The sequence below is a fragment of the Carboxylicivirga agarovorans genome (assembly GCF_050589845.1).
GTDB classification, from domain to species: Bacteria; Bacteroidota; Bacteroidia; order Bacteroidales; family Marinilabiliaceae; genus Carboxylicivirga; species Carboxylicivirga agarovorans.
In genome coordinates this window covers 1-115,343 of the sequence record NZ_JBNGPA010000005.1, presented here as the reverse complement: position 1 = coordinate 115,343, position 115,343 = coordinate 1, and the positions used below count along the sequence as shown (strand labels likewise).

The window sequence follows — 115,343 nt, the reverse complement described above, 5'->3', positions numbered from 1 at the left end:
TGTAGTATGTATAAGAGGTCAATATTACCTGCATATGGAAATCATACCGCTGGTTTTTGATGAATTTGAAAAAAACTATCACCTCATAAATGAATTTGATTACACGGTTGTGTTACCGGAGAAGAAGTCTGAAGGTTTTCTCAAAAACGCTGAAAATGTAAAAAGTAATTCCGTTTTAGGCAGTGGCAAATGGGTTAAAATAAGGATTAATGAATCAGGCGTTCATCGAATACCCTACTCGTTGTTAACATCGTGGGGTTTTTCTAAGCCCCAAAGTGTAAATGTATTCGGTAATGGGGGTAATTTGTTGCCTCGCCCCAATGCTGAACTTCGTCACGAAGACCTGGTTGAAAATTCAGTTATCCATGAGGGCGATGCCATCTACTTTTATGCTCAGGGACCTACCGCCTGGAATTATAACGTTCAAAGTGATATGTTTGAACATCAAAAGCATGATTATACTGATGTAGCATATTATTTTTTATCAGATAGTAATGGAGAAGGTAAGCGGGTGCAGGAGAGCGAATATGTGTCTGAAACATTTACCTATGAAACCAGTGAATTTGATAGTTATACTTTTCATGAATTTGATAATCAGAATTTGTTAAAGTCAGGCCTCGAATGGTACGGTTTAAGATTTGATCCGGGGCAAACGAGAAATTATTTATTTGAGTTTAATAACCGTGTACTAAATAAGGAAGTTAAGATTTATACTAACCTGATTGCGCGATCAGATGTTAATTCGAATTTCAGAACACATGTTGAGGAAAAGGAGGTTCAGGAAATAAAGATTCAGAAAATAGATTACTCCAATACGGTCGGGGCTTTTGCCAATGAAGGGAAGGCATGGTCTGTTTTTAATGCATCCAATAATGATGTTTCTGTTGACTTAACTTATGAATCAAGTTCGGGCGGAGCCACCGGCTGGCTCAATTTCTTATGTCTCAATGCAAAATGCCTTATTAATATAGATAAACAATTACAATTCAGAAATAGCGATGTAACAGGCGAGGGTAACTCAACACGATTCTATCTTGATGGTGTCAACTCTTCAACTCGACTTTGGGATATTACTGACCATACGTCGCCCCAAAATATCGTGATTGAAGATTATTCAGGTCAAAAAGGATTTACCTATAAGACCGATAACTTAAAGGAATTCATTGCCTTTGATCTAACCGCTGATATTCCCCAGCCGGAGTTTGAAGAGACATTGGCAAATCAGGATATTCGTGGAATTTCAGTTCCTGAAATGTTAATTATAGCTCACCCTTTGTTCGAAAGTGAAGCAAATCGTTTGGCTGAAATTCATAAAGAACACTCGGGCTTACACTGTGAAATTGTATTTCCTTATCAGATATATAATGAATTTTCTTCAGGTTCACCAGATATTACTGCTATAAGAGATTATGCCCGCTACCTGTATAAAAAAGATGCTAAATTTAAATGTCTTCTGTTGTTTGGTGATGGCTCATATGATAATCGGACTTATGATGATGATAACACCAATAAGATTTTAACCTATCAGTCATATAATTCCATTGATATCAAAAAGTGTTACGTTTCTGATGATTATTATGGCTTTTTAGACGATAATGAAGGTCAGAACATTCTGTTTGATAAACTGGATATCGGAATTGGCCGTTTCCCGGTTAACACCATTGATGAGGCAACGATTATGGTTGATAAGGTTGAGAAATACCTTAATGAAAGTTCTGCCGGAGCCTGGAAAACAGATATCACTTTTTTGGCTGATGATGGAGACAGTAATCTTCATATGAGGCAGGCTAATGACTTGTCAACCCAGGTTTATGGAGATTACCCGGCCTATAATCACAATAAAATTTTCTTTGATGCTTATCCTAAGGTTACCACTTCATCCGGAGACAGATATCCTGAAGTTAACGAAGCAATAAAGAAAACAATAAATGATGGCACATTACTTTTTAATTATACCGGTCATGGAAGTGAGCGACAGTTAGCTGATGAGAATGTATTGGACATAACAACTATAAAGAGTTTTACCAATATTGATAAACTTCCGGTATTTGTAACTGCAACATGCGAATTTAGCCGCTACGATGATTATCATGATATATCTGCCGGCGAGTGGGTGGTTTTATCTCCCCTTGGAGCAGGTGTTGCCTTATTTACTACGACACGTATTGCCTGGTCACATGAAAACTTTGTCATAAATAAGAGCTTCTATAAAAATATTTTCAGAGAAGATGAACAAGGAAATAAAGTGCGACTTGGTGAGGTTATTAAAAATACCAAGAATGATATAGGGGGCAGTGTCAATAAATTAAATTTCACGCTCTTGGGTGATCCGTCTTTGCAGCTTGCTTATCCGCAGGGAAATATACAAACCAAAAGTATTAATGGAGAAGAAGACCCTGCTGTCAGGACAGAAATGAAAGCGTTGACACTAGCTGAGGTAGAGGGTGAAATTAAAGATGCCGATGCTTCTGGTGCTGTCGTAACAATGCAGGTTTTTGATAAGCCAATAACGGTTAAAACCCTTGGTAATAAGGGGGCGGTGCCCTTTGAATACCAGGTGTATCAAAACAAGATTTACCAGGGACAGATGGAAATAGCAGGAAATCAATTTTTAGCTTCTTTCATCATTCCCAAAGATATACGTTATAATGTGGGACAAGGTCGCATAAGTTATTATGCTTATGGGGAAGATGGAGTAGAGTCTTTTGGAGCTGATAACTCGGTATTAATTGGAGGTGTTTCTGATAATCCGCCAGATGACACTCAGGGTCCCGATATCTCTATATGGTTGAATGATTCGTCATTTGAAAATGGAGATATTACAGGTTCACAGCCTATTTTATATGCAAAACTTTCAGATGAGAGTGGTATTAATACCAGCGGAGTTGGTATTGGACATGATATTACTTTAGTTGTTGATGGAAACCGAACACGACCTATTAATCTTAATGCATACTACACGTCAGATTTAAATAGCTATACAAGTGGTATGCTGAGTTATCAATTGCCGCAATTAACGGAAGGGAAACACGCTTTAGAGCTAAAAGTATGGGATAATCTGAACAATTCGTCGATGGCAGCATTAGATTTTGAAGTTCGCCAAAGTGGAGGCTTACAAATAAGTGAAGCTAAGGTCTATCCCAATCCGGTTGAAACTAATGAAGTAGTTAATATCTCGTTTAAACATGATGCACCTAATGCAGTGTTAGATGTTACGTATAGTATCTATAGTATGAATGGCAGATTAATTGAACAGCATGAAACAACTCAGGTTTCTATTGGTACTTCTATAGCCCCTGTTGAGTGGACTCCGTCATCATCTCTGCAACGTGGATTGTACGTTTTGCATTGTGAAATCAAAACTTCTGACAATCAAGTTGGGAAATTCTCGAAAAAAATACTGGTAGTTAAATAATAAAAAGTGATTTTTGCAGTTTTGTAAATACTCACCTTATCCAATGGACTAGTAATTTTTGAAGAGAGTAATACGTTATGAATCAAAATATGAAGCAAGTATTGAGTAAAGTAAGTCTTGTTATGGTGGCTTACTTGTTTAGTTTGAGCGCTTTGCAGGCACAGACAGATGGTAATAATGCCATAACAACTGCAGCACCATTCCTAAATATTAATCCGGATTCCAGGGCAGCCGGTATGGCAGATGCTGGTGTCGCCACAAGTCCCGATTTGAATTCGCAGTTTTTAAATCCGGCCAAGTACGCATTTATCGATGGCGATATGGGTGCTGCTATTTCGTTTACACCATGGTTACGTAAGTTGGTTGACGATATTAATATGTCCACTGCAACCTTTTATTATCGTTTAGATAAAATGCAGGTAATCAGTGCATCGATACGTTATTTTTCAATGGGTGAAATAACTTTTTCAAACGGTCCGGATGATCCTGGTTATCAAGGTAAACCAAATGAGTTTGCAATTGATGCCGCTTATTCGCGCGTATTATCAGATAAATTTTCAGGAGCTGTTGCATTTCGCTATATCCGTTCTGATCTAACCAACGGTTATTCAAATACAGGAGAAAGCTTGCAGGCCGGTGATGCTTTTGCAGCGGATATTGGTTTCTATTTCAGAGAACCAATGCGTGTAAATCGTAATGATGCTGAATTTACGGCAGGTATTAATATTTCTAATATCGGATCAAAAATAAGCTATGATGGTATTAATAAGGAATATTTACCAACTAACTTAAAGTTGGGAGTTGGTTATGCTATGGAGCTTGACAGATATAATAGCTTAGCTTTCGCATTCGATGTTAATAAGCTATTGGTGCCATCAAATCAGATTAAGCCGGAAGATGCCGGTGATGATTGGGTAGATCCTAACAATGATAAATCTGTTCCGGCTGCCATATTCGATTCTTTTAGTGATGCTCCGGGAGGATTTGAGCAGGAAATGCAAGAGATAAATTTCTCGATTGGTGCTGAATACTGGTATAATAAGCAATTTGCTATTCGTGCAGGATACTTTCATGAGCACGAAAATCAAGGAAACCGCAAATTTGCTTCTGCAGGTTTTGGTTTGAAGTTTAATATGTTCACATTGGATGCTTCTTATATTATTCCAATGGTGCAAAACAATCCCTTGGCCAATACCATGCGTTTTTCTCTGTCATTTGATTTGAGTGACTTTAAATAAGAACTTTATTCATTATATTTGAAAAGACCTTAAGGAAATTCCTTAAGGTCTTTTTTATTTACGCACTATGAAGATAAAAGTAGGATTTGGTTACGATGTCCACCAATTAGGTGAAGGTGAAGAATTGTGGATCGGAGGATTAAAAGTTGAACATACAAGAGGAAGTATTGGTCATTCAGATGGAGATGTGTTAATACACGCTATTTGCGATGCCCTCCTGGGGGCAGCTAATATGCGTGATATTGGCTTTCATTTTCCGGATACTGATCCGAATTTAAAAGGGGTTGACAGTAAGCTTTTATTGGATAAAACAATGCAGCTGATACGTCAGGAGGGATTTGAATTGGGGAATATTGACAGTACAGTAGCATTAGAACGTCCTAAGCTGAAGAGTTTAATCCCTGAAATGCAAGCAACATTAGCAAAGGTGATGAATGTGGATGTTGCAGATGTTGCTATAAAAGCCACTACAACTGAAAAACTTGGGTTTGTAGGTGAACAAAAAGGTATTGCAGCTTACGCTACTGTTTTAATTCATAAAGTATAGTAACTAATAACAGGCCTTCCATGAATAGCCCTTCGCTTAAATATTTTTCGCACGATAGATGTAATGTTTGTAAGGTTTTAAAACCAAAAGTGAAACAGTTATTGTCTGAGAAATTTCCCAAGATGACCTTTGACTATATAAACATAGAAGAGCAACCTTCTATTGCAGCACAGTACCAGGTTTTTACAGTTCCAACTTTGTTAGTGTATTTTGAAGGTAAGGAGTATTATCGCTTTACACGAAATGTTTCTTTGGGGCAGTTGACAGATGCTATTCAAAGACCTTATCAGCTCTTGTTCGAATAAGCATAGTTATGCCCTTGACTTTGATGCTAAAAGCCTTAATTTTAAGAGCCCTAAATTTATTATTTAATTGAAGACACATCTATTTCTAATATTGCTTATCGCAATTTCATTTTCTGCTATTGGACAGAATCGTCAAAAACTCAGGAAGGTTAAGTTCAAAGGAAATAGGGCTATTACTGATTCAAAACTTGAGGAAAGCCTTAGTCTAAAGGCAGTTACCCGAATAGGTGAGAAATTCTCCGATAAGGAGGCCGATCGTTTTACAATGCCTCTCTATGAAGATAATCTTGAGATAATTAGATATGTTTATGAGAAAGAAGGTTATTTAGATGTAGAGTTCAACGATCCGAAAATTAAAATTACCCGTAACAATAATGTGAAACTGACTTACAATATTGTCGAGGGTAAGCCAATCGTACTGAATAAAATTAGTTACACGATTGATTCGGTTAAATATGAAGAGTTTCTCACAAGAAAAATTCGTCGTAAAATTCGCTTGCAGTCCGAGTTAAAAGTGGGGCAACGCTTCAGGGATGAATGGTTTTATGCTGACCAATCTTTTATAAATGAGGAATATAATAACATGGGTTATGCGTACGCGAAAGTAAAGCATAAGCTAAAGGTTGACACATTAAAAAAAGAAGCTGAATTGAATTGGCTCATTGAAACCAATAAGCTTTGCTATTTCGGTCCCATTGTTATTGAAGGAAACGAACGGGTGCCGGAAAAAAAGGTTGTTCGCCAATTACGTTTTGAAACAGGCGATACCTGGTCAAAATATGATATTGATGAAAGTCAGAAGCAGATCTATAATCTCGGAATGTTCAGGGTTGCTTCCATAAAAACACTATTGAGTGAAGAAAAGCCAGATACTTTACCCACGTTAGTTGTTTTAAAAGAAGCTCCGCGATGGACATCGCGTTTTGGAGTAGGTTATGGACGTGAAGATGATTTCCGGGTGTTTGCAGATATTCAATATCTTGGATTTATTACAAGAACAGGACGAGTCAATTTATACGGAAAGCATTCGGGCCTTGAACCCTATAACTTTCAACTTAAGTTTACTCAACCGGCAGTAATTTTTCCTTTTAATTCAGCTTTGATCAATCCTTTTGTAATGCGGCAACATGAGCCTGCTTATAGTATTGATAGATATGGAGTTAATTTAACCTTTCTGCAACATTTCTCAGAACGCTTTAATACATCAGTTAATTTTTATCTTGAAGATGTGAACTCCGATTCAACGCTTGTAGGTGATGCTGCGGCATTGCTCGAGAATTCAGGATCAGATATGGACCACTACAGTAAATCCGGTGTGTCACTTGGTTTTGTTTTCTTTAACGGGGAGCCTCGTCTTGATCCGGTTACAGGTTATTCATTGGCAGTGAATGTTAAACGGAATGGTACTATGATCAATGAATCAATACCTTTTTACCGCAGTTTGATCGAGTATAAAAAGTACGTAGGTATAAAACCCGGTGTTACTATGGCATTGAAAGGAAAAGTTGGTGTGGCAACAATGATAAATAATGATGATCTGGTACCTATAGAAGAACGATTTTATGCAGGAGGTAGTTATTCGGTCAGAGGCTGGGGGCGTTCTCAATTAGGACCCAAAGATGATGAAGGGCAGCCTACAGGTGGTAATAGTTTACTTGAGGGGAGTATTGAAAACCGATACTTAATAGCGCCTAAGATCGTGTTTGCTGTTTTTTGTGATGTTGGTAATGTTTGGCAAGAATCATTTTATTATCGGTTTAATGATTTACATTATGCCGCTGGTATTAGTTTAAGGGTCAAAACACCAATTGGTCCTGTGGGTATTGATTTGGCAAGACCAATTTTTGACCATGAAAAAAGCTGGCAGTTACATTTTAATATAGGGAACCCTTTCTGATATGTTGAAGAAAATTGTAAAATATCTGATTCTTGCATTCAGTCTGATCATACTGATATTAATTGGGTTGCTCATCTATACGCAAACGGCGTCATTTAGGGAGTACCTTAGAGTAAAGGTACTTGAGATTGTTAATCCATATTTTAATGGAGAGTTGGCTATTGGCAAAATAGAAGGAAACCTGTATAATACCATTCACTTAACAGATGTTTCCTTAACAGAAGGAGACTCAACGGTTGCGAGTATTGACTCTTTATATGTGAGTTATCGATTGATCAACTTAAGGGCAAAACACATAGAATTTGACACGGTTTATATGCAATCTCTTCATTTTAATCTGTGGTATAAAGACAGTGCTACTATGCATTTGTTGTATGTTCTTGAAAGGTTGATCGAGAATAAGAATGATGAACCATCAGAATTTCCGCTTATCTTAGATTTTAAGAATATAGTATTGGAGAATGGGCATGGAAGTTATCAGCTCAAGTATGGCATGAATCCAATTGATATTGAAACGATAAAACTGAATGCAAGAGGTTATTTTAAAGACAAGCATGTCGAGGTTGCTTTAGGTTCATTGAATATTAAATCTGCTAACCCGGATTTTGAGGTAGAGCAGGCCAGGCTTAATTTTCTTAAAAAAGGAACATTATTAAAAGCTGACAGTATTTACCTTAAAACAAATAACTCACTTATTACTGGAGATGCCCACTATGTGTCAACTGGGGATTTTCAGATTGACTTAGAAGGCACTCCCCTGAATCAACGTGATGTTCAATTGGTTTTACCAACGGTTCCCTTGCGTTCGATCCCTGAGCTTAGCTTAAGTTTAAATTCGGAACAAGAAGAGTTGCATTGTGATCTGTTATTGTCAAAGGGAAAGGAAAGTGTAACATTGCAAGGTGTGTTTTATGATCTTCCGGACGCCATAAGGAATAAAAAACTCGTGTCAGAATACGATGTTGATGTGTCGTTTAATGAATTTGTGCCTGAAGATTGGTTTGATATGAATAAGACAGAGGCCTATCTGAATGGCTCAGTTGAAATAAAGGGTGAAAACGTATTTGACTATAAAAGTGATTTGAATTTACGGGGGCGGTTTAATAATTCCTCATACCAGAATACTGTTACTGACACATTATTTATTGATGCCTCGCAAATCAGTAATCATATTAAGGCTGATATGTTGGTGGTTTATAACGAAAGTCGAAGTGAAGGTCATGTGCAAATAGATGATTTATATAATAAACCGGAATATACTTTCAATTTTGAAACCCGTAACCTGGATGTAGAGGTGATTGAGCCAGTTATGGAGAATACTGTGGTCAATGGTCATATCATTATTTCAGGTACCCATATTATTTCTAATAAGCGGAATTTTACAACCCGGGCTCAGTTATATGATAGTAAGGTGTATGACATTGACGTTGATAGTCTTGTGTTGCATTCGGAGTTTAGTGGAGAGAGTATGTACTTTGACACATTGGCTGTAAAAATAAAGAGTAATGAGGTCGTCAGTTCAGGAGAAATACATTTTAGTTCGTTTGATTATAAAGCTCAGGCCATTGTAAAAAGCAGGAACCTGGATTTTCTTGAACAATTCAAATTACCTGACTTTTCGTTTGAAGTTGCAAATGCCAATGTTAATCTTGCCGGCAATAAAGATAGTATCGAATTTGGTGGAATACTGAATGTAACTGATTTTGGGTATGCAGAACTCATTAGCGACACAGTTATTGCACAATTAGATGGGCGATATTTTGCAGACTCAATAGTAGTTGGTGGTGTAATTAATGGGAATAACTTGCACGGTGATGTACAGATGCTTGATACATTTGATATTAGTTTTGATTATACTGATAAACACCTAAGGTCTGCTATTAGTCTGGGAAAAGACAGTTCTCTGAATGTGCTGATTGAATCACAATTGAGTTTGTTGGATACGATTGGTTTAACTCTTGTATCTACTGACATAAAAATACCAGGCTCTCATTTCTACCTGACAGATTCTATGCAAGACATAGGGTTTTACGATAAGTCGATTTTCATTGATGCATTAGAGATTAAAGACAGGGATAATGATCATTTCAGGCTCAAAGCTGATGGTGTCGTTAGCGCCAATAATGTTGAGAATTTTGAGTTGAATATTGATAGTCTGGACTTAAATATACTTAATTATTTCACTAATACACCCGATAGTATTGGCGGAAAAATAACTATGGCTTTGCAGCTTACCGGTGAACCTGAGTCTGTTATACTTCAGGGAAATTATTCGTTAAGAGATTTTTACTTCAGAGACTTTGTAACTCCTGCCCTCGAAGGACAGCTTGCATATTTAGCCGATACTTTTACTGTTGATACCTGGTCTCCAGAACTGGATAGTAGTATATATGCCAATTTTAAAGTGCCACTTAAACTGGAAATAGATACTTCCGGTTACGATATGCCTTTGCCCGAATCATTCTCGGCAGAGTTGGTGCTGGACTCTTTAGAACTTGTAACACCTGATATTTCAGAATATATCCATATAAATGCTGGATTGTTATTGGATGGAAGAGTGAAAGCTAAAGGTGAGTTTAATAAGCCGATGTTTTATGGGCAGATCAATATGAAAAACGGCTATTTAAATAATGATAAACAAGGAGTGTATTATAAAGATATTACCGGGCAATTTGTTTTTGATGAAAACAAAGTAGATATAGACACATTTTACGTTGGTTCGGATAAGGGACATTATGCCTCAAAAGGATATCTCTTATTAGATTCAACACTGGTTTCAGGAAAGGTAGTGGCCTCGGATATGGCCACGAATATTAAGAATTTTCACCTGGTTCAACATAAAAACTACGACGTCAATATTAGCGGAGATCCGTTTTACCGGACAGGAATTGAAGGGGCGCCTCGTTTTGGTGGTAAAGTAATAGTTAATCGGTCTTCATTTTACATTCCCGGACTTGTAGCTGATGATGATGCGAAAAGCAACACTGAAAATATGCCATTATTGGTTGAAGCATTACAGGAAAATGATTCAGTAGCCATCAAAACTGAAGAAGAGATTGAGTTGGTGCCTCCGTTTATTAAGCAATTGCGAGGACGGCTTAATATTGACATACCTCGAAGTACCTGGCTGAAGAGTAATGATATGAATATAGAAATAAGCGGAGATGTTGATGTTGTTAAAGAGGCTGATTATTTTGAGTTATTCGGAGATGTTGAGGTTGTGAGGGGACACTATATTCTTTATGGACGTAAGTTTAACGTGACTGAAGGAATTATTACATTCATGGGAGGAAAGACACAGGACCCACGATTGGAAATTAGGGCGGAATATGTGTTTAGGGGGAGTGATAAGGAAAAACATACACTCCAGCTGGCAATAACAGAGTATTTATCAGAGCCTGAAATCAACTTTACCCTTGATGATGTTGGTATTACACAGTCTGATGCCGTATCAATTATGGTTTTTGGTAAAACAATGGACGAATTAAGCTATGATGGACAGAATGGTATTATTGGGTCTGTCGGATCAAATATGCTGGCAAACGTGGTAACATCTTCTTTAAACTCTACCATTGGTCAACGTTTTAAATTGGATATGATTGAGGTTAACTCAACCGAAAATTGGCAAAGCGCTGCATTTGTGGTTGGAAAGTATATTACAAACGATTTATTTGTGATTTATCAACGGGGATTTGGAGAAACGGAGGATGATGAAATTACGCCGGAAATGGTTACTCTGGAGTATGAGTTAAATAAAGTTTTATTCTTTAGATTGCAGAGTGGTAGTTCCAAAACATCAGGATTTGATGTAATTTTGAAGTTCGAATCATCTAAATAGTAAGCTATGATGACTGTTAAGGAAATTAAAGTTGAGCATACAAATATATGTTGGCTTTTATCGGAAAAGAAGATTAAAGATAGCCTGGATAAAATTCAAAAATTGGTTAAAGAATCGCAAAATGGAGATTTGATCGATAGTCATTATAATATTGAATTTACCTATAAGAATATTCTGAAATACACGGTCGAGGGCATATCGGATCCTGAGCGTCAGAAAGTCTACAATCATTTATTACGCGATGTATACCACCTGGCAGATAAGGTGTGTGATTTATTGCTGAGCAAATATTCAGGAGATCAGATCTATGAAGAAAGAAAAAAACAGACAGAGCTTAATTTTCAGATTGCAATAGATGAAATAAACTCTATTTGGAGTGCTTTAGAATTGCAAAAGGTCGTAGATGGCAATGCTGAGAATAAACCGGAATTACAATTAGCAGTCGATAAGTTATTCAACCAGGTTTGGTCATATTCATCTATTGGGAGTGTCAATAAATCAGTGTTGAAAGATTTCTTTGAGAAAAGTACTCTTCCCTTACACTACAAAGCCATACTGGTTGGGGCGATAAACCTTTCTTTAATGCGCGATTTTTCTTCCGATTATATACATCTTCTAATAGAGCTTAGCACGCATCCAGAAGATGAATTAAGTGCCAGGGCTATAGTCGCTTTATTATTGGCTCTGAATAAATATGACGCGCGTTTACCATTATATCCAGAGTTGTACACCCAGTTATTTATGACAATTGAAGAGAGTGGTTTACAAACAATTATTCACAGTATCGCTATTCAATTGATCAGAACGAGGGAAACAGAACAAATTTCTAAAAAGTTGAACGATGAGATTTTACCTGAAGTAGTGAAAATGCACCCTAAGCTTAAGGATAAGCTCGATTTGGATAACCTGATCAGTGATAATCTTGCTGAGGGTAAAAATCCTGATTGGGAAGATATGTTTAAGGACTCGCCAAACCTGATGGATAAAATGGAAGAGTTGACGCAATGGCAAATGGAAGGTGCCGATGTGTTTTTATCAACGTTTAAACATTTAAAGCATTTTTCATTCTTCAATACGGTAAGTAATTGGTTAATGCCATTCTATCCTACACATCCTGATGTTCAGCAGTCATTATTTAATGAAGATGCCGTTTTTAGCAGTCGGTCATTGCTTGATGGTCTTGCTTCATCCCGCTTCTTATGTAATTCTGATAAATACTCGCTTATTCTGAGTATTCCACATATGCCTGGCATGCAAAAAGAAATGATGGGGCAAATGTTTTCAGCCGAGATAGAGCAGATGGTTGAAATGCAAAAGGATGAACAAATGCTGCAAGCCAATCAGAAAAAGCTGGTTGCCAGTAATCAGTTTATTCAGGATTTATATCGTCTGTTAAAAGTTCATCCTCAGAAACACCAGTTTGAAGATGTCTTTACCCAAAAAATGGACTTTTACAATCGATGGTTCTTCAATCAAATGCTTGATGATTCAGATGCTTTAAGGGATATAAGTGAGTATTATTTTAAGAAAAATTACTTTGAAGATGCCCTCGAGATCTATAGCAAGATTGCTGATAAGGAAAAGGGCAATACAGAGGTGCTTCAAAAAATGGCTTATTGCTATCAACAATCCGGAAATTACGAAAAAGCTTTATGTTATTATCAACAGGCCGAGTTACTGGGCTCACAAAGTGTGTGGAATAAGAAGAAGATTGCCTTGTGTTACCGACACTTAAATAAACCCGAAGATGCCTTAAATTATTATAAGGAGGCCGAAAAAATGGACTCTTCAAACCTTCATACACAAGTCTCAATAGGGCACTGTTTGTTAGAATTGGAAGACTTTTCAGAGGCTTTAAAGTATTATTTTAAAGTTGAGTACCTTGATCCCGGAAATAACAAAGCGGGACGGCCCATTGCATGGTGCTCTTTCGTTGAAGGTAAATTCGAACAGGCTGAAAAGTATTACCACAAATTAATTGTTTCAGAGAAAAACAAGCACGATTTAATAAATCTTGGGCACACACTATGGTGTCAGAAGAAACGAAAAGAAGCTTTGTCATTTTATCAGCAAAGCATACAGTTGCCTAACCATTCGTTTAATGAGTTTATTGATACTTTTAATTCAGATATACCTTACCTTAAAAAGCATGGTATAGATTCCGGAGATATTCCACTGATGTTGGATCAGGTGAGGTATTCTCTGGAGAGTTAATGAAACAATTTAATGGCAAAGAAGAAAATAAGCTGGGAATTATATAGCTACGGAGAATATAGCAGGTGGGAACGAACATCGAGAAAGCTGCCGAAGCTACTGAAAATAACTGACAGGATTCTGATTCAGCCGGATATTGAATTTGGATATGTTATAAAGATTAAAGGTGCCAAAGGCAAGCTTGTTGAGTTTAAAATTGATCACCCTCCGTTTAAAGATAAGCATGGCAAAGTGGAACCCGCATTTAAGGGACAATACTTTGTAAATTCGAATGACTACGAGTTTTTTCTTGGAGATACTGTCTGGGAACCCTATGATGATAAGGCAGGAGAGTGGGTTCTTACTACATGGTTGGATGGAAAAGTTTTAGCAGAAAAGACAATAACGCTTTACCTGTAAACCTAGCTCATTAAAACCATTATTAAGAACATGATAAAACCTAAAAGTGCAATTATTAGTGCAACTTCTATGATCGAATAGATCAGAATCTTCCGTTTAAGTTTTAATGTTATATCAGTTTCTTTCTTCATTTTCTTCTTATCCATTTGTTCGTGGTCTAACCTCAATATACAAACTTACAAGGCTAGATGAGAAATTCAAGAGGCTTTAACAGTAATTAACAAGGTGTTGACGTTTTTTAACCGTACCTGATAGAATAGTATCACTATATCACCTGTTTGTGATAGACTAATCTTATTCCATAAAATGAGACTGCGAATAGTAATTAAGGTTTGATAAATATCTTTTAAGATACAATTTATGTACATGATCCATTTTCATGCATACATCGGATAATATGCCATCTGGCAACTGATTAATAAAAAAACCTGAGCTCGTTACTTATGACGAACCCAGGTTAATAACTTATTTTCAAATATTGGGATGAACAAATAAAAATGAAAGTCTAAATCCTAACTTAGATGTTTTTTAATCTTCCTTATTAAGTCTTCAGGCTGGAATGGCTTACTAATATAATCATCCATACCGGTTGCCAGACATCGTTCTTTATCTTCAGGGAATGCATTGGCTGTAACTGCAATAATTGGCGTGTGTGTGCCAGTGCTTTTTTCAATCTGACGTATTTTTTCAGTTGCCTTAAAGCCATCCATGATCGGCATTTGTATATCCATAAGAATTAAGTCGTATTTGGCTTTGCCAAACTTATCAAGCGCCTCCTTGCCGTTGAAAGCAACTTCAATCTTCTTAACCTCATTTTTAATATATAAAATGATAATCTGCTGGTTGCTGAAGTTATCCTCAACTAGCAGGATGTTGGAGTCTGCTATGTCAACAACTGGCTTAAAGTAGTTCTCTGACTGCTTGGTTGGAGGTTTTATATTCTCAATTGACTGACTTTGGATGTTTTCTTTGAAAGTAGCAGTGAATTCAATAATGGTTTTAACCGAATCAGGGATAATGTCAATATGGTTACCATCCATTTCGATTATTTTCTGTGTAATACCTAAATCAAGCATGTTGATATATTTTGAGCGATTCAGGTGAATTACATCCGATGAGTGGATAGCATCCTCACCAAGTTTCGACTTAGGCATTGGAACTACTGTATTGCTTATGATTCTGAATTTTAAAACTATTTTATTAGGAAGAATCTCTTTACGTGAAACTTCAATTGTAATTGTTTTAAGCTCTGAATTATTATACTTCAGGAGACTGTTAAGAAGGTTAAGGAATATCTGTTTAATTTTAATGCTGTTGCCAATTAAGTTCGTTGGAATATCAGCTGAAAGTGAAAGGCTGAATTTCTTTTTCTCCTGATCATCCTGAAATAACTTGATAGTGTTATTAATAGTTGAATAGAGGTTAAAGCTAACTTCTTCAGCCGGTATTTGGCTAAAATTAGTTTTGGATGCTGCCACCATGTTATTAACAACATTTACCAGGTTATTTGAAGAGGCATGTATTGTATTGATATAATCACGCTGATCATCACTTAAATTCGTTTTTTCAAGAATATCAATAATACCAGTAATGTTACTTAAGGGAGTTCTGATTTGGTGTGAAAGTTTTGATATTAATTCTTCCTGCGTTTTATTGAAATTCTGTGAATCTAAAACGCGCCTTTCTTTTCTTAAAATAATCTCGGTATAGGTAAAGTGAATGGCATAAGTAGTTATGAAAAAGAAGGCATAGAAAGCGAGAAAAACAATTTTTTCTGTCTGTGTATATTCTTTGGCCTGCTCAATCCATCCATAATTGTTAATCACCAATACAATAACTGCGATTAACAGAAAGAATATGATTGAGAAAATGGACCCTCTGCGCATTCCCATAAGTGAGATGATAAATGGAGGGAAAAGTGCTGACCAGATAATATTGATTCCCGTGCTGCTTCCAAAAACAACAAAATATAAAAAAGTGACACTAGAGAAGAAGAAAAGTGAATTTTGCATGCCTTTAGCCATTGAGTTTCGGCTTAGGTACACAAAGTGAAATGCAAACGTCAGGCTTAATGTCAGAAGGGGAATTGCAAAAATTGTATTCTCATTTCTCAGACTGATAATACCTTCAATAAACACAATGCAGAATAAGAAGAAATTAATGAGGTTGTTTATGAGCATTGGAGTTTGCTCTTCTTCATCAACTTTTTCCTTGCTTTCCGTTTTAAATAGTGAAAGAAATTTATTTAGTAATTTCATCTGTTTGTTGTTTAGATTATCCTTCTTTGGGGCTTGCATGTTGGTAATTTTTAAACCAAATGCGATAGCTGCCAATGTTATCGTGAAATAACTAACCCCAAATAGCCTAGTTTCCTTAAACAAAAATAAACTAATAAGTGGCTCTTTATAATAAATAAGCAGCATTTTTTAACCAATTGCAAAATAAATTGAATTTGATGTAACCGTTTGGTTAACTATTCCCGTATTAAGCAAATACTGATTTAATAATAAATTTAGAATTATCCTTATAAATTTGGACGAGCCTTTTAAGGAAGGTGTTAAAAATTAATGTATAAAGAAATTTGTGTGAATATGAAGAGAATACTAACAATTGCCTGTTGTTTAATTGCTGTTAGTGGTGTGTTTGCAAAAGAACATTTGCCAACAAAAGAAGAATATAAAGCTTTTTTAAATACAAAAACGCTTGTTGTTATGGATGCGAATCCAATGAGTGACTTTAATTTTAAGATCAAAGAGGTGATGGAAACCGTATGGACCTTAACCGATTATGAATTTATCTCCAATGATGAATTTGAAGATAAGCGTAATGATCCTGCCTACTCTTTTTTGATTTCAACAGTTGCCACTTTTGATGCAGATAAAACAAAAGCCCGTTATAATTTTTTAAGCCTTCTACTTGGCGAAACAGATACAGAAGTAAGGGATTTGCCTGATTTATGTTCGTTACCATTATCATACCTTCGTGTTGAGGATGTAAGTTATGCATACAAGCTTGAAGCGTTTGTACGTTTTATTCAGGATCATGTCAATCTTATGAATGAACAGCCTCAGTTGATTAAACCTAATGCTTTCAAGTACTACAACGATAATGTCAAAAGTTTGTCAGGAAAGACATTGTATCTCACAAAGGAGGATTTAGCTCCGGAGGTCAATACCTTGTCAAAGATAAAGAGCATTTACCCTTACAATGTTAAAATTGTAACCCGCTCAGAGGTTGAGGATGCTATAGAAAGAAGGGATGATTCGGTTGTTTTTATGCACAAAGTAGGTCCGGAAGGCACGAAATATAAAGCTCGATGCTATAAAATATTGATCGGCGCTGATAGTTCAACATTCTACTATTTCGATTACCATATGGTGAATAAGAAAAATCGTGATGGATTATTGGAAAAGGATTTGAAAAAAATGGCTTCTTAAGTTATATGCCTCATAAAGCTTTAAATTAAAAGGCGATTAGTAATAAATTGGTGATATAAATCTTGTCAATTTTAATTAGTGAATAGAGTTATCATTCAAAAACTTAATTAATTTTGTAAGTTTGTTAAACAGACGAAAAGAGCAATAGAAATTCACACCTTATCTTTTATTCATTGGTCATTGGTTTTTATTTCTTAGAGTCTTGTTGAACAAAAAAGGAATGTATAAACATATGAATTAATCACTATGTCGCTAACTAATCGAAAGAAAAATAACCTGGTGCCGGAGCCAGCGCTTCGACGTATGCCTTGTTATTTAGCTTATTTGAAGCTAGCCCAAAAGGAGGGGCTTCAACATATATCTTCAACATTAATTGCCCGTGATATGGGGGTTGACCCAACTCAGGTAACAAAAGACTTGTCATATACCAGTATTGTTGGCAAAACAAGGGTTGGATATGAAGTTGAACCTCTAATTGATGTATTAGAAGATTTTCTGGGTTTTACAGTAGTTGATGAAGCTTATTTATTTGGGGTTGGAAGTTTAGGTAAAGCATTATTGCACGATCATGGATTAAAACAATTTGGTTTAAAGGTTGTGGCTGCATTTGATGTTGACCCTGAAGTTGTTGGTAAAACAATTGAAGGGGTGCCAATTTATCATTTTGAGGAACTGGCCAACATGCACGAGGAAACAGCAAAGATTGGTATTCTGACTGTTCCTGTAGATAAAGCTCAAGAGGTGGCAAATAAGCTTGTTGAAGTAGGTATTAAAGCCCTCTGGAACTTTACGCCTGTTCGTATTAAAGTAGAGGAGGATATTGTTGTTCAGAATACATCATTGTATGCGCATCTGGCCGTAATGTTTAATCGCATGAAGGCAGAATAAGAACACATAAAAGAAGATATAAAAAGGTGCAAATCATTCAGATTTGCACCTTTTCTTTTAGTTAGAAAGTCAGGGTAAATTTAGTTGCTTTTTCTGGTTCAGAATAGGCAGAAATCGTTCCCCCATGAAGACGGAGTATTTGTTTTGAAAGGCTAAGACCAATTCCAGAGCCTTGTGGTTTTGTTGTAAAGAATGGAATAAAGATTTTATCCAGAACATTTGGTAGAATACCTTGTCCGTTATCTATTACCTGAATTGTTATGCGACCTCGTTTGTTAAGAAAAGCATTGAGCTGGATTTCCGGATTTTCTCTCGAGTCGAGAGCCTGAATAGCATTTTTAACCAGGTTAATGATTACCTGCTCAATTAATTTTTCATCTGCGGATAACTCAAGTGAGTTTGGTTCGATGTTTATACTGCACTTGATGCTTTTAGCTTTAAGCTCTTCTGTAAGCAATCCTTTGATGTTAAGTAGCAACTTACTAACAGGGAAGATTGTAAACGTAGGCGTCGGAATTCTTGTCAGATCTCTGTACGTATTAACAAAATGCAATAGTCCATCCGTTCTTTTGTGTATTGTTTCTAAAGCCCCTTCAACTTCTTTTATTGTTTCAAGATCGTCGCTGTCAATATTTTTCTCCTGAAGACTACTTGACAGTTCCTTCAAAATCATAGTGATAGTTGAAGAAAGTGATGAGATTGGTGTAATGGAATTCATAATTTCGTGAGTTAATACACGAATTAGTTTTTGCCACGATTCCATCTCCTTCTCTTCCAGCTCATCCTGAATGTTTTTAATCGATGTTAACAAGATAGTTCTGTTATGTATCTTAAACTCAGTAGCGTAAATGGCCAGTTGAAGTAACTCATCTTTTTCCTGAACTCTTATTAATGAATTTTCTCCATGTCTAATGCTTAATAGCTTCTGAACTAATTCAGGGCTAAATTCATTTAATGCCTGAATGTTATTTAGTGCTCTAACCTGAAATAGTTTTTTGGTAGCATTGTTAATAAGTTCTACTTTTCCATCTTTCGAATAAGCAATTAATGATATCCCAATATGCTGAATTACTGTTTGCAGGTAATAGTAGTTTTCTTCCTTTTCTGCTCTTACTTCCTGGAAATCTTTAATTACCTCATTGAATGATTTTTTGAGTTTGTCAAATGAGGAATCAAGACTTTCAACCTGAAACGTTCTTGTAAAATCAGAATAGCGTATGGATTCCAGAAAGTTGTTTAGGACACGATTGGTTCTGTCAACATAATGGATCATTGCAAATATCTGAAAAGCAATTAACAGACCTACCAGTACAAGTGTCATGGTTAGCTCTGTGTTAAAAAACAGATAGAAGAACGCAAAAATAGACCCTGCCAGTAGCAAGGTCCGTACAATAAAGTTTATTCTGAAGTTATTATAGACCATGCTTTTCAAGTCTTCTGTACAATGATGTTCTAGTTAAGCCCAGATCTGCAGCAGCTTTTGAAACATTCCCGCGGTTCATGCGAAGCACTTTCTCAATAATCTGCTTTTCAATATCCTCAAGGTTGTATGTGTCAAATTCAAAACCTTCTGATGAGGTTGGTAATGAGGAGAGTTGAAAGTCAGCCTCTTCCAGGTTAGGCGATTCACTCATGATTACCGTGCGCTCAAGTATGTGTTGAAACTCTCTTACGTTACCAGGCCATGGGTAGTTGGTCAGTTTCTTAATAACCTTTGCAGAGAGCTTATTGATTTTCTTCTTATATTTTTTTGAGAAAATATTTAAGAAATGTTCAGATAAAACCGGAATGTCCTCTGGACGTTCTCGTAAGGGAGGAAGTTCAATTTCAACAGTGTTGATACGATAAATTAAATCTTGACGATAACTGTCCTCTAGTGCCATCTGCTTCAAATTCATATTGGTGGCACAAATTAACCTGATATCAATAGGTTTTGACTTGTTGGCACCGACTCGCGTGACTTCTCTTCTTTCAAGTACTGTCAATAGTTTGGCTTGTAGTGGTAAAGACAAGTTGCCGATTTCATCCAGAAATATAGTTCCGTTTGAAGCCAGTTCAAAGCGTCCCGGACGATCGGCTTTCGCGTCGGTAAAAGCCCCTTTAACATGACCAAATAATTCACTTTCAAATAATGTTTCACTCAAGGCTCCAAGGTCAACGCTGATAAAACTTTCGTTATTTCTCAAAGAATGGCGATGTAAGGCCCGAGCAACAAGCTCTTTACCAGTTCCGTTTTCTCCAAGAATCAGGACATTGGCATCAGTGGCAGCAACTTTTTTAATAGTGTTAAAAACATTTTGCATGCCAGGTGAAACGCCAATGAAATCAGCAAAAGGCTGATCTAATATGGTATTTATTTCCTTTTGCTTACTCTTTAAATCCTTAACCTCATTACGTGATTGGCGAAGTTGAATCGCAGAATTAACAGTTGCCAGTAATTTTTCATTTTGCCAGGGCTTTAAAATAAAGTCTGTGGCTCCGGCACGCATCGCTTTAACTGATTTCTCAACATCACCATATGCTGTAATGAAAAGCACAACTGCCTGCGGGTCGATTTCTAAAATTTTTTCAAGCCAATGAAACCCTTCCTGACCACTAATTGCGTCCTTTGTGAAGTTCATATCCAAAAGGACAACGTCAAAAGAGTTCTCTGCCATTAATGCAGGAATTTTATTTGGATCAGTTGAGGTGCTGATATGCTCAACATGAGGTTTTAATAATAGTTTTAGCGCAAACAAGATGTCTGCATTGTCATCTATTGCAAGAATTCGTCCTGATTTCTTTGTCATTGTTTTGAGTTTTTCGCTACTAAATATACCATATTTAAGTTACAACTACAGTATGAATTGTTCGAAAGCGTACGGTTGATTTTGATTGTGATGCAACCAAAAAAAGTGCCGTTTTTGTAATTGCCTTGATTATAAGGCCTTAAGCCTTGTGGCATAGAAAGTGATGTTTGATTTAGCAAGATTTACATTAGTTTTGCAATGGAATCTTGAAGAGATTTGAGTGTAAGGTCCAGTTATTAAGATGATTATGTGGTGTTGGATTTGTGGGGATTTAAAACTGTGGCCTGTTGAACGGGGATATTTTAGTATATAATATATAAAAATAGATGTTCGGATTCGTACAGTGATGTTACGAAACCGTACATAATTTGATACAATATGATTCATGCCAGAAACTTAACAAAGGTACTTAGAAATGGAGCTATTGAGACTACCGTTTTGCAAAATGTTAATATTGACATTGAGCAAGGGGAGTATGTGGTTATTCTTGGACCATCAGGTAGTGGTAAAACTTCATTGATTAATACCATTGGTTTGATTGATAAGCCTACCTCCGGCGAGTTATTTTTCATGGGGCATGAAGTAAGTCGACTAAAAGAGAGACAAAGAAGTAACCTGAGACGCGGAGGCATTGGTTTTGTATTTCAAAACTTCGGCCTGATAGATGAACTTAATGTATATGAAAATATAGAGTTACCACTTCAGTATCTGAAGTATTCGAAGAAAGCCAGGCAAGTTAAAGTCAATGAAATCTTATCAAAGTTTCAGATTTCACACCTTAGGCAGTATTATCCCAGGCAATTGGCGTCATTACAAAAGCAATTGGTTGCCATTGGGCGAGCCATAATTACAAATCCAAATCTTATTATCGCTGATGAACCTACAGGGAACTTGTCTTCTGCCTGCGGAAACAAAGTGATGGATACACTTTCTTCTCTAAATGAAGAAGGTTATACCATTGTAATGGCAACACACTCGGCAACGGAAGCAGAGCGTGGTCAAAGAGTAGTGCAATTGTTTGATGGTCATGTTGTAACTGAAAATATAAAAAGTCGTTTGTAATGATGTTAAACCACCATATCAAGGTAGCGATACGTGGTATCCGAAGACAGGGAGCTTATGCTTTGCTGAATATCTTAGGATTGTCTGTTGGTTTGGTGTTGGGACTGTTTGTAATATTGTTGGTTAGGCACGAAATTAGTTATGATACATCTTTTACAGATAGTCAACGCATTTATCGTTTGGCTACAGAGGGCGTATTAGGAAATAACATAATTAAAACTGCAACTTCGCCTTTGCCACTGGGCGCCGTTGTTGAAAAAATAGATGAAGTTGAGCAAGTAGTTCGCTTTATCCCTGGCGCTATTAATGTAGTTCAGTACAATGATAAACGCTTCAATGAAGATGGTTTTATGTTCGCCGATCCGGACTTTTTTAAACTATTTGATGTTGAAATTCTAAGCGGTAATGCAGATACTGCACTTAAATTACCGCGGCATGTTGTAATCACAAAATCAATTGCGCGTAAGTATTTCCAGAATGAAAATCCGATTGGGCAATTTGTCGAACGTGAAGCAATTAGATATGAAATTGTCGGTGTGTGTGATGATTTGCCTGCTGCATCACATTTTTCATTTGGGTTTATCGCTTCCATTAGCACGATTGATGAGATCCTGTTAAAAAAAGGTGATTCCACCTACGTTAAGAATTGGAAAGAAGATTGGTTATATCTCAATTGTTATACTTATTTGAAGTTACAAAAAGGAGCCGAAACTGATGTGTTTATCAAGGAGGTGAATCAGGAAAAAGATAAGCTTCTTGTTCCTCAGGTTGAAAAGATCATGCAATCTGAACAATCAAGTGATAGCTTTGAGCTTGCTTTTTTTCCACAAAACATTCGGGACATACATTTTGAATCACATTTAGACAGTGAGTTAAGTAGTAACTCAAAGCCTATTTATATACAGCTGTTTATTTTTGTTGCCATTTTTGTGTTGTTAACAACCTGTATTAATTTCATGAATTTGACAACTGCTAAGTTGAAAATGAAGTACAGGGAGGTAGGCTACCGACAGTTGGTAGGAGCATCACGGGGGCAGCTAATAATGCAATTTTTAGTTGAGGCATTGATCTATGGGCTTGGCGCTACCTTTATCAGTATGGTGCTTTTAGAGATACTATTGCCATTCCTGAATGGATTTTTCGATCTAAACCTGAAGTTCAATTTCTTCAGAGGATGGGTCGATTTCTTTGGTATTCTGCTTGTTTTGTTGTTTGTTGGTCTACTTGCGGGTAGTTTTCCTGCGTTTTTCTTTTCAGGGCGAAAGCCTGAAAAACTAATATCCGGTGAGTATAATATAAGTAAGTCCGGATTTTTTGTCAGAGGCTTGTTGGTTACAAGTCAGTTTGCTGTTGCTATGTTTTTGGTTGTAGTTGCCAGTGCGATGTGGTGGCAGATAAATTTTATCAGGCAAAACGACCCTGGTTTTGATTCGGATAATATCATTGTTATTGAACGTGGACATGCTGTACGTAACGATATAAACGCATTTAAAACCGATGTTCTAAATGTTGAGGGTGTTCGGTATGTGGGTGCTAGTAGAAGTCTTCCGGGAGATGATTACTTCCCGGGAACGTTTAAACTTAGCAACGGAGGAGAAGATCATGTTTTAATGTTGTCTGTTAACTATGTCGATGACGATTATTTTAATGTGATGGGTATTCGTTTAAAAGCCGGGCGTTTTTTGAATAGTGAATTAGGCGATAGCTTGGGGGTTAATCTCAATGTTGCAGCTGTTAAAGAACTGAAGATGACTAAGCCCCTTGATGAAAAAATAGAAATATTTGGTAATGACGAGTGGGCTTTAAGTACTGTTGGGGTGGTGCAGGATTATAATTATGAGTCCTATTTTACACCTGTAAAGCCGCTGGCCTTGATTTTACTGCCGGAAAAAAAAGGCTTTGATTATGTTTTAATTAAGTATGAAGAAGGTGACAGGGTAGATATCCAGGCTATCAATGATATTTGGAATCAGTATTCAGAAGGGGCACCCTTTGTTTATTCCACATTAAACGAAAGAATTGACAAGTTATATGAGGAAGATGAGCGTATAGCTAAGATTATGTCTGTTTTTGCAATACTCTCTTTGTTCATTGCCATTCTTGGGGTTATTGCTCTTGTTGCTTTTATTATAGAATACAAATCAAATTCAATCGCGGTCAAAAATGTGATGGGAGCATCTCGACAATCTATCATGGGACAGGTATTTTCTATGTTCGGAGTGTATGTGATTGTTGGTGTGTTAGTTGCTTCTCTACCTGCCTACTGGGCCATTCAGGCATGGGGGCAGAGTTATGCATATTTTGATTTTGTAGGTGTGAGTACTTTTGTGTTATGGGCATTAACACTTATTGGGTTATCCTTTGTAGCTACATTTGTACAAACCTTTAGGGGAGCTTCTATACGACCTGTCAGTTAATGTTTCTTTCTGCCTGCTTCAATTCGTAATCATTTGCTAATAGATTATTAAAAGAATCTTTACGATTATCAATTTAACACTTCTTTTTACGTTCTGTATATGAAAAATTTCGATATATTTGCGCGACTATGACGTGAAGTTTGTCAAAACGAATAATAAAAATTATTAACAAATGCAGAACAAAGGAGCTATAAGACTTTTTGCCATTCTATTGGTATTAGTCAGCTTATATCAATTGATGTTTACATTCCAGACTCGTAGAGTGGAAAATGTGGCGAAAGAGATAGCAGGTGGCGACCCGGACAAAGAATTTGCCTACCTGGATTCGATTAAAAACGAGACGGTTTATAACTTTTTATGGGTAGCCCGTAAGTATACTTACCAAGAGTGTAAGGAACGCGAAATAAATTTCGGTCTTGACTTAAAAGGTGGAATGAACCTTATACTAGAAGTTAAGGTAGCAGACATCGTTAGAGCTCTTTCAAATTATAATACTGATGAAACATTTACTAAAGCTTTGAAAGCAGCTGAAGTAGCAGAGAAAAGTTCATCAAAGGATTTTATTACTTTATTTGGAGAAGCCTTTGCAGAGATCGATCCCAATGCTCAGTTAGCCACTATCTTTAATACTGTTGAACTAAAGGAACGGGTAAGTTATAATTCAACTAACGAGGAAGTTCTAAAGGTGATTCGTGAAGAGTCAACCAGTGCAATTGATAATGCATTTAATATTCTTCGCTCTCGTATTGATAGATTTGGTGTTACACAACCAAATATTCAGCGCCTTGAAAAAGCCGGTCGTGTATTGGTTGAATTGCCAGGTGTAACCGATCCGCAGCGTGTTCGAAAGTTATTGCAGGGAACAGCTAGCTTAGAATTCTGGGAAACTTATGAAAACTCTGAGTTATTTGAATATCTGGTACAGGCTGACACTAAAGTTCGTGAAATGGAAGCTGCAAAAGCTCCCGTTGAAGAAATAGCAACTGAAGAGGCTGTAGAAGAAACAACTGAAGAGTCAACGCTTGTTGATCAGCTGGCAGCTGATGCTGCAACTACTGATTCTTTAGAAGACGTAGGTGCAAAATCATTGTTTTCTTATTTGCAGCCAAATCACCCACAACAGCGTGGTCCTGTTGTAGGAATTGCTTTATCGCGCGATACGGCAGAAGTAAACTCATACTTGCAGAATCCATCAGTAAAGAGTCTCTTCCCAAAAGATGCTCGTTTCTTCTGGACTGTTAAGCCTATCGAAAAAGATTATTTAGTAAGCCGTTTCGGTGCTGACATCAACGAAAAAGAAACTGCCTTCCAATTGGTAGCTATTAAAGTGAGTACGCACGACGGTCGTCCTCCACTTGAAGGTGATGTTATTACTTCTGCACGAAGTCAAACTAACCAGCGTGGTCAATTTGAAGTAAGCATGAGCATGAATGCTGAAGGTGCTAAAACATGGTCACGATTAACAGGAGCAAATGTTGATCGTAGTATCGCTGTTGTTTTGGATGGCTTCGTATATAGTTTCCCTACAGTAAATCAGAAAATTGACGGAGGTCAGAGTCAGATTACAGGTAACTTCACTCCTGAAGAATCACAGGATTTGGCTAACATTTTAAAGTCAGGTAAACTTCCGGCACCAGCACGTATTGTTGAGGATACGGTAGTAGGTCCTTCACTTGGTCAGGAAGCTGTTGACAGTGGTTTAACATCATTTATCTGGGCATTTATTGTAGTACTGATCTACATGTTATTATACTATGGTATTAGAGCAGGTTGGGTTGCCGATTTCGCTTTGGTTGCAAACATGTTCTTCATTATGGGTGTATTGGCATCTTTTGGAGCTGTGTTGACTTTACCTGGTATTGCCGGTATTGTTCTGACCATTGGTATGTCAGTGGATGCTAACGTACTGATTTATGAACGTATTAAAGAAGAGTTGCGTTCAGGTAAAGGAATTCAACTGGCGATTAAAGATGGTTATAGAAATGCTTTCTCAGCCATCATTGATGCCAATGTTACAACCTTCCTGACAGGTCTTATCCTTTTCTTATTTGGAACAGGTCCTATTAAAGGTTTCGCAACTACATTGATGATCGGTATTGCAACTTCATTCTTCTCAGCAATCTTCATTACACGTTTGATCTTCGAACAAATGTTAAGTAAAAACAAAACATTGGTGTTCGATACTAAAGTGACGCGTAACTTATATAAGAATTTGCATGTGAAATTCTTAGAGAAGAAGAATATGTTCTTCATTATCTCTGCCATTGCAATTCTAGCATCTGTTGTTTCTTTAAGTACACTTGGTCTCAAACAAGGAATTGACTTTACTGGTGGACGTACATTTGTTGTGCGTTTTGACGAGCAGGTTTCTTCTGTCGACGTTCAAAAGGCTTTAACTGATGTATTTGAAGGAGCTCACGTTGAAGCAAAACAATTCGGTAATGAGGGTAATCAGGTGCGTATTGCAACTAACTACATGATTGAAGAAAACTCTGAGCAGATCGACAATAATGTAGAGTCTAAATTATACGAAGGCTTGAAGTCATTCATTAAGGGTAATGTTAGTCAGGATGAATTCTTAGCTGATTACCGGATGAGCTCGCAGAAAGTGGGACCAACCATTGCCAGTGACATTAAGAAAAATGCAGGACTTGCAATTGGTTTCAGTTTGATCGTTATATTCTTATATATCTTGATCCGTTTCCGTAATAAAGAGTTTGGTTATGGTGCAATTGCCGCACTTGTGCATGATGTACTGATCGTATTGGGTGTGTTCTCTATCACTTATTCGTTCATGCCATTCTCGATGGAAATTGACCAGTCATTTATTGCAGCTATCCTAACTGTAATTGGATACTCAATTAACGATACGGTAGTTGTATTTGACCGCATCCGTGAGTACTTTAAACTATATCCAAAACGTGCAAAAGATGAAGTAGTTGATGCTGCACTTAATTCAACAGTAAGTCGTACGGTAAATACTTCATTAACAACATTTGTTGTACTATTGGTAATTTTCCTTTTCGGAGGTGAAGTAATCCGTGGATTTGTATTTGCCTTGATGATTGGTGTACTTGTAGGTACCTATTCATCATTATTCATTGCAACTCCGGTAGCATTTAACTTCTTAAATAAGAAGTCAAAGAAGAAATAAATTCTTTATCATATAATGAGAAGCCCTGTAGTTGTTCTACAGGGCTTTTCTTTTATAAAGATGATGCTATTTTATTATCTTTGAATCTGAAAATTTCGATTATGGGTACAATTCTTTTTATTTCCGGAGGAGAGGTCATTATTGTTGTCCTTGTAGTTTTATTACTATTTGGAGCTAAGAGTATTCCTGATGTGGCTAGAATGCTCGGAAAAGGTATGAATGAGTTTAGGAGAGCATCGGATGAAATAAAGCGTGAATTCCGTGAAAATACCAGTGATATAACTGATGTGGTTAAAGAAACCAGACAAGAACTCAATCAGGAAGTATCTGCGGTGAATAAGGCAATTGAGGAAGAAACTGCTGAAATGAACCCATCTAATGAAAATGCTAAAGAGGAAATGCCTAATAAGGATTCCCAAAAAGATAGTGATATACCTCCAACATCACCTGATGGACCGATTTCAAGAGAGGATTCTATAGATTCATAAATAAATTAATATGCCCCCAATTTTATTTTTATTAGCCGGATTTGTGCTGTTGTTTTTTAGTGGTGACTGGCTGGTAAAGTCAAGTGTGCAATTGGCGCGCCATTTTAAAGTCTCTACTTTAGTTATTGGTATAACAGTGGTGGCTTTTGGTACATCAGCGCCAGAGCTTTTAGTAAGTTTACGTGCTGTTTTTGATGGTGCAGCTGATATTTCTGTGGGTAATGTTGTAGGTTCAAACATTGCCAATATAGCCTTAGTCCTTGGACTGGTCTCTATTGTATATCCGGTCAAAGTGAAAAAGAAGGCAGTCTGGCTTGATTGGCTTGTCATGATGGTTGCTACTGTCGGGTTAATATGGGCAAGTGAGAACCTGATTCTTAGTACAGTCGAAGGAATTATATTTCTTGTTCTACTGGGTATCTACATTGTTTGGGCGGTTTATAGTAGTCGAAAACAAAGTAAAAACGAAGAAAAGATTGAAGCGCCATCTATGGCTCTGTGGAAGACATTGTTATTATTTTTACTTGCAGCCGCAGGCCTTTATTTTGGTGCTGACTGGCTCGTTATTGGAGCTAAAGATATCGCAATTAACCTGGGGGTTAGTGAACGTGTAATTGGAATTTCTGTTGTCGCATTGGGAACCAGTGTTCCCGAATTAGCTACATCATTAGTTGCAGCTATTAAAAAAGAATCTGATATATCTATCGGTAATATCATCGGATCAAATATTTTTAATATTTGGGCGGTCTTAGGCGTTACATCAGTAATTAAGCCTGTGAGTGTTAATGCTTCAATGGTCAATACAGATTACTGGTGGATGTTTGCAATTGCCATATTGCTCTTTTTAACAATACTACCTCTTTCAAAGGGTGTTGTAACGCGATGGAAAGGTGCTATTCTGCTGAGTGTTTATGTTTTATATATTTACCTGTTATTTGTTTAGCGTATGATTAAGTGCGAGCAAATCCGAAAAAGCTATGGCGACCTTGAGGTTCTGAAAGGTATTGATTTAAATATTAATGCCGGAGAAGTAGTATCAATTGTTGGAGCCAGTGGTGCTGGTAAAACAACCTTGCTGCAAATATTAGGTACATTAGATAAACCGTCGTCAGGAGAGGTATTTCTTGATGGGGTGAATTTAAGCACCTTGTCAGGGAAGCAGTTGTCAAGGTTTAGAAACACAAAAATTGGCTTTGTATTTCAATTTCATCAACTCTTGCCTGAATTCAACGCACTTGAAAATGCGATGTTGCCAGCACTAATTAACGGACAGTCCAAATCTAATGCCGAAGAGAGTGCCAGGGAATTGCTTTCTTTCTTAAGCCTTGACCATCGTTTAGATCACAAACCGGCAGAGTTAAGCGGCGGCGAAAAGCAGAGAGTTGCTGTAGCCAGAGCTTTAATAAATAAACCCGCTGTTGTTTTTGCCGACGAACCATCAGGTAATCTTGATTCACATAGCCAGGAAGAATTACAAAAGCTGTTTTTTGAATTGCGGGAAGCTTTTAATCAGACATTCGTAATTGTTACACATGACTATCATTTAGCTAAAATGTGCGACCGGATGATTGAAATAAAGGATGGATTGATTTTTAATTCATAAGGATGGATTTCAAAGAATTAAAGGCTTTTCTGGATGAAAAGGTTGACAAATATAACAGACCTGATTTCATTGACAATGACCCTGTTTCAATACCACACCTTTTTAGTCGGAAACAAGATATCGAGATCGCCGGATTTCTTTCAGCTACTATAGCCTGGGGCAGGCGAGACTTAATTATAAAAAGTGCGAAACAATTAATGAGTCTCCTGGAGCATGAACCATATGAGTTTCTGATAAATGCGGCTCAGTCCGATTGGAACCGCTTTGAGGCATTTTACTATCGTACGTTTTCATCTATTGATTGTTTGTACTTTCTGCGTGCATTAAAGAAAATATACACACAGTATGGAGGTCTGGAAGAGGTTTTTGCAAAGGGTTATAAGAATAACGATATTAAACCGGCATTAACTCACTTTCGGGATACTTTTCTCAGTTTTGACTCACCGCAAAGAACTCATAAACATGTTGCGAACATATTAAAAGGTGCATCGGCTAAACGAATAAACATGTATTTAAGATGGATGGTTCGTAAGGATGAAAAAGGTGTTGATTTTGGGCTGTGGAGTAACATTGCTCAATCTGATCTGCTACTTCCGTTAGATGTTCATACCGGCAATGTTTCAAGGCAGCTTGGCCTGTTGAAACGTAAGCAAAATGACATGAAGGCTGTCGATGAAGTGATGCAATCGTTAAGAATGTTTGATAAGCAAGATCCGGTTAAATATGATTTTGCCTTGTTTAGTCTAGGTGTCAATGAAAAGTTCTAACGATGGCAAACTCATATTTTAAATTCAAGCAATTTGTAGTTCACCAGGATAAAGCAGCTATGAAAGTTGGAACGGATGGCGTTTTATTAGGAGCCTGGGTCAACGTTGGTAATGCAGTTAATTTTCTCGATGTAGGAACAGGAACAGGCTTGATAGCTCTGATGTTGGCTCAGCGTAACTCCAATGCTTGTGTCACTGCAATTGATATAGATAAGGACGCGGTTAGCCAGGCATCCGATAATTTTGCTTTTTCTGACTGGACAGAACGACTAAAGATTGTGCACAATCCTCTTCAGGAGTTTGCTGAAAATAATATGGAGAAGTTTGATCATGTTGTTTGTAACCCTCCTTTTTTCAATAATGCTTATAAAAGTGTTAATCATTCCCGGAACTTGGCTCGTCACACAGAATCTTTATCATTCGAAGACCTGATTGCCAACGCCGGCCGGGTAAGCAATTCGCATGGCAAATTGTCGGTAGTCTTGCCTTTTGATGCAGAAAGAGTATTCATCGAAATCGCAGAAAAATACAGTTATACTCCGAGTCGCATTACGCGAGTCAGACCTACTCCTCATAAAGATTATGTTCGAACGCTTATCGAATTGTCGAAAGATGCAGCAGATGGTATTGTTACAAATGAAATTGTGATCGAAGACAAAGGACGGCATGGCTATTCCGACGATTACATTGCACTTACAAAAACATTTTATTTAAAAATGTGACGAAATAGTCCGAATATTTTGTAACATATTATTTAATTTCTAAGTAAAAAAATACGTATATTTTATCATTAAATCACCTGAACGGTGATCGTTGGGCTTGGCTTGGCTGCTTGTGGAAGAAATGATAATTAAATTAAAATCACTATTTTAGTGACGGAAAACGATGATGATGTCAAGAAGAAAGTACACCGATAAAGAATTGTTAGAAGCGGTCTATTCAAGGGATAGTAAGGTTATTAAATATATTATGCAACTTGTTTGGAGTCCGGTTCGATCAATTATTACCGATAATAGTGGAACCAACGAAGATGCTATGCAGATAATGCAGGATGCATTTGTTGCTATCTACTCGAAACAAGAAAAACCAATTCTTGTTGCTACATTCACTACTTATTTTATCTCGGTTTGTAAAAACCTTTGGTTATATGAGCTGAGAAAAAGGAAGGGAGCTCCTGTGTATCAGGTGCTGAATGATGAAATACCAGAATTGGAGAGTGAAGTTCATGAAAAAGAATTATTTGAGAAACGTCGTCAGTTGTATCTCAAGTATTATAACAAAATTCAGAAGGTTTGCCAGGATGTGTTGAGACTTGTAGCCATTGGTTTTACCAATGAGCATATAACTACAGAATTGGCGTTTAGCTCTGTGGCTTATACTAAAAACAGAAAGTCGATGTGCAACAAAAAGTTGATGGAGATGATTAAGGCAGACCCTGAATATAAAGATTTAAAGTATGGATTATAATAAGAAGATATTAGAGTTTTTTACCAATGAGTTATCTCCCGAAGAACGTCAGGAGGTGAAACTGGAAATGGCCAATAATCCGGATTTTAATGAGGATATGAAGCTACAACAAGAGATACTTTATACTGTAGCTAATCATAAGAATGAAGACCTCGAATTTAGGAAACAGCTGGAAGAGATAAGTGAGGAGTTTCTGGCGGAAGAAGAGAAACGAAATAATCCCTTCAAAATGAATTATTGGCTGGCTGCAGCTTCGGTTATTGTTGTAATAGGTCTTGGCAGCTATCTGGGCTTACTTAAAGATAACAGTTATACGGGTGCACAGGCTTTTGTAGAATATTATACCCCATATGGAGCTGATATGACGGTTCGTGGAGGTGAGCAGTCAACTCTTTTTGATGTGGCATTAAAACAATATCAGGCTGGTGATATGAATGCAGCTATTGGTTCTTTTAATGAGTTAGGCGAGGAAAATGAAGAACTGGCAGGCTTTTTTACAGCATTGTGTTACTTGGAAATGGGTGATATTGAAAAAGCTAAGCTGCAACTTCAGTCAACTCAGGAAATAGCTATATTTTACGAGGAACAGATAAAATGGTATATGGCACTGTGTCACCTTAAACTTGAAGAATTTGATAAGGCAGAATTGCTATTGACCCAATTACAAACAAGCGGCAATAAATATTCAACACAAGCTGAAGAAGTGCTTGATAAGATGGATTTTTAGGATCGACGCCTATCGTAAAAGAAAAATAATATAACCGATATAATGGCAAATGCTAAAAGGTAAACAAATAAACCTTTTGGCATTTGTTGTTTTAATGCGCTTGTGTTACCTGCCAGCACATAATTGGCCCAATAGTAAGGATGCGACTTAACACCATCGGCATTAGCCAGGTAGTTTAGCTTGCTGGCTTGCAATGCTTTGTTCTTATCCAGCCCAATCTCAAGGTTTCTATAAAATTCTTCAACGATATTTGCACCGCTTTTGTCATTAACAGGCCAAAGTGTCATCACCTGAGCGTCAACACCTGAGTAGGTAAAGGCACGCGCTATACTTAGCAGACCTTCGCCTTTTTGTTTATGGCCACGTCCTGTACTGCATGAACTGAGAACAGCTAATGGTGATTTAATGTTATAGTTGTAAATTTCACCCGCAGTAAAACTGCCCGGAACACTATCGGTAGAAGCGAAGACCAATTGGGAATTGAAAGGTTGTACTTCGTCGTTTAATGAGTGCATTGACAAGTGCAGAACATGATTATCCTGCATTGATGCAATAAAGTTATTTCTATTGGCTTCCTGGTTTGTAAAAGATTGAGTATTGTATAACTTCTCAATGGATGCGATTTCCTCCCGGGCGCCTTGTAATGGCATTAAGAGTGAATCAAGAAAAAGGCTTGTGCTTAAATGGATGGAATCACCGGATTTACTGCCGCTGTAGTCCGGTGCAAAAGCAAGGACTTTATTAAACGGAATTGGTTTGGAGCTGTAATTACTTAATAATGCTGTGTTGTATGAATAGCTGATTGTTTGTTTTTTTATTAGCCAGGGGTAATCACTAAACTTAGGTTTATCTGATGAAACATCTTCAGTTAAGAGCACTTCAAAAGGCAGATAGGACAGTTCACCATGGGGAACTATTATTAGTTCTTTATCAGTAACCATATGCTCTAAACCATTAAGGAGCTTTTTGTATAGTTCATAAGATGCTGCCGCAAATTGCTGGATATGTTCTTTAGATGATTGTCCGATAAATGGCGTTGATACTTCCTTTGTTACAAACGCAATACACTCTTTTAAGGTACGATCAGTTTTAATAACATCACATTGAATAGACGATGTGCTAATGGCAAAGCGGAATATCTCTGAATCGGTCTGATAATAATCTACGATTACCTGATCCTTGCCCAATCGTTCCTGTATTTGCTCAATGGATAAGAAAGGGGCACGGGCTTTTTCCTCACTATATTCAGGGTAGCTGTCTTTTATTAGTGCATTTATACTATCAATGCTTGCCATGCTTCTGGTCATATGGGAGCTTAAAGATGCTACCAGGCTACTATCAATGGTCGATGAAAAAAAGGTGTCGTTATAGCGCTTCTCGTAACGGTCGTATTGTTTTTTATAGGTATTTAATTCGTTTATCATCTCCAGTGGTACGCCGGAATTAAGTTTGTATTTCTTTTCATTGATGCCTTGCATTAAGGCATAAGCTTTTCCCTTTTGGATGTATTCAAAAGCCTTATGTAAATAGGCAGTATCTCCCGTAGCTTCAAACAGGTCCATTGTCACCTTAGCGCTCTGCTCAGTAAAGTTAAAATACCATTCTCCTGCAATTCTCCTGTCTCTGTCGTAGTTTTGCTTACCTCGTAATATCTCTATGCTTTTACCAGCTTCATCTATATAAAGCATAGCTTCTTCAAGATGTGCTACTTCTCCACTTTGGTGGTATTGACTGTTTAGGTTTTCTGCCAGGATAATATTAATCTTTCTATATAGTTCTCCTATTTTACTACTTTGAATGGAAGAGGATTTATCCTGGAGAGGTGGGTATTTGTTCAACATGGCGTTGTTGGCTTCATTAAGCAGTTTATAGGCTTTATGATAGTCCTTTAGTTTCTGGTAACAGAGTGCTTTCTCATACTTGTTGTCCCAAACTAGTATGGCAGTGTAGTTGCTATCAGAACGCATAATGTGACTCACATTCTCTAAATGGTAAAGACACTGGTTATATTGCTCTAATTCATAATATGCTAAGGCAATACGGTTCTCAAAAGAGTTATTATATGCAAGGTTGAATTGATTATAGATGCAGTTTTTTGCAGAATCAATATAGGCAAAGGCTGCTTCGTCTTCGTATATTTTTGCCAAATAATGCCCAGTGTATAAATATGCTTCAGTAAGTTGAACCCGTTTACGCTCTTTACAGTCTCTAATATCTTCTTTGAAATAATAAAGCATTTTGTCATACTGTTGAAGTTCGTAATAACAGCGGGCTAAATAATTGTATGCAGCATGACGATTATAATTTGAAGTATTATATTTATGTGACAAGGAGAGAACCTGAGTGGCATATAAAATTGAGTTTGTATAATTTTTCTGAAGGTAATAGTGATAGGCTAATGTGTTAAGCAAACTTGTATAATCTTTTAAATAATACTCATTTTTACCTTCATAAAACAATAATAATTCTTTGATGTATTTCCGTGTCTTTTCCTCCATACCCATCATAAACAAGAGGTCGATATAATTGTGGTATAAAGCATGATTATTTACATTTATGTTCTTGTTGAATGGTAGTGAAAGTGCTTCCTGAAAAACACGATAGGCTTTTTCGTATTGCTTATATTTATTAAATAGTGTGGCTGTGTATGTTTCCACTGAAAGATTATAATTCTCAAAATTAGAGTTGTTTAGTAAGGATTTCTTTTCTAACTCAAATGACTTTGTTAAATACTCCAGTCGTTTAATGTGTTTTCCTTCCGTTTGATAAAGTAGTGCGAGGTTATGGTAAATTTTTGCTTTGACGGAATCATTTAATAGTAAAGTGTTATTTTCCTGTAAAAGCGAATTTAATATTGTCTTCGCTTGTTTGTGCTTATCTACTGTAATTGAAAAAATACCTTTATATAAACGAACAAAATCATGGAATAAGGGAGTGCCTGATTGTTGTTCCAATTTAATGAGAAAGTTATAGGCTGCATTATAGCCACTTGAATAAATAATTGAACGAATCGTTTTATACAATAATCGATACTGTTCATCACATTCTGGTCTGATATTAGTATCTATTAAAATTCTTGCGCCAATTTCGGCTGCTTTTTCAAAGTTTTCATCCGAATAATACTTCGTAAATAATATTATGTTGCCATCTGTTTCGCTTGAATAACTTTTTTTCACATTGCATAATGTGCACAATAACAGTAGTATAAGTAGTTTTTTGCTCATTAATTCTAAAAAAAGTTCAAAAAAAGGTGTTACGCTTCCCGATTCCTGCAATTAACCTATAGAAACCATTAATACGATAGTAACATGAAGTCTTTAGTTAATACAAAAAAGCAGGCACAATTTAAAAAGTTTACGGCAAAAGACACATCTTTTTTAAAAAAGGTTGTTGGTGGAGATTCAAGTTCAAAAGTAGAAGAAGAGCCAGCTGATAATAAGATAAAGATTTAATTAAAGCATGTTCTATCATTAAAAGGCTTTGGGCGAGCTGATAAAATGAAAAGATTTTTAAAAATAAATAAGACTATCCCGATTAGTAGAAGTCTGAACGCAGACTGTTTGTAGGAACATAAGAAGGTGAGGCGGTTTCCCTTATAGATTCCCGATTCTCACATTATCTCACCTAGTACCCCTCACCTTCTTTATCCTCAGGTTAATCGTTGTAGTAGATAGGAGAGCACAATTTGCCACAGCACGAGGTACATAGAACAATTGCGCTGATCGACGAACAGATCAGGCGCAAAGAAACCGGTTCACCAATAGAGTTAGCCGGGTATCTGCGTATGTCCGTACGTATGTTATATTTTTATTTGGATATGATGAGCTCTTTAGGAGCAGTTATTCACTTCTCAAAAGAATTGAATAGTTTTCATTACAAAGACGATGGTTTCTTCAAAGATGGTATCCGCTGGATTGAATTGCAAAAAGTAGAAGTGTCCAAATAATACGTATATCATAGAGGCATAATAAAAAAAATGCTATTTTCGGGAAGTAGCTTTTTACAATTATGCCTGTTAACACACCCAAAACAAGTCAAAGTAAAAGCAAATATCACCATTATACCGCCATTAACTACCGCGGCTATGCTTTATATTGGGTAATTTTAATCACTGTTTTTGCCGGTTTTATAGCCTTACCTTTCATTCATGTTGATGTATCGGTACAGAGCAGAGGTACCATTACAACCCTTAATAAAATGGTGCAGCTAAACTCACCTGTTACAGCTAAAGTGACGGCTGTTAATATCTCAGAAAACAAAAATGTAAGGTGCGGAGATACATTAATTGTTTTGCAGCAAAGTGGATTTATTAATGAAATTGAGCTGGTTAATCAACAAATGGAACTGCAAACCAATTACATTGATGATATTTCAAGCCTGCTTGGGCATATTGAAAACGCCAATGTTAATACAACCTTGTACCAAAAAGAATATGAGGATTATACAACATCCATTAAAATGTTCAGGCGTAAAATAGACAAACTGGGGGTTGACTTTAAAAGAACAGCAGCATTATTCAAAGATGGAGTGGTTCCACTAACAACCTACCAGGAAGATTCCTTTAAGCTGGAAGAAGCCAGGGATGAATTGATGATGTATATTTCAGCTTCAAATGCTCGTTGGGAAACAGATCGACGAAATTACATTGTTTCCAATCAGGAATTAAAGAGTAAAGTTGAAAACCTGTGGCAGGAGCGAAGTCAATACCTGCTTACGGCACCATTTGATGGAAGTATCATTGATTTTAACGGGGTAGCTGTGGGTAATTTTTTAACAGAAAGCCAGTTAATTGCCTACTTGTCACCACAGCAAGAGTTAATTGCTGAATGTTATATATCGCCCTCAGATATTGGTTTTATCCATACCGATATGCCGGTGCGCTTACAAATCGACACTTATGATTATAACCAGTGGGGCATGTTGGATGCGGTAGTTTTTGAAGTAGCTGATGATGTAAGTTTGGTCGACGGGCAATACAAGTATTTGATCCGTTGTCATTTAAAGCAGGATAGCTTAAAGCTCAGTAATGGAGTGGTTGGCAATATGAAGAAGGGCATGAGTTTAACCGGACGTTTTATTGTCACACAACGTTCATTGTTTCACTTGCTGTTTGATACAGTGGATGATTGGCTAAATCCAAAAGTGTTGCCTAATGAACCATCTTAACACACTAAATGAATGAGATTATCAATTCAGCAATATGATTCAACCGACTGTGGAGCTGCATGCCTGGTATCAGTAGCCAGATACTATAAATTGCGACTTCCGCTGTGGACCGTCAGGCAAGAGGCTGGAACACACAAAGGAGGTACAAGTGCTTATGGTCTTATTAAAGCCGCCGAAACCCTTGGTTTTGATGCTAAAGGTGTTGAGATAGAAAAGGATGATTTATTTGAAATTCCCCTGCCGGCTGTTGCTCACCTTAAACTACCGGGTGGTACGCATCATTTTGTCGTAATTTATAAAGTAGGAAAGAAGTTTATAAAAGTAATGGATCCGGCATATGGTAAGATGCTGAAGATGACACATGATGAATTCCATAAAAAATGGACGGGTGTAGTTGTTTTACTTATTCCATCGGCAAATTTCTCAAAAGATGATAAAACGGTTTCTAACATCAAACGCTTCTGGAACCTGGTAAAACCACACAGGGCAGTTATGATGCAATCTGGTTTTGGGGCATTGGCGTTTTCTGTTTTAGGATTGTCCACTGCCTTTTACATTCAAAAGTTGACCGACTTTGTTTTGGTTGGGCACAATCATAATTTATTGAACCTTCTCGGGCTTATAATGCTCATTGTGTTTGTCGTACAGTTACTTATTGGAGTACTGCAATCATGGTTTGTACTTAGGGTCAGTCAAAATATTGATACAACATTAATATCCGGTTATTTCAGACACCTCATTAAACTGCCTCAAAAGTTTTATGATAGCATGCGCATTGGAGAGCTGATTTCAAGGGTTAATGATGCGGTTAAGATTCGCAATTTCATTAACCAGGTAGCCGTTGAGTCAATCGTAGATATCCTTGTCATTGTCATAGCATTCCTGGTTATGATGGTTTTTAGCTGGAAGCTCGCGTTACTTTCTTATTTGGTCATTCCGGTTTATCTCCTGTTAATGCTTATAACCAATTCCATTAACAAGAAACTTGAACGCGCTAAGATGGAAGAAACAGCGGAGCTGGAGATTCAGTTGGTAGAATCTTTAAGGGCTGTTAAGACGATCAAACAAATGGGAGCTGAACAGCACTTTGCTAATGGTGTTGATAACCGTTTGGTTAAAGTTCTTGAACAGGTATATCGGTCGGGCAAGCTCAACATCCTGTCAAATTCGGGTATACAGTTTATTAATCGCCTACTAACGCTTGCCGTGTTATGGGCCGGAGCTTTGTTTGTCATACAAACTGAGATGTCAGCAGGAGAGCTGATGTCATTTTTTGCCATCTCAGCTTATTTTACAGGACCAATTGCCCGATTGGCTGCTTTCAATAAAAGTATTCACGGGGCCTTGATCGCCATGGATCGCTTATTTGAACTTCTTGAATTGGAGCATGAACAGGAAGAGGGTAAGACCATTGCTTTTTCAAAGAGTGACACTGGTGATATTAATTTTTCAAAGGTCAATTTCTCCTATACACTGGAGCAGGATTTATTCATCGATTTCAATATGTCTGTCAAAGCTAATACGGTATCGGTTTTATTAGGTGATAGCGGTAGTGGAAAATCAACCATTGGTGCTTTGATACAGGGATTATATCCGATACAAAGTGGTGAGTTAACCATTGGAGGCATTGATATTAAACACATCAACCTGGTCGACCTGAGAAAGGTAGTTGGTATTGTACCACAGAATATTGAACTATTTGCAGGGAATGTGATAGAAAATATTGCATTAGGCGACCCTGTACCTGATATTAAAAACATTATTTCTATCATCAGGCAATTGAAGCTTGAAGAAACGGTTGAACAATTGCCGGAGGGCTTATACACATGGCTGGGCGAAAATGCAATTCAGTTGTCAGGCGGGCAGCGACAACGCCTGGCAATTGCCAGGGTGCTTTATCTTAATCCTCAGATCTATATTTTCGATGAAGCGACTTCATTTCTTGATGATCGCTCAGAAGCCGTTGTCAAAGATGTCATTCAGGAACTCAAAAAAGAAGGGAAAACCATCATAATGGTGGCTCATCGTATGAGTGTCATTGACATTGCCGATGAGGTTTTTGTATTTGAGAAGGGTAAACTGATCCAGTCTGGTGCCGTCAACCAGTTAAAAAAGCAAAAAGGAGGTCGCTTCTATGAAATGATCAGGCATCATTACCACTAATGATGAATTTAATGTAGTTATACATCCACATTCTTTAATTACTTTTGTCCTTCAATTTTAAGATTCTGAGGATGAATAATAAGTATGCTGTACATTATTGGCCCAATATAAAACTAGCAACTCCGGTTGTGCTGGCCATGGCAGGCCAAATGCTGGTTAATGTGGCAGATACAGTGATGGTCGGGCGGGTTGGCACTATTCCTTTGGCAGCAGCTTCTTTTGCCAACAGTATTTTTATCAATGTGCTTTACTTTGGTATTGGAATTTCGCTTGCTATTACACCACTCGTTGGTAAGGCCTATGGAGCCAAAGATAAGGAAACATGCGCCTATTGGTTTCATCAGGGCATATACAGCAATATTATCGTTGGTATTGGCTTAACACTGCTATCCTTATTAATCATCTTTGCAATGCCATTAATGGGGCAGGAAAGCGGTGTTGTTGAAGAAGCCATTCCTTATTATATTTTACTGGTGCTATCAATAGTACCTTTGCAATTATTTAATAGTTATAAGCAGTTTGCCGAAGGTTTGAGCAATACAAAAGTCGCCATGTACATTACTATAGGTGGTAATGTGCTCAATGTATTGCTCAATTACATGTTTATTTACGGACACTGGGGAGCACCTGAGTTGGGACTTGTCGGTGCCGGTATTGGAACGCTTGTTTCACGGGTAATTATGAGTCTTGCATTTTGGGTGGTGTCACGTCAACTCAGACTGTTTAACGATTACCGTGGAGACCATCTTGCCCCTTTCTCTAAAGCAGCATTTGTTCGTATCTGGCGTCTGGGTTTACCCATTGGCCTGCAAATGATTATTGAGGTATTTGCATTTAGTATAGGTAGCATCATGATGGGATGGATCAATGCTGTTAGCCTGGCTGCTCACCAGATCGTTCTGAGTATTGCCAGTCTGACCTATATGATGTCATCCGGATTGGGTTCAGCAACTACCGTTAAGGTTAGTATTTTCAGGGGTAAGAAAGATTACCTGTCAATGAAACACAGTGCGTTTGCATCGCTGCACATTGTTGTACTTTTTATGACTACAACAGGTATTTTGTTTTTGATGCTTCGCTACTTTTTACCGTCCTTATTTGTTGAAGACCTTGAGGTGATCAGTGTTGCTGCCGGATTGATGCTGGTTGCGGGACTGTTCCAGATTTTTGATGGAATACAGGTTATTGCACTGGGGATATTGCGGGGCCTTGAAGATGTGGTGATGCCCGTTGTGGGCGCCGGAATTGCTTATTTGTTAATATCAGTGCCCGTAGGCTATGTCAGTGCATTTGTTATTAATATGGGACCATCAGGAATATGGCTTGGCTACCTGACAGGTCTGGCGTCTGCTGGTACTTTCCTGTTAATAAGATTTAGAATTTTGTATAAAAAGCGTTATGGCCTTTAATTGATCCGAGAAGAATGAATGTAGAAGTAATAGCGACAGCTCAGCAGGTAACAGAAGCACAGGTTAAAGGAAAAACAGTTATTGTAATTGATGTGCTCCGGGCCACCTCTGTAATGGTGACTGCCCTGAATAATGGCGCTAAAGGTGTCGTGCCTGTGTTAGAGGCCAAAGAAGCGTTTATTGTAAAAGACAGCACGTCCGAAGCTGTTGTTTTGGGCGGAGAACGTCATGCTGAACCAATTGATGGCTTTGATCATGGCAATTCTCCTTTGGCATATTCAAAACAAGTTATTGAGGATAAATTATTGGTGATGACCACCACGAACGGAACCCTGGCTATTCATAATTCCTTATCGGCTTCTGAGCTGCTGATCGCCTCTTTCTTAAACGACAAAGCTGTGGTTGACAGAATTAAAGAAAGATCTGATCTTGTCCTGGTATGCTCAGGAAATAATGGTTTGTATACCCTTGAGGATGCCCTGTGTGCAGGGCGCATTATTTATTTGCTTCAAAAGTCGGTAAAGCTCCGGCTTAGCGATTTGGCCCTGTCCGTATATGCTCTTTATAAGGCTCACAAAGACAATATACCGGAAATAGCAGCTCAGGGCTACCACTATAAAGTATTGATGCAAAAAGGATATCAACATGATTTGACGCATTGCTTTAAGTCAGGCCTATACAGCAATGTTCCCATTTGGAACGGGCAATGCATCGTCAACCTCTGATTCAGTTACTGCCCTTTCCAAAGTATTGGAAAAGGCAGATTTGAATGTCGGTAATTACTTATGAACCTGACATCGACGTAAAATCTTTGTTTATAAGCGAAACATCAATCTTTTGTCATAAAAAACTAATCTACGGGGTTAAATTTTTCGAGCTAGCTCGCTAGCCCTGCAATATTCACCCTGTTTATCAATTCTTTATGACAATCTGAATTCTGAAATTCTCATCGATCTCAGGTTATTAATCAATAATGCGGTTTAAAATAACATGTACTGCTATACCACCAACCATTAATAAGGCTGCAATTGCCAGTGGTGTATTACTGGTAGGTGGATTCATTGCATAAAGACCTAAAACAACTACTCCAACCAGAATTAGAATAATACCGAAGTTTTTCAAAAATGTATTCATAGTGACGATTTTAAGGTGTCTTACAAGTTACAAATTATACCAATTGTAAGGTAATAAGCACATAGAAAATTTTGTAATTCTCACATGCCATATACTGAGTTCGGTCATTTTTTAATGAAAGTAATACTATTATAATTGCAACTGCAGCTATTAATTAGTGGTGCATAAAGTTTTTTAGCCATTCCAACCATCTTGTTCTTATTGTCGTCACATAGAAAGGAGAGATAGTAAAATGTATAAACACAGGCTAAATTTATTTGGTGCATTATTGGTTTTCATGTTGGCCATTTCTTGTCAAAAGAAGGAATTTACCGAACCGGTTCCCGTTCAACTTGAGGTCTTACTTGCAAACGGTGAATCTTCTTATTTAAGTTTCAGCGAGGGGTATATCTTGTTAAAACAGGTAATGTTTGACGGACAAAGGCAGCAAGGTGGTAATGTCCATTTTGCAACAGAACCGGGAAACGATATCGGGCCGCTCATGTTTAATAATAATTCCCCTGGTCAGATCAGGAAGTTTGATATTCCACAAGGTATATACACCAATATGCATTGGCGCTTTGCTATGGAGGAGATTGAAATGTGGACCGACAATGATGATGAGGATGATGAGCATGATGAAGATGATGGTGAGGAGGAGTTGGAGTATGATACTCCTGAAGATGGTGGACTCATCCTGACAGGATATTATAGAAACACCGATGGCATGAGTATTCCACTATACATTATTGTTGATGATGACGAGCAATTGATAGCAGGCAGCCAGATCAATGATAGTTATGGTGACATCACATTAACATCAGAAAATACCTATACAGCGCAATTACTAATTGATCCATATTACGCCTTGCAAACAATTTCTGTTACAAGTCTTGAAAGTGCTGAACTGAGTGAGGGTGAGGGAGGTGACTTCCTCGAGATTTCGGAAAATAGGAACGAGGCTTTATATGAAATAATAGCCTATAGGCTCGAAAGCTCATTAAAAGTGATTATCAATTAGGTCTTGACTGTAGCAATGGATATAAACGATAAGCAATTGGTGGATGGCTGCAGAAAACATGAGCGAAAATCGCAGGAGCAATTGTACCGCAAATATGCCGGCGAAATGCTCAGAATATGCCTGGCCTATGAACCTGACCGCGATGAGGCAAAAGATATTTTGCAGAATGCATTCTTAAAGGTATTTCGAAATATAGAAGCCTATTCGGGAGAAGGTGCTTTGAAAGCGTGGATTCGCCGCATTATTACCAACACGGCTATCGATGCCTTCAGGAAGAAGCAGAAAGAACATACTCTGCGTTTTGATGATGTTGGTGAGGTATTTGAACATCCCTGTGATGTCTCAGATCCTTTGGTTTGTCAGGATCTGCTTAAAGAAGTAGAAAAACTGCCTGATGGTGCCCGCATGGTATTTAACCTGTATGCCATTGAAGGTTATAACCATAAAGAGATAGCCGAACGACTTAATATAAGCGAGGGAACATCAAAATCACAACTGAGCAGGGCGCGTAAGTTGTTGAACGAACAATTAATGAGTGTCATATAAACAATGTCAGCAGATAATTTCCATAACAACTATCAAGCACTTTTTGAGCACATGCCTCATGAAGCACCCGATGATGTGTGGAAAGCTATTGAAGGGCATCTGGATAATGATGCTGTGCATGTAAGACTTGATAAAGATGAAGATGAGCTGGTAAATGAGGTTTGGCGTGAAATGGAGGACGAATTGGATATTGATGAGGTTTGGCATGTTATCTCACAAGAACTGGATGCCGGTCAAAAGAGATCAATTATTCCACGGTTTAAATATTGGTTGGCGGCAGCCGGTGTACTAATCCTTTTGGGCCTTACAAACCTTATGTATCATTTTTCGGAGCAGGCTACGCAACCATTAAACGGTAAGGCTCGTCTTGATTACAAAACTGATCTGTCAACAGATTCCAATCATGAAAACAGTAACATACTGATCAAACCAGGTATGGACAGTTCAGTAATGCAATTACAGCAGCCCAACGAGCTCAATGTACTTAAACAACACACGACTGAATTACTACGTAATGAACCTGATGCCATTGTCTGCACTCTGCGCTTCCCCAAAGAACAAAGCAGTGTTATTGCACATTCCCCAATGTTGGCATCAGGTTCTTTTTTAGATCCTCGCTCAAACAAATTACTGCAGAGCAAAACGACATCGGTAGAAATGAAGAAGCCTTTCGACATTAACATTCCCCTGGTGTTGCCCGCCCCTGACACAAAACCAATGCACTGGACTGATAACTTTTTGACCCAGCCTCCTGTCGATGACCGCCAAATAGTGAAATATGATCAAAAAGACAGCAGGTGGACGACAGGTGTTGTTACAGCCCTAAAAAACACCTACCTCCTAAATGCCGAAACATATGAAGGCTTTTCATCAACCGGTATGAATAATAGCAAAATGACTTTTCAGCCCGACTTTGGTCTTACTATTCAATATGCCATCAACACAAAGTTTATTTTTGAAACCAACCTGTTTGCTGCTTCATCCTTAAAGCAAGGCTATAAAACATACAGCTATGGCCAGTATGTCAATAAAGAAACCGAACTCAATTATTATGGTGCCGAACTGGCCATTAAACACAATGCCAGGTATAGCCTTGTGGGCGAGAGGCTGTTAAGACGAAATATTGGCGGGGTATATATCAATCATCTTCAATCGGCATCAGAGACCTTGTCTAATACATCCAGTGATGTTTCATCAAGATATGCTTCCGTCGATTATGGGCTGATAATCGGACAGGAGTTTGAAATACGTAGTAATGGTCCGGTAAAAGTAACAACCGGATTGGCAGTGAAGTATGGTTTGCCAAATGTGTATGTAGGGGATGACAAACATCCGGCAAAATTGAATAAGACACACAATGCCTCACTTGAATTTCGCATTGGTATAGCTTATCGCTGGAAGTCAAAAACAGGCATTGATCATTATCTCGGAATCATTAATAAATAAGTATTCTTAATCATATCTACAGAGCTGGCAGTAAAGTTGAGCTGTCAAGTGTCTGAAGATATGCCTCTATACAGGCCAGGGCAAAGTGAAGCTACGCCCTGGGATACCCTTCTCTCCTCCATGCACCGGCATCGTAAATGCCCCATCAAAAATAAAATCACATTCCGTTCCAACTGTTTTTTAAATCCTATCGTCATGATAGTATAGTTACGATAAAAGAAAGTAAAACTAATTATTAATGTTATGAAATTAATTAAAAACCTGATTGTATTAGCCTTAAGTATCGTTGTGTTTTCAGCTTGTAATAATGATGACAGTAGTATTGCCGAAACGAGCAAGGTTAAGGTAGCCATTAAAACGACCCCGGCATCATTGAAAAGCATGGAATCAACAACTGAACCCCTGCTGCTTGAAACGTTTAATATTTGCATTGGCGAAATTGAATTTGATATTAACGATGATATGGAAGATGTGTTACCGGAGGGCTCACCTACCTTTAGTGATGTTGAGCTGGAAGGACCGTTTTTAGTCGATCTGTTAGCGGCAAATGCTGAAACAGGAATTGACCTTGCGAGTGTACATGTGCCAAATGCTGTTTATGAAGAGATAGAGTTTGAATTTGAACCATATGATGAAAACGAACCGGCAGAAATGAGTGGAAATACGATTGTCGCGACTGGTACCAATAACGGCACGCCTTTTACCATTATCAGCCAGGAGGAACTGGAAGTAGAACTGGAATATGAAAATGGATATAAGCTCGATGGTGCTGACTCTCGTTTATTTATCGACCTGAATCTGGGACATCTGAAAACACTTGTTGCCGCTATTGACTTTACAACCGCCACCCTTGAAGAGGATGGAAGTATTTTGATTACAAAAGAGAAGAACGAACCTATTCTAAAGCAATTTGAAGAGGCCGTTGAAAATTCATTTGACCTTGAGGAAGATGATGATGACGCTAATCATGGTGACGACGATTAATCGACATAGTATCTGAATTAACCTTTACTTAGAAGGGAGGATGTCCAGAGTTGAACTTCAGCAAACAGGATGTCCTCCTTTTTTTTTATGCTTTCTTGATGAGCAGTAAAGGCGAAGCAACAGATGTATACCATTAAGCCATTGAATGACAGGGACTCAATGGATACTATTTATCCTTAATGCCCTTAAGTTATTGCTGATGACTAACGCTTATATGTGCGAGCCGGCCATCAGCACCAGCGGCATACGCTGCCCCTTGACCCGGAATGGCGCGCATGGTGTAGTAGCCATTATCACCACCCGGAAGCCAGTTTTGTCCCTTATCTGTTGAGTAATCAAAGCCCGTTTTACCCATGGCTATGGCAATGGATAGTGTATCGCTGCTCAGGTATTGTATGCACGAGCGAAAGCCGCGGGGCATGGTCTCACATAACTGCCAGCTTTGTCCACCGTTAAGGGTATAGGCAGCTATACTGTCATTGAGCTGGGGATGCTGGTAATTGCCACCTACTATGATGCCATTGTTCATATCACTAAAGGCGATGGAATAGATACCGTCAGCTGAGCTCTGCGCCTTTATGGGAGTATCACTAACTGTCCACGTGTTACCTGAGTCACGGCTTGAATACGCGCGCGCTCTAGCCCCGCCGCCAGCCATCCAGGCATAGCCTCCGGGCAACAGTTCAATGCAGCTGTTGGAGGCTGCAAAATTGCTTTCTCCGCTTAATGCAGGAGGCACTTTTGTGCTTTTTTGCCAGCTATGTCCACCATCGCTGCTGCGAATAATAAGAAAGTGCCCCTCAACAGGATCGGATACTGCCAGTCCGGTTGATGTTTCAATAAACTTTAGTGAGTTGAAAAATAATCCTTTACCAGACAGGGTATCCATGGCATCCCAGCTTGTTCCGCCATTTGAAGTTGAGTAAATAACGGCCGGATTATTAATGCCAACGACAACAGCCCGCAACGAATCAAAGGCATGAATACTTCGAAAGTCATTTTCCGACTCTGTGCTGATCGAACAATCTTTCCAGTTTTTCCCTGCATCAGTGCTTCGGAGGATGGTCCCCCCTGAACCCGATAACCACAAGCAGTTTTGGTCTACAACACTTAAGCCACGTATGGAGGCATCGACCGGAGTTTCAATTATAGTTAACTCAAACGAAAAGGAGGCTACCTCTTTACAGGATGAGAACAGGAATACGATAAATGTAATGAATAGTAAACGGTTCATATTACACGGATAGGGTTGATGACTCTATTTGTTGGGTAAAGGTGGTGAAAATTCTCTCATTTCAAAAAATAACGCTCATCATGTGTTTGGTTAAGTTAACATAAATCTATAAAATTTACTGCTTTACCTCTTCTTTCCCCCGAGGCCCCTTCTTCCGGCATTCCCCGGGCCTTCTTCGGGATCAACCTCGCTGCCAGCGAGGTTGATCCGAAGCGGTTCCGAAGAAATACCGAAGAAGGCCCGAAGAACACCAAAGGAATTACCGAAGAAACTTACCGGAATATAATCGTTAAAAACCTGATTTTTCTGTGCTCATTACTATATTAATGTTAAATAGAGGATTGTAGTGTTGAACTCTGATTTTTAAGTCGAAGGACAGAATACAATCTGGATTACCTTTTTAAGAGGAGCATATGTTTTTTAATGCCGGCCAGATTTTAATATCTTACCATCAAAGCAAATGCGATGATATTAAACCGTTTTTACCTCACACTGATAGTATGGCTGACAGCACTGCAACTGTTTGGCCAGTCATCTTTTCAACAACAGCTGGCCGATTCAGCCCTCTTGTTAACTCAGCAGGAGGTGATCTATGATCCATCCTATTATCGATTAGATTATCCTAACGGCGATGTACCTGCTAACCGGGGTGTTTGCACCGATGTGATCATTCGCGCCTATCGTAAGTTTGGTATTGACCTGCAGCAACTGGTGCATGAAGATATGCGTGACCATTTTTCTTTGTATCCCGACAACTGGGGGTTGACCCGACCTGATAAAAACATAGATCACCGGCGGGTACCTAACTTAATGGTTTTCTTCTCTCGCTTTGGGAATGTGCTACCCATCAGCTCTCAGGCAGGCAATTACCTGCCGGGGGATATTGTTTGCTGGGATCTGGGACACGGGCTTACACACATAGGCATTGTGGTCAGGCGAAAATCCCGCGATGGGCGGCGGCACCAAATTGTGCATAATATTGGTGCCGGTCAGGTGCTTGAAGATTGCTTATTCGATTATAAAATAATTGGGCATTATCGTTATGGGAAGAAATAAAGATGTAAGTACTTTTTCAGTATTAACATTCATCTAATATTCTATTTTCTCTTTTCATTCCAGTACTCAATGTATTTATCCATTGTTATGAAGCCAACCGGCCCCTGGTAAATACCTCCTGTTTGTGTGCGGTCCTGAACGCGCACTGCTATGGTAATGGTTTGAATGTTCTGATATAAGTGAGGTGGAATAGTATAGCCTCTTAATGCTCGCCATGCCTCGTGATATTCGAAAAAGAAATTGTCATTTATTTCACCGGTCTGACCTATCAGTTCTCCGTTGATATAGACTTCATCCACATCGTCAATTTTACCCAGTAATATTACCAGGCGCTCATTTTTTAAATCGGCCGGTAAGCTGACTGTTTTTCGATACCAGGCCATTCCGTCGTAGTTGTCGTAGCCTTGAGCTTCCCATGCTCCGGGAACCATTATCTTGTCCCAGTTGCTGTCATTATAGGCTACCGACTTATAATAGTTTTTATCACCTGTTTTGAATTTCCATCGGCCTTCAAGCGAAAAGTCAGGTCGCAGAGGATTGAGCTCGGCTCTCAACCGGATGTTGCCTGAGATAATGCCACCTTCGCCATACGCATCGTAAATGCGAACCGCCAGTACGTTTTGCTCTCCGTATTTTATATATTGAGATGGTAGCTTGTACAAACGTCGTCCGTTATAGGCTGTTTTAAAATGAGGAGGAAACTGACCCGATTGACCGATTAATTCGCCATTGAGATACACTTCATCGGCATCGTCAATATACCCAAGGTCGAGCCATAAACTCAGTTTCTCGGCGTCTTGTCCTATTTTCACTTCTTTGCGGTACCAGGCATAGCCATCGTATCCGTTAAAGCCCTGGTGTTCCCACATTGAAGGAACGCGTATTTGCTCCCAGTTAAAGTGATTGTAATGGTAGCGGGCCCAGTCTTCATCGTCGCCAATGGAGAAATACCACTGGCCGTTTAACGATTTGTAGTCGCGCAGGTTTTTATCATCTTGTCCATTTGCAGCAATACAAATGATTAGGAAGGCTATGGTGGTGATATGTAGGATAATTCTTTTCATAATTAGTTATTTAGCCATTCCCAAAATACATCCATATAATTAGGCTCCTTTTTAATCATTTTCCTGAAGCGCTCAAACTGATCTCTGGTCATTATTCCCACCGGTCCTTCGTAAATACCTCCGTCAATTCCGCTGTCAACAACACGTACGGCAATCGTATTTGTTCCCTTAGTCTTAATCAGCGATTGAGGTATTTTATATGCCCGAAGTGTTGTGTACGCCTGGTATGAGCCGTTTAATCCACGGGCCAGTGATGAACGTGTTGCGCCGGGCGATACGCCACCAATGCGTGTTCCATTCAACCAGGTTTTATCTTCATCATCTATTTTTCCAAGGAGTAGCACAAGTTCTTCATTCTTCAGCTTGTCTGGTAATGTAAAGCTCGTACGATACCATGCTACACCGTCGAAACCGGGCCAGCCTTCGTTTTCCCATAATGCCGGAACCTTAATATCACTCCAGTCAGAATCATCATAATCAGCTTGCTCGGCTCCCTTTTGGTTATGAACAGCGAATTTCCAGGTGCCCGAAAGATCCAGGGCCAGAAGCTTGCTGGTCAGGTTGGTGTTTAAGGATACGGGACCGTTTATGATACCTCCTTCGTTATAAAAATCATATACGCGTATGGCAATAGTATTTTCACCTTTCTTCCAGTAATCGTTAGGGATCGTGTAATAACGGGGTTTGCCATAAGCGGTTTGTGTATTGGGCGGCATGCCACCCGATTGGCCTGCCAGCTTACCATTGATAAACACTTCATCAGCATCGTCGATACTGCCTATTCGCAATATTAAATCATGGTCAGGTATGATATCCAAACGAATCGTTTTACGGTACCATGCAAAGCCATTATAATCATTATAACCTTGAGATTCCCAGCTGGCCGGTACGCGTATGTGTTGCCATTGGCTGTCATCAAAATCAGGGTTTTTCCATTCTTCGTTGTCGCCGATGTTAAACTTCCAGTGACCTTCAAGGAATTGTTCCTCCTGAAGTAGCTGGGAGTTAACTATGGCGCTGCCATTGAAGAGCAGGATGGTTAATAGGGCGACGTATTTTAGTGTTTTAGCTATCATAGTGTTTATCGACGATTAAAAGTAAGGATAATCAGTAATTTTCCAAAAATCGTATAAAAATCCAGGCGATTGGAGATATTAGTTTTCGACATGTTGGAAATTGATTGGGAAACGAACTGTTTTACCTTGTAGCGATGAGTTAACAGCATAAAAGTCCTTGTCCTTAAGTGTTGATACAACATAGTTCATTAATCTTTCGTCTTCACCGTTAATTTTATGGAAGATTAATTTGTTGTCTTTGTCAACACGAAACTTAACATATATCGTTTCCTTATTATCAGGTTTTAAATAGTCGAAGCTAGGTCCGCGTAATGACTTGCGAAGTTCTTTGTTCAATTGCTTGCAACATTTCTTCATTGCTACTTCTTCTGGCGTACGTGCCATAGTGGTGGTACTTAATCCGATTAAAATCACCAATACTGAAAATAAATTTCTTGCTTTCATAATTCAAGTTTTTAATGTGGTTTATAACTTATTTACAAAAGCAAATGTATAGGGCCAATAACACCACTTCGTCAAAAGGATGTCATCTGTTGTCATTAATTGTCATAAAAATGTCATCAGAATCGCCAATGTCATTATTTCAGGAAGAAGCAGGTGTACTAATGGTCAGCTAGTCAGTGGCATGGGGGTAATTGATGATTTCCTTAGCTATCGACTCAATAATCTAATGATTTAATAAGCTAACTACTTACCATCCGATATCCCATACCATGTACGGTAATAATTATTTGCGGATCATTGGGGTTGTCTTCAATCTTTTGGCGCAGCTTCAAAATGAAGTTATCAATGGTTCGTGCCGTTGGCTGAAAGTCATAGCCCCAAACATTATCAAGCAGGCTGTCGCGGCTTATGGTTGCGTTTTTATGCTTAAGGAAGTATTGCAGTATCTCAAATTCCTTGCTGGTCATTTTAACCACATCACCATCCACATGGGCCGTGAATGTTTCAAAGTCAACGCTTAGTCTGCCAATCTCTGTTTTTTGTGAGTTGGCCTGACCTGAACTTTTTTCTGTTCGTCGCATTACTGCCTTAACACGGGCCAGTAATTCGCGCAGGCTAAAGGGCTTTGTCAGGTAATCGTCACCACCCGATTCAAGACCTATCACCTTGTCTATTTCCTCACCCTTGGCAGTTAAAAAGATGATGGGCGTATCATTGTTTTCATGACGCACTTTTTTACATACGTCAAAGCCACTCATAAGCGGCAACATCACATCCAGCAATACCAGATCGTAGTTATTACTTAATATCTTAACCAAACCTTCTTTACCATCTGAAGCAGTATCTACCTCATAACCTTCAAATTCCAGATTGTCTTTTATGCCCGATTGCATATCGGGTTCGTCCTCAACTATTAATATCTGTTTCATCGTTTATTTACTTTGTTGGTTGGTAATAATATTCTAAAACTACTGCCGGAGCCTTCTGTGCTTTCTACTTCCATTTTACCATTGTGCGATTCAATGATATGGTTTACAATGCTTAAACCAAGTCCCGATCCTTTGGCATGATGAGCCAGTGCACCTTTGGTAACACGGTAAAACTTTTCAAATATGTGTTTTTGCTCTTTGACTGGAATGCCAATCCCCTTGTCGCTAACCTCTATAAACTGGTATATACCTTTGAGTCCGGTCGTTATTGTTATTTCCTTAATGTCGGCACTGTATTTAATGGCATTATCCACCAGGTTGATAAGGCTTTCTGTAATAGCCTGCCTGTCGCCTTCAATGGAAACCAGAGATTCGTCTGTTTCTATGGCTACATCAAAACCTTTTTTAGTAAAATGATACTCATAGTTGTTTACCACCTCGTTCACTACTTCATTGATCTCAAACTGGGCGAAATGTAGTTTCTGACGCCCGCTTTCAATGCGCGAAAAGTTAAGGATATTATTTACAATGCCCGAGAGACGCTGGGTTTCCTTATAGATAATGTCGTAGTATTTATGACGCTTACTTTCGTCTTTTAAGCGACCCAGCTGCAATGTTTCGGCATACATGCTTATGAGTGCAAGGGGCGTTCTTATCTCGTGCGAAACATTCGACACAAAATCTGACTTTACTTTAGCCAGGTGCAGTTCCCTCTTCACATTCCTGTAAAAAAGCCAGGCACCAACGATCAGCATAATATCGACTAAAATAAGCAGGCCAATGTTTTGAGTGGCTCTTTTATTAGCCAGTTCACTGATGCTTATGCCAACAGGTAATATTCCCAGCGAGTAGTCGGGTAAGAGCCATATAGCCTGTTCTTTTATCACTTCATCAGGTGCCTCGTTCAACAGGCTCGACGCGATCAGTTCATTGGTTTTAATATGCCTTACAACTATAACCAGGTCGTTACCGGCAGCCATTTGAATGCGTGGTGAAAGGGCATTACTGATAAAATACCGGGCGTCAAGCAGCAGTATGTTCAAATATGTACTTTGTTCGAGCTCAGTTATAAATACAAGCATTGACAAGTGTTTCTGATACTCAAGATCTATACCTATTACCTTGCGGTAGCCACTTTTTATGTATCGCTTGAGCTGATCTATTTCTTTCGTATGCGCCAGTAACTGTTCGGTTATTTCCTGTTTAAGCGTATCATTGGCAATGCTAAAGGCACCGAGATTCAGGGAAGCAGAATCAATGGGATGTACTATCAATGATTTAACATGCTTATTGTCTTTCAGCACTATTTCGCTGGTGCCGGTATAATCTTTAAGGTTGATGTCTTTGTAAAAGACATCGATCCAGTTATTGGTTATATCGTCGGTGTACTGGTTTATCGAGAATAAAACAGACTCCAGCTGCTTGGTGTAAATCGATTCAATGACCTCCTCCTGATCATTGAGTTTTAATAACTCAATGGCAGTGAATAACGATGTGGGAATAACAAGGAGTAATCCCACAATTAACCAGGGTTTTATGATAATGCGTTTGGCCATTTACCTTCTGTTACGTTTAGAGTCGTAATGTAATAAGTTGAATTGATTTATTTTTGTTCGCTGGTTATGCCTGGCTGATGAGCTGGCAATAACAGGTAAGGCAATAGTAGCGTAGGCTATAAAGCCATATTGAAAGAGAAAATAGCTTGCTGTTAAGGCCGGAAAGAAAGCAATCAAACCAGTAATCGCAACTGTTTTATCAGCAACGGCTTTCACGTCATCAACATGAATTTTAGTTATCTTATTGCATCTTTTGCAGGAAACATCAAACTCCTTGCCTTTAGCCTTGGCCAGATCGATTCGGTCTGCTATCCAGAAAGACGGAATTTTAATTTCTTCCTGACAATTGGGACATGTGCTTATTAACTTCATTTTAGTTGGCTTGATTGGCTGTTAAGTTTTGTCTTATTATCCTTAAGTTTAATAGTCTATCGACCTGGTGACCTATATACCTAATCCGGTATTTTAATGTGTTCCGGTTCTTCTTGCTGAAATTGTCTCATTTCGTCAATCACCAACTGCATGTCATCCAAAAAATCTTCGCTGCACCCTTTTTGCCGGGCTACTTCAAGATAAGCTTCCATGGCTTCGACAGCGCAAATATCGGTGCCAGCTATAACAAAAGCAGGCCAGTCATTCTTGAGGCATTTATGTAATATGGCTTTCTGATCCTTCATTTAAATGTTGTTTGACTTTAAAAGTACAAATAATATTCTGTTCGTCTTGGGCCGCATCATAGCTATGCAGATTACAATTCTAATCATGGGTACTATATTTCAGTTCCATTTTCAGATGCGGAATACCATCCTCAAGGTACTCGTCAGAGATTATATTATATCCCAGGCTTTGATAAAATGCTTTCAGGTATTTTTGGGCACTTATTTGAATAAGCTCCGATTTCCAGTTTTCAAATATCCATTGGGCGGCTTCTTCCATTAATTGCCTGGCCAGGCCTTTAAAGCGGTAATCTTTATGCACAACCAGGCGCCCTATTGATGTATGTTTAAATCGTGTCCCGCCGGGAAGCATACGCACATAACCAACCACATGGCCGTTATCTGTTGCCAAAAGATGATAAGCCAATTCATCATTTCCGTCTATATCGTTATAAACGCAATTTTGCTCCACTACAAATATCTCAGCCCTAAGTTGGAGAGCGTTATATAACTCTTTTAAATTTAATTCGTTAAATGGCTTTATTGTTAAATTCATTTCTTATATTCATATTAAAATTAGCATTGAATATAAAAATCTTTTAGCAGTAGACGCAACCATCCCCCCTAAAAATTAGTCTAGGGCTTGGGGAATTGTAAAACATCGCTGAAATGCCGGCTTAACCCTGCAATGGATATTTCAGCAAAATACATGTATATGGAAACACGATTACGTAAAGCTACTTATAGAATCCATTTTATAATTGTACTGCTTTTGGCAACAAGTATGCAAGGGCTGTTAGCACAAGAACAGTTTAAAGTTGATAGTCTGCTCGCTAAGTACAATACCAGTGAAAGTAATGCAGACCGGGTAGATTTACTTATAAAAGTATCCTTTGAATATGAGCATAGTGATATCAAAAAAAGTTTTGAGTATGCCAACAGAGCGTTGATTGAGTCGGAAGATGTTGAAAAGTATGAGATAAGGGCGAAAGCTTTAAATAACCTGGGTGTTGTTTTTCTAAGAACAGGTGCCTATGCCAAGGCCACCGAAATGTTTTTGCAATCAAAAGCACTCCTGGAAGATAACGAAGATTTTATGCGCCTGATCGGCGTAGAATTGAACCTTGGAGCGGTACGTTTTCATTTGGAAGATTATGATGGTGCCTTAAAGCATTTTAACGATGCACTGGAGTGGAATACTAAATTGCTCTCTGAAGGCAATGATATATACATGCGACAGATCCAGATATTCTACATAAATATTGGTAGTATATATATGGAACAAGATAAATATTCGGCTGCAATAGAATATTTTGAAAAAGCATTGGCTGAATCCATCAGGAATAATGACCTGGTGCAGCAGGGAATTGCCAATAATAACCTGGGTGATTTATACCTGCGTATTAATGAGCCATCAAAGGCATTGCCATATATCAATGAGGGACTAAGGGTAAGAAAAGAAGACAATAACCTGATGGGTATTGCCAGCTCCTATGACTTGCTGACTGATTATTTCCTTTCTGTTGATAACATTGATAGTGCTGAATATGCCAATAATCAGGCTGTTGAATTTGCTGAGAAAATTGAGTCATTGAACTTTATGGAAAAGGCCTACGGTCATAGGGCGGAGATTTATGAGTTAAAGGGAAATTATAAATTAGCTAATACAGCCCTGAAGAAGTTTCATGAGACAAAAAACAAAGCGGTCAACGAGTCAGTTGTTGAAAAAACAACACGACTGCAGCTTGAATATGAGTTTAATGCCATGCGCGAAGAGCGGGCTGAAAAGCACTTCAGACATATGGTAACGGTCTATGCTATTCTTGGTGTTGTTATCTTTCTGCTTGTAGTTTTTGTATTGTTATACAGCCTGTGGCGAAGCAGGGCCAAGCGGGTTCACACCGAGAAGGAAAGCCTTGAAAAAGATCTTGAATTAAAGAACAGGGAGTTGACAACCAACGTCATGTACCTGTTGAAGAAGCACGAATTGATTAATAACGTTTCGGGGCGTTTGTTACGGTTAAAAACCAAAATGAAACCTGAGAATAAAGAATCTGTACAACGTATTATTTTTGATTTACAGGGAGGTGCTGAACCAGAGGTATGGGAAGAGTTTGAATTGCGTTTCCAGAATGTACATACCGATTTTTACAGGAAACTGGAGAAGCTGGCGCCTGATCTGACTCCATCGGAACTGAAAGTTTGTGCTTTTCTTAAACTCAACATGAATTCCAAGGAAATTTCAGCATTGATACATCAAAGTACCAAAAGTGTTGAAGTGAAACGGTCGCGTATTCGTAAAAAGTTAGGTTTGACAAATACCGATATTAATCTTATTAAATTTCTTTCAGAGCTATAGAGTTAACCTTTTTTGAGTATAAAATACACCAAGGGCTTTTGCGTAACCGCAAGAGCCTTTTTTTTGTCTTCTGCCTGATCATATTTTGCTTCTTTTCCGAGGGGTGAAAATTCTGTATTTCATAAAAAACGATCAGGAATCACCTTGAATATCCACATGGGCTATTTTGATGACTGCGAAGTTAAACTGTTAGATAATGAGGTTCTTAGTGTTTGTTGTAGTGGTAAAAATACGGTTGGTTTTACCCCTGATAGTACTAATTCTATGGAGAACAGTTTCATAGGAGTAATAACACTGTGTGCTTAAAATTTCAGCTCCATTTATGTGCCTCTATATTGCAACTGAAACTGGTACAATCCAGAATTCTTAAGTAAAGAATCGCGTTCGTGATGGTTGGTTGATCAAAAGCGTTCGTAAAATTTTAAAATCAATAAAATGAAACGAAGACTACTAATGAAATTCAATCTGGTCGTTATAATCATGACCTTGATGGTAGCTGGACTTCATGCCCAGCAGTATGTTGACGGGAAATTAAAAGGAAAGATCAGGGTGAAGGTCCGGACCTCTTCATTAAAATCCATGTCAAGACTCAAATCTACAAGTAAGGGTGTTGAAACCGGTATAGTAGCATTTGATGCTGTTTCAAAGCAAATTGAAGCTACTTCAATCAGGCGGATCATTCCATATTCGCCTAAATTTGAAGATAAATACAGAAAGCATGGCTTAGATCAATGGTATGTTATTGAGTATGATACGGGTTTTGATCCACAGCAGGTGGTCAATGAGTATGCTAAGATTGATGAGGTAGCCTATGCTGAAGTTATCAGGGAAGTGTCAGCGGGCAATGCTGTACCTGCCAAAACCTATTCGTCCGCAGAAATCAATAATATGCCATTTGACGATCCAAGACTGGATAAACAATGGCATTACCATAATAACGGTACAGTGCGTGAAGGCGCCGTAGCGGGTGCTGATATCAACCTGTTTGAAGCCTGGAAGGTACAAACCGGTTCTTCAGAAGTGGTGGTGGCTATTATTGATGGAGGTATAGATATTCTGCATGAGGATTTAAAGGATGCTGTGTGGGTTAATGAGGCAGAGCTAAATGGAGAAAACGGCGTTGACGATGATGAGAATGGTTATATCGATGATATCTATGGTTACAACTTTGCCAGAGAAAGGGCTGAAATAGAAGCGCACTTTCATGGCACGCACGTTGCCGGTACAGTAGGTGCCATTAATAATAATGGTATTGGCGTAAGTGGTATTGCCGGTGGTGATGGTATCAATCCGGGTGTTAAATTAATGTCGTGCCAGATATTAGTTGATAACGGTTCTCCCGGTGGTATGGCTGAAGCATTGATTTATGCGGCTAATAACGGTGCTGTTATCGCCCAGAATTCATGGGGATGGCCATCACCTGACACCTATGAACAAATTGTGCTGGATGCCATTGATTATTTCATAGAAGAAGCAGGTGCTTATCAAGGCTCTCCTATGAAAGGTGGAGTGGCCATTTTTGCAGCCGGTAACGAAGGGGTTGATGCCAAATTTTATCCCGGAGCTTACGAACCAACAGTGGCGGTCGGGTCCATTGATTACACCAATAAAATGGCCTATTACTCATCTCATGGTGACTGGGTGGACGTGAGTGCCCCGGGTGGAAATATCAGTGAAGGTGAAAATGGTGGTGTACTGAGTACTTACCCTGATAATTCATATGGATTTACACAAGGTACATCTATGGCTTGTCCGCATGTTTCAGGTATTGCTGCATTGGTGGTATCAGAACATGGTGGAGCTGATTTTACAGCTGATAAACTGAAGCGCCATCTCATTACATCGGTTAATGACCTTGAACCATATTTAACAGCTTCACAGTCAGGTAAGCTGGGTTCTGGATTTATTGATGCGGCCAAAGCTTTAAAGTCAGGTTCGGTAAGTAATCCTCCTGCACAAGTAAGTGACCTGGTGGTGCAAACCTCTCAGGATGAAGCGAAGGTAGAGTGGAGTATTGTAGCTGATCCTGATGATGAGATAGGCAGTAGCTATACTTTATACTGGAGCAATAAAGCATTTGACGCAAGCAGCCTTGAAAGTGCAGCCTCAACAATTATCAACCGTTACTTTGATAAAGTAGGTGATAAAGTTGAATACACATTGGAAGACCTTGATCCTAAAACGGAGTATTATTTTGCTGTAAAAGCGTTTGACCGATGGGGTAACGCTTCTGAATTGTCAGATGTAACAGTAAAGGCAACCAACAACGGCCCTGCCATTGAGTTAGTGATCAATGAGCCAGAACTAACTATTGATGTGGCAGGTGCTTCACAAATTATTTCAAACATTCAGTTGAATAATAACGATGAAGGTTTGTTACAGTGGAGTTCATACATTGGATTGGCAGGAACCCAGCTGGATGATTACAGCCTGGGTATTCATCAGCCGGTGGAGGCTGACAGAAGCTTTAGTATAAATATTAAGGCGAGCGAGGTCAATAGTTATGAGACCATTGATGCCCCTGTCGCGTTATCAATCGATGATCGTTTGTCATATAACTCGCAAGCTTCATATGTATATATTGGAGAGGAGGATACCAGTCTGCCCAATTCTGCAGCGACACGATTCAATGTCCAAAGGAATTTTAATGTTACAAGTTTCTGGGTTGATCTGAATATTGATCCCGAATATGGTCCGGCCACTATTGAGTTTTATAAAGGGGCTCAGATACATGATGCACAATTAATAACTTCGCAGGAAATAGAACCGGTAGGCGCCTACCAAAGTGCATACTATGTAACTATGGATGAGCAGGTTTACCTGGAAGCTAACAACTATTACTGGGTGGTAGTGCACACGCCTGCGGGCAACCTGTTCCCACTGGGATTAACAAAAGAAAGTGAAACGTGGCAGTCGGAGAACTGTTTGTTTAGCAGCAATGGTGGACAGAGTTGGGAATTTGTGAATGATGTATATGGTGAAACAGATGACTGGATCTGGAAAATAACCCTTCGTAGCCTGAACGCTCACTTGGGTGATTACATCACTTTATCACCTTCAGCCGGTGAATTATCAGGTAACGGTAGTCAGGAACTACAATTGACAGTCAATGCAGAAACGCTGATTGACGGGACTTATACAGAACACCTGGTCTTTGCATCAAACGACCCTGTCAATAGGTTAATCAAAAAGAAAGTGACCATTGATGTTGATGGCCATGAACCTATACTGAAATCGCAATCTATCATCGATTATGGTAATGTGTTTATAGGTAAAAGCAAGACCTTAAATATACAGATTGCCAATGAAGGTTATACGGGTTATTACCTGCACGAATCACAAGTAATTTCCGATAATCCTGATTTTAAAATCGACCATGTAAGTTCTTCTTTCATTCCGGCAAGGGGTGAAGCTTCTGTTCAAATTTCTTATACACCATCAACAGCCGGAGCTCAGTATGCAGCCATTCAGATGAATAACGGGCAGTTCTCGCATTCATTTAAGTTGGCTGGTACTGCCGTTGAACCGGCTAAAATTCAGATATCACCGGCTACGGCATCAATCGGTACCGGCATGACAGTAGGTGATGCGGTTGCACCAGTTTCTTTCGATATTACCAATGCGGGTAACTATCCTTTGAGTTATGCCATACCGGCATTTGCTGAAGGGCAAAAAGTGGAAGGCTTAGAGCGTCCTGTCAATGACTTTGGTTATTCTTACTCATATGTCCTGGATCTTGGGCCTAGCTATCAGAATGTTATCGGTATTGAGCATGGATGGAAGGACATTACCAACGGAACCAGTATTCTGGATCAATTGAAGGGCATGGATTATGGCGTTGAGCTGGATCTTGGATTCTCGTTCCCGTTTTATGACCGCTTTTATGACAAGGTATGGGTGAATGAGCAAGGTGTGCTTGTGTTTGGAGACAATGGAAACCTGCGAATTAATACCAATACCAAAACCGATTTAAGCAGAATCCGCTCACTGGATATGATCTCTGCAGCCATGTTGGATGCTGACTTTGAAAGTAAGCAGGCCAATGTGTATTATGAAAGAGCCAATGGCGAATTCAGGGTTCACTACCAGTATGTTAAAATGGGCGGACGCACTGTTGACCTGCAAATGGTTTTATCGGCCAATGGTGACTTTGATATACTTTTCAGGCAGGTATCAAAAGACGGCGGTAAAAAACCAGATTACTTTGTTGGTATAACAGATAAGGAGAATGGCGGACATGCCTATGCTTCCAACAGTAATTACCCGCTATCCTTTGGTGTTGAAACAGATTATAACTCACACTTTCATTTCAAACATCCGGGTGAGAATATGGTAACAGCAGCCACCAATGCTTATGGTACGCTATTGCCAAACGAATCGGCCACGGTAACATTAAGTTTTGATACCCAATCGGCTTTGCAGGGTGATGTATTCCAGCGTATTCCGGTTGTCAGCAATGATGTAAGTGCGCCAATGTCTATTTTTGAAGTAACAGCCAACTTTATAGCTGGTGGAGCATCGGATGTTGGATTAGCAATTGATACCCTTGATTTTGGTAATGTGTTTAAAACGTCAGTACAGGAACTGACACTACAGATTATCAATAAGGGAACAGCCAGTGAAGATATAGTAAGTGTTGATTTCGATAATAGCGATTTTAGCAGCAGTGCTGAACTACCATATGCAGTAGGTCCGCGTCAATCGGTTTATCTGCCAATCGCTGTTAATACCTCAGTGGCTAAAGAAATAGCAGGTGTAGCAAGCCTGACACTTGAGAACGGAACTGTATTTAAGGTTGAATTGATGGCTAGTGTTAAGGAGAATCCGCTAATATCAGTCACACCTGTTGATGGATTTAACGAAACAGTGAATGCACGTTCTTTCAGGGATGTTAATGTAACAGTAAGTAATACCGGATTAGGGCAATTGGAAATGGGAGTTATTCCTAATGAATGGTTTTACCCGGTTAACAGTGAATCAAAAGTGGGTGCGATCGATGAATATGATTACACCTACTCAAAAGGTTCAGGTAATGGTTGGATCGATATCCTGGATGTAGCAAAAGAATCGAACCTGTTGGAAAACATGTGGTATGACGGCACTATGGATCCTTATATTGCCGTTCCTTTAAACAAGCCATTCTATTATTACGGTCAGGAATACAATACGGTTTATATCGGTGCCATGGGCTGGATCACCTTTGAGGAACCAACTGATCTTAATAATATATTCGGAATGCCTGTAGAGTTTCCGGCCTTTGATAAGTTTAAAGGTGTTTTAGCGCCTATGGTTGGGCCACACAATAATGCTTCCAGAACAAGCTACCCGGAAACAGGTATCTACCATCATTATACAGATAATAAGTTTGTGGTTACTTTCCACCAGTTTGTAGACTTAACAGGGGCAATGAGTAAGCCATACAGCTTCCAGGTGGTGTTGCATGATAATGGTCGAATTGACTTTAACTATAAGCACTTCGAACAAGTAAAGGTTTACGGTATCATTGGTATTGAAAATCCTGACGAAACAGAAGGCCTGATAATGCATCATGATTTGTTTAATGGTGCTTATGAGCCATTCTCTTATACCATTTTCCCGGTTAAAAAGCAGTTGATAGCGCCTCAGGGTGAAACTGTATTATCAATGCGTATTGATACAGAGAATCTTTATGACGGTACTTATAACTATGATCTGCCGATCATCAACAATTCTGTAGAAACACCGGAGTTAACTGTACCGGTTAATTTAACGGTTACCGGACAAGCTGATATTACGGTCGAGAACATCGATTCGGAAGTATGGTATGTGCAGGATTCGGTATATGTTCAGGGTTTTAAAATTAAGAATCAGGGAACAAAAGCCATTCACTTAGCATCTTCTGCAACAAATAAGGACAGTGACCTGAAAGTAGAATTTTACTATCCCGCAGCAGGTAATTCTGTTAGCGGATACCCGGAAGGTTATGTGGCAATAGATGATTTTATCGGAGATCAGATATATGCACAGCTATTCTTTGGTCAAATATTGGTGGAAGATGGTTCTGTATTAGAGCCTGGAGAGGAATGGCAGTGTTATGTAAGCTATTCTCCATCAGTGGTTGGTTCATCAACCGCATCATCAAGTATTTATGATGTTGACGGTAATGTGGCTGTTACATGGAATGCCACTTTAACTAGCTTACTTCCTCCGCTTGCTTCCATTGGTGATGATATCATTGTTATGGCAGATAATAATACACACCAGGAGGTTCGTCCATTGGCCATAGGTAATACAAGTGGTAACAGCGAACTTGAGTGGAGTGCTAAGCTTCGGTTTACCCGCGGACAGGAAGCTCCTGAAGATGCCTATGTTACAACAACATCAGCTGAAGCAGCTATGGCGCTTGAGGCAGCATCGGCAACAGATCTGAAAGTAGGTACTGGCTCTGGTCTGAAGGCCGATGTGGCTTATAACAGAACCCTGAAGCACACTGATGAAGAGGAAGTGGAAAACTGGCTTGGCTTTGGTTTTACCACAGCATTTGTATCAGGTACGCAGTTTACCGTGCCAAATGATGGCTTCTTGTTATCGCATGTGGAGACCTGGTTCCGTCATGAGAATCAGTCGTCAGGAACATTATATGTGGAGATCATGGCAGGAGGTACTTCCATTGAGCATGCCAGCATCATTGCTAAAGGGTCTTATCAATATGACGAAGAAGGTTATGGTGATGTTGGTAAATTCCATACCATTGAGTTGGATGAGCCTGTTTTCCTGTATCCCGGAGAAGATTTCTATGTGGTGATCAGGTATCCGCTGGGAGTTGGTAATCCTCAGGGTAAGGTTAACGATTATGCCAATGCGACAGCAGGTCGTTACTTCTTCCAATACGATGGCGAGTGGGCAGATATCTACGCGTCACAATTCTTCGACAATGCATTTTTGGTACGTGTACATGAGCTTGAATTTAAAGAAATGACCTGGCTTAAGCTGGCACAAACAACAGGAACCGTTGCTGCAGGTGAAAGCTTTGACCTGGGAATTACCTTTGATGCCGCTTATGCGCAAGAGTACATAAATGCGGCCGATATCACGATAACGACAAATGATCCGCTACATAAAGAGTTACATGCTGATTTATTCCTGTTAATGAATGAAGGACCTAAGTTCAAACATCTTGAAGGTCTTGATAAGATCGATGAGAACACAGTGTCAAGCCTGAAGTTCGCTGTCAAGGATATGGAGCAGGATAATTATACCGTGGAATTAGTGTCAGCCATGGATTGGGTAGAAATAACAAAGAATGAAGGTGGAGAAGTGGAGTTGACGCTGACGCCTGATTATTTCGCACAAGGTTTACATGATATTGAATTCCTTGGGAAAGATGAGCACAATGAAGAGACAAGCTACATTTTCCCCATTGAAGTGATCAACATCAATCGTGATCCATATTTTACCTATGAAGCGCTGAAAGATACCATCATGGTATTAGAGCATGGTGCTCATGAAATAGCCTTTGAGGAGCTAATAGCCGATAGGGATATGGATGAGATGAATTACAATGTGACATTGAGCAACAATGATGTTATCGATATGTATGTAGGCGACAATGGCATTGTATTAACACCAATTACAATCGGAAATGTTGATCTGTCTGTTTCAGGTACCGATGAATACGGAGCGAAGTTAATTGGCAGCTATACGATCACCGTGGTGAATCGCACGGGTATCAGCAGTATGGAAGAAGGAGGAGTGGAGATCTATCCTAATCCGGCCAGTGATTTTATCAAGGTACGCTGGAATAATCAGAACAGTGATGAGGTTCAGCTGCGATTGATTAATGCGGGTGGCTCTGTTGTTGATGAAGCATATGTAAGAGGCTCTCAACACACTTTCTCTGTAGGTCATCTGACTCCCGGAGTATATATGCTTGAGCTGGTTTCAGGAAGTGAAACAGTGATAAGCAAGCTTGTAAAACAATAAGATAAAACAGCCAGGTAAGACTGGATCTTGCCTGGCCTTAAAATTCATTAGATATGAAATATGTAACACGTTTTTTATCAATACTGTTGGCTGTTGTACTAATGTCATCTTGCGGCAGCGACGACGAATCAGTTGATCTGACGAAGCCAACGGCCGATATCCGTTTAACACGTGAAAGCGGGGCCTATAGTCCTGGTTCTTCTATTTTGATAGATGCTGACTTTGCTGATAATAAGGCGCTTAAGGAGTGTCAGGTGACCATTGCCAGCACCCGCTCACTAAAGGGATGGGATACCGATTGGGATGCAGAGATGGATAAGATCGTATTAAACGGGACAGATTTCAGCCTCAAGGGAACAAGGGTGCTGGAAGATATTCCTGTTGATATCTATTATGGCGAATACCGGTTGTCATTTAAGGTTTTGGACGAAGCCAATAACTATAGTATCTATTCAATAGATATTGTTATTGAATAACTGTTACCATAAACTAAGGAGAGAGGCCGGTTATGCACTATGCATAACCGGTTTTTTTTGATTTGTATGTTATCAGATAATGATCTCTTGGGTATATGTCTTTATGTCATTGGCTCCTGTTTTGTTGCTTTATGGCTTCTTTAAATCAGCATGCGAAAGAGGTAAAATCACGATTCTAAAGGGTTATTTTATACATGCTCCTCCGGCTTGAGCATGTATAGTTCCTGTTATTATACTTATAAAACGACTTTGTTTTATGCACTTAACGTTATGTAGACTTCCGGATAACAAGCGATGCTGAAATGCAGCATTAAATGTGTCTCAATTAAGTCCGTTTTCTTACACAAATACACTCCCGGGGATTTGGGAATGCCACTTTTTAAGGATTTTACAATGGAAGTTCCGGTGTTTTTTAAGTGTCAGTATGTCAGTTGGTAAGGTGTTGTTTGTAGTGCTCTTATTAGGTTTAAACAGAGTGTGTGAGCAGTAATTCTAAGGAGTTAATTAAATGTGCAGCATTATCACTGTGCTCCTAAATTTTATGGCCTGTTGCATTGCCATTACTTTGGCCGGTGCAAACTAAGACACCCCGATAATTAGACAGTTTTCGAATTAAAAATTTGTCCGATGACTAAGAAGAAAAAAGCAGAAGTAACAGATGAAGAGATCAAGCAACTCATTGAGCAAAATGAAGTGCAAAAAGAGGCGCTTAAAAAAATCTTAAAGGGTATGGTAAGAACAGAGAAGAGTAAAAACCAACATTTACTTAAATCAAAATAGTTATTCAAAATTCATAATATGAAAGGAAAATTACTACGTCATATTCTATGCTTGCTTTTTGGCCTGTTTATTTTGACAGGCGAGATGGCAGCGCAAGAATATGTTAATGGTCAGCGTCAAGGAGCCATTCGGGTTAAAATGAACGCGATGCTCCAGTCCAATTTAAAGAGTATTAAGAATACTAAAAAAGGTGTTGAAACGGGTATTGTTGCTTTTGATGCGGTATCTGAACAGGTGGCGGCGCACAATATGAAACGTGTGTTTCGTTACTCACCTAAGTTTGAAGAGAGGCATAAAGCTGCCGGCTTACACCTGTGGTATCAGCTTGAGTTTGATAATAAGCTTAACCCAGAAGAAGTAGCACGTCAATATGGACAACTGGCTGAAGTATCAGTGGCCTCTGTTATTCCTGAAGTTAAGCTGATAGGAGAAGAGGCCAGCCCTGAACCAATGGCTACCAATGCTACGGCTGCCTTTGATGATCCTTTTTTAGGTGACCAATGGCACTATGATAATGATGGTACGACAGCTGATTGGGCCGTTGAAGGAGCTGATATTAACCTGTCGAAAGCCTGGGAGATCGAAACCGGTTCGTCTGATGTGATTGTAGCTATTATTGATGGTGGGGTACAGTACGATCACCCTGACCTGGAAGCAGCCATGTGGACCAACGATGCCGAGCTAAATGGTATTGAAGGTATTGATGACGATGGTAATGGATTTGTAGATGATATTTACGGTTATAATTTTTGTCAGTCGAAAGGTGAGATTGTGACTCACTACCACGGTACACACGTGGCGGGAACAGTCGGAGCCATCAATAATAATGGAACGGGTGTAGCGGGTATTGCCGGTGGTAATGGAAGTACACCAGGTGTTAAGCTGATGAGCTGTCAGATATTCACCGAAGATGGTGCTGCCGGTGGTTATGCCGAGGCCATTGTTTATGCTGCTGATATGGGAGCTGTAATTGGGCAGAACTCATGGGGCTGGTCTGCCGATGGTTTATACGACCAGGCTGTACTGGATGCCTTGGATTATTTCCATGCCAATGCGGGGTCCTATGCCGGAAGTCCGATGAAAGGTGGTGTATCCATCGTTGCGGCCGGTAACCTTGGATATGAACTGGATATTTATCCTGCTGCCTATGAACCTTGTATTGCTGTAGCGTCTATAGGTCCTGACTTCAAGAGGGCATCATATTCAGTATATGGTGACTGGGTGGATATTTGCGCTCCCGGTGGAAATACCGGTTATGCTAAAGAAGCAGGTGTCATGAGTACATACCGTGATGGTGGTTATGCTTATTTGCAGGGAACATCCATGGCTTGTCCGCATGTTTCAGGTATTGCTGCTTTGGTGGTTTCCAAATTCAAAGGCCCTGATTTTACAGCCGACCAGTTAAAACAACACATACTGACCTCTGTTCATGATGTTGAACAGTATCAGACGGAAGACTATACAAAAGGTAAACTGGGAAATGGTTACATCGATGCCTGGATGGCCCTTCAATCGGGTGATCCTTCAGTTGTGCCGACCCGCGTTAATGACTTAACGGTTGAGACAGCCCAGGATTTCGCGTCTTTATTCTGGACAGTTGTGCCGGATGCAGACGATGAAAAGGCGGTTAGCTATAATGTTTACTGGAGCAAAGAGCCGTTTACAGAAGCTAATATCCAAACGGCCGGTTCTGCTGTTGTCAATCAGTTTTATGCCAATGTAGGTGATGAGGTAACGTATACCATCACAGGACTGGATGCACAAACTGATTATTACTTTGCCATTAAAGCCTTTGACCGCTGGGGCAATGGTTCTGAACTATCAGATATAATGCTGGCTAAGACCAATAATGGTCCTGAAGTAGTTATGGGCGATGCTTTGAGTTTTGACATAGATGTTAAGACCAATGCCAGTACCTCACAACTTTATTCATTCAGTAATGTTGGCGAAGGCGTACTAAACTGGAAAGCACGTATTGGTCTGGATAGTTTAAGTCTGGTTCCTTTTGCAAAAGAAAGTGTGACCTATCCCAACTTTCAATCCGCACCGGCTTTAACAGGAGTGGGATCGGAAGATCTATTGGTAGATGGCTTAATAGCTGCTCCTTTTTATAAAACGATCGATGATCGTATGCGCTATGTGGAGTTTGCTTCTCAGGCGACAAAAATAATTGGTGAGAATGATACGACTATTACCAACTCGGCCGCTACCTGGTACAAGGTAGATGATGAAAATGGCTTCAACCTCACACATATGTGGTTAAGCCTGAGAGTTGATCCTAAAAAAGGGCCGGTTGTAGTTGAAATATGGAAAGGTGGTGTATTGAGGGATGCAGAATTGATCTCGGCCCAGAACCATACACCTAAATCAGAAGTTTGGCACGCAACTTATGTGCAGTTGGAGGAACAAATTCACTTTGAACAAGGTGATGTGTATTGGGTGGTTGTGCATATTCCATCAGGAAATCTATATCCATTGGGTATCCAGGAAGAAAGCGAGGAGGAATATTCCGATCGTTGTTTCATGAGCTTTAATGGTGGAGCTACCTGGGAATCGCTTGCATCGGCCATCAACAAGGATGAGTATGTATGGTCGTGGGCCATGCGCAGCACCATGAACGATTTAGGCGATTATATTAGCCTGTCACCAGCCGAAGGTGTGCTAAAGAGTAATGAGAGCCAGGAAATAACGATCGATGTTGATGCGGCTAATCTGATTGATGGTTATTACGAAGAAAATGTAGTGGTGCTTTCTAACGATCCGAAAAACCGCATTGCCCGGGGAAAAGTACAGTTCAATGTAAGCGGTCACGAGCCAAAACTGAATTCAGTAAAAACAGTAGACTTTGGTAATGTCTTTGTGGGAGCAAGTCTTACCTATGATATTCAAATTGCCAATGAAGGTTTACGCGGATACCAGTTGTTGGCCGATGGTTATACTTCAAGCCTGCCAGATGTTTTTATTGCTGAAAAGGTAGTAAGTGGAGAAACCATTCCCGCATTGGAAGACGGTTGGGTGCGCGTTACTTTCGCCCCAAATGCAGAAGGTGTATTTAACGCCAGTATCAGCCTGAACAATGACCAGGGATATACCCATCAGTTTAGTGTACATGGTGTTGCTGTTATCCCTGCCAATATTGTGGTGGCAGATACTGAGCATGGAACGAATGAAATTACCATACCAGGTGATCTGACGGTGGGAGATGCCATTGCTAACAGAACGTTCACCATTTCCAATGATGGTAAATACCCATTGCACTATAAAGTACCGAAGTTTGCACCTGACTATGAAGTGGAAGGACTGGCAAAGCCGGTAAATAACTTTGGATACAGCTATGACTATGTGCTCACTGATCAGCATCCTGAGGGATCAACAACAGCTGATAAAACTGCTGCTCATAACTGGGAAGATATCAGTGCTGATGGTGTTCGCATTGATGAGGCCTTAAGGGGACCTGAATATGCTGTTGAAGCAGAAATTGGTTTCTCATTCCCGTTCCGCGATCGTTTCTACAATAAAGTATGGATCAACGAACAAGGGGCATTGGTATTTGGTGACGATGGTAATAATAACCTGGATTATGTGTCCGGTTCTACCATAAGTAACCCAAGTTGGTTGCGCGATTTCGATATGATCACGGCTACCATGATGAGCCCTGAGTATAGCGATAACTCACGTATCTTTTATCGTCAGGAAGAGGGAATGTTCCGTGCATTCTACAAGAACGTAAAGTATGCAGGAGCAGGAGTTGGTGTGGATATGCAGATCGTTTTACATGCCAGCGGAGATGTGGATATCCTGTTTTACAAGTCTATTTATTCTCCAGCATTCCTGATCGGTATTGTAGACAAGGAAAATGCTGATGTGGCCTTTATTCATAACAGCGATTACCCCGTGTTATTTTCAAAGGGTAGCAAATCCAATGCCTATCACGATTACTTCCATTTCTACCATCCCGGAGAGAATATAATGACTAATGTGACCAATCCGTCAGGTACAGTGCAACCGGGTGAATCAGTAGAGCTGGAAGTATCCTTTAAGACCGACGGCGTACTGCAGGATGCCATCTACGAACGATTGGCTGTTGTCAGCAATGATCCTGATATGCCGGTAACTAAATATACAGTCAATGCCAACTTCGTGGCTGGTGGACAAGCTGCTTTAGAGGCAGAAACAACAGAGATCAACTTTGGTGACGTATATAAAACCGATGTTGTTGAAATCACTACTTTGTTAACCAACTCAGGTACTGCCGATATTCAGGTGACTGACATTCAAATGTCTGGTGTTGATCAATTCAGCACGACTAAGATTGCAGATCTGCCTGTTGTGGTTAAAGCTCGTCAATCGGTTCGTATACCTGTTAAAATAAATACTGGTATTCAGGCTGATCCGGCTGCAGGCTTACTCGAAGATGTGATGACCGTTACCGATGAAACGGGTACTGCTTATGAAATTACACTCAAAGGTAATGTGGTGGAGAACCCGATTATACGTGTGACACCTGAAACGGGTATCAGTCATACGCTTAATTCAGGAGAAAGCTATGAAACACAGATCACTGTGTATAACGATGGCGATGGCGAGCTGGAGTATGCGGTTGTACCAACCAACTGGTATTACCTGAATAACCAGGCAGAAGGTACTTCAGACTTCAGAGAGTTTGATTATGTGCATGTTCAGGGCGATGGTGCCGGATGGACCGATATTACAGAAACGGCAGCTAATACCAACCTGGAATCAAAATTCCTTGACGATAACCTTGCTTATTTTACCTTGCCTTTGGACCAGAGTTACCCCTATTACGGTGCTCAATACGATACCTTGTATATAGGTTTAATGGGCTGGGCCTCTTTTATCAAGCCTGAGATTGAGAGTTGGCAACAACGTCCGTACATGATCCCGCTTGAAGATAATATACCTGGCGTCATAGCCCCAATGGCGGCTTTTCACCTGCCATACTATTACTCGCGTTCTCAAAAGCAAGGTGTTTATTATCAGGAAGAAGATGATCGAGTTATCGTTTCATGGGAAGATTTCTTCCCGGTAGCAGGTGGTCGTTTGGAATACAGCTTCCAGATGATCATCCATAACAACGGATCGATCGATTTCAACTACCGTAACCTGGACAACCCAAGCATTTTTGCTTTAGTTGGTGTTGAGAATCCTACACAGGAGGACGGCCTGTTGGTCTGGTTCGACTATATGCCGGGTAATACGAAACTGATGTCGTACACAGTATCTCCGGTAGAGAAGAAACGTTTGGCTCCAAAATCATCAGAAGTAGTTGATCTGCTAATGGACGCATCAAGCCTGTTTGATGGAGTCTATACCTCTGACCTGCATGTCCGTAATAACGCCGTTGGAAAGGCTGATGTTTTAATCCCAATGGAATTAACGGTTATTGGCGCGCCAGACGTTCAGGTAGAAGGTAATGATGCCGGTCAGGTATGGTATGTTGAGGGTGAAACATATGATAAAGAATTCACCATTAGGAATGCAGGAACCAAAACCGTTTATCTGCAGAGTGGAGCCTTATCATCTAACCCTGAGATAAGTGTCAGCTATAAACACCCTGAGGTATACAATCGCTTTGGATGGGTGGTGAAAGAAGCAGGACTGATTCCTTTGCAAAACTTTGTTGGTAAAGTAGTGACTTACAATGCCGGTCGTGAAATCATCGTACTTGGAGATGGTACTAAAATGGAACCGGGTGATGAGTGGACCATGGTCTTGCACTATACGCCTGCCTCACCAGCTCTTTCCAAGAGTACATTAACATTAACAGATACAGACCTGGCTAAACCTTTAAATTGCGAGTTAAGCATTGAAAGTAAACTGCCTCCGGCTATCACTCTTAGTGATGAGCTTATTACAGTCAGTGCTGATGTGGATAACTATACCACAACGCGCGATATCGTGATCGGTAATGTACTTGGTTCTGGTGATTTGGAGTGGGACATTGAAATGGTGTTTAACCGTGGTAAAGAAATAGATGTAGCCGCCGTTAACTCTACCCTGAAATCTGCAGCGATCGCACCTTTATCGCAAGGAAAAGCTGTTAGTGGCAATGATCATTTAAAGTCAGCTGTTGCCGATGAATATAATCGTACCATTAGCTATACAGATGCATCAGTCAAAAACAATAACATAGGATTTGGTGCCGGTCTGTCATTTATTTCAGGTACTAAATTTAAAGCGCCGGCCGATGGCTTCCTGCTTTCACATGTGGAGACATTCTACATACGTGAGTCGGTATTGAGTGGAGTTATCACTGTTGAGATCAAGGCAGGTGGTAATAATATTAATGACGCGATCACTGTGGGTAAAGGACAAATAAGCCTGGCCTTTGATAATGCCGATGCCGATGTGGGGGAAAGCGTTAGTATTGAGTTGGATGAGTCGGTGTTTATCTATCCGAATGAGAGCTTTTACGTAGTGCTTACCTATCCGCTTGGAGTAACTAAACCACAGGGAGTTGTTTATACCGATCAGGAAAATATTGTTGCCGATCGTTTCTTCTTCAATTACCAGGGCGATTGGTTTGATATGTACACACAGGGTGGCTTCCAGGATATGGTGTTTATGGTGCGTGCACATGAAATGAACTATGAGCAAAAAACATGGTTGAGCATTGACGCAGCCAATATGAGTGGAGTGACGACCGTTGGTAATTCTACTACCATTCCATTGAGTTTCTCTGCAGCCAATGCACAGGAGATCAGAAATAATGCTCAATTGATAATATTCAACAATGATCCGTTGAATGATACGATGATCGTGGATGTTAACCTGTTGATGAATGAAGCTCCGTTTGTTGAGTTGGTTGAAGGCAGTCAAAAGGTGGATGAAACACGCGCAACAACACTTACTTTCAGGCTGACAGATAACGAGGGTGATACTTTTACCAACGAAGTGATAACCGACCAGGACTGGATAAGTGTTGTTGATAACACCTCGGAAATAGTTCTTACTGCTACTCCGGGTTACGATGCCCAGGGAGTTCATGCATTCGATATTGTTTCAACCGACGAGCATGGTGTGCAACGCAGCACTTCGTTTGATATTCAGGTATTGAATGTGAACCGTGCTCCTGAATTCATGTATGAGTTGCGCGATACAATAGCCGTTATGGAACATGGTAATTTTGAGCTTGTATTTGCCGATGTGATCAACGATATCGACAATGATAAAATGTATTACTCTTATGAAGTAGCCAATAGTGATGTGCTTGAACTGATGTTAAGCGACAACAGGGCGGTTCTGAAACCACTCACAATAGGTTCGTCTGAAGTCAGCATTTCCGGTCGCGATGAATATGGTGCCGGTATTGAAGCAACATACAATATTACAGTGGTAAACCGCACAGGTGTCGATGATAAACAGCTGGCAGGTGTTGAGGTTTATCCTAATCCGGCAAGTGATTTCATTACTGTTACCTGGTTTGAAAATGCCAAAGATGCGGCCATTCGATTGATGAATGCAGCAGGTGAGGTGGTGATGCATGAGCAGGTTAATATTTGGTCGTCAGCAACCAGAGTAAATATAGCTCACCTAAGTAATGGTGTTTACATGCTTGAGCTAAGGGTTGATGATGAAGTATTTGTACAAAAAGTGGTTAAACAGTAATAGGTTAAAGGTTGGGATGGGAGCCCTGTCACGCGGGGCCCCATTCTTTTAACACAATTGCAAAAAGAAATTCAAAATGAAGCAATTACTAAAAAATACAGCAATCATCCTGGCTACAGTTCTTTTATTCAGTTCATGTGGTTCTGACAGTGAAGGTGTCGATTTGACAAAACCAACAGCTGATATATCCTTAACCCGTGATAGTGGTGTTTACACACCCGGCTCATCCATTCTGATAGATGCCACATTTATGGATGATACGGCATTGAAAGAATGCCAGGTGACTATTGCCAGCCTGCGCTCATTAAAAGGCTGGGATACCGATTGGGATGCTGAGATGCATAAAATCAGTCTGTCAGGCACTGAAATGAAGTTGTCAGGAACACGCATACTGGAAGATATTCCAACAGACATCTATTACGGCGACTACCAGTTGTCTTTTAAGGTATTGGATGAAGCCAATAACTATACAATCTATACAATTGATATAACAATTAACTAAAAGCATTTGAGAAGGTTGACATAATTAGTTTAGCCGGAACAACCAACTAGTCACTTTCTCAGGTTTGTAGCTACACTACAGATTACTGTATTACCGGCCACGCAACGGCGTGGTCTGTAATACCTATGTGCTTTAGCAAAAGAACATACACAGTCATATTGAATAATAAAACAAAATTTATGAAACGGATTTTACATACGTTATTGTTCTTGTTTATACTTGGTGTAGGGCTTGTAAGTGCCCAAACACAAACAGTTACAGGTACAATAACCGATGCTACTGATGGCACTGGGATACCCGGAGCCACCATTTTGGTTAAAGGAACAACCGTTGGTACCATTACCATGTTCGATGGTACATATGCGTTAGAAGTTCCTGCTGATGCTCAAACGCTGGTATATTCATTTGTGGGCATGACAACCCAGGAAGTGACCTACACCGGTCAGTCAGTTATTGATATTGTTTTGGAAACTGAATCAATAGGTGTTGAGGAAGTGGTGGTATCAGCCTATGGTACCAAAGGTAAGGTTGGTCTGAAAGGGGCTATCTCGGTTGTGGAAGCTAAAGACCTGGAGCAAATGCCGGTCGCTACCTTTGACCAGATGTTGCAAGGTAAAACCACTGGTTTGCACATTTCAACAGGATCAGGACAGCCTGGCTCAGGAAGTACTAAAGTGCGCATTCGTGGTTCGGGTTCCATTACCAGTGGAAACGAACCTTTATACGTGGTTGACGGTGTGCCCATTGAAAGCGGGGCCTTTGCTTCATTGAACGCCAACGACTTTGAAACAGTAAGTGTATTAAAAGATGCTTCATCAACAGCCATTTATGGTTCCCGTGCATCCAACGGTGTTATCTTGATCACGACCAAGCGCGGTAAAGAAGGTAAAACACAGGTGAATGTTCGTCATCAAACAGGATTCTCGGTGAAAACACAAGAGAAGTTTGACATGATGAATTCAAGCGAGAAGCTTTGGTTTGAAGAAATTGCCAGGAAAGGACCGGGATGGGAGCTAAGCCCTTTAAATCCCAATTATCAATTGATGTCGCCAGAAGCACGCAGTGCACAGGAAGAGGAGTTAGCACGCTTGAGAGCTGTTGAAACAAATTGGAACGATATTGTATTCCGCACTGGTAAAACAATAAGTAATGAAGTTAACTTCTCGGGTGGTAGTGAGAAAACACGTTTTTATGTGGCTTACCAGAACTATTACCAGGAAGGATTGTCTGACCGCTCAGATATGCAACGTCATGCAGGTCGCTTAAACCTGGACCACAATATATCAGATAAGGTGAAGTTTGGAATGACGACATCCATCGGTCAGTCAGAGATCAATCGCATCGAAAGTGAGGGCGGTATTGCATTAATGAACCCATTTGCGGCTGTTTACCTGGCTAACCCATGGGAAGAGCCTTATGACGCCAATGGTGATCCTGAACCGGGTTTTTATAATTACAAGAACCCGCACCTGTCTGATGAAGAAAACAGCAAGTTCTACAATCCGTATAGTAAAACAGGTGCCAATATGCTCGATCAGATGAGTAAATCGACCAACAAAGCTGAAGAAACCAAGTTTGTCGGAGCCTTTAACCTGACATGGGATATCATTGATGGTTTATCAGCTAAAACTCAATATGGTATTGACTATCGTAATACACTGGGTGAACGATGGATCAGTCCCGATGCCTGGACGTCACTGCAGTCGGGTGAGGGAGACCTGGGGCGCCAGGGGTCGATCACTGAGTCCTATAACCGCCGTGTGGAAAAGACATTTACCAATACGCTTGACTATAAAAAAGTAATAGCAGACAGGCATATTATTTCAGCGGTGATTGGTTCAGAATACATCAAGAACGATTACTTCAGCTTTGGTTTTACCGGGTACGGATTGGAAGAGAAACTACCGGAAACACCAGCTGCCATCACCCCTGGAACCGCAGAAAATAATTTTATCCCTACCGTCGGCGGGTCCAAATCAGAAAGAGCCCTGTTCTCTCTGTTTTCGATGCTTAACTATACTTTAAACGATAAGTATACCTTTAGTGGTAGTTTACGTCGCGATGGTTCATCGGCCTTTGGTGCCAACTACCAATACGCCATTCTTTACTCGGCAGGTTTAACATGGGACATCACGCGTGAAAACTTTATGTCGGACCTATCATGGGTCAACAACCTGAAGTTTCGTATCAGTTACGGTACAACAGGTAACCAGGGCGTAGGAAATTATGAATCGTATACCCTGTGGTCCAATAATTCATACGTTGGAGATCCGGCCTATATGCTGGCTCAAACAGGTGATCCTGATGTGAAGTGGGAGATCGGTCATAAGTTTAATACCGGGTTTGAGTATAACCTGTTTGCCAACCGTCTGAATGGTTCACTGGATGTGTATAACGACATTACTTCCGATCTGTTTATTGTACAGAAATTCTCAGCCTGGGATGGTGTTGTGGGTAATGCCAAACGCACCAATGCCGGTAAAGTTCGCAACCGTGGAATTGAATTTCTGATCAATTACGATGTTATCAGAAGCAGAAATTTAAGCTGGACCATTGGAACGAACCTGTCGTACAATGAAAATGAGATACTGGATCTGGGGCAGGTGACCGAGTTTGAACAGGGAACATCCATCGTGCGTGAAGGATTGCCACTGGGTTCTCATTATATGGTCGAATGGGCAGGAGTTAACCCTGCCAATGGTAATGCCCTGTATTATACCAAAGACGGCGAATTGACAGAGAAATACAGTGCCGATGATAATGTGGCTAAATTTGGGACTTCTAACCCGCCATTTACCGGTGGTATTAATACCTCATTAAGCTATAAAGGGATTGAGTTAAGCGCCCAATTTACCTTCGCCGATGGTTTCTCGCGTTTTAACAACCAGACCTTCTTCCAGGAGAACCCGAACTTTGCACAGTTTAATATGTCGACAGCCATGCTGGATGTATGGCAGCAGCCTGGTGATATCACCGAGATACAAGGGGTGCATTCACAGCGCGAATTCTCGTCGAAAGACATAGAGGATGCTTCTTACATGCGCTTCCGTAACCTGATGATCGCTTATAACCTGCCTGGTAAACTGTTACAGCGTAGTGGCTTTATCAGCAAGGTACGAGTATATGCTCAGGGCCAGAACCTGTTTACATGGACTAACTGGAGCGGTTTTGATCCTGAAGATAGCAATAACATTGCCAGCTATGAATATCCTACACCACGTGTTTTCTCTTTTGGTGTTGATGTATCATTCTAATAATTACGAAACAATGAAGATGATAAAAAGAAATATATTGGCAAGCCTGGCATTTATCGCCTTGTTGGGATCGGCTTGCTCATTGGATTTAGAACCAATTGATTCGATTGGTGACAGTGCCGCATTCCAAACCATCGAAGATCTGGAAAAAGGTATTACCGGTGTAATGGCTTCCATTGGCGGTCATGGCATAGTGGGGCAGAGCGACCGTGCCAGTGATGATTTGCGGTATTCATTATCTAACACCGGACAGGGTGTTCAGGTGCATAACTGGACCTATAACTCATCAACCAATGATCTGGCAGGTACCTGGAACGGGAATGCCGCCCTGGTGGATCGTGCCAACCGTATTATTGCCATTGCAGCGCAATTTGATCAGGAAGATGCGACAGTGAAACGTGTTATTGCCGAATGTGTGTTTTTAAGAGCTTATGCTCATTTTGAAATTGTACGTTTATACTGCCCTAATTATGCAGCTGATGCCATTGGTATTCCTTATAAATTTGAATCAGGTGTTACCAATCCTGCACGATTAACACAGGGTGAGGTGTATCAGTATGTATTGGCTGATATTGAGGCTGCCATCCCTGAATTGAACCAGTATGCCGATCGTAACTATTGGGTGACCAAGTCGGCCGCTTATGCTCTGAAAGCGCGCGTAGCACAGTATATGGGCGATTGGGATATGGCCATTAAAGCTGCCGATGAAGCACAGGGAATCGGAGGTTTCAGACTGGCTACTCCTGGTGAGTTCCAGGGTGTATGGGATGACAATGTTGCTGAAGATGTGGAGGTGATTTTCCGCGTTCGTCGTGAGAATGCCACTTTTGGTGATTATTATACGCGGGGCAGCAATGGTGATATATTCTTTCACCCGTCCTATGATCTGATGGATCAGTATACCAGCGATGATATTCGTTACCAGGTGTATTTTGGTCGTAACGACGATGGAAAAGACGTGGTTGCCAAGCACGATGGCAGACCCAATGATAAAACAAATGTTGTTGATCTGAAAGTATTCCGTTTGTCTGAATTGATGCTGATAAAAGCCGAGGCCTATGTGAATAAGGACATGTACACTGAAGCCGAGGCTGAATTAAACGCACTTCGTGAGCAGCGTATTGTTTCGCCTCAGCCACTGGACCTGTCGACTAAGAAATTTGCCTTACAAGCGGTGCAGGAAGAACGTCGGCGTGAGCTGGCTTACGAAGGACACCGCTTCTATGACTTACGTCGCTGGAACCTGGGCATCGAACGGAGTGCTGAAGATGCACCGGGTAACACCCAAACCACTTTGGAGGCAGGTGACTATCGTTTTGTATTCCCCATACCGCAGGAAGAGATTTTTGCCAATGAAAACATGGTGCAAAACGCAGGATATAGTAACTAAAGCTTGATTTGTATTAGTCGGTGGGCTCTGATTACATCTTTGACCTTTGTAATTAACCCATCGTTTAATCCGGATTATGTATTAGATTTTCTAATGCCTGTTGCGGATTTAAAAACACTTAAAGAATAACAAAAATGAAGAATATAATTAAGATAACAGCTGTATTCATTGCAGGATTGATTCTCCTTAGTTCCTGTGGTGAAACAGAGAAGGCGACATTTAAAGATTCAGATGCTTATTTTGCCTTTGAAACAGATAAGTCCTCAATGATCGAGAATGATATTCGCACATTGCGTATACCGGTTTCACTGGCTAAAAGTACCGGGGTTGGTGAACTAACCTTTGACATTGTAAGCGAAGGTTATGACAACCCAGCTGTTGAAGGGGAAGATTTTACCGTTAAAACATCCAACCGTACCGTCGCTTTTGAAGGTGATTTTGTCAAAAACATTGAGATCAAATTGATCGATAATTATGTACGCGACGGTGACAAGAAGTTTAAACTTGTATTGAAAGACAACACTATTGGTGCTACTATCGGAATGGCCAATAATGCAAAAACAGAGCACGAGATCACCATTAGTGATAACGAGCACCCATTGGCCGCTTTGATCGGTGTTGATTTTCAGGCTACCGAGCAATCCATTGCCGAGGATACAGAAGGTAACCAGATAGCTCCATATCTATTGCCAATTGAGATAAGAGGAGACACTGTTCCTGGCCGCGATGACCGTCTGTTAATCAAGGGACTTTTAGGTGTTAACCAGGAAGTACGTGTTGAGTTGAACATGGAAACGGGTGAGGTGATTATGGAAGATCAGAAATTCTATGATGTGATTGATCCCTACTTCGGCATACCCATTGAACTGACTTTCTTTGGCTGGGAATGGTATGTGAAAGAGGATGGAACAGATGGTATCAAGCGTTATGCCCAGGCCATTGGTACCTTTGATCTGGATGCCCAGGAAATAGTATTTGAAAGCGGTTATCTGACCCAGATCACAGGACCTGGCACACACCCTTACGTTGGTTTGGCATACCACATACTGATTGTGGAGCATTGCCGCATTGCCAAAAAGAATTAATGCTCATTTTGATTTCTTAATACTAATCAGGACCACTCTTCGGGGTGGGCCTTTTTTTCACTCAAGCGATGACTAAAATCATCGCTTGAGTTGTTTTGTGGATAATCTTCATATGACCGCCAATAAAGGGAAAATAACGATCGCATCTGATTTTAAAAGCATTGCCGCAGAAAGTGTTGAGTTTATCACTTTTTTTGACCTGAAGGGCTTTATATGCCATTATTTGGGGGAGCAGATTATAGATCAGTTTGATCAGGTCGTGAATGATATTCCTTTTGAATATGCCTTTGTTAATATGATCGGCAGAGACTTTATTATTGTCAGAGAAAAAGCAATGTGCCTGGCTGATAAACTTGGTCAGGATGTGTACAAGCAGGCTGTAACTGTCAGACTGGAAAATATTTGAAAAGCTATTCGCTGACATGCCTAACCTGAACCAGAGGCTGTCCAAATTTTAAGTTTCACGCAAAGGCCGCTAAGAATTACGCCAAGACAACAAAGTATATGAAGTTATTTTTCAACACCTTGCGTGCTTTTCGTTTTCTTCGTTTGCGTTCTTTTCGAGCAATATCCTACATTTTGGACATCCTCTTTTTTATTCACTCAAGCAATGCTTTAAAGTTATCTGATGAGTTGTTTTTGCGGAAGTGTATTCCGCTTCTCGACGGAGGTTTGATCCGCTACCCGGCGGAGATATGCTCCGCTTCCCTGCGTAGCTATGCTAGCACGGTAATGTAAGAGGTGCTACCACTATTGTCAATGTATAGTCCATAGCTGTTGAAATTTATTGAGTTCGGGAATCATTACCATGATATATAATTACTGACCAGTCTGCTTATAGCAGGTCTGGCTTAAAAAGCATAGTATTTATTTACTCATAAACCTTGCATTCCTAAAGCCTGAATACCATTCATTCGCTATATTCGTCCACATATTTTTAATTCGAGAAACAAAAAGGGCCACCCTACCGGGCAGCCCTCCATAATTAAACCAAACAACTAAATGTTATTTCACCATTATTTTAACAACCTTAGTATTTGAACCTTCTGTTATCTTTAATAAATAGACACCTGCCTGAACAGTATAGTCTATTTGTCCGTTGGCTACCATTCCGCTTTCCAACAGGCTACCTGCTACGCTGTAGATCTCGTATGTGGCTTTGCCTTCCAAGCTTGTTACGTATACAAAACCATAAGAAGGGTTTGGAGAGATAGCCACTGCATTAATAAAATTGTCATCAATAGCTGTTGCTGTATCCCACTTGGCATAAACAGTGATGTCACCTGTTGAACCTGTTGAAACTTCTGTAAGCTCAGTGCCATTTTGGAAGTCTGGCGTGGTATACCATCCACCAAAATTGTATCCTGTTTTAACAGGGGTATTAAATACCACTGGCGCATCATCTATATCATATGAAGTATCATACCATTTGCCATCTTTATCACCACCATTTAATTCATAAGTGATCGTATACGATACGGTCAGGTACCTGGCATAAAGTGTTAAATTGCCTGTTGTTCCCTTAGGAATGGAGCTTGTGTAATAATCGCCGCTGAAAGTACTTGGTGCTGTATATTCAGTATACCATCTGTAAACTTTGTAACCAAGCGGAGGTGTAGGATCAACTAATGCAACTTCATCAGCCACTGTATATTCACTTACAATATTATTATCTGTACCTTCAAGGGCATCGAAAGTAAGTGTATATGCAACTGCACCGGAAAATTTAGCATAGATGTTGATCGTCATTTGACCTGCATTATCCACAGGAACAATATCACCACTTGTAATTAAGGCCTCAATAGCAGCTGGATTGATTTCAGTTATTTCAGTTCCAGCCTGAAAGTCTTCAGTTGTGTACCAACCATCGAATGAAGAATAACCTTCTCTTGTAACATCATTAAGCGCAGTTGTTGCTGTTAAAGCGCTAAAGCGGTCAATGTTTGTATGGATACCACCTTCATCCATATAATTAAGGTAGTAAGTTACAGATGGTGTATAAGAGAATAACTCACTATGCGTTGTAGAGAATGTGCCATCACCATTATCAACACCTTCCTGGTCCTCAGCTGAAAAATATAATTTACCGTTGAATGCAACAGGATCACCTACGAAATCCAGATTACCGCTTACGTCATGCAGCTCTTGTCCATCATAACAGAAAAGACCTGTTTTACTGCCAATATAGGTTGTACCATCGGTATCGTATAATCGTTCATTGGCTGATAAATAGATCATTCCGTCGAGTACAGCAAATTGTCTTACATTACGCGTATCTCTCTCGCCAAGAATTGTGATAGCATCAGCACCTGTTTTAGCCGGATCATACAGCATTATTCGCCTGTGATCTGTTGCTGAGGCAGCAGGTTCTGCTACAAGAACCAGTTTACCTTCATATTCTCCTAAAAGCTGAAGATTAGTGTTTTGTTTAATGTTGTCATTAATATCGGTCACTGGCGCTGGTTCAGCTCCCTGCGTGCTCCATACAATATTGTTACGGTCATTGAAGTAAACCTTACTGTCTACAACGGTAAAACCCTCAAGGTAATCGTCAAAATCGGTTACCAAATCAAAGAATACAGCCGATGTAGTACCCCAGAAAGTACTTGTAATACAGCACTGGTAACCCAGGGCTGCGTTGTTTGGATCCTTGGCGTAAATGACATAGTAATCACGTGCACCGCCCAAGTGAGTTAATTTATTACCAATGTTCACATCGTATATTGGTGCCTGGCTGGTATGAACTAACTCCGGACTGGCAGTTACTCCATCCCATTTTAACAGGTACATATTATCATCAGTATCATCTGCAGGGTTCGTACCGGCAAATAGTATTTTGTCAGTGTCATAAGTAGATTTAGCCTTATCAACAACCGGAGCATTGCCCGTTAGCCATGTCGCAGCTGCTTCAAATGCCCCTGTCACGTCATTGATTTTGAAAAGCTTTTCGCCTTCTCCATCTGTTGCAGTACAATAGATCTCATCAGACAAAACGAAATAATAACCCGGAGATGAGGCGACTGTCGCGCCCGGATTAATATCCAGTGGTAAAAAGTTATTCGTCGTACCATCTGTTACAAAAGGTTCATATTGATAGGAGTAGGACCCCCAAAAGGATACCCACTGGGCGTTAACAGCACCTGAAAAGACAATCATTTCTGAATTTGAAATAAGATTATCAGGATTAACACCCCATTCATTATCTGTTGGATAATAATCTTTTACTATCTCAACTTGCGCAAAACTAACGCTAACGATCAAGCTTAATAATAATGCTAAGTAATTTTTCTTCATGATATTCTTTTTAGTTATGAATATTGAGCATGCCAGTACATGCAATTTTCCTTTCAAAACATGAGCTTTCTCATGGTTAAGCAATGATAAGTGTTGAGATTCCTTAACTAAAAGATGTTGACACAGCGTTATTGCTGTGATGTGGTTTACCTCCTTAGAATTACTGCATCAACACCTTAATGGAGGCATAATAAAACCACTCTAAGAATGTGTAAGTGTAAGAAAAGCAGGATGTAAAGATGAATAGGGCCTGGCGGGTCGTATTTGTTTGCACTAATTCAAAACAGGCCTTCAGACAATATTTCATCAACTGTTTTAAGCCATATATCTGCATAAGTTGACTAACACCATCAGTATATGAAGCAATGCTTTGTTAACTGTTATCAATATGAAAAAAACACAAACAGGTATTCATTCGCTCTTGACTATCCGCAGGTTTGAATTTATATTATTCCTTTTTTGAAATTTTATAAATCACTATTAATAAATCGCGTATGAAAAGAATACTACTTTTAGGACTACTGATCTTTAGTTTTAGCTGGATGAGTGTTAATGCTCAGTGGACTCAAATGACAAGCGAAGATCTGGAACTGCCTTTCGCAGAAGCGATCGTAAAGCATCAGAGCAGCTGGTATATCGGTACTGCGGGTGGCGTATTTAAAACAACCGACAACGGACTTAACTGGACTTTGGTTAACAACAACCTTAACAGTGTTTATAACCGTCTGCGCATTGAAGGAATGGTAAGTGTTGGCAGCACCCTGCTTGGGGCCAACCGCTGGGAAGGTATTGTTTTAACCACTGACGGGAGCTCATGGAGTTTGCCGACGAGTGGTTTACCCGCAAACTATTACATGACCGAATTATTAGCTGTTGTAGGTTCAAGGGTCATTGCTGTTATACAAGATTATACCACGGGCGACTTTTCCTTGTATTACTCAACCAATGAAGGTACTACCTGGGCAAAAGGTGCCGATTTAACAACGGCCAATACTGATGTATATATATTCAGCGCCAACTCGCAGGTTTATATTGTTCATGAGAATGTATCAGGAAATGATGAATTTCTTGGGGTTACCAGTGATGGCGTAACGGTTAGTGCAGCGCCTTTCACACCTGCCTACCCGGGTAATTCCATAGAGAATGTTGTTAAATCAGGTGATCATTTAGTTGTATATGGTGAAAGTAGCGTTTACCGTTATGATTTAATAAATGACGGCTGGACCAGCTTAAATTCTAAATGGCCGGGAGGTGTATTGTTTGCTGCAGGAGGTGGTAACAATGTTGATCAATTGTATGCCACGGTGCTTCAGTTTACAGGTGCATTTGGCGCACATACTTCCGCTGATAATGGCGATAGCTGGACTACCCTTTCTCCTCCGCTGACAATTGGCAAACCCTTTGCAATGGGGCTTTACGCGACAGGCAATGAGGTGATGACGACCTTTATAGATGATGGATTGCATTATTCATCTAATTCAGGCACAACAATAAGTCGCCGAAACAATGGCGCTCTGGCCAGCGATTTTGATAACATGTTTGTAAGTGGAGGTAATATCCTGACCTCCTTATTTGTTTCAGGTGTTTATGGCTCGTCTAACGATGGTTTGTCCTGGAGTAAATGGAATACCGGCTTACCAACGGCAACGCTGCAGAGTGTTAGGGACTATATGACGGATGGAACAGCTTTATATGCTAATTTCTATGAAGATCCTGATGAGGATCCTGCCCCGGACAGAGTGGTTAAATCGGTGAACAATGGCACCAGCTGGAGTACAGTGGCGGATCCAGGCGGGCAAAGCAACCTGGAACTGATCGGGGTAAATGGCAATGTGCTTTATGCCTATTCCACAACCGGAGGCGACAAATATTATACCTCAAGCAACGGAGGTACATCGTGGACTGAGATAAGCAGTAATATGCCGCTTAATTTTATGCCCTCAAAAGTAACAGGTGATGGAACCACCGCCTTCCTGGTTGGTTTTGAAACAACCTCGGGTAATAACAAGCTGCGTGTATACACATCAGCTGATAATGGTGCCAGTGCCTGGAGCATGCAAATGACAGGAATTACGCTGGCAAATCTTGATAATATGGATACCGATGATGATATTCATATTGTTACGCCTGCTCCGGGTGTGGCGTTTCTGCAGATTCGATATATCAACTGGGATAATAAACTGATGCGGTGGAACACCAATACATGGGAAGAAGCCACAGCTGCAGGTATGAATAACCTTGACCTGGAATCTTTGGCTTACAACAATGGTATTTTGTACGCTTCGGCATGGAGCAGCAGTGTTTATCACAGTACAGATGCCGGGGAGTCCTTTACTGAAATGGATGGCCTGCCTGAAGGTCTGAGTGCGGAAATTATCGCCTTTAAGGGTGATGAAGTTATTATATCGACACACAGAGGTATATGGACCTACACTGAGGATGCGACGGACATTGATTTTAACTCAGTAAGTAATCAGCTATTATTTCCCAATCCGGCTGAAAACATAGTAAATGTTGGTGTTGAAGCCACCATGGCAGAAATCTACTCGATTAATGGTCAATTATTGAAGTCGGTACAATTGACTAACCAACAGTTTGCAATTGACGACCTGAAGAGAGGAGTTTATTTAGTTGTTATAAAGACTGATTTTGATACTTACACTGTGAAATTGGTGAAGCACTAAGCTTATTGCGAAGCCCTATAAACCTGAGTTAGTCATAAAATTACGACCTCAGCTTATAAATGCCTGATGCATGTTTATGCGTCGGGCATTTATTTTTTTAAACGTGTAATGTTAAGCAGGTAAATGCCGCTGATAACAATTACGCCACCAATTATTTGCCATGTGCTCAATGCTTCATTGAGTATGAAAAAGGCGGCGATGGCTGTAATAACAGGTTGACCTAGCAAGGTTGGCGATACAGTGGTTGCCTTTAAATGACCCTGCGAGTAGTTGATGAGTGTCCAGCCACCAACATGAACACCTATACCATAAACCAACCAGATTAGCCAGGTGGTATCACTGTAACCGGTAAAGGAATAGGATGGACTCAAAAGAACGATTAAACCTACCGTTAAGGCAGCGGCAATGGAGCTGATGGATAAGTAAAGAAGCGTACTCATCATGGCACGACCCTGTTGTGTAAACAGGTGGTAAATGCCATAAAATATACCTGCCAGCAGGCTGACCATGATACCTGCAAATAGCCCGTCTGCCATCTTAAAACTGCGCCAGGCCATCAAAAAGGTTCCAATAATGGCTATGAACAGGCCTATCCAAAAACCTTTCTTCTGCCGTTCCTTAAAAATAAACAAGGCGCCGATACCTACCCATAGGGGCGCCATATTGGCCATTAATGTCGGTATGGTTGCATTGCTTAGTTCAATACCCCAGGACCAAAGACCAGTGTCAAGACCAAAGGCAATACCGCCTAGTAATGGCATTAACATTGCCTTGGCTGAGAGCTGAAAAACCGTTTTCCATTTACTGATAAGCGGAATGATAAGAACCAAGGAGGCAATACCAACCCGGTAGAAGGCCGTTACCATGCCGGGCGCATCGGCCGATTTTATCAGGATCGCCGAAAAACCAATGATAATCAGTCCGGAAAATAAAGCCAGGTAGGCTTTGATGGGTCCTTGATGCTTTGACATAGGGATGAAATTTGCACAAAGATAATGGACTATGGGCGCTAAGAATATGATATATGTGTTGTTTAACCAGCTCTTTATGAGGGCTGCTCAGCTTAACGTGATTCTTTCCGCTTTCTGTAGTCCCTCACAATGGAATAACTATACAGGGCCAGGGCCACCCAAATGGCCGAAAAGGCTATCTGTTTTTCCTGAGGAAATCCTTCGTGATACATGAAAATGCCTAAAAACAGCATGATGGTTGGACCTATGTATTGCATAAAACCAACCGATGTAAGTGAAATACGTTTAGCTCCAAGACCAAACCAGTACAATGGCATGGTGGTAACAACACCGGCCATGATAAGCAGAAAATCAATGGTTCTGCTTTCGGCAAACAAGGCTCCTGTTCCTTCGCTCATTTTAAAAATGATGTAGCTTAAGGCAAACGGAGCCAGTACAAGCGTTTCAATGGCTAATGATGGTAAAGCTTCTACACCGCTTAGCTTTTTGAGTAAACCATAAACGGCAAAGGTTGAAGCCAGCAATATGGATATCCATGGGAAACGACCAAAATCGATTGTCAGGTATAGGACGGCACCGGCGGCCAGTAACAGTGCCATGAACTGAATTTTATTCAGGCGCTCGTTCAAAAACAACATACCCAGCCCAACATTTAAAAGGGGAGTGATATAATAACCAAGGCTGGCTTCAATAATGTAGCCTGCATTAACGGCATAAATAAATATACCCCAGTTACTGCCAATTAATATGCCGGTTACAATCAGCGTTGAAAGCGCCTTCTTGTTTTTAAAAATATCACCTAAGTGCAATTTCTTTTTCCAGAATAAAAGCAGTATCACAAAAAGAAGTGACCAAAAGATACGGTGTGCCAATACCTCCAGTGCCGGAATATGGCTCAGCATTTTCCAGTAAATGGGGAATAAACCCCAGGTTAGGAAGGCTAAAAAAGTAAAAAAGTATCCGCTGGTTTGCTCCTGGTTTTGTTTCATGTGCTTCGAAATTTCGCAGGCAAAGATAGTATTTAGATACGAGAGTTCGTGCTTCCCGCTTCCAGCCAAGGCTTTCTGTACTAAGATCATCAAAGGACCAGTGTATACATTTATTAAGTTGCTCTTTCAGAGCGCATGTTTGAATTAATTACTTACCCGGCGGAGCACCGGGCTAACATAAGCTGCCGTTTCACGGCGCGGAATAATTAAATGAACGATCTGTTATAAACTACAGTGGTTTGCATTTAGAGACAAAAGATTAATAGCGTCATGTTTGCATGCTGCAAGCCCGGCTTATGTCAGCCTATGGCAGCGCCACAGGTATCTAAGCAAGATCGAAATATCGCTCTGAAAGAGCTGCTTAATACCTATTTATTCAAATTAAAACATTCTTAATATCATCAATTCCTGAAAGCCATAGCGTTCATTAATAAGCTCCAGGTCCAAAGCGTCATTTAACCAAACAAAAAATAGCGCCAAAAGGACAATTAAAATAATGAGAACAAGCATTTTCTTTATCAGCAACTGCCTGTTTTCTTTCACTAATCTGGTTCGTAAAGCCTGTAGTTGTTCAGCACTCATTTGCTGCTCTTGACTGGTATGATGACGGTACTTTTTTGCTACGCGCTTGTTAAGGCCATTAAAAAGTATATCCCTTTTTTTTAGCAAATTGCGGTTGTTACGCATCGACTGTATCATTGCCATTACATGGCCTGCTGATGACATATTCTGTTTTGTTAGAGGGTTGGTGAATAAGTTATGATGTTATTTAATCGCAAATAACCGGTAATTCCGGATGCCTGGCTAAGTGATACAATTCCTTTATCTGTGATTCCAGGATACGGTCTTCTGACAATGGAGGGAGCTTATCTAAAGCAAACCAGGCTGCCTCTTCAATATCAAAATTTCCTCTTAGCTCGCCGCCTGTTACTTTGCACAGAAACATGATTTTATAAACATACCATGGTTGCGGCGGATGTGGATGACACCGTTTGTCGTAAATAGCCAGTACCCGCTCAACCTCAGAGTGCAATCCTGTTTCTTCTTCAACTTCTTTAACAACCACTTCAGATGGGCTATGGCCAATATCTGCCCAGCCTCCGGGAATGGACCAGCGACCATCCATCATTTCTTTGGCTAAAAGAATTTCATCATCTTCGTTTAATATCAGTGCACGTACATCAACCTTAGGTGTGGGGTATTCTTTGGGTGGCAGGTAGTACTTGTCAAATGCTTCAACTGGTTGATCAGCTATGGCCGACATTAACTGTTGACTCAGATCAACCAATTCCTGGTTACGCTCTATTTCATACCCGTTTTGTGCATATACCAAACCGGTTTCGGCCAGTGCTTTTATCTTCTTGAAAGTATTTAAGTAGTCCATGTGTTGGCAATTAGTCTATTAAAAGTAGGTTTTTATTTCCAATTCAATGAATCAAACCGGCTATTTCGATTATTTCCACCCAGATCTTAACACACTTTATAATTTAAAGTGATTGTTCTGCAACTTATTTACCTACCTTTGTGCGATATTTTAAAAGACCGATTTTTGATAATTCGCTGGTTTTAGTAAATACTTCTATTCTTCAGAGGTCAACTACATTTCCCAATCTTCAATTCTCTTCTTTTTTAATAATGGTAATGGCATGCGCCAGGTGTGTCTGTGTTTAATTTTTTAATGTAATAGCATGAATATTTTTATTGCGGGGTTAACCGATAATGTGTGGGATGAAGATTTGGTTGAATTGTTTGAAGAGTATGGAGAGGTATCTTCAGCTAAAGTGATTAAAGATCGTGAGACAAAGAAGTCACGTGGATTTGGATTCGTAGAAATGCCGGATGATCAGGCTGCCCGAAAAGCAATTCATGAGTTAGACCGCGCTGAGTATGATGGTAAAATCATCAACATAAAAGAAGCCCGACCTAAAGAAGGTGGTCGCCAGGGTGGAGGTAACCGCGGAGGTAACCGTCGTCGTTAATTAAGATACTTATATCTTAAGTAACAAAGCCTGAGTTCAGTTGAGCTCAGGCTTTGTTGTTTTTATATCATCTCAACCGTATGATCATTTTTCATTTTTATGAAAGAAGCTGACAATCTGCTTTAAGTTTTCAGCTTGTGACGATAGCTGTTCCGAACTGGCAGCCAACTCTTCGCTCGAAGAGGCGTTTTGCTGCGTAATGGTACTCAGTTGCTGAATGGCTGAATTGACCTGTTCCGCACCCTTTAACTGTTCATTACTCGAGGAAGATATTTCTTCAACCAGCTCGGTTGTTTTTTGTACTTCAGGAGCAATATGGTTCATTTGATCGCCTACCTTCGTGCTCAGTTGAACACTGCTGGCGGCCAGCTCTATAATTTCCTTGGCGGATAACTTACTGTTTTCTGCCAGTTTTCTAACCTCGGTGGCAACAACAGCAAATCCTTTACCCTGCTCTCCCGCACGGGCTGCTTCCACTGCGGCATTCAGCGACAGAATATTGGTTTGTTGAGCAATTTCGTTAATAACATTGATCTTTTGCGCGATGGCATCACTGGCTTCCACCGATTCACTTGTTGACTGATTCATGTCTTTAATATTATTGAAAACCAGTAAGGATGCCTTCCGTGTGTTGTTGGCGTTCAGTGCGTTGTGCTCAATGTTACTCACCATCTCTTCCATGGTTGATGAAACCTCTTCAACAGATGCCGCCTGTTCGGTGGCCGATTTTGATAGGTGTGATGAGGTGTCGCTTACATGGTGACTGGCCCCCGCAATATCATCGGCGCCTTCAGTAATATCACTTACAACAGTATCCAGCTTTGCAATCATGTTTCGCAATGATCTGGCCAGCATACCCAACTCATCCTTTTGCTTAAACGATACGGTGGCTGATAAATCTCCGCCTGCCAACTGCTCGGCAAAAGCAACACATTCTGACAAAGGCTTTGTTATGGAGCGACTGACTATTTGTATGATTACAATAAGCAAGGTGATGGCTACAATAAAAATGAGACTCATGTACAGCACATTTTCAACAATTAAGTCACTTACTTCTGCTTTGTAATATGAAATAGCCACATAAGCATCAATCTTATCCACAAAGCGGTAATACAATAACTTATCTTCCCCTTCCCAAACATATTCAACTTTTCCACTTTCCTGCTCTTGGGATACCATTAGCCTGAAAAACTCTTCATCGGCCACATTGGCCCCTTCCTGTGTTGGGTGAATAAGGAAATCACCACTGCTGTTGACCAGAAACGGATAACCCGATTCCAGGTATTTTTTGCTATTAAAAACATCTTTAATACCTGCCATGTCCTTTTCTTTCACCCCAACATATAAAATGCCTTCTACCGAACCATCAATGATCAGAGGCTCATAGGCAGTCAGGTACCAGTCATCAACAACAAAGGCCCTGCCGAAAAAGCTTTCGCCTTTGAGTATTTTCTGAGATACAGGTGAGTCGGTGGATATAAAGGTATTAATGGCCCGTTCACCATTTTTCTTTCTCACATTGGTAGATATGCGCAGAAAACCCTGTGGTATTTTCTGAAAGACAGTAGCTGTTCCATTGATCAATTGCCCTACTTCATCTACCAGGTCATACTGATGAAATACACCTTGCTCACCATGCGTAAGAGCCGGTATGGAAAGAGGCACTTGTTCACCACTAATCTGGTTAATGGCAGTTACATTAATTGTCTTTTCAGCATCTATAACAAAATCATTAAGAGAAGCGACCTTGTTAATCACTCTTGCACCTGAGTTAACAAAGCCCTGACGGTCGGAAATCTGCACCTCAATCAAACGCTTCAGATCCTGCGTTTGCATGGTTGACATTGTTTCCATCTCTTTGGTTATCTGGCTGTATTGTTCCGATGACGAATAAAAGCCAACCATAACCATTACTGCTATCACAATTGTCCCCAATATGTAATTTAAACGAGGACCAATCCTGATGTCGTTCACAAATTTTAAACTGACCATAACACTATCCTAAAAGATGATTCACACACTCAACTATAACAGGATTGGCTAAAAGAAAAAATGGGTTATAGTGCTGATTTACGCTCTGGCTGTAGAATTGTTACGCATTTTGTTCTAAAGGAGAGTGTGTACAGGCAGTTTGATTGGTAAGCCCTTATAACAACAAAAGCCCGAAGCGCTGAGCTACGGGCTTTTAGGTATATTTAGTGCCTAAATTAAGCTTTTGATTTTAATATGAGTTTATCGTATAAAAATAATGCAACAACAGCACTGACAGCAATTCCTGCATATAGCATCCATATTTTTGATGGGTTATAGTTAACCCAGATAAAGTTGGTTAATTCCGAATTACTCATGCCCATTAACTCAGCCGCTTTATTCCAGTAATCGTTCTTCGTAAATGTTTCCGATACCTCAGGAATATCTAGTCCACGTTTGGCAACTTCCTGACTTAACAAATGCAGTTTACCGGCAGCTTTATCATATATATCACCAGAGACCACACCAGCCAGCTGGTGACCTACTGCAATTGGTAAAAAGGATGTTCCCATATATAGAGCCTTCTTATCTGCCGGGGCAATGCTGCCCACATACTCAGTAAATTTAGGGCTACTGGCCATCTCACCAATACTAAAAATTAGGACCCCAAGAATGATAAAGAAACTATTCTGGAAAGCAAACATCATTCCTACACCGATAGCTAAGACGAAAATACCACTCATCATAGCATTTAATGGTTTATAGCGCATTACTATTCCTGATATCCATATCTGGAAGATTATTATGAAAAAGGCATCAAAGCTACCAATAGTAACAGCCGTAATTGTTCCTTCTTTTGTGCCAATGCTTTCAGCTAACCAGGGCCATACAGCATGCAATGCATTATAAAGGTTTGAGGTATCTACCCAATCATCAACAAATACCGGGAATGCATAGTATAACTGATTAAATGCAGTCCAGAACGCTACCATTATTAACAGGAATAACACATATTTAAAGTTGCTTAATGTGATTCCAATATTTCTAAGGGCCTGAAGAAATACTTGTCCCAAAGGCTCTTTATCACCATTTTCTTCCCGGCCTGGTTCTTTAAAGAAAAAGAATACAAAGATATAGTTGATGGAGATGGTGATCATTGAAATATAAAATACCCAATCCCAGCTTTTCTGATAGATAGCACCTGCTATAAAAGGTCCGATAAAACCACCGATGTTAATCATCATATAGAAAATTCCAAAACCAATAGATGAGGTTTCAGAAGTTGTGGTTTTTGAGATCATAGCCGAAATAATTGGCTTAAACAAAGCTCCTGCAACAGCCAGATAAATATATGCTGCAAAAACCAGGGTGAAAGAGTTAAAGGTTGCAACCATCCAGTAGCCACTCACATACATGGCATATGAAAGAATCAATATTTTTTTGTAACCGACACGATCAGCGATAGCTCCTGTGAAAAGTGGCAGTAGATATAATAACATGGAGCCGGTACCCATTATAGCACCTTTTTCAGCAGAAGAAAATCCTAATGCTCCCGTATCTTTTGAACCTACTAGGTATAAAGCAAAGGCCATGTAAAATCCATACCACGCCCATCTCTCAAACAGCTCCATGGTGTTGGACACCCAAAACACCTTTGGAAAGCTTCTAATCGTCTTAAAAATTCCTGACATATCGTTTTTATTGGTTTATATTTTACTCAAGAAACGGCTAAAATACTTTCTTTAGTGTATAAACCAAATGCTATTCGTCAGTTTGTGAAGTGAATGCTGTCTTTTGGGCGGCTAAATAGGTAGTGGTAAAAATTAATTTAACACGCTGTTCCATCAACTGGTAATCGATTTTATCAGGTGTGTCGTTTGGCGTATGGTAATCTTTATGCAATCCGCTAAAGAAGCCCATAACAGGTATATTAATTCGATGAAAGGCATAATGATCGGATAAGCGCAGGAAATTACCAAAGCCTTGCGATTTATTATAGTCATACTGTATTTTCATCGGCTCAAGCATGTTGTTGGCAACATGAAGCAAAGAATCAAATTCAGGATAATGGTTATTACCAATTGTATAGATGTAATTGCTTTTATGGGTGGAGTCGATGCGGCCAATCATATCTATATTAACATTGGCTTTTATATCGAAACGATGCTCCTGTGGGTGGTCGGCAAAATAGAAAGCACCTAATAATCCTTTTTCTTCACCCGATGTGCATAAAAATATCAGATCCCGGTTAAGCTTTCCTTCTAATGGTGCGAATGCTTTGGCAAGTTCTATAACAGCAGCTGTACCACTGGCATTGTCATCGGCACCAACGCAGATACCATTGTGACGCTCTCCAATATGATCGTAATGCGCCGAAATAACAACAGCTTCATTGGTCTTACCTTTACCCGGAATGTAACCAACCACATTGTTGGCATCAGCTATTTCAACTTTTAGCTGGCAGGCAAGCGTTAATTTAGGTGCCGGCAGGCTTTTAATTTGCTCATAATTCAATTGTTTTAAGCTATCATAAGGAAGTTGAAACAACTCCTCGGTTATGTTTTGGTTGACAGCGAAAGCTTTGATCATGGATTCACTAAATACCGGCTCCCGCGTTCCGATGGAGAGCTGCTGGTGCAGTACTCTGTTTCGTTCAGAAGCTTTTAAAAATTCATCATTGTCACTTTGGTGAACCATAAAAATAGCTACTGCTCCTTCGCGTTTTGTTTTACTGGCAATGCGGTACCAACTTCTGAAGCTTTTTACACATACAAAGGCAATTTTTCCTTCCACATCAATGTGATTGAAGATGGAGTCAGAGCCATTTCCAATAAATACACATTCTGCTTTTATTTCGGGGGCAACAGGGGCTGTGCTCAGGTAAACAAAATCCTTATAGTTTTCAAAATCACGTTGCTTACTTTCCAGTTTAAATTCCTTCCATTGCCAGCTCCAAAGTCCGATGTTTTGTAGGAAAGTTGTATCGTTAAACGGCTTAAGACCATTCTGTTCAAAGTTCTCAACAATGTAACGGGCTGCTTTTCTTTCTCCTTCTGTACCTGTGTTACGTCCTTTCAGACTATCGGAAGCCAGAATGTAAACATGTTGTTGAAGACTGCTGTCTGAAATACTATTCAGGTATTTTGCTTTAAATCGTGGTGACTGGGCATTCGCAATACAAAAAGTAACCGACAGTAGTAGAAAAAGAGCTGTTCTCATAATGTAAGGTTTTCAGTGGTATCAAATGTATTGTTACAATATACTTATTTTTTTAGACGTCATAAACGAAAAAAGCCGGCATATTGCCGGCTTGTATTTTTTACAGAAGTGTTTTTTAGAAGCGTTTGCCAATGGTAATGCCAAAAGCATAAGCGCTATATTCTTCTTTAAAGTCATAGGTAAATACAGGAGTGAGCTCCCAGCCATTTTCAATGGCAACTTCGTATTCAACACCAGTTTTCAAGACGAAAAATGTTTCGGTGTCATGTTTTTTGATTTCCCACTCGACACCGGGGCCTGCGATTAATCCTATCCGGTGTGTTGGTTTATATTTGCCAACCGCCGATAAGACAACTACATTATTTCTTTCCAACTCATCGTGATTGTCGGTACGGATGTAATAACTGTCCAGTTCAACATCGGCTATTACACCCAGATCCCATTTACGATTTAATGAATAATAATAGTCTACACCAATTGTTGGTACCCATTTACCCGTGCTTTCCTCATGCGTTTCATGCTCATAAAAGGCCGATGGAATGTGAGTGAATCCTGAGTAGAAAGCAATTTTATGCTTCCCATGAGCTGTTTGGTGTTCTCCCTGTTGGTCGTGCTCATCATGATCGTGCTGAGCCATTGCGTGCATTGATAATGCAAGCATCGCTAAAATGAAAATTCGTTTCATCTTAATAATTGTTAGTTATGTATTAATAATGTAGGGAGGGAGCGGGGTAATTGTTTAATATTTGTTTCCTAATAATATGCCGTTTATAAAACCATTGACCAGGGCGCTGCCAATGTTTGCAGATCCATGAGGATTAAAACTGTCTCGTCGCCTGTCATTACCGGTGTAATAGAAGCCTCCACTTGGGAAGTATGGTCTGAATGGCTGTACCTGCTGACTAACATCAGCAGATAAAACATTGTATTGCTCATACATGCCAAACTGGTTAAATACAAATACCGGACGATTATCCTGGTGTATTTTACCCAAGTTTAAGTTTAGTTGAACCGGCTGGTATTTCAGCTTTAATTCCAGTGTTAGTTCAGTGGTTTTTTGTAAACTATCTGATACAAGCGAATATTGCGCGTTGCCAATGGTAAAGATAGAGCAAAGCACAACAGTTGTCATTACAAACTTTAGTTGTTCCATAGGTTGAAGGTTTTCTTTGGAACGACAAAGTTATGCATTATTTGTTAAATGCGGTATCCGCTTATCCTGAATTAAATGTTACACCTCAACTGATTATATTCTCTTTTTGATCAGAGAATTATAGTCGATGTAATACAGTACTTTAAAAGAAACGGTATTTATCTGCGGACTGTTTCTTATAATTTCCATATTATCATTGTAGTCCTTAACCATCTGGTCAGCCTGGGCAAAAACAGAATTCTTCCATCCTAAGGTCATCTCTGATCCCGGGGCAAATACCCAGCGCAATACCATGTCAACATTAAAAGAATTGAAGTTACGGTCATGGTTATCGTCATAATCAGGTTCTTCAATTAACGTTCCATCATCCTGTAGCAGATAAAAGGCTTTGTTTTCAGCTCCTGACCAGTAATGTCGGCCCCTTAAACGCAAACTCAGTTTATTATTAAATGTATAAGCCATTTCCAATACATTCTCTATGGTATTTAAGTCGCGTTGAGCAATATAAATTGAATCTTCGGCATCATTGCGGCTAACGTAGCCATAGTCATTGGTTTCCGGGTTGCAAGATAATTCATATTCCAATGCAAGTTTCTGTCCGATGTTCCAATCCAGTCCTACTCCCATCCAGTTACCAGATTGGTTACGGTCAGGTCGCTCAAAACCACCAAAATAGACATAAGCAGAGAACTTCTTGCTCCAGTCGGAATGGACAAACATATTGAAATTGTATCCCTGTGGTTTATACAGATAGCGTCCTTCAACACGGGTTTCATCATAGTTGTGTTCTTCACTCATCCATTCGCCCCGCACTTCAAAGCCATAGTTGTTCATAAAGCGCCATTCGGTATAAACCCCCAGCTCCTGGGCTCTCAAATCCCACGGTTCCATCACCATGTCATTTTTAAAGTAGGCCTGTGCCATTCCGCTCTGGAAAATACCAAATGGTTCTATCTGGTTAAACCGGATATACGTATCGGTGTCAAACAGATTGTTACGCCTTAAAAATCCCATGTCGTTGGGATTATAATCTTTGTGGTAGGCCTCCTGTGATATGCCAAATTGCCACTTACCACTGTTTTTGGCTAACTCTACCTCACCAAACCAGCCAGTTTCTTTATCTTCTGCTCCGCGGTGACTAACTCCTCCTTTTCCACTAATGGCATAGGTCAATGATTTATCTCTGATCTGAAATTCAGTGGCTGTTACGTTAGCACCAAAAGAATTGTCGTACATCGACATATTGGTGTTGATAAGGCTGACGTATGAATTGTTCTTTAACGATTTGTCAATGACCGACACATTGTAATTGGTAAACGGTTGAATCAATACTTCCCTTGAGGTATTATTCAAAGTGTCTTTTAATGTGGCATGTGAATTGAGCGACATGGCATTTAAGAAACCAATGGCAAAGCCGTTTTTATTACGCCCCGATATTTTTGTGGCATTGACCAATTGGGTTTCTGCCGGCCTGTCGCTTATCACTTCATTTTCCTCAAGCTCATCATTGGCATTGCCTGCAAACTTCGGTCGGCTACCTATCCGCCGGGAGTAAAATACATCAGCCCGGTCAAACAACTCCATACCTTCGGTAAAAAACTGCCGTCGTTCAGCATAATAGATCTCATAAGGTCCCAGGTTTAGCTGGCGGTCGTCTGACTGAATCTGCCCAAAATCGGGTATGAGCATCATATCCAGGGTATAACTTTCGTTGATACCGTATTTCATATCAAGTCCACCTTTATAGGTAAAATCGGTCTTGTCTATTTCCTCATTCTCCTCAACATAAAGAGCCAGGTAGGGTGTAAATGAAAGTCGGGTAGGAGGCTTTATATTTTCAATGCCAGATAATTCACCCTGCTGATGTATCCATCCTGAAATATTACGATCAATGAGGTTCCAGGTGTTATTCGAATTGTACCGGCGTATATTACGAAAGATGTTTACACCCCACAAATGAACAGGCTGATCAGGGAAGCGAAGGGCAGAATAAGGAATACGCATCTCAACGATCCATCCATCATCAGTGATTTGTGTATTGCTTTCCCATACCGCATCCCAGTTACCATCTTCCCGGTCGCGATCACTTTTAATGGCTTTCATATCCGACTGAACACCTGCCGGAGTAATATAAAAACCATAGGATAATTGCCCTTCGTTATACGGATCGATGTATACGCCAAAGTAATCAGAATTACCAATGTTATCTCTTTCTGTCAAATAGTTATTGATGCTGTCAGGTGCCGTATCGTAAAGCATGGCCCCAACATAAACAGCTGACTGGTCATAAAAGAACCATACCTCGGAGCGCTGCATTGCGGGGCGCCCGTTATAGGGCTGGAGTTGAACAAAGTCGGTAGCGGGCTCTCCCTGTTGATAGTATTCTTCATTTAATTGACCATCAATTTTTAACGGAGAGGTAATATAGGTAGCCTTCACATTTTTCTTTTGGGCATATAAAGTTGTTGACAGGCATACAATCAACAAAATGTGTAGAAATTTCATGTGATTTAGTTAGTGTGTTCTCAATCGGTAAAACTATTTAAAAATACAATTTTTACGGGTTAACGGCATGTTAAAATGCAGTATTAATTAGTTTACAGTTCTTTCCCCGGTGTTTTAGTATTTTTAGCCCTAAAAAGTGAGCATCCAAACCTTGGGTTTTTATTATCTTTGTCACTTCGAAAATAATTAATGTAAAATAGCGTCTTGCGAGACAATAAATAAACACAACCATGAATTTTGTTGAAGAACTAAGATGGCGTGGCATGATTCACGATGTAATGCCCGGAACAGAAGAGCAATTAGAAAAAGAACTGACGTCAGCTTATGTGGGTATTGATCCAACAGCAGATTCATTACACATTGGTCACCTGGTTGGTGTGATGATGTTAAAACATTTTCAGGCATGCGGACATAAGCCATTGGTTTTAGTTGGCGGTGCAACAGGTATGATTGGTGATCCATCAGGTAAGTCGCAGGAGCGTAACTTACTGGATGAAGAATCATTGCGTCATAACCAGGCTTGCCTGAAAAAGCAACTGGCTTTATTCCTTGATTTTGATTCATCTTTAGCCAATGGTGCCGAGTTAGTTAATAACTATGACTGGATGAAGGAGTTTACCTTCCTTGAGTTTATCCGTGATATTGGTAAGCACATCACTGTTAACTATATGATGGCTAAAGATTCAGTTAAGAAGCGTTTGGGTGAGGAGTCGCGCGTTGGTATGTCATTTACCGAGTTTACCTATCAGTTGGTGCAGGGATTTGACTTTTTACACTTATACCGCGAGAAGAATTGTAAGCTTCAAATGGGAGGTTCTGATCAGTGGGGTAATATTACAACAGGTACCGAACTAATACGCCGCAAAGAACGTGGTGAAGCTTTTGCCATGACCTGTCCTTTGATTACCAAAGCCGACGGAGGTAAGTTTGGAAAGACCGAAAGCGGTAATGTATGGCTGGATCCTGAGAAAACAAGTCCTTACCACTTCTATCAGTTTTGGATGAATACTTCTGATTCAGATGCTGAAAAGTATATTAAGATCTTTACAATGCTCACCAAAGAAGAAGTTGAATCATTGGCTAAAGAACAAGCTGAAGCGCCTCATTTGAGAGCCATGCAAAAGCGTTTGGCTGAAGAGGTAACGGTTATGGTTCATGGTCGAGAGGCATATGATTCAGCTGTTGAAGCATCGCAGATCTTATTTGGTAAAGCAACAACCGATGCTCTTCGTAAGATCGATGAGAAAACCCTATTAGCGGTATTCGAAGGTGTACCACAATTTACAGTTGACAAGGCTTTATTTTCAGAAGGAGTTAATGTCGTTGACCTGCTGGCAGAAAAGGCAACTGTATTTCCTTCAAAAGGAGAGCTGCGTCGTACAATTAAAGGCGGGGGTATGAGTATTAACAAAGAAAAGGTGGCAGATGCCGAAGCAACAGTTGATGCATCAGCCCTTTTAAATGATAAATACTTATTGGTTCAAAAAGGAAAGAAAAATTACTTTTTGGTAATTGCTCAATAAGAATTAAGTGATAGAATAAAGGAAAGCAGGCGGAAATGTCTGCTTTTTTTATTTGAATTCAAGCCCGATTAAGGAAATGTCATCAAAGGCGGCACCATCTTTTTCGATGCGGTCAATGATTTTACGAAGCCCTAAGAAGTTTTGTTCCAGGGGATGATTGTTGTTCATGATCGCTTCTACTTCTTCGGCACCCGATTCAACCTGGTTACCATCGTCCAGCTCAACCAAACCATCGGTGAAAGCCAATAGTTTTGATCCTTTGGGAATATGCACTTTTCCTACATCAATAGATGGGATAAAGTCGAGCATCCCAAGACCTATGCAACCGTGTTCCAAATGGCTAAGTTGCTTTTTGCGGGCATCAAATAAAAGGGGAGGCAAATGACCGGCATTCACATAACTCAAGCGGCGTGTAATAAGGTTATACCTGCCAATAAACAACGTGATGAACTTTTCGCTGTTTGCACTTTCGTTGACACGTGCATTCAACTGGTGGATCAGTTTTTTAAGGTTGCCACTATAGGTAAACAATGAGCGTATGACAGCCTGGAAATTAGACATTAACATGGCTGCGGAAATACCCTTACCCGATACATCGGCGATACAGAAACCAATGGTGTTGCGCGATAAACGAAAAACATCGTAATAATCACCACCAACACCCATATGAGGCTGGTAATAAGTATGAATATCAAGCTTTGAAGTCTTTGGAAGCTGATGCTCACTGGGAACCAGCTGGTTTTGAATACGTGATGCCAGCTCCATCTCCTTTTTTATCACCTCTTGCTCCAGAAGTTCCTGCTGCATGCGCTTGTTCTCAACAAACACAATGATCAGGTTGGAGATAATCTGAATTAATTTGAGGTGTTTGATCGTTGGACTGATGCCTTGCTGCTCTTCTTCAATATCACCTATCAATACATAGCCTATTGCATGATACCTGTGAAATAACGGGATAACAGCGTCAAAGCCTTTTAGATTTGGAGGATGTGATAATGTGATGCTTTCAATTGTTTCGTACTGTAACAAATCCTTCTCAACATCAATGGCGGCCGCCTCTTCCTCGGTTACTCCTGATATAAGAAGGTTTTTCCATACATCGTTAGAGAAAGTATAAACCAATACCTTACCAACTTCCAGTTCTTCCCGTAGTAGTATCTCAAATTCAGAAAGTAAGTCTTCAATGGTGTGATCTTCATTAATAGTCTGCGCAATATCAAGGATGATATTCAATCTATCCTTGTATAAACGAAGCCTTTTCTTTTTCAATTGGGTAACCATAGAAGCTAACTCTTTCCAACTAAGGTATTAAAAAAAACCTATAAAAGTCAGTATTTCTTATTATAGGGTTTAATATTAAATAAAAGACCCTGTTATAAGATGCTACTAACTATTTAGCAGTAAGTTTATAACAGGGTGGAGATCGTTTATGTAAAATTATTTTACACGCTCAACATATGAATTGTCTGAGGTGTTAATTTTAATTTTATCACCAGTGTTAATAAACAGAGGCACCATAATTTGAGCACCGGTAGTTACTGTTGCCGGTTTTAACGAGTTGGTAGATGATGTATCACCTCTAACACCAGGCTCAGTGTAAGTTACTTCGAATACAACGTTTGTTGGAAGGTTAACCATTAATGGTGTTTCTGTATCAGCGTGATAAACAACTTCAACTTCCATTCCTTCGTTTAACAATGAAGTATTGTCAATTAATCCTTCTTCGATAGGTACCTGCTCAAATGTCTCTGCATTCATAAAGTGATAACCCATATCATCTTTATAAAGGAATTGGTGCGGACGACGCTCTACACGTGCTTCGTTAACTTTTACACCTGCATTAAATGTATTTTCAATAACCTTACCGGTTGATACATTCTTAAGTTTTGTTCTTACAAACGCGGCTCCTTTTCCCGGCTTAACGTGCTGGAATTGTACAATGAAAAATAATTGTCCATTGTACTCAATGCACATGCCGTTTCTAAAATCAGCTGTAGTTGCCATACTATTGAAATTGTGATTATTATTATCTAAAAAACGCTGCAAAAATACACGAATTCACGTAAAAAACGAATTGTATGACTTAAAAGCTGTCCTTTTCAGTGAATTAGATACTAATGCTGTACACTACTGAATGGGTGTTTCAGACCTTTAAATTCATGCAGGTTACAGGTAAAAGACCCAACAGCCAGGTCAAAACGCACACGCATTGGAATGCGATTTTTGTCACGCGTAATCCATACATGCATATCATCTTCTGTTTTAAAGGCGCGACCTACTTCTGTAACAGGTGAGAATTTATAACACTCAATTTTACCAAAGTCGGTTTTAATAACCTCTGTCCCCCTGTAACGAATACGCAGCGGAAAGTTTTCATCTGAAAAATAGGTCATAAACTCAATCACTTCGCCCACCTCCAGATTATCATTGAACTTATGATTTCGGGCAAAATAAAATGCTGATAGAATATCTAATATACCTTCCTGAACATTGTGAACACCCGATTTTTTTGAAAGCACCTGTGATGAATCTCTGATATACTCCACCTCATTATAATAGCGGTAGCGACCTTCACGAATACTTCTGATTGCCTTTACCGGTTCATTGGTTTTAACATCGATAAAGCTCTCATAACGATCCCTGATTTTGTATAGCACATCAGCAATGCCTACTGTTACACCTCGACCTATTACATGGTGAACCCTGGTGTCATTGTAGATTGAGTCTACAACGGTAAGGGTTGCTTTTCCTCCCGTAACTATTCCATAGTTTAGCGTAAAAACGAGTTTTTCACCTCCCTGGTAGGCCTGATGATCAGTCAGGGGATAAGGAGGAATATAAACAGTGTCCTTCTTTTCTTCCTGAGAAGCAAGCATGCTGGCTGTCAGTAAAAAACTGATCAGTATAATAGTAAGCCTTTTCATAAGCCTTTCTTTTAGAGATTAAGATAAGATTACTTACTCTATATGACAAACAAATGCTTTGAAATACTTACTGGATTTTGCTACAGTACCTTTTTTTTAGGCGTTGTGGCAACAAAGTCCTTCAGGTAAAAAGGCTCAAAGTAAGCCACGTCTTCAAACTTTTCTTCAGCAAAGTGTTTTTCAGCCAGTGGAGAAAGGTTTTTAGCCAAAGGATGACAGTCATCTACAAATATGGCATTCTCATGTTTGATGACATCTTTGCATTTTTCCGCTCCGTTGCCAAAGAAAACAACCTTATTGGCTTCGAGCCACTTTGTAAATGTTTCTTCGTCAACAATCTTAGCTGATATATCTTCAAGTTTATTAAGCTCTTTATCAAATACAGCAGTATAAACTTCCATTCGACGCGCATCCATCAAAGGGCAAAAAACAATAGGCAAGGCTGAAGATTCCCAATCCTGATTAACTACAGCTTGTGTTAAAATTTGCATGGAGTCAATGGCTATCACCGGCTTATTTAAGGCATAGCATATTCCTTTGGCTGTTGAAACCCCGATGCGCAGGCCCGTGTAAGAACCAGGGCCGCTGCTTACGGCAACTGCATCAATATCCTTCAGTTCAGGCGTATTGTCTTGAGCAAACAATTCTTCAATTAAGATCGTCAGGTTCGATGCATGCGAATTAACCTGAAACAGTTCCTTAGATGCAACAACTTTACCATGTTCACTATATGCTACCGAACAAACGCCGGTAGACGTTTCAATACTCAATATTTTTGCCATATCCTTAAATTATTGCGCAAAAATAGTAAATAGTTTCGAAGATAGTAATGGTGAATATTGACATCAGATAACAGGCTCAGGTTCAAAGATACATGAGGTATCTAATAGGATCAGAACTGTTTATTATGAAACAAAAGACCATTCAGCCGAATAAACACAGAGCAGAATTTTCCAATTGTTTACTTCAAATTCATAAAGAATTAATGTGTTAATATTTAAAATCTTTCACCCTGTTTCTCTTGGTCTTTATTTGTCTTTCTCATCAAATAATTTCTCGACAACCTGAACGGCATTGCCATTTTTTAACTTGCGTGAGATGGCTGAATAGGGGCCACTGATCACTTCTTCATCCTCATCAAGACCCTCAAGTATTTCAATGTATTTTGTGTTTTGAATACCCGGAACAACCTTCTTCTGGACAGCTTTACCTTCTTCAACCACAAACACAACTTCTATGCGCTTGTCTTTGTCCACTTCCATCTTTATTGAATCACTCACAATGGAATCGGGACGTGTGGTAACCGATTGTATAGGTACGGTTAAGGTATTGTACCTTGTATTGGTTTGGATATCTACTGTCGCTGACATACCAGGGCGGAATGGATACATGTTGTTCGCATTCTCTTCAATTAAATGTTGGTACGATTCAGGGAGTATCAATACCCTCACTTCAAAATTGGTAATCTGGTCGGCGCTGGTTCCCTGGGTTTTAGCAGAGTTGGCAATTTGTGTTACCACCCCTTTGAATTCTTGCTTCAGATAGGCGTCTACCTCAATAATACACGTATCATTGTTGCTAACGCGGATGATGTCGTTCTCATTCACATCAACCAGTACCTCCATTTGATGCAGGTTGGCCAGGGTCATCATTTCAGTACCTTCAAACTGGGCTGTTCCTACAACACGCTCACCTTTTTCAACATTTAAACGTGAAATAGTACCCTCCATTGGAGCATAGATGGTTGTGCGATTCAAATTATCCTTGGCTTCTTTTAATGATGCGCGGGAATTGCGCAATGATGCTTCTGCCGAGGCCTTATTGGCAAGGGCTATTTCATATTCAGACTCTACCTGTTCAAAATCAGATTCTGAAATGGTTTTATCTTCCCACAGTTGTTTATTACGGTTGTAGTTTAATTTCTTTTGCTGAAGTTGCGCTTCTGCTTGTTGCAGGTTAGCTTCGGCCGACTTAACCGATGCCTCCATCTTTTCATAGTTACGCTCGTAGATATCGGGTTGAATACGGGCTAAAACCTGTCCACGCTTAACTTCCTGTCCTTCTTCCACCAATAGTTCCAGTATCTCACCGGACACATCGGAACTGATCTTGACTTCAACCAGTGGGTTTATCTTTCCATTGGCTGTAATGGCTTCTGTAATGGTACGCGGTTGTGCTTTTTCTGCCAGAACTTTTTCCTGGTATTCCTGTCCAATCCAGCCTTGTTTTTTACCAATAACAAGTACAATCATAATGACAGCGATAGCAACGATAGCAATAACAACAGGTTTCTTCATAGGTTCAGTAATTTATCATGGCTAATTTATAAATAACTTTGATATGACAGGAAGCCACAGACATAAGTTTTTATAATTATGAAAAAAAAATACCGGATATTGGTGAAACAATATCCGGTATATTAATAATAAGGGTATAAAAGGGTATTATGAAGCCTTAAAGTTCAATAGGAATGCCTTTGTAAAAGTCAAGAATCTTGGTTCTTAGAATATATTCGTACTTGGCCTGTAGCAAATCAGACTGAGCACGGGTATAGTCTGTTTTAGCCACGTTGTAATCAACAGAGTTAACCAATCCAACGTTAAACTTCTTCTCTGTATATCGGAATGATTCAGCGAATGAATTTACGGCTTCCTGACTCGATAAATATTTGTTGTAGGAAGCTACCGCATTACCGTATGCCTGCTGAATTTTTTTACGCAGGTTAAGCTTTTCCTGCTTTAACAGGTATTGTGCATCCATAACACCGAGTTTTGCATTGGCAACATTATTTCGTGCCTGCAGGCGGTTGAAAATAGGAATGCTTAAACGAGCACCAACATATGTGTTCCTGTTGGTTTTAAACTGTTCATCCAATGATCGGTTTGAGTCATAGGGGTCGTCTGCTAACCAGTTGGCATTGGTTGACATACCGGCTCCTACACCAAGTGTAGGGTAATAATTTCCTTTTGCGATTTTAAGATCGTATTCTGCACTCTCAGTATTGTAAGTAGCACTTTTAATCTCGGGCATTATTTCCAGTGCCATCGAGTAAATGTCTGCAGGCGGCTCTGGAGTAAAGGCGCTTAACTCAGGTAGTTCAGGGCTTAAAATGTCAAATTCAATAGGTCTTTCCAAATCCAGCAACTGTGCTAAATCCAATAATGATATTCCCAGCGCATTTTGTTGCTGAGTGACATTCAAGGCCTCTTTCGCAGCCTGAGATTTGATTTCAAGGTAGCTACCCATGGCCTGGCTTCCTGCATCAACCAGTTTCTTGGTGCGCTCAGCTTGTAACTTACTTGTTTCATATTGCTCTTCAGCCACGTTAAGCAGTTCCTTGTCAAAAAGGATTTGCAGATAATGACCGGTGATTTGCAATCCGATATCATTCTTGGTTTTTTCCATATCCTCTATGGCTGCAAGAAGATTAACTTTATTGCGTTTAATGGTATTAGAGGCGGTTAAGCCACTAAAAACATTAATGTTACTATTGGCACTGATTCCCAAAGATTGTATCGTCTGGTCAACATTCTGTGCCTCTTGCTGTACCCATGTATAACCAAAACTTAAAGAACCATCGGTGCTGGCGTTTAAATCAGGAAGACGATCAAGTTTACTTTGTTTCAGAAGGTTTTCCTGGTATTGGGTATTAACCGTCTGGCGTTGAATAGTAATGTTATTCGTATGCGCGTAGTTAATGCACTCTAGTAATGACCATTGTTTTTTCTGTCCCTGCCACTCGACTTTCAACGAGTCTTGCGCCTGGATATTGATTGCCAACAAACAAAAAGTGGCAATAGCAATTATTGATTTCATAGATAATTTTTTTGATAGGTGTGAGCCTAAGTTTTCTCTTCTGGTTAATTCACCCGGACGATGCCGGGTGTTGTAACTACTAAAATATTAATAATTACTGAAATTAGATTTTAGGAATCTTAATTTTATCTTCTTTCGAGATTCCATCTGTAATTTCAATTTTAATACCGTCAGATAATCCGGTAGTAATAAGTCGCTTTTCAAATAGTTGCTCACCAGTCTCTACCTCAACAAAAGCAGAGTCATTACTAAAAGTGATCAACTTTTCTTTGATGGCCAGTACACTATCGCGTCTGTCAAGAACAATATCAGCAGTGGCGCTGTATCCGGCTCTGATAAACTGATTTTCCTTCAGTTCAACTGCAGCCTTAATTTCAAACTGGATGGCACCATTTTCTTCAACACCTTTAGGGGCGATTGATTCAAGGGTTGCATCATATTGCTGGTCTTCAATAGCTCCAATAGATAGTAAAAGTGCCATTCCCTGCTTAATTTTACCAACTTCAGTTTCGTCAACTTTTCCTTCAAACACCATCTTGCCCATGTCAGCAACCACAGCAATCGTTGTTCCGTCGTTAAAAGTATTACTCTTAATTACCGAGTTACCTTCTTTAATTGGTACATCCAGAATCATCCCTGTAATGGTTGAGCGAATCAATGTGTTGGTCTGTCCCTTGGCATTGTTGGTAACACCCTCTTTGATCAGCTGCAGGTTGTTTTCAGCTGCTAACTTATCTGCTTCAGCCGTTTCATAGCGTAATTGTTCTTCCAGGAACTCTGATTCAGGAATAACACCGGTGTCGAATAATTCTTTCTTACGCTTATACTCAATTTTAGCATTTTTAAAACTGATTTCAGCTCTCTTTAACTGGGCTTCAGCGTTATTTACCTGGATCATCTCAGGGATGATCTGTACTTTGGCAATTAAGTCACCTTTTTGCACCTCGTCCCCGGCTTCCACATATATTTCTGTTATAATACCACTTTCCTGTGGTTTAATGTCTATTTCTTTACGAGGAACGACTGATCCGGTAGCCACTGTTTTCTTAATAATGTTGGTTACTTCTGCCAGTTCGGTTTCATAAACAACAGGGTCTTTCTTTGATTGATTGTATAAGTAAAATATAACCCAACCAACTAATGCGATAAATATTACACCACCTAATATTTTAAATACCTTCTTCATGAGTTTAGATTTTTTATAGTTTCTAGTATGTTCTTTTTTATTCGTGTCTAAGTGCTTCAATAGGTTTAATCCTAATGGCTTTGAGCGCAGGGATTAATCCTGCTATTAAGCCCACTAATATCAGCATTGCTAATGCGGCAATGGCCAGTGGTAAACCAATTTCCGGATTCAGGAAGAATGTTTCCTCCTCGCCATTTCCGGCAGCCCTTGATGCATCAACGGCCATATCAACAAGGTATAGTGCCACTGTTCCTATTGCCAGGCCTATAAACCCGGCTATTGTCGTAAGGAAAACAGATTCGGTAAGTAGCTGACTCACTATAATTGCGGGTTTGGCACCTATCGCACGCTGTATCCCAATTTCTTTGGTTCGCTCTTTTACAACAACCAACATGATGTTACTAATACCTACAGCTCCTGCTATAAGGGTACCAATACCAACAACCCATATCAGAATGTCAATTCCCAAAAAGATGAAGTTCATTGTTTTAATCTGGTTCTCAAGGTTGAATTTGCCAATGGCCTCATTATCTTCAGGCGATAACTTATGGTTCTTTTGAAGTATCGGGGTTATTTTATCGATAACATTTTCTACTTTATGACCCTTTTTAGCGACTAATCCAAAGTAATGAACCTGGTCACCGTAGTTATAGGTTTGTTGCATGGCTGTAAATGGCAGATATACGGTTTCTTTTTTATTACTCCCGATATTAATCTGGGGATTATTTGATTTAAAAACCCCAACTACCATAAAGTACACGCCGTTGACCCTGATGTATTGACCTACCGGATCTTCTCCTTCATCAAACATGACTTCATATACTTTCTCCCCAATGATACAGACCTTTCTTTTTAGTCTGATGTCTTCATCGTTGATATAACGCCCATATGGCATAGTACAAGGATCAATATCCCGGTAACTTGGATAATCACCCATCACATTGAATGCACCCGAACGTTTACCCCGAACAATATTTTCACCACTACGAAGGTTCCATCCGTTTAATCGTGGTGATATCACTTCTACTTCGGGTACCTGGTCTTTAATGGCTTGAATGTCATCGTTATTTATCTGCCAATTGCGTCCACGCTTAAAGCCTTCGTATGCAATAGTTGTGTTTTGCGCCCATACAAACCCGCTGTTGGTTGCAAAGTCTTTAACTCCTTCGTATACACCATTCTTAAGCCCGTTTCCGGCACCGGTCATTACAACCAGCATTAAAATGGCCCATAAAACACCAAAGGCGGTTAAAACACTTCGTAATTTATTTGTTTTAATGGCGTTGAATATTTCTTGCCATCTGTCTTTATCAAACATAGCTTTTGACTTTGGGTTAGATTTTATTCATCATGTAAAGCTTCAATAGGTCGTATAGCCGAGGCTTTTCTCGCAGGAATGTAACCCGCTATTAGTCCCGCTGTAACCAGAATCACCAGTGCGGAAACTGCTACGCCAAGGTCTGCCGATGGGTTAAAGAACGCTCTTTGCACGTCTTGATTTTCCACTGCTATTTGCTGCAATATGGCTGACACACCGGCCAGCAAGCCCATTCCGGCCACCAGTCCGAAGAATCCTGCCAGCGCTGTTATTAATACTGATTCAGATAAAACCAGGCGAATGATTGAGAACGGTGTAGCGCCGATTGCTTTTCGGATTCCAATTTCTTTAGTTCGCTCTTTTACCAGTATTATCATGATATTACTAACTCCAACAATTCCGGCAATAATTGTCATGATACCAATAACCCATACAAACATTCTGATACCCGCAAAAACACCCTGTGCCTGTTTAAAGCTTTCCAGTGTATTCCATATGCCAATTGCCTGCTTGTCTTCCGGAGCAACGCGATGGCGCTCAATCAGCATGTTTCGTACTTCCTCTTCTATGCGTTGGTTTTCGGCAACGGTTGTGGCATTGGTTGCAATGGCCATTTCAGTTAAGCGGTTATTGCCATTGAAAATACGTTGGGTGGTCGTTAATGGCATGTAACATTGCTTTCTGTCTTTGTCCTCAGGATCCTGGAAAATCCCAACAACCATAAAAGGTACCCCACTGATACGTATGTATTGTCCTATTGCTTCCTCATCTTTGAATAAGTGCTTTTTTACAGGCTCTGATATAATAACCGATTTTCTGTGTTTTTTTATGTCCAGGTCGTTTATGTATCGCCCCTGAACCATATCAACAAGTTGTATCTTCTTAAATTCAGGCATGATGCCTTCTATCCTAAAATCACCGTATTCATTTTTGTATGTAACCGGGAAATCTCCCCAAAGATGAAAGCGACCGGAAAAATTATCCATGTCATCTTCAAACTTGCGTTGTAACATCTCTCCATCAGCAACTGTAAAGTTGATGCGTCGACCTGCTTTTAAACCATCATGAGCAACTTGTGTACGCCTGCTCCATATCCAAAGAGCATTTTTAGAGGTGTTTTTGAAATTGAACTCCATTCCATTCTCCAGCCCTTTACCAGAACCCAATAGAATGATAAGCATAAAAATACCCCAAGCCACACTAAAGCCCGTCATAATCGCTCTCAGCCTATTTTGCTTGAGCGTAGATAATATCTCTTGAAAATAATCTATCATGACTAATCCGGATTATGAGTTAGCATAAATCGTTTGTCCGCTTGGGGCAATTATGGGATTGCTTTGGTTGTTCTCAATCAATCCATCTTTAAGTCGTATAACACGCTGGGTCATGTCGGCAATATCATTTTCGTGAGTCACGATAATGACTGTTATACCTGAATCATTAACCTCTTTAAGGATATCCATTACCTCATATGAGGTTTGCGTGTCCAATGCTCCGGTTGGTTCATCGGCAAGTATAACCTTAGGCTCAGAAATAAGAGAGCGCGCAATGGCTATACGCTGTTTTTGTCCACCTGACAATTCACTGGGGGTGTGGTTCCACCACTCTTTAAGCCCTAATCTGTCAAGGAGTTCCAGTGCCCTTGCATTGCGTTTTTTGCGACTGACGCCCTGGTAGTAAAGTGGTAAGGCGACATTTTCCATGGCATTTTTAAAAGAAATAAGATTAAATGACTGGAAAATGAAACCAATGTATTTGTTTCTGAATGCAGCTGCTTTTCGCTCACTCATTTTTTGAATAAGAATGTTATTCAAATAATATTCTCCTTCATCATAGTTATCAAGGATACCCAGGATATTTAAAAGCGTGGATTTACCGGAACCGGATGATCCCATAATGGAAACCATTTCTCCCTGCTTTATATCAATGTCCAGGCCTTTTAATACATGTAAGGAGTTACTTCCTGTTACATAGGATTTGTGAAGTTGATTCACACGAATAATGCTTTGGCTCATAATGTTTTCTTCTTAGATATATCGAATCTTATGGGTTAATATCACTGTATCAATACTCGTGCCGATGGAATTAAGGTGCAGAGGGACAGGGTGTTGTATCTTCTGTCTTTTGTTACTTCGGCTATTTATGACTAATTTATGCTGAAATAATGTTCACTTTCGAACACATGATTTTTGTCAGCCCCTGTAAACAGGACGATTGAGGGTAGTTGGATGTTACAGTGTTCGTAGTGTGCGTTTTCGAACAAGTGGGCCATAATGCGACTTTTTTGATATTTATTTTCGACCTGATCCTAACTTTACCGTATCAATTGTAAACGAACTAATGAAAACAGTTTCTGACGACATATTAATTGAAAAAAGCAGGACAGGGAATTCAATGGCCTTTGGAGTATTGGTAGAACGCTATTCTAATTATTGCTATTCAATTGTGTGCAGGATTGTTGGTAATAGGGCAGAGGCTGAGGATGTGGTTCAGGATGCCTTTGTTTTAGCATGGCAGGAGATAGACGGTTTTGATTGTAAAAAAGGAAAGTTTACAACCTGGCTTTATACAATCGCTACCCGACTGGCAATTGATATACTGCGTAAAAGGCGCAGTCAAGAGGATCTGATAGCTGTAAAGGAGGATGATAGTAATGAGAATGATGCTCTTAAAAACCTGTTTAACGAGGAATTGGAGGAGCAGATCAAATGGGCATGCAAATCGTTAACCGCACTTCAGAAAGCTGTTTTTGTCCTGCGTGAGATTGAAGAAATGGATGTTCATGAGGTGTCTGAAATAACAGGGTTATCTGCTAAACAGATCAAGGACAATTTATATGTGGCCCGAAAGAAAGTGAGAGAACAACTTCAAAAAGTAATACGTGTTTGATATGGACGAGGATATTTATAAACAATTACTGGATAAGGCAAAGAAAGACAAACCAAGTCTGGATAATGTCGGGTCACTAAAAAGAAAAGTGATGGACCGCATTGAGCCCCCAAAAAAACAAAGCCTGGGATTTTTGAAGTTCGTAAGAGTGGCGGCCAGTGTTGTTTTGCTCTTTTGTTGTGGTGTATATACATGGTTAGAAGTGTATACCTGGGAGAGCCGACTGGCTATTCGCTCATCCAATGATCCGGTTATTTACAAATCGGACTGGCAATGCCGGATGACGGCCAATGACTTGCTGACCAAACTGCTGGAAACAAATGCAATGATGCGCCATAATGATGATGTGATATTAAATAAAGGAAGTGTGCAGCTTCTTCAAATTGAAAATGCGGAACTATTTTCCTTTGTTGAAAACCTGTTGACTCAGATAGAGCGTTATTCACCTGTTGATTTCCAGGCCTATCATGCCGGTGAAGACATTCGACTGAGTGCCTGGCAGCTTCGTCGTGAATATGGTTTTTGTGAATGGATGAATAAATAAACTACAATGTTATGAATGCAAGATGCTTATTAATTACATTGCTGTTCATCTTATCAGCATGTGGAGACGTTACCTATAGATATTATACCCGTATCAATGATGATGGGACAGTTTTTAAACGAGTAATCGCTGAGGGTGATTCGTCACAGGTATATAAGAACCCATTTTCGTTTGATATTAATGAGGGGTGGAATCTTAGTTACGATAAGATGATTGATAAGGAAAACGGAGACACCATTTTTATGGCAATTGCCGAAAAAACCTTTGAATCTGTGGGAGCGGTGAATCAATCTCTGTATTTGAGTAATGATTCAACCCATAAGGATAATATTAAATCAGAGCTTAAGAGTAGCTTCGCCTGGTTTTATAACTTTCATGAATATACTGAGACATACCTGCAACGATTCCCATTTCATCATCTTTCAATAGATGATTATCTGAATGAAGAAGAATATGCCTATCTGTTTGCCGGTGACACATCGTGTGTTGAAACGATGACCGATTTGGAAAAAGAAGCCTTTGATGAACAAGGGGAGTTAAAGTTTTGGAAATTCATGACAGCCTCTTTAGGTATTGAGTATTTTAATCTTTTGAATAATTATGCCTCTGCCAATGGGAAAGGTGCACTGGGCGGCGGAGACTCATTATTTGTAATGCAGATTTTCGAATCATCTATTGAGGATGGGCCTGAATTGGAGGAGCTATGTCAGTTGATGGATAAGCGGCTTGGTTCCTCATGGGTGAGCGAGGCCTACTGTGATGATTATTTTGCAGAATTTGAAAGGCAAATAGATGACGAAGTTCTTCTTCTTAATGAAACGGAATATTTTGCCGAGGCAGAGACACCTGGATTAATATATGATACGAATGCAGTTTCAATTGAAGGCAGTAAAGCAAAATGGCATTTTAAACGTGGAAACTTTGCTTACCGGGATTATAGTTTAATATTGAAATACCGTACCACTAATTATTGGGCATTTGTTGTGGTTGGGGTTCTGGTTATTATTTTAGTACTATCATTTATATTAAAAAGAAAGACATGAGAATTGTATTTTATATGGTGGCGCTTTTGTTTATTGGAGCTTGCAGTTCCAATCCGCTTGTTGAAATAAAGACAGCAGAAGGCAATATAGTTATAGAGGTTTTTGAAAAGAAAGCTCCGCATACAGCATCTAACTTTTTAAAGCTTGTGGATGAAAGCAAATACGACGGTGCTGTTTTTTACAGAGTTGTTACCCAATCTAACCAGGAAAATAATCCGGTTAAGATTGAAGTAATACAGGGAGGATTATTTGATGACGAATTGGTTAATGCTTTAAGCACCATTCCGCATGAGACAACAGAAGAAACCAATGTATTTCATAAAGACGGTACAATAAGTATGGCGCGATTGGGGCCGGGAACAGCGTCATCGGAGTTTTTTATATGTGTTGGAGATATGCCGGAGTTGGACTATGGAGGTAAAAGAAATCCCGATGGTCAGGGTTTTGCCGCTTTTGGCAGAGTTATTAAAGGTATGAGTGTCGTTAAAAAGATCCACACCTTAGATAATACTAATCAAATGTTGAATACGATGGTGAAGATTGAGAGTATACGCAGGATTTAAAATAGATTATAATCTCAGATAGTATCACAAGGGCTCCGCAAGGCGCCCTTTTTTTATACCCCACTATCCATCACTTCCAATACATTTTCATACTAAACCCAGTTTAAACACACAATAAACGCATACCAAATACATATTAAATTCAGCCTGAGTCGAATTTAGTCTGAGTTTGGTTTGAGTTTGGTCTGAGTTTGGTCTGAGTTTAATTGGAAAGAACTAACAGGCGACGACCTCTTAAAAACAGCATTGATAAGCTGACTGAAGAAGGCTCCATCAAGCACCCTCAAATTTCTTAAAAAAATATTCCACCGATAATCACCATCAAATCAACTCTTAAGCGCCGACCGGGAAAGATTCTTTTAAAAAATTGTGATTTTACATTTGGAGATACGGAAAAAACTCCCTTATTTTGCACCCGCTTTTGAGAACAACGGTTCATCTGGAAGGCACGGTTGATAAGGGATTTAGCTCATTTATCGACACATAATGACAGGCAAAGTGAAAGGGAGTATTGACAACAAAAGCCGGGTATATTATCTTGCAAGTTCGCGTCAAAAAATAAGTCAAAAAATTTTCAAAAATAATTTTGGAAAATAGAATAAAAACTTCTTACCTTTGCAGCCGCTTCTTAAACGAGAGAGGTTAAAAAGAAAAGAAAAGGACAGTGGTGAAACACTTACTTTTACAAGAGCAAAAAGCTCAAAAGATCTTTGAAAATATTGGATAGTACCTATTTTAAACGATAAAATAGAAAAGGTAAAAAGTGAAACCTGAAGTCAATTAGAGCTATTAAAATTTCTAGAGATATTTAAAATTTTAA

The 115,343-nt window shown here is 39.8% G+C and carries 83 protein-coding genes (1 of these 83 running past the window's edge); 48 read left to right on the top strand and 35 right to left on the bottom strand.

Annotation, left to right across the window (positions count from 1 at the left end; genetic code table 11):
- The 8 genes from porU to ACRD69_RS07605 all read left to right on the top strand — a co-directional run.
- On the top strand, positions 1–3,415 hold the 3' portion of the coding sequence (porU, locus tag ACRD69_RS07640) for a type IX secretion system sortase PorU (RefSeq protein WP_430814490.1). Its footprint begins 323 nt before the window's first position; the window shows 3,415 of its 3,738 coding nt (coding positions 324–3,738); the start codon falls outside the window, past its left edge; it ends in the stop codon at positions 3,413–3,415.
- Between the two features lie 89 nt (positions 3,416–3,504).
- On the top strand, positions 3,505–4,653 hold the full coding sequence (porV, locus tag ACRD69_RS07635; protein ID WP_430814489.1) for a type IX secretion system outer membrane channel protein PorV: 1,149 nt from the start codon (positions 3,505–3,507) through the stop codon (positions 4,651–4,653).
- 67 nt (positions 4,654–4,720) lie between these two features.
- On the top strand, positions 4,721–5,200 hold the full coding sequence (gene ispF / locus ACRD69_RS07630; protein ID WP_430814488.1) for a 2-C-methyl-D-erythritol 2,4-cyclodiphosphate synthase: 480 nt from the start codon (positions 4,721–4,723) through the stop codon (positions 5,198–5,200).
- Between the two features lie 20 nt (positions 5,201–5,220).
- On the top strand, positions 5,221–5,505 hold the full coding sequence (locus ACRD69_RS07625) for a thioredoxin family protein (protein ID WP_430814487.1): 285 nt from the start codon (positions 5,221–5,223) through the stop codon (positions 5,503–5,505).
- 67 nt (positions 5,506–5,572) lie between these two features.
- Positions 5,573–7,402 (top strand): BamA/OMP85 family outer membrane protein, encoded by a 1,830-nt coding sequence (locus ACRD69_RS07620; RefSeq protein ID WP_430814486.1) that lies wholly within the window; start codon positions 5,573–5,575, stop codon positions 7,400–7,402.
- Position 7,403: 1 nt separating this feature from the next.
- Positions 7,404–11,240 carry a translocation/assembly module TamB domain-containing protein gene (locus ACRD69_RS07615; RefSeq protein WP_430814485.1) on the top strand — a complete coding sequence of 1,279 codons (3,837 nt, stop codon included), beginning with the start codon at positions 7,404–7,406 and terminating at the stop codon, positions 11,238–11,240.
- A gap of 6 nt (positions 11,241–11,246) precedes the next feature.
- Positions 11,247–13,454: a tetratricopeptide repeat protein gene (locus ACRD69_RS07610; protein ID WP_430814484.1), complete on the top strand. Its 2,208-nt coding sequence runs from the start codon at positions 11,247–11,249 to the stop codon at positions 13,452–13,454.
- Positions 13,455–13,466: 12 nt separating this feature from the next.
- Complete coding sequence (locus ACRD69_RS07605; protein WP_430814483.1) at positions 13,467–13,853, top strand: DUF3859 domain-containing protein; 387 nt, start codon at positions 13,467–13,469, stop codon at positions 13,851–13,853.
- A 512-nt stretch (positions 13,854–14,365) separates the two neighbouring features.
- Here ACRD69_RS07605 and ACRD69_RS07600 read toward each other — a convergent pair.
- Positions 14,366–16,111 carry a response regulator gene (locus tag ACRD69_RS07600; RefSeq protein ID WP_430814482.1) on the bottom strand — a complete coding sequence of 582 codons (1,746 nt, stop codon included), beginning with the start codon at positions 16,109–16,111 and terminating at the stop codon, positions 14,366–14,368.
- 333 nt (positions 16,112–16,444) lie between these two features.
- Between ACRD69_RS07600 and ACRD69_RS07595 the strand changes: the two genes are divergently transcribed.
- Together ACRD69_RS07595 and ACRD69_RS07590 are read left to right on the top strand one after the other, a co-directional pair.
- Entirely contained in the window at positions 16,445–17,290 is an 846-nt protein-coding gene (locus tag ACRD69_RS07595; RefSeq protein ID WP_430814481.1) for a hypothetical protein, read from the top strand.
- 246 nt (positions 17,291–17,536) lie between these two features.
- Positions 17,537–18,178, top strand: coding sequence for a redox-sensing transcriptional repressor Rex (locus ACRD69_RS07590; protein ID WP_430814480.1), 642 nt, complete (start codon positions 17,537–17,539; stop codon positions 18,176–18,178).
- Positions 18,179–18,239: 61 nt separating this feature from the next.
- Here ACRD69_RS07590 and ACRD69_RS07585 read toward each other — a convergent pair whose 3' ends face one another.
- Together ACRD69_RS07585 and ACRD69_RS07580 are read right to left on the bottom strand one after the other, a co-directional pair.
- Positions 18,240–19,499 (bottom strand): sensor histidine kinase, encoded by a 1,260-nt coding sequence (locus ACRD69_RS07585; protein ID WP_430814479.1) that lies wholly within the window; start codon positions 19,497–19,499, stop codon positions 18,240–18,242.
- 91 nt (positions 19,500–19,590) lie between these two features.
- Positions 19,591–20,967: a sigma-54-dependent transcriptional regulator gene (locus ACRD69_RS07580; RefSeq protein WP_430814478.1), complete on the bottom strand. Its 1,377-nt coding sequence runs from the start codon at positions 20,965–20,967 to the stop codon at positions 19,591–19,593.
- 378 nt (positions 20,968–21,345) lie between these two features.
- Here ACRD69_RS07580 and ACRD69_RS07575 point away from each other — a divergent pair, with 378 nt between their 5' ends.
- The 10 genes from ACRD69_RS07575 to ACRD69_RS07530 all read left to right on the top strand — a co-directional run bounded on the left by ACRD69_RS07575 (position 21,346) and on the right by ACRD69_RS07530 (position 32,652).
- The gene (locus tag ACRD69_RS07575; protein ID WP_430814477.1) at positions 21,346–22,029 is read left to right on the top strand and encodes an ABC transporter ATP-binding protein; all 684 of its coding nucleotides are present in this window, start codon (positions 21,346–21,348) and stop codon (positions 22,027–22,029) included.
- Complete coding sequence (locus ACRD69_RS07570; protein ID WP_430814476.1) at positions 22,029–24,446, top strand: ABC transporter permease; 2,418 nt, start codon at positions 22,029–22,031, stop codon at positions 24,444–24,446. Before ACRD69_RS07575 ends, ACRD69_RS07570 begins: the two co-directional genes overlap by 1 nt.
- Before the next feature lie 172 nt (positions 24,447–24,618).
- Complete coding sequence (gene secDF, locus ACRD69_RS07565; protein WP_430814475.1) at positions 24,619–27,600, top strand: protein translocase subunit SecDF; 2,982 nt, start codon at positions 24,619–24,621, stop codon at positions 27,598–27,600.
- Between the two features lie 101 nt (positions 27,601–27,701).
- Positions 27,702–28,088 carry a twin-arginine translocase TatA/TatE family subunit gene (locus ACRD69_RS07560; protein ID WP_430814474.1) on the top strand — a complete coding sequence of 129 codons (387 nt, stop codon included), beginning with the start codon at positions 27,702–27,704 and terminating at the stop codon, positions 28,086–28,088.
- A gap of 10 nt (positions 28,089–28,098) precedes the next feature.
- Positions 28,099–29,031 carry a calcium/sodium antiporter gene (locus ACRD69_RS07555; protein ID WP_430814473.1) on the top strand — a complete coding sequence of 311 codons (933 nt, stop codon included), beginning with the start codon at positions 28,099–28,101 and terminating at the stop codon, positions 29,029–29,031.
- Between the two features lie 3 nt (positions 29,032–29,034).
- A complete protein-coding gene (locus ACRD69_RS07550; protein ID WP_430814472.1) occupies positions 29,035–29,691 on the top strand; it encodes an ABC transporter ATP-binding protein in 657 nt (218 codons plus the stop codon).
- 2 nt (positions 29,692–29,693) lie between these two features.
- On the top strand, positions 29,694–30,458 hold the full coding sequence (locus tag ACRD69_RS07545; protein WP_430814471.1) for a TIGR02757 family protein: 765 nt from the start codon (positions 29,694–29,696) through the stop codon (positions 30,456–30,458).
- Positions 30,459–30,460: 2 nt separating this feature from the next.
- Entirely contained in the window at positions 30,461–31,180 is a 720-nt protein-coding gene (locus ACRD69_RS07540) for a tRNA1(Val) (adenine(37)-N6)-methyltransferase (protein ID WP_430814470.1), read from the top strand.
- 169 nt (positions 31,181–31,349) lie between these two features.
- Positions 31,350–31,925, top strand: coding sequence for an RNA polymerase sigma factor (locus tag ACRD69_RS07535; RefSeq protein ID WP_430814469.1), 576 nt, complete (start codon positions 31,350–31,352; stop codon positions 31,923–31,925).
- Positions 31,915–32,652, top strand: a complete 738-nt coding sequence (locus ACRD69_RS07530; protein ID WP_430814468.1) for a hypothetical protein — start codon at positions 31,915–31,917, stop codon at positions 32,650–32,652. The genes ACRD69_RS07535 and ACRD69_RS07530 overlap by 11 nt, the downstream gene beginning before the upstream one ends.
- Here the strand turns inward: ACRD69_RS07530 and ACRD69_RS07525 are convergent.
- Positions 32,649–35,828 (bottom strand): CHAT domain-containing protein, encoded by a 3,180-nt coding sequence (locus tag ACRD69_RS07525; RefSeq protein ID WP_430814467.1) that lies wholly within the window; start codon positions 35,826–35,828, stop codon positions 32,649–32,651. The genes ACRD69_RS07530 and ACRD69_RS07525 overlap by 4 nt on opposite strands.
- Before the next feature lie 132 nt (positions 35,829–35,960).
- Between ACRD69_RS07525 and ACRD69_RS07520 the strand changes: the two genes are divergently transcribed.
- From ACRD69_RS07520 to ACRD69_RS07495, 6 genes are all read left to right on the top strand, one after another.
- Positions 35,961–36,104, top strand: coding sequence for a hypothetical protein (locus ACRD69_RS07520; RefSeq protein ID WP_430814466.1), 144 nt, complete (start codon positions 35,961–35,963; stop codon positions 36,102–36,104).
- 233 nt (positions 36,105–36,337) lie between these two features.
- Entirely contained in the window at positions 36,338–36,598 is a 261-nt protein-coding gene (locus ACRD69_RS07515; protein WP_430814465.1) for a hypothetical protein, read from the top strand.
- Between the two features lie 62 nt (positions 36,599–36,660).
- Positions 36,661–37,818 (top strand): HlyD family secretion protein, encoded by a 1,158-nt coding sequence (locus ACRD69_RS07510; RefSeq protein WP_430814464.1) that lies wholly within the window; start codon positions 36,661–36,663, stop codon positions 37,816–37,818.
- Between the two features lie 12 nt (positions 37,819–37,830).
- Positions 37,831–39,981, top strand: a complete 2,151-nt coding sequence (locus ACRD69_RS07505; RefSeq protein WP_430814463.1) for a peptidase domain-containing ABC transporter — start codon at positions 37,831–37,833, stop codon at positions 39,979–39,981.
- 71 nt (positions 39,982–40,052) lie between these two features.
- Positions 40,053–41,390, top strand: a complete 1,338-nt coding sequence (locus ACRD69_RS07500; protein WP_430814462.1) for an MATE family efflux transporter — start codon at positions 40,053–40,055, stop codon at positions 41,388–41,390.
- A gap of 14 nt (positions 41,391–41,404) precedes the next feature.
- A complete protein-coding gene (locus ACRD69_RS07495) occupies positions 41,405–42,115 on the top strand; it encodes a 2-phosphosulfolactate phosphatase (protein ID WP_430814461.1) in 711 nt (236 codons plus the stop codon).
- Positions 42,116–42,353: 238 nt separating this feature from the next.
- Here the strand turns inward: ACRD69_RS07495 and ACRD69_RS07490 are convergent, their stop codons facing one another.
- Positions 42,354–42,524 carry a hypothetical protein gene (locus ACRD69_RS07490; protein ID WP_430814460.1) on the bottom strand — a complete coding sequence of 57 codons (171 nt, stop codon included), beginning with the start codon at positions 42,522–42,524 and terminating at the stop codon, positions 42,354–42,356.
- A 232-nt stretch (positions 42,525–42,756) separates the two neighbouring features.
- On the opposite strand from ACRD69_RS07490, the gene ACRD69_RS07485 reads away from it, so the two are divergent.
- From ACRD69_RS07485 to ACRD69_RS07470, 4 genes are all read left to right on the top strand, one after another.
- Positions 42,757–43,524: a hypothetical protein gene (locus ACRD69_RS07485; protein ID WP_430814459.1), complete on the top strand. Its 768-nt coding sequence runs from the start codon at positions 42,757–42,759 to the stop codon at positions 43,522–43,524.
- A 15-nt stretch (positions 43,525–43,539) separates the two neighbouring features.
- Entirely contained in the window at positions 43,540–44,070 is a 531-nt protein-coding gene (locus tag ACRD69_RS07480; protein WP_430814458.1) for an RNA polymerase sigma factor, read from the top strand.
- Between the two features lie 3 nt (positions 44,071–44,073).
- On the top strand, positions 44,074–45,516 hold the full coding sequence (locus ACRD69_RS07475) for a hypothetical protein (protein WP_430814457.1): 1,443 nt from the start codon (positions 44,074–44,076) through the stop codon (positions 45,514–45,516).
- Between the two features lie 243 nt (positions 45,517–45,759).
- Positions 45,760–46,500 carry a hypothetical protein gene (locus tag ACRD69_RS07470; RefSeq protein ID WP_430814456.1) on the top strand — a complete coding sequence of 247 codons (741 nt, stop codon included), beginning with the start codon at positions 45,760–45,762 and terminating at the stop codon, positions 46,498–46,500.
- Positions 46,501–46,690: 190 nt separating this feature from the next.
- Here the strand turns inward: ACRD69_RS07470 and ACRD69_RS07465 are convergent, their stop codons facing one another.
- Entirely contained in the window at positions 46,691–47,734 is a 1,044-nt protein-coding gene (locus ACRD69_RS07465; RefSeq protein ID WP_430814455.1) for a WD40/YVTN/BNR-like repeat-containing protein, read from the bottom strand.
- A gap of 465 nt (positions 47,735–48,199) precedes the next feature.
- Here ACRD69_RS07465 and ACRD69_RS07460 point away from each other — a divergent pair, with 465 nt between their 5' ends.
- Positions 48,200–48,790, top strand: a complete 591-nt coding sequence (locus ACRD69_RS07460) for a DUF1287 domain-containing protein (RefSeq protein WP_430814454.1) — start codon at positions 48,200–48,202, stop codon at positions 48,788–48,790.
- Positions 48,791–48,831: 41 nt separating this feature from the next.
- Here ACRD69_RS07460 and ACRD69_RS07455 read toward each other — a convergent pair whose 3' ends face one another.
- From ACRD69_RS07455 to ACRD69_RS07420, 8 genes are all read right to left on the bottom strand, one after another.
- Entirely contained in the window at positions 48,832–49,854 is a 1,023-nt protein-coding gene (locus ACRD69_RS07455; protein ID WP_430814453.1) for a sugar-binding domain-containing protein, read from the bottom strand.
- A gap of 2 nt (positions 49,855–49,856) precedes the next feature.
- Positions 49,857–50,930 (bottom strand): beta galactosidase jelly roll domain-containing protein, encoded by a 1,074-nt coding sequence (locus ACRD69_RS07450; protein ID WP_430814452.1) that lies wholly within the window; start codon positions 50,928–50,930, stop codon positions 49,857–49,859.
- A 78-nt stretch (positions 50,931–51,008) separates the two neighbouring features.
- A complete protein-coding gene (locus ACRD69_RS07445; RefSeq protein ID WP_430814451.1) occupies positions 51,009–51,374 on the bottom strand; it encodes a hypothetical protein in 366 nt (121 codons plus the stop codon).
- Positions 51,375–51,613: 239 nt separating this feature from the next.
- A complete protein-coding gene (locus tag ACRD69_RS07440; protein WP_430814450.1) occupies positions 51,614–52,303 on the bottom strand; it encodes a response regulator transcription factor in 690 nt (229 codons plus the stop codon).
- On the bottom strand, positions 52,300–53,859 hold the full coding sequence (locus ACRD69_RS07435; protein WP_430814449.1) for a sensor histidine kinase: 1,560 nt from the start codon (positions 53,857–53,859) through the stop codon (positions 52,300–52,302). Before ACRD69_RS07435 ends, ACRD69_RS07440 begins: the two co-directional genes overlap by 4 nt.
- The gene (locus ACRD69_RS07430) at positions 53,860–54,231 is read right to left on the bottom strand and encodes a hypothetical protein (RefSeq protein ID WP_430814448.1); all 372 of its coding nucleotides are present in this window, start codon (positions 54,229–54,231) and stop codon (positions 53,860–53,862) included. It lies immediately after the preceding gene.
- Between the two features lie 80 nt (positions 54,232–54,311).
- Positions 54,312–54,536, bottom strand: coding sequence for a hypothetical protein (locus ACRD69_RS07425; RefSeq protein WP_430814447.1), 225 nt, complete (start codon positions 54,534–54,536; stop codon positions 54,312–54,314).
- 79 nt (positions 54,537–54,615) lie between these two features.
- Complete coding sequence (locus ACRD69_RS07420) at positions 54,616–55,071, bottom strand: GNAT family N-acetyltransferase (RefSeq protein ID WP_430814446.1); 456 nt, start codon at positions 55,069–55,071, stop codon at positions 54,616–54,618.
- Positions 55,072–55,230: 159 nt separating this feature from the next.
- Between ACRD69_RS07420 and ACRD69_RS07415 the strand changes: the two genes are divergently transcribed.
- The 10 genes from ACRD69_RS07415 (at position 55,231) to ACRD69_RS07370 (ending at position 80,358) form a co-directional block, all read left to right on the top strand.
- On the top strand, positions 55,231–56,874 hold the full coding sequence (locus tag ACRD69_RS07415; protein ID WP_430814445.1) for a tetratricopeptide repeat protein: 1,644 nt from the start codon (positions 55,231–55,233) through the stop codon (positions 56,872–56,874).
- A 435-nt stretch (positions 56,875–57,309) separates the two neighbouring features.
- Entirely contained in the window at positions 57,310–64,836 is a 7,527-nt protein-coding gene (locus ACRD69_RS07410; RefSeq protein WP_430814444.1) for a S8 family serine peptidase, read from the top strand.
- Positions 64,837–64,889: 53 nt separating this feature from the next.
- Positions 64,890–65,312 (top strand): DUF4625 domain-containing protein, encoded by a 423-nt coding sequence (locus tag ACRD69_RS07405; protein WP_430814443.1) that lies wholly within the window; start codon positions 64,890–64,892, stop codon positions 65,310–65,312.
- A 627-nt stretch (positions 65,313–65,939) separates the two neighbouring features.
- Positions 65,940–66,092, top strand: a complete 153-nt coding sequence (locus ACRD69_RS07400; RefSeq protein WP_430814442.1) for a hypothetical protein — start codon at positions 65,940–65,942, stop codon at positions 66,090–66,092.
- Positions 66,093–66,110: 18 nt separating this feature from the next.
- Positions 66,111–73,721: a S8 family serine peptidase gene (locus ACRD69_RS07395; protein WP_430814441.1), complete on the top strand. Its 7,611-nt coding sequence runs from the start codon at positions 66,111–66,113 to the stop codon at positions 73,719–73,721.
- Between the two features lie 76 nt (positions 73,722–73,797).
- Positions 73,798–74,223 (top strand): DUF4625 domain-containing protein, encoded by a 426-nt coding sequence (locus ACRD69_RS07390; RefSeq protein ID WP_430814440.1) that lies wholly within the window; start codon positions 73,798–73,800, stop codon positions 74,221–74,223.
- Between the two features lie 179 nt (positions 74,224–74,402).
- Positions 74,403–77,477, top strand: a complete 3,075-nt coding sequence (locus ACRD69_RS07385; protein WP_430814439.1) for a SusC/RagA family TonB-linked outer membrane protein — start codon at positions 74,403–74,405, stop codon at positions 77,475–77,477.
- Between the two features lie 13 nt (positions 77,478–77,490).
- Entirely contained in the window at positions 77,491–78,867 is a 1,377-nt protein-coding gene (locus tag ACRD69_RS07380; RefSeq protein WP_430814438.1) for a RagB/SusD family nutrient uptake outer membrane protein, read from the top strand.
- Positions 78,868–79,001: 134 nt separating this feature from the next.
- Positions 79,002–79,952 (top strand): hypothetical protein, encoded by a 951-nt coding sequence (locus ACRD69_RS07375; RefSeq protein WP_430814437.1) that lies wholly within the window; start codon positions 79,002–79,004, stop codon positions 79,950–79,952.
- Positions 79,953–80,064: 112 nt separating this feature from the next.
- The gene (locus ACRD69_RS07370; protein WP_430814436.1) at positions 80,065–80,358 is read left to right on the top strand and encodes a hypothetical protein; all 294 of its coding nucleotides are present in this window, start codon (positions 80,065–80,067) and stop codon (positions 80,356–80,358) included.
- A gap of 599 nt (positions 80,359–80,957) precedes the next feature.
- On the opposite strand, the gene ACRD69_RS07365 is transcribed toward ACRD69_RS07370, so the two are convergent.
- Positions 80,958–83,246 (bottom strand): InlB B-repeat-containing protein, encoded by a 2,289-nt coding sequence (locus ACRD69_RS07365; protein ID WP_430814435.1) that lies wholly within the window; start codon positions 83,244–83,246, stop codon positions 80,958–80,960.
- Between the two features lie 494 nt (positions 83,247–83,740).
- On the opposite strand from ACRD69_RS07365, the gene ACRD69_RS07360 reads away from it, so the two are divergent.
- Positions 83,741–85,930, top strand: coding sequence for a T9SS type A sorting domain-containing protein (locus tag ACRD69_RS07360; protein ID WP_430814434.1), 2,190 nt, complete (start codon positions 83,741–83,743; stop codon positions 85,928–85,930).
- A gap of 89 nt (positions 85,931–86,019) precedes the next feature.
- On the opposite strand, the gene ACRD69_RS07355 is transcribed toward ACRD69_RS07360, so the two are convergent.
- From ACRD69_RS07355 to ACRD69_RS07340, 4 genes are all read right to left on the bottom strand, one after another.
- On the bottom strand, positions 86,020–86,901 hold the full coding sequence (locus ACRD69_RS07355) for a DMT family transporter (protein WP_430814433.1): 882 nt from the start codon (positions 86,899–86,901) through the stop codon (positions 86,020–86,022).
- 92 nt (positions 86,902–86,993) lie between these two features.
- The gene (rarD, locus tag ACRD69_RS07350) at positions 86,994–87,890 is read right to left on the bottom strand and encodes an EamA family transporter RarD (protein ID WP_430814432.1); all 897 of its coding nucleotides are present in this window, start codon (positions 87,888–87,890) and stop codon (positions 86,994–86,996) included.
- A gap of 381 nt (positions 87,891–88,271) precedes the next feature.
- A complete protein-coding gene (locus ACRD69_RS07345; protein ID WP_430814431.1) occupies positions 88,272–88,616 on the bottom strand; it encodes a hypothetical protein in 345 nt (114 codons plus the stop codon).
- A 43-nt stretch (positions 88,617–88,659) separates the two neighbouring features.
- Positions 88,660–89,274 (bottom strand): NUDIX hydrolase N-terminal domain-containing protein, encoded by a 615-nt coding sequence (locus ACRD69_RS07340; RefSeq protein WP_430814430.1) that lies wholly within the window; start codon positions 89,272–89,274, stop codon positions 88,660–88,662.
- Between the two features lie 304 nt (positions 89,275–89,578).
- Here ACRD69_RS07340 and rbp point away from each other — a divergent pair, with 304 nt between their 5' ends.
- Positions 89,579–89,869: an RNA-binding regulator gene (gene rbp / locus ACRD69_RS07335; protein WP_430814429.1), complete on the top strand. Its 291-nt coding sequence runs from the start codon at positions 89,579–89,581 to the stop codon at positions 89,867–89,869.
- A gap of 84 nt (positions 89,870–89,953) precedes the next feature.
- Here rbp and ACRD69_RS07330 read toward each other — a convergent pair whose 3' ends face one another.
- The 6 genes from ACRD69_RS07330 to ACRD69_RS07305 form a co-directional block, all read right to left on the bottom strand.
- The gene (locus ACRD69_RS07330) at positions 89,954–91,861 is read right to left on the bottom strand and encodes a methyl-accepting chemotaxis protein (protein ID WP_430814428.1); all 1,908 of its coding nucleotides are present in this window, start codon (positions 91,859–91,861) and stop codon (positions 89,954–89,956) included.
- A 215-nt stretch (positions 91,862–92,076) separates the two neighbouring features.
- A complete protein-coding gene (locus ACRD69_RS07325) occupies positions 92,077–93,531 on the bottom strand; it encodes an MFS transporter (RefSeq protein ID WP_430814427.1) in 1,455 nt (484 codons plus the stop codon).
- Positions 93,532–93,601: 70 nt separating this feature from the next.
- Complete coding sequence (locus ACRD69_RS07320; RefSeq protein WP_430814426.1) at positions 93,602–95,059, bottom strand: M28 family metallopeptidase; 1,458 nt, start codon at positions 95,057–95,059, stop codon at positions 93,602–93,604.
- Between the two features lie 115 nt (positions 95,060–95,174).
- The gene (locus tag ACRD69_RS07315) at positions 95,175–95,744 is read right to left on the bottom strand and encodes an outer membrane beta-barrel protein (protein WP_430814425.1); all 570 of its coding nucleotides are present in this window, start codon (positions 95,742–95,744) and stop codon (positions 95,175–95,177) included.
- A 54-nt stretch (positions 95,745–95,798) separates the two neighbouring features.
- Positions 95,799–96,212 (bottom strand): hypothetical protein, encoded by a 414-nt coding sequence (locus ACRD69_RS07310; RefSeq protein WP_430814424.1) that lies wholly within the window; start codon positions 96,210–96,212, stop codon positions 95,799–95,801.
- A 93-nt stretch (positions 96,213–96,305) separates the two neighbouring features.
- Positions 96,306–98,717 carry a DUF5916 domain-containing protein gene (locus tag ACRD69_RS07305; protein ID WP_430814423.1) on the bottom strand — a complete coding sequence of 804 codons (2,412 nt, stop codon included), beginning with the start codon at positions 98,715–98,717 and terminating at the stop codon, positions 96,306–96,308.
- 230 nt (positions 98,718–98,947) lie between these two features.
- Between ACRD69_RS07305 and tyrS the strand changes: the two genes are divergently transcribed.
- On the top strand, positions 98,948–100,240 hold the full coding sequence (gene tyrS, locus ACRD69_RS07300; protein WP_430814422.1) for a tyrosine--tRNA ligase: 1,293 nt from the start codon (positions 98,948–98,950) through the stop codon (positions 100,238–100,240).
- A gap of 48 nt (positions 100,241–100,288) precedes the next feature.
- Here tyrS and ACRD69_RS07295 read toward each other — a convergent pair whose 3' ends face one another.
- The 10 genes from ACRD69_RS07295 to ACRD69_RS07250 form a co-directional block, all read right to left on the bottom strand.
- Positions 100,289–101,521 carry a PP2C family protein-serine/threonine phosphatase gene (locus ACRD69_RS07295; RefSeq protein ID WP_430814421.1) on the bottom strand — a complete coding sequence of 411 codons (1,233 nt, stop codon included), beginning with the start codon at positions 101,519–101,521 and terminating at the stop codon, positions 100,289–100,291.
- A gap of 156 nt (positions 101,522–101,677) precedes the next feature.
- Positions 101,678–102,244 (bottom strand): elongation factor P, encoded by a 567-nt coding sequence (gene efp / locus ACRD69_RS07290; protein WP_430814420.1) that lies wholly within the window; start codon positions 102,242–102,244, stop codon positions 101,678–101,680.
- 110 nt (positions 102,245–102,354) lie between these two features.
- Positions 102,355–103,164, bottom strand: a complete 810-nt coding sequence (locus ACRD69_RS07285; RefSeq protein ID WP_430814419.1) for a DUF3108 domain-containing protein — start codon at positions 103,162–103,164, stop codon at positions 102,355–102,357.
- 80 nt (positions 103,165–103,244) lie between these two features.
- Positions 103,245–103,946 (bottom strand): tRNA (adenosine(37)-N6)-threonylcarbamoyltransferase complex dimerization subunit type 1 TsaB, encoded by a 702-nt coding sequence (gene tsaB / locus ACRD69_RS07280; RefSeq protein WP_430814418.1) that lies wholly within the window; start codon positions 103,944–103,946, stop codon positions 103,245–103,247.
- A gap of 246 nt (positions 103,947–104,192) precedes the next feature.
- The gene (locus ACRD69_RS07275; RefSeq protein ID WP_430814417.1) at positions 104,193–105,461 is read right to left on the bottom strand and encodes an efflux RND transporter periplasmic adaptor subunit; all 1,269 of its coding nucleotides are present in this window, start codon (positions 105,459–105,461) and stop codon (positions 104,193–104,195) included.
- Between the two features lie 157 nt (positions 105,462–105,618).
- On the bottom strand, positions 105,619–106,980 hold the full coding sequence (locus ACRD69_RS07270) for a TolC family protein (RefSeq protein WP_430814416.1): 1,362 nt from the start codon (positions 106,978–106,980) through the stop codon (positions 105,619–105,621).
- A 103-nt stretch (positions 106,981–107,083) separates the two neighbouring features.
- Positions 107,084–108,166 carry an efflux RND transporter periplasmic adaptor subunit gene (locus ACRD69_RS07265; RefSeq protein ID WP_430814415.1) on the bottom strand — a complete coding sequence of 361 codons (1,083 nt, stop codon included), beginning with the start codon at positions 108,164–108,166 and terminating at the stop codon, positions 107,084–107,086.
- Between the two features lie 37 nt (positions 108,167–108,203).
- On the bottom strand, positions 108,204–109,484 hold the full coding sequence (locus tag ACRD69_RS07260; protein ID WP_430814414.1) for an ABC transporter permease: 1,281 nt from the start codon (positions 109,482–109,484) through the stop codon (positions 108,204–108,206).
- A gap of 23 nt (positions 109,485–109,507) precedes the next feature.
- Positions 109,508–110,758 (bottom strand): ABC transporter permease, encoded by a 1,251-nt coding sequence (locus ACRD69_RS07255; RefSeq protein WP_430814413.1) that lies wholly within the window; start codon positions 110,756–110,758, stop codon positions 109,508–109,510.
- A 12-nt stretch (positions 110,759–110,770) separates the two neighbouring features.
- Entirely contained in the window at positions 110,771–111,499 is a 729-nt protein-coding gene (locus ACRD69_RS07250) for an ABC transporter ATP-binding protein (protein ID WP_430814412.1), read from the bottom strand.
- A 325-nt stretch (positions 111,500–111,824) separates the two neighbouring features.
- Here ACRD69_RS07250 and ACRD69_RS07245 point away from each other — a divergent pair, with 325 nt between their 5' ends.
- Genes ACRD69_RS07245 through ACRD69_RS07230 form a run of 4 tightly spaced genes read left to right on the top strand, consistent with a single transcriptional unit; the run spans position 111,825 to position 114,523 of the window.
- A complete protein-coding gene (locus tag ACRD69_RS07245; protein WP_430814411.1) occupies positions 111,825–112,373 on the top strand; it encodes an RNA polymerase sigma factor in 549 nt (182 codons plus the stop codon).
- 1 nt (position 112,374) lies between these two features.
- A complete protein-coding gene (locus ACRD69_RS07240; protein ID WP_430814410.1) occupies positions 112,375–112,917 on the top strand; it encodes a hypothetical protein in 543 nt (180 codons plus the stop codon).
- 11 nt (positions 112,918–112,928) lie between these two features.
- Positions 112,929–113,960: a hypothetical protein gene (locus ACRD69_RS07235; RefSeq protein ID WP_430814409.1), complete on the top strand. Its 1,032-nt coding sequence runs from the start codon at positions 112,929–112,931 to the stop codon at positions 113,958–113,960.
- Complete coding sequence (locus tag ACRD69_RS07230; protein ID WP_430814408.1) at positions 113,957–114,523, top strand: peptidylprolyl isomerase; 567 nt, start codon at positions 113,957–113,959, stop codon at positions 114,521–114,523. Before ACRD69_RS07235 ends, ACRD69_RS07230 begins: the two co-directional genes overlap by 4 nt.
- The last annotated feature ends 820 nt before the right edge of the window (positions 114,524–115,343 follow it).

Coding starts and splice junctions, on each gene's coding strand:
- porV (WP_430814489.1), top strand. CDS start 3,505: ATGAAGCAAGTATTGAGTAAAGTAAGTCTTGTTATGGTGGCTTACTTG.
- ispF (WP_430814488.1), top strand. CDS start 4,721: ATGAAGATAAAAGTAGGATTTGGTTACGATGTCCACCAATTAGGTGAA.
- ACRD69_RS07625 (WP_430814487.1), top strand. CDS start 5,221: ATGAATAGCCCTTCGCTTAAATATTTTTCGCACGATAGATGTAATGTT.
- ACRD69_RS07615 (WP_430814485.1), top strand. CDS start 7,404: ATGTTGAAGAAAATTGTAAAATATCTGATTCTTGCATTCAGTCTGATC.
- ACRD69_RS07610 (WP_430814484.1), top strand. CDS start 11,247: ATGATGACTGTTAAGGAAATTAAAGTTGAGCATACAAATATATGTTGG.
- ACRD69_RS07605 (WP_430814483.1), top strand. CDS start 13,467: ATGGCAAAGAAGAAAATAAGCTGGGAATTATATAGCTACGGAGAATAT.
- ACRD69_RS07600 (WP_430814482.1), bottom strand. CDS start 16,111: ATGAAATTACTAAATAAATTTCTTTCACTATTTAAAACGGAAAGCAAG.
- ACRD69_RS07595 (WP_430814481.1), top strand. CDS start 16,445: ATGAAGAGAATACTAACAATTGCCTGTTGTTTAATTGCTGTTAGTGGT.
- ACRD69_RS07590 (WP_430814480.1), top strand. CDS start 17,537: ATGTCGCTAACTAATCGAAAGAAAAATAACCTGGTGCCGGAGCCAGCG.
- ACRD69_RS07585 (WP_430814479.1), bottom strand. CDS start 19,499: ATGACACTTGTACTGGTAGGTCTGTTAATTGCTTTTCAGATATTTGCA.
- ACRD69_RS07580 (WP_430814478.1), bottom strand. CDS start 20,967: ATGACAAAGAAATCAGGACGAATTCTTGCAATAGATGACAATGCAGAC.
- ACRD69_RS07575 (WP_430814477.1), top strand. CDS start 21,346: ATGATTCATGCCAGAAACTTAACAAAGGTACTTAGAAATGGAGCTATT.
- ACRD69_RS07570 (WP_430814476.1), top strand. CDS start 22,029: ATGATGTTAAACCACCATATCAAGGTAGCGATACGTGGTATCCGAAGA.
- secDF (WP_430814475.1), top strand. CDS start 24,619: ATGCAGAACAAAGGAGCTATAAGACTTTTTGCCATTCTATTGGTATTA.
- ACRD69_RS07560 (WP_430814474.1), top strand. CDS start 27,702: ATGGGTACAATTCTTTTTATTTCCGGAGGAGAGGTCATTATTGTTGTC.
- ACRD69_RS07555 (WP_430814473.1), top strand. CDS start 28,099: ATGCCCCCAATTTTATTTTTATTAGCCGGATTTGTGCTGTTGTTTTTT.
- ACRD69_RS07550 (WP_430814472.1), top strand. CDS start 29,035: ATGATTAAGTGCGAGCAAATCCGAAAAAGCTATGGCGACCTTGAGGTT.
- ACRD69_RS07545 (WP_430814471.1), top strand. CDS start 29,694: ATGGATTTCAAAGAATTAAAGGCTTTTCTGGATGAAAAGGTTGACAAA.
- ACRD69_RS07540 (WP_430814470.1), top strand. CDS start 30,461: ATGGCAAACTCATATTTTAAATTCAAGCAATTTGTAGTTCACCAGGAT.
- ACRD69_RS07535 (WP_430814469.1), top strand. CDS start 31,350: ATGTCAAGAAGAAAGTACACCGATAAAGAATTGTTAGAAGCGGTCTAT.
- ACRD69_RS07530 (WP_430814468.1), top strand. CDS start 31,915: ATGGATTATAATAAGAAGATATTAGAGTTTTTTACCAATGAGTTATCT.
- ACRD69_RS07520 (WP_430814466.1), top strand. CDS start 35,961: ATGAAGTCTTTAGTTAATACAAAAAAGCAGGCACAATTTAAAAAGTTT.
- ACRD69_RS07510 (WP_430814464.1), top strand. CDS start 36,661: ATGCCTGTTAACACACCCAAAACAAGTCAAAGTAAAAGCAAATATCAC.
- ACRD69_RS07505 (WP_430814463.1), top strand. CDS start 37,831: ATGAGATTATCAATTCAGCAATATGATTCAACCGACTGTGGAGCTGCA.
- ACRD69_RS07500 (WP_430814462.1), top strand. CDS start 40,053: ATGAATAATAAGTATGCTGTACATTATTGGCCCAATATAAAACTAGCA.
- ACRD69_RS07495 (WP_430814461.1), top strand. CDS start 41,405: ATGAATGTAGAAGTAATAGCGACAGCTCAGCAGGTAACAGAAGCACAG.
- ACRD69_RS07490 (WP_430814460.1), bottom strand. CDS start 42,524: ATGAATACATTTTTGAAAAACTTCGGTATTATTCTAATTCTGGTTGGA.
- ACRD69_RS07485 (WP_430814459.1), top strand. CDS start 42,757: ATGTATAAACACAGGCTAAATTTATTTGGTGCATTATTGGTTTTCATG.
- ACRD69_RS07480 (WP_430814458.1), top strand. CDS start 43,540: ATGGATATAAACGATAAGCAATTGGTGGATGGCTGCAGAAAACATGAG.
- ACRD69_RS07475 (WP_430814457.1), top strand. CDS start 44,074: ATGTCAGCAGATAATTTCCATAACAACTATCAAGCACTTTTTGAGCAC.
- ACRD69_RS07470 (WP_430814456.1), top strand. CDS start 45,760: ATGAAATTAATTAAAAACCTGATTGTATTAGCCTTAAGTATCGTTGTG.
- ACRD69_RS07465 (WP_430814455.1), bottom strand. CDS start 47,734: ATGAACCGTTTACTATTCATTACATTTATCGTATTCCTGTTCTCATCC.
- ACRD69_RS07460 (WP_430814454.1), top strand. CDS start 48,200: ATGATATTAAACCGTTTTTACCTCACACTGATAGTATGGCTGACAGCA.
- ACRD69_RS07455 (WP_430814453.1), bottom strand. CDS start 49,854: ATGAAAAGAATTATCCTACATATCACCACCATAGCCTTCCTAATCATT.
- ACRD69_RS07450 (WP_430814452.1), bottom strand. CDS start 50,930: ATGATAGCTAAAACACTAAAATACGTCGCCCTATTAACCATCCTGCTC.
- ACRD69_RS07445 (WP_430814451.1), bottom strand. CDS start 51,374: ATGAAAGCAAGAAATTTATTTTCAGTATTGGTGATTTTAATCGGATTA.
- ACRD69_RS07440 (WP_430814450.1), bottom strand. CDS start 52,303: ATGAAACAGATATTAATAGTTGAGGACGAACCCGATATGCAATCGGGC.
- ACRD69_RS07435 (WP_430814449.1), bottom strand. CDS start 53,859: ATGGCCAAACGCATTATCATAAAACCCTGGTTAATTGTGGGATTACTC.
- ACRD69_RS07430 (WP_430814448.1), bottom strand. CDS start 54,231: ATGAAGTTAATAAGCACATGTCCCAATTGTCAGGAAGAAATTAAAATT.
- ACRD69_RS07425 (WP_430814447.1), bottom strand. CDS start 54,536: ATGAAGGATCAGAAAGCCATATTACATAAATGCCTCAAGAATGACTGG.
- ACRD69_RS07420 (WP_430814446.1), bottom strand. CDS start 55,071: ATGAATTTAACAATAAAGCCATTTAACGAATTAAATTTAAAAGAGTTA.
- ACRD69_RS07415 (WP_430814445.1), top strand. CDS start 55,231: ATGGAAACACGATTACGTAAAGCTACTTATAGAATCCATTTTATAATT.
- ACRD69_RS07410 (WP_430814444.1), top strand. CDS start 57,310: ATGAAACGAAGACTACTAATGAAATTCAATCTGGTCGTTATAATCATG.
- ACRD69_RS07405 (WP_430814443.1), top strand. CDS start 64,890: ATGAAATATGTAACACGTTTTTTATCAATACTGTTGGCTGTTGTACTA.
- ACRD69_RS07400 (WP_430814442.1), top strand. CDS start 65,940: ATGACTAAGAAGAAAAAAGCAGAAGTAACAGATGAAGAGATCAAGCAA.
- ACRD69_RS07395 (WP_430814441.1), top strand. CDS start 66,111: ATGAAAGGAAAATTACTACGTCATATTCTATGCTTGCTTTTTGGCCTG.
- ACRD69_RS07390 (WP_430814440.1), top strand. CDS start 73,798: ATGAAGCAATTACTAAAAAATACAGCAATCATCCTGGCTACAGTTCTT.
- ACRD69_RS07385 (WP_430814439.1), top strand. CDS start 74,403: ATGAAACGGATTTTACATACGTTATTGTTCTTGTTTATACTTGGTGTA.
- ACRD69_RS07380 (WP_430814438.1), top strand. CDS start 77,491: ATGAAGATGATAAAAAGAAATATATTGGCAAGCCTGGCATTTATCGCC.
- ACRD69_RS07375 (WP_430814437.1), top strand. CDS start 79,002: ATGAAGAATATAATTAAGATAACAGCTGTATTCATTGCAGGATTGATT.
- ACRD69_RS07370 (WP_430814436.1), top strand. CDS start 80,065: ATGACCGCCAATAAAGGGAAAATAACGATCGCATCTGATTTTAAAAGC.
- ACRD69_RS07365 (WP_430814435.1), bottom strand. CDS start 83,246: ATGAAGAAAAATTACTTAGCATTATTATTAAGCTTGATCGTTAGCGTT.
- ACRD69_RS07360 (WP_430814434.1), top strand. CDS start 83,741: ATGAAAAGAATACTACTTTTAGGACTACTGATCTTTAGTTTTAGCTGG.
- ACRD69_RS07355 (WP_430814433.1), bottom strand. CDS start 86,901: ATGTCAAAGCATCAAGGACCCATCAAAGCCTACCTGGCTTTATTTTCC.
- rarD (WP_430814432.1), bottom strand. CDS start 87,890: ATGAAACAAAACCAGGAGCAAACCAGCGGATACTTTTTTACTTTTTTA.
- ACRD69_RS07345 (WP_430814431.1), bottom strand. CDS start 88,616: ATGTCATCAGCAGGCCATGTAATGGCAATGATACAGTCGATGCGTAAC.
- ACRD69_RS07340 (WP_430814430.1), bottom strand. CDS start 89,274: ATGGACTACTTAAATACTTTCAAGAAGATAAAAGCACTGGCCGAAACC.
- rbp (WP_430814429.1), top strand. CDS start 89,579: ATGAATATTTTTATTGCGGGGTTAACCGATAATGTGTGGGATGAAGAT.
- ACRD69_RS07330 (WP_430814428.1), bottom strand. CDS start 91,861: ATGGTCAGTTTAAAATTTGTGAACGACATCAGGATTGGTCCTCGTTTA.
- ACRD69_RS07325 (WP_430814427.1), bottom strand. CDS start 93,531: ATGTCAGGAATTTTTAAGACGATTAGAAGCTTTCCAAAGGTGTTTTGG.
- ACRD69_RS07320 (WP_430814426.1), bottom strand. CDS start 95,059: ATGAGAACAGCTCTTTTTCTACTACTGTCGGTTACTTTTTGTATTGCG.
- ACRD69_RS07315 (WP_430814425.1), bottom strand. CDS start 95,744: ATGAAACGAATTTTCATTTTAGCGATGCTTGCATTATCAATGCACGCA.
- ACRD69_RS07310 (WP_430814424.1), bottom strand. CDS start 96,212: ATGGAACAACTAAAGTTTGTAATGACAACTGTTGTGCTTTGCTCTATC.
- ACRD69_RS07305 (WP_430814423.1), bottom strand. CDS start 98,717: ATGAAATTTCTACACATTTTGTTGATTGTATGCCTGTCAACAACTTTA.
- tyrS (WP_430814422.1), top strand. CDS start 98,948: ATGAATTTTGTTGAAGAACTAAGATGGCGTGGCATGATTCACGATGTA.
- ACRD69_RS07295 (WP_430814421.1), bottom strand. CDS start 101,521: ATGGTTACCCAATTGAAAAAGAAAAGGCTTCGTTTATACAAGGATAGA.
- efp (WP_430814420.1), bottom strand. CDS start 102,244: ATGGCAACTACAGCTGATTTTAGAAACGGCATGTGCATTGAGTACAAT.
- ACRD69_RS07285 (WP_430814419.1), bottom strand. CDS start 103,164: ATGAAAAGGCTTACTATTATACTGATCAGTTTTTTACTGACAGCCAGC.
- tsaB (WP_430814418.1), bottom strand. CDS start 103,946: ATGGCAAAAATATTGAGTATTGAAACGTCTACCGGCGTTTGTTCGGTA.
- ACRD69_RS07275 (WP_430814417.1), bottom strand. CDS start 105,461: ATGAAGAAACCTGTTGTTATTGCTATCGTTGCTATCGCTGTCATTATG.
- ACRD69_RS07270 (WP_430814416.1), bottom strand. CDS start 106,980: ATGAAATCAATAATTGCTATTGCCACTTTTTGTTTGTTGGCAATCAAT.
- ACRD69_RS07265 (WP_430814415.1), bottom strand. CDS start 108,166: ATGAAGAAGGTATTTAAAATATTAGGTGGTGTAATATTTATCGCATTA.
- ACRD69_RS07260 (WP_430814414.1), bottom strand. CDS start 109,484: ATGTTTGATAAAGACAGATGGCAAGAAATATTCAACGCCATTAAAACA.
- ACRD69_RS07255 (WP_430814413.1), bottom strand. CDS start 110,758: ATGATAGATTATTTTCAAGAGATATTATCTACGCTCAAGCAAAATAGG.
- ACRD69_RS07250 (WP_430814412.1), bottom strand. CDS start 111,499: ATGAGCCAAAGCATTATTCGTGTGAATCAACTTCACAAATCCTATGTA.
- ACRD69_RS07245 (WP_430814411.1), top strand. CDS start 111,825: ATGAAAACAGTTTCTGACGACATATTAATTGAAAAAAGCAGGACAGGG.
- ACRD69_RS07240 (WP_430814410.1), top strand. CDS start 112,375: ATGGACGAGGATATTTATAAACAATTACTGGATAAGGCAAAGAAAGAC.
- ACRD69_RS07235 (WP_430814409.1), top strand. CDS start 112,929: ATGAATGCAAGATGCTTATTAATTACATTGCTGTTCATCTTATCAGCA.
- ACRD69_RS07230 (WP_430814408.1), top strand. CDS start 113,957: ATGAGAATTGTATTTTATATGGTGGCGCTTTTGTTTATTGGAGCTTGC.